General features: G+C 71.1%; 116 protein-coding genes and 1 pseudogene (1 of these 117 only partly in view). 82 read left to right on the top strand and 35 right to left on the bottom strand.

The features are described 5' to 3' along the window. On the top strand, window positions 1-462 hold a 462-nt coding region (locus AB0O53_RS14145), incomplete at its 5' end, for a WD40 repeat domain-containing protein (RefSeq protein WP_494517992.1). Window positions 463-719: 257 nt separating this feature from the next. Here AB0O53_RS14145 and AB0O53_RS14140 read toward each other — a convergent pair. The 7 genes from AB0O53_RS14140 to AB0O53_RS14110 form a co-directional block, all read right to left on the bottom strand. Beyond that, on the bottom strand, window positions 720-2,177 hold the full coding sequence (locus AB0O53_RS14140) for a serine/threonine-protein kinase (RefSeq protein WP_365195507.1): 1,458 nt from the start codon (window positions 2,175-2,177) through the stop codon (window positions 720-722). 197 nt (window positions 2,178-2,374) lie between these two features. After that, window positions 2,375-3,181: a hypothetical protein gene (locus tag AB0O53_RS14135; RefSeq protein ID WP_365195504.1), complete on the bottom strand. Its 807-nt coding sequence runs from the start codon at window positions 3,179-3,181 to the stop codon at window positions 2,375-2,377. Next, window positions 3,178-3,429, bottom strand: coding sequence for a hypothetical protein (locus AB0O53_RS14130; protein WP_365195502.1), 252 nt, complete (start codon window positions 3,427-3,429; stop codon window positions 3,178-3,180). Before AB0O53_RS14130 ends, AB0O53_RS14135 begins: the two co-directional genes overlap by 4 nt. Then, a complete protein-coding gene (locus tag AB0O53_RS14125; protein ID WP_365195499.1) occupies window positions 3,426-5,636 on the bottom strand; it encodes a Mucin-19 in 2,211 nt (736 codons plus the stop codon). Before AB0O53_RS14125 ends, AB0O53_RS14130 begins: the two co-directional genes overlap by 4 nt. 10 nt (window positions 5,637-5,646) lie before the next feature. Continuing rightward, entirely contained in the window at window positions 5,647-7,095 is a 1,449-nt protein-coding gene (dnaB, locus tag AB0O53_RS14120) for a replicative DNA helicase (RefSeq protein ID WP_365195497.1), read from the bottom strand. Window positions 7,096-7,178: 83 nt separating this feature from the next. Beyond that, entirely contained in the window at window positions 7,179-8,243 is a 1,065-nt protein-coding gene (locus tag AB0O53_RS14115; protein ID WP_365195494.1) for a hypothetical protein, read from the bottom strand. Between the two features lie 564 nt (window positions 8,244-8,807). Next, the gene (locus AB0O53_RS14110) at window positions 8,808-10,145 is read right to left on the bottom strand and encodes a GNAT family N-acetyltransferase (RefSeq protein ID WP_365195491.1); all 1,338 of its coding nucleotides are present in this window, start codon (window positions 10,143-10,145) and stop codon (window positions 8,808-8,810) included. A gap of 242 nt (window positions 10,146-10,387) precedes the next feature. On the opposite strand from AB0O53_RS14110, the gene AB0O53_RS14105 reads away from it, so the two are divergent. From AB0O53_RS14105 to AB0O53_RS14010, 20 genes are all read left to right on the top strand, one after another. Then, on the top strand, window positions 10,388-10,807 hold the full coding sequence (locus tag AB0O53_RS14105) for a hypothetical protein (protein WP_365195488.1): 420 nt from the start codon (window positions 10,388-10,390) through the stop codon (window positions 10,805-10,807). Continuing rightward, the gene (locus AB0O53_RS14100) at window positions 10,804-11,202 is read left to right on the top strand and encodes a hypothetical protein (protein WP_365195486.1); all 399 of its coding nucleotides are present in this window, start codon (window positions 10,804-10,806) and stop codon (window positions 11,200-11,202) included. The genes AB0O53_RS14105 and AB0O53_RS14100 overlap by 4 nt, the downstream gene beginning before the upstream one ends. Beyond that, window positions 11,199-12,785 (top strand): hypothetical protein, encoded by a 1,587-nt coding sequence (locus tag AB0O53_RS14095; RefSeq protein ID WP_365195484.1) that lies wholly within the window; start codon window positions 11,199-11,201, stop codon window positions 12,783-12,785. The genes AB0O53_RS14100 and AB0O53_RS14095 overlap by 4 nt, the downstream gene beginning before the upstream one ends. Next, window positions 12,785-13,162, top strand: a complete 378-nt coding sequence (locus AB0O53_RS14090; protein ID WP_365195481.1) for an RRQRL motif-containing zinc-binding protein — start codon at window positions 12,785-12,787, stop codon at window positions 13,160-13,162. The genes AB0O53_RS14095 and AB0O53_RS14090 overlap by 1 nt, the downstream gene beginning before the upstream one ends. Before the next feature lie 110 nt (window positions 13,163-13,272). After that, entirely contained in the window at window positions 13,273-15,915 is a 2,643-nt protein-coding gene (locus AB0O53_RS14085; protein WP_365195718.1) for a DNA translocase FtsK, read from the top strand. 191 nt (window positions 15,916-16,106) lie between these two features. Next, window positions 16,107-17,006, top strand: coding sequence for a hypothetical protein (locus tag AB0O53_RS14080; protein ID WP_365195478.1), 900 nt, complete (start codon window positions 16,107-16,109; stop codon window positions 17,004-17,006). 138 nt (window positions 17,007-17,144) lie between these two features. Continuing rightward, a complete protein-coding gene (locus AB0O53_RS14075; protein WP_365195476.1) occupies window positions 17,145-18,002 on the top strand; it encodes a DUF4097 family beta strand repeat-containing protein in 858 nt (285 codons plus the stop codon). 210 nt (window positions 18,003-18,212) lie between these two features. Beyond that, window positions 18,213-18,812, top strand: coding sequence for a hypothetical protein (locus AB0O53_RS14070; RefSeq protein WP_365195474.1), 600 nt, complete (start codon window positions 18,213-18,215; stop codon window positions 18,810-18,812). A gap of 122 nt (window positions 18,813-18,934) precedes the next feature. Then, complete coding sequence (locus AB0O53_RS14065; protein WP_365195471.1) at window positions 18,935-19,162, top strand: hypothetical protein; 228 nt, start codon at window positions 18,935-18,937, stop codon at window positions 19,160-19,162. Between the two features lie 100 nt (window positions 19,163-19,262). After that, the gene (locus tag AB0O53_RS14060; RefSeq protein ID WP_365195469.1) at window positions 19,263-19,919 is read left to right on the top strand and encodes a DUF6197 family protein; all 657 of its coding nucleotides are present in this window, start codon (window positions 19,263-19,265) and stop codon (window positions 19,917-19,919) included. Window positions 19,920-20,028: 109 nt separating this feature from the next. After that, complete coding sequence (locus AB0O53_RS14055; protein WP_365195466.1) at window positions 20,029-20,559, top strand: hypothetical protein; 531 nt, start codon at window positions 20,029-20,031, stop codon at window positions 20,557-20,559. Window positions 20,560-20,578: 19 nt separating this feature from the next. Then, on the top strand, window positions 20,579-21,193 hold the full coding sequence (locus AB0O53_RS14050) for a DUF6919 domain-containing protein (RefSeq protein WP_365195463.1): 615 nt from the start codon (window positions 20,579-20,581) through the stop codon (window positions 21,191-21,193). Window positions 21,194-21,279: 86 nt separating this feature from the next. Then, window positions 21,280-21,741, top strand: coding sequence for a hypothetical protein (locus AB0O53_RS14045; protein WP_365195460.1), 462 nt, complete (start codon window positions 21,280-21,282; stop codon window positions 21,739-21,741). A gap of 2 nt (window positions 21,742-21,743) precedes the next feature. Next, a complete protein-coding gene (locus AB0O53_RS14040; RefSeq protein ID WP_365195457.1) occupies window positions 21,744-22,010 on the top strand; it encodes a hypothetical protein in 267 nt (88 codons plus the stop codon). Window positions 22,011-22,097: 87 nt separating this feature from the next. Then, window positions 22,098-22,379, top strand: a complete 282-nt coding sequence (locus AB0O53_RS14035; RefSeq protein ID WP_365195454.1) for a hypothetical protein — start codon at window positions 22,098-22,100, stop codon at window positions 22,377-22,379. Further along, window positions 22,376-22,846 carry a hypothetical protein gene (locus AB0O53_RS14030; RefSeq protein WP_365195452.1) on the top strand — a complete coding sequence of 157 codons (471 nt, stop codon included), beginning with the start codon at window positions 22,376-22,378 and terminating at the stop codon, window positions 22,844-22,846. The genes AB0O53_RS14035 and AB0O53_RS14030 overlap by 4 nt, the downstream gene beginning before the upstream one ends. After that, entirely contained in the window at window positions 22,843-23,118 is a 276-nt protein-coding gene (locus AB0O53_RS14025) for a WhiB family transcriptional regulator (RefSeq protein ID WP_365195449.1), read from the top strand. Before AB0O53_RS14030 ends, AB0O53_RS14025 begins: the two co-directional genes overlap by 4 nt. A gap of 139 nt (window positions 23,119-23,257) precedes the next feature. Further along, window positions 23,258-24,382 (top strand): DNA polymerase III subunit beta, encoded by a 1,125-nt coding sequence (gene dnaN, locus AB0O53_RS14020; RefSeq protein ID WP_365195448.1) that lies wholly within the window; start codon window positions 23,258-23,260, stop codon window positions 24,380-24,382. 105 nt (window positions 24,383-24,487) lie between these two features. Further along, window positions 24,488-24,682: a hypothetical protein gene (locus AB0O53_RS14015; RefSeq protein ID WP_365195445.1), complete on the top strand. Its 195-nt coding sequence runs from the start codon at window positions 24,488-24,490 to the stop codon at window positions 24,680-24,682. Continuing rightward, the gene (locus AB0O53_RS14010; protein WP_365195442.1) at window positions 24,679-25,230 is read left to right on the top strand and encodes a hypothetical protein; all 552 of its coding nucleotides are present in this window, start codon (window positions 24,679-24,681) and stop codon (window positions 25,228-25,230) included. Before AB0O53_RS14015 ends, AB0O53_RS14010 begins: the two co-directional genes overlap by 4 nt. A 236-nt stretch (window positions 25,231-25,466) precedes the next feature. Here the strand turns inward: AB0O53_RS14010 and AB0O53_RS14005 are convergent, their stop codons facing one another. Next, the gene (locus AB0O53_RS14005) at window positions 25,467-27,044 is read right to left on the bottom strand and encodes an alpha/beta fold hydrolase (RefSeq protein ID WP_365195440.1); all 1,578 of its coding nucleotides are present in this window, start codon (window positions 27,042-27,044) and stop codon (window positions 25,467-25,469) included. A 487-nt stretch (window positions 27,045-27,531) separates the two neighbouring features. Here AB0O53_RS14005 and AB0O53_RS14000 point away from each other — a divergent pair. Then, window positions 27,532-27,765: pseudogene (locus tag AB0O53_RS14000) on the top strand (RapZ C-terminal domain-containing protein); the annotation flags it as partial. A gap of 434 nt (window positions 27,766-28,199) precedes the next feature. Further along, window positions 28,200-28,736 carry a hypothetical protein gene (locus tag AB0O53_RS13995; RefSeq protein ID WP_365195437.1) on the top strand — a complete coding sequence of 179 codons (537 nt, stop codon included), beginning with the start codon at window positions 28,200-28,202 and terminating at the stop codon, window positions 28,734-28,736. A gap of 578 nt (window positions 28,737-29,314) precedes the next feature. Here the strand turns inward: AB0O53_RS13995 and AB0O53_RS13990 are convergent. Then, window positions 29,315-30,160, bottom strand: coding sequence for a hypothetical protein (locus AB0O53_RS13990; RefSeq protein ID WP_365195434.1), 846 nt, complete (start codon window positions 30,158-30,160; stop codon window positions 29,315-29,317). A 467-nt stretch (window positions 30,161-30,627) separates the two neighbouring features. Here AB0O53_RS13990 and AB0O53_RS13985 point away from each other — a divergent pair, with 467 nt between their 5' ends. The 7 genes from AB0O53_RS13985 to istB all read left to right on the top strand — a co-directional run bounded on the left by AB0O53_RS13985 (window position 30,628) and on the right by istB (window position 34,398). Then, complete coding sequence (locus AB0O53_RS13985) at window positions 30,628-31,104, top strand: Pycsar system effector family protein (RefSeq protein ID WP_365195432.1); 477 nt, start codon at window positions 30,628-30,630, stop codon at window positions 31,102-31,104. A 15-nt stretch (window positions 31,105-31,119) separates the two neighbouring features. Next, window positions 31,120-31,305, top strand: coding sequence for a hypothetical protein (locus AB0O53_RS13980; RefSeq protein WP_365195430.1), 186 nt, complete (start codon window positions 31,120-31,122; stop codon window positions 31,303-31,305). A 123-nt stretch (window positions 31,306-31,428) separates the two neighbouring features. Then, window positions 31,429-31,659 (top strand): hypothetical protein, encoded by a 231-nt coding sequence (locus tag AB0O53_RS13975; protein ID WP_365195428.1) that lies wholly within the window; start codon window positions 31,429-31,431, stop codon window positions 31,657-31,659. A gap of 100 nt (window positions 31,660-31,759) precedes the next feature. Further along, window positions 31,760-32,263 (top strand): hypothetical protein, encoded by a 504-nt coding sequence (locus AB0O53_RS13970; RefSeq protein ID WP_365195425.1) that lies wholly within the window; start codon window positions 31,760-31,762, stop codon window positions 32,261-32,263. Beyond that, on the top strand, window positions 32,260-32,577 hold the full coding sequence (locus tag AB0O53_RS13965; protein WP_365195422.1) for a hypothetical protein: 318 nt from the start codon (window positions 32,260-32,262) through the stop codon (window positions 32,575-32,577). The genes AB0O53_RS13970 and AB0O53_RS13965 overlap by 4 nt, the downstream gene beginning before the upstream one ends. Next, entirely contained in the window at window positions 32,574-33,248 is a 675-nt protein-coding gene (locus AB0O53_RS13960; RefSeq protein WP_365195419.1) for a hypothetical protein, read from the top strand. Before AB0O53_RS13965 ends, AB0O53_RS13960 begins: the two co-directional genes overlap by 4 nt. A gap of 352 nt (window positions 33,249-33,600) precedes the next feature. Further along, a complete protein-coding gene (istB, locus tag AB0O53_RS13955; RefSeq protein WP_365195418.1) occupies window positions 33,601-34,398 on the top strand; it encodes an IS21-like element helper ATPase IstB in 798 nt (265 codons plus the stop codon). Window positions 34,399-34,417: 19 nt separating this feature from the next. Here the strand turns inward: istB and AB0O53_RS13950 are convergent, their stop codons facing one another. After that, a complete protein-coding gene (locus tag AB0O53_RS13950) occupies window positions 34,418-35,125 on the bottom strand; it encodes a 2-phosphosulfolactate phosphatase (RefSeq protein ID WP_365195415.1) in 708 nt (235 codons plus the stop codon). A 282-nt stretch (window positions 35,126-35,407) separates the two neighbouring features. On the opposite strand from AB0O53_RS13950, the gene AB0O53_RS13945 reads away from it, so the two are divergent. Genes AB0O53_RS13945 through AB0O53_RS13935 form a run of 3 tightly spaced genes read left to right on the top strand, consistent with a single transcriptional unit; the run spans window position 35,408 to window position 37,207 of the window. After that, on the top strand, window positions 35,408-35,785 hold the full coding sequence (locus AB0O53_RS13945; RefSeq protein ID WP_365195413.1) for an HIT family protein: 378 nt from the start codon (window positions 35,408-35,410) through the stop codon (window positions 35,783-35,785). Next, entirely contained in the window at window positions 35,782-36,270 is a 489-nt protein-coding gene (locus tag AB0O53_RS13940; protein ID WP_365195411.1) for a nucleoside 2-deoxyribosyltransferase domain-containing protein, read from the top strand. The genes AB0O53_RS13945 and AB0O53_RS13940 overlap by 4 nt, the downstream gene beginning before the upstream one ends. A gap of 31 nt (window positions 36,271-36,301) precedes the next feature. Beyond that, entirely contained in the window at window positions 36,302-37,207 is a 906-nt protein-coding gene (locus tag AB0O53_RS13935) for an NUDIX domain-containing protein (RefSeq protein ID WP_365195408.1), read from the top strand. A gap of 104 nt (window positions 37,208-37,311) precedes the next feature. Here AB0O53_RS13935 and AB0O53_RS13930 read toward each other — a convergent pair whose 3' ends face one another. After that, window positions 37,312-37,563 carry a hypothetical protein gene (locus AB0O53_RS13930; RefSeq protein ID WP_365195407.1) on the bottom strand — a complete coding sequence of 84 codons (252 nt, stop codon included), beginning with the start codon at window positions 37,561-37,563 and terminating at the stop codon, window positions 37,312-37,314. Then, a complete protein-coding gene (locus tag AB0O53_RS13925; protein WP_365195405.1) occupies window positions 37,563-37,784 on the bottom strand; it encodes a hypothetical protein in 222 nt (73 codons plus the stop codon). Before AB0O53_RS13925 ends, AB0O53_RS13930 begins: the two co-directional genes overlap by 1 nt. A gap of 340 nt (window positions 37,785-38,124) precedes the next feature. Here AB0O53_RS13925 and AB0O53_RS13920 point away from each other — a divergent pair, with 340 nt between their 5' ends. From AB0O53_RS13920 to AB0O53_RS13910, 3 genes are all read left to right on the top strand, one after another. Then, window positions 38,125-38,532, top strand: a complete 408-nt coding sequence (locus tag AB0O53_RS13920) for a hypothetical protein (protein WP_365195403.1) — start codon at window positions 38,125-38,127, stop codon at window positions 38,530-38,532. Window positions 38,533-38,588: 56 nt separating this feature from the next. Then, the gene (locus AB0O53_RS13915; protein ID WP_365195401.1) at window positions 38,589-39,665 is read left to right on the top strand and encodes a hypothetical protein; all 1,077 of its coding nucleotides are present in this window, start codon (window positions 38,589-38,591) and stop codon (window positions 39,663-39,665) included. 198 nt (window positions 39,666-39,863) lie between these two features. Beyond that, on the top strand, window positions 39,864-40,205 hold the full coding sequence (locus AB0O53_RS13910) for a hypothetical protein (RefSeq protein WP_365195400.1): 342 nt from the start codon (window positions 39,864-39,866) through the stop codon (window positions 40,203-40,205). Between the two features lie 95 nt (window positions 40,206-40,300). On the opposite strand, the gene AB0O53_RS13905 is transcribed toward AB0O53_RS13910, so the two are convergent. Continuing rightward, entirely contained in the window at window positions 40,301-41,320 is a 1,020-nt protein-coding gene (locus AB0O53_RS13905; protein WP_365195397.1) for a DNA polymerase Y family protein, read from the bottom strand. Between the two features lie 213 nt (window positions 41,321-41,533). Here AB0O53_RS13905 and AB0O53_RS13900 point away from each other — a divergent pair, with 213 nt between their 5' ends. Continuing rightward, complete coding sequence (locus AB0O53_RS13900) at window positions 41,534-41,899, top strand: DUF6233 domain-containing protein (RefSeq protein WP_136214722.1); 366 nt, start codon at window positions 41,534-41,536, stop codon at window positions 41,897-41,899. Between the two features lie 177 nt (window positions 41,900-42,076). Here AB0O53_RS13900 and AB0O53_RS13895 read toward each other — a convergent pair whose 3' ends face one another. Both AB0O53_RS13895 and AB0O53_RS13890 read right to left on the bottom strand, forming a co-directional pair. Further along, window positions 42,077-42,526, bottom strand: coding sequence for a hypothetical protein (locus AB0O53_RS13895; protein WP_365195393.1), 450 nt, complete (start codon window positions 42,524-42,526; stop codon window positions 42,077-42,079). An 855-nt stretch (window positions 42,527-43,381) separates the two neighbouring features. After that, a complete protein-coding gene (locus tag AB0O53_RS13890) occupies window positions 43,382-43,582 on the bottom strand; it encodes a hypothetical protein (RefSeq protein ID WP_073919197.1) in 201 nt (66 codons plus the stop codon). Between the two features lie 298 nt (window positions 43,583-43,880). On the opposite strand from AB0O53_RS13890, the gene AB0O53_RS13885 reads away from it, so the two are divergent. The 27 genes from AB0O53_RS13885 to AB0O53_RS13755 all read left to right on the top strand — a co-directional run bounded on the left by AB0O53_RS13885 (window position 43,881) and on the right by AB0O53_RS13755 (window position 64,421). Next, window positions 43,881-44,279, top strand: a complete 399-nt coding sequence (locus AB0O53_RS13885; protein WP_365195391.1) for a WYL domain-containing protein — start codon at window positions 43,881-43,883, stop codon at window positions 44,277-44,279. A gap of 98 nt (window positions 44,280-44,377) precedes the next feature. Beyond that, on the top strand, window positions 44,378-44,524 hold the full coding sequence (locus tag AB0O53_RS13880; RefSeq protein ID WP_365195389.1) for a hypothetical protein: 147 nt from the start codon (window positions 44,378-44,380) through the stop codon (window positions 44,522-44,524). A gap of 259 nt (window positions 44,525-44,783) precedes the next feature. After that, complete coding sequence (locus tag AB0O53_RS13875) at window positions 44,784-45,218, top strand: hypothetical protein (protein ID WP_365195386.1); 435 nt, start codon at window positions 44,784-44,786, stop codon at window positions 45,216-45,218. 206 nt (window positions 45,219-45,424) lie between these two features. After that, window positions 45,425-45,685, top strand: coding sequence for a hypothetical protein (locus tag AB0O53_RS13870; protein WP_365195383.1), 261 nt, complete (start codon window positions 45,425-45,427; stop codon window positions 45,683-45,685). Between the two features lie 618 nt (window positions 45,686-46,303). After that, window positions 46,304-46,879, top strand: coding sequence for a hypothetical protein (locus AB0O53_RS13865; RefSeq protein ID WP_365195381.1), 576 nt, complete (start codon window positions 46,304-46,306; stop codon window positions 46,877-46,879). Between the two features lie 280 nt (window positions 46,880-47,159). Next, window positions 47,160-48,689, top strand: a complete 1,530-nt coding sequence (locus tag AB0O53_RS13860) for a hypothetical protein (protein WP_365195379.1) — start codon at window positions 47,160-47,162, stop codon at window positions 48,687-48,689. Between the two features lie 105 nt (window positions 48,690-48,794). Beyond that, entirely contained in the window at window positions 48,795-49,511 is a 717-nt protein-coding gene (locus AB0O53_RS13855) for a hypothetical protein (RefSeq protein WP_365195377.1), read from the top strand. Between the two features lie 222 nt (window positions 49,512-49,733). Continuing rightward, on the top strand, window positions 49,734-50,120 hold the full coding sequence (locus AB0O53_RS13850) for a DUF6409 family protein (RefSeq protein ID WP_365195374.1): 387 nt from the start codon (window positions 49,734-49,736) through the stop codon (window positions 50,118-50,120). A gap of 102 nt (window positions 50,121-50,222) precedes the next feature. After that, window positions 50,223-51,620, top strand: a complete 1,398-nt coding sequence (locus AB0O53_RS13845) for a hypothetical protein (protein WP_365195373.1) — start codon at window positions 50,223-50,225, stop codon at window positions 51,618-51,620. Window positions 51,621-51,862: 242 nt separating this feature from the next. Further along, entirely contained in the window at window positions 51,863-52,423 is a 561-nt protein-coding gene (locus AB0O53_RS13840) for a hypothetical protein (RefSeq protein WP_365195372.1), read from the top strand. Between the two features lie 131 nt (window positions 52,424-52,554). Continuing rightward, window positions 52,555-52,956, top strand: a complete 402-nt coding sequence (locus AB0O53_RS13835) for a hypothetical protein (protein WP_365195370.1) — start codon at window positions 52,555-52,557, stop codon at window positions 52,954-52,956. A 77-nt stretch (window positions 52,957-53,033) separates the two neighbouring features. Continuing rightward, the gene (locus AB0O53_RS13830) at window positions 53,034-54,275 is read left to right on the top strand and encodes a phosphoadenosine phosphosulfate reductase family protein (protein WP_365195367.1); all 1,242 of its coding nucleotides are present in this window, start codon (window positions 53,034-53,036) and stop codon (window positions 54,273-54,275) included. 158 nt (window positions 54,276-54,433) lie between these two features. Next, a complete protein-coding gene (locus AB0O53_RS13825) occupies window positions 54,434-55,888 on the top strand; it encodes a DNA cytosine methyltransferase (protein ID WP_365195365.1) in 1,455 nt (484 codons plus the stop codon). 229 nt (window positions 55,889-56,117) lie between these two features. Next, entirely contained in the window at window positions 56,118-56,597 is a 480-nt protein-coding gene (locus tag AB0O53_RS13820; protein ID WP_365195362.1) for a hypothetical protein, read from the top strand. Between the two features lie 3 nt (window positions 56,598-56,600). Next, entirely contained in the window at window positions 56,601-56,975 is a 375-nt protein-coding gene (locus AB0O53_RS13815) for a hypothetical protein (RefSeq protein ID WP_365195360.1), read from the top strand. Window positions 56,976-57,080: 105 nt separating this feature from the next. Then, window positions 57,081-58,046, top strand: coding sequence for a DUF6884 domain-containing protein (locus AB0O53_RS13810; RefSeq protein WP_365195358.1), 966 nt, complete (start codon window positions 57,081-57,083; stop codon window positions 58,044-58,046). Window positions 58,047-58,242: 196 nt separating this feature from the next. Then, window positions 58,243-58,896, top strand: coding sequence for a hypothetical protein (locus tag AB0O53_RS13805; protein ID WP_365195355.1), 654 nt, complete (start codon window positions 58,243-58,245; stop codon window positions 58,894-58,896). A 93-nt stretch (window positions 58,897-58,989) separates the two neighbouring features. Further along, window positions 58,990-59,649, top strand: a complete 660-nt coding sequence (locus tag AB0O53_RS13800) for a hypothetical protein (protein ID WP_365195353.1) — start codon at window positions 58,990-58,992, stop codon at window positions 59,647-59,649. A 53-nt stretch (window positions 59,650-59,702) separates the two neighbouring features. Continuing rightward, window positions 59,703-59,912: a hypothetical protein gene (locus tag AB0O53_RS13795; protein ID WP_365195350.1), complete on the top strand. Its 210-nt coding sequence runs from the start codon at window positions 59,703-59,705 to the stop codon at window positions 59,910-59,912. Window positions 59,913-60,305: 393 nt separating this feature from the next. Beyond that, window positions 60,306-60,677 (top strand): DUF3846 domain-containing protein, encoded by a 372-nt coding sequence (locus AB0O53_RS13790; RefSeq protein WP_365195348.1) that lies wholly within the window; start codon window positions 60,306-60,308, stop codon window positions 60,675-60,677. 65 nt (window positions 60,678-60,742) lie between these two features. Next, window positions 60,743-61,009, top strand: coding sequence for a hypothetical protein (locus AB0O53_RS13785; protein ID WP_365195345.1), 267 nt, complete (start codon window positions 60,743-60,745; stop codon window positions 61,007-61,009). Continuing rightward, entirely contained in the window at window positions 61,006-61,554 is a 549-nt protein-coding gene (locus AB0O53_RS13780) for a hypothetical protein (protein WP_365195342.1), read from the top strand. The genes AB0O53_RS13785 and AB0O53_RS13780 overlap by 4 nt, the downstream gene beginning before the upstream one ends. A gap of 329 nt (window positions 61,555-61,883) precedes the next feature. Next, complete coding sequence (locus AB0O53_RS13775; protein WP_365195339.1) at window positions 61,884-62,138, top strand: hypothetical protein; 255 nt, start codon at window positions 61,884-61,886, stop codon at window positions 62,136-62,138. A 131-nt stretch (window positions 62,139-62,269) separates the two neighbouring features. Further along, window positions 62,270-62,770 carry a hypothetical protein gene (locus tag AB0O53_RS13770; RefSeq protein ID WP_365195337.1) on the top strand — a complete coding sequence of 167 codons (501 nt, stop codon included), beginning with the start codon at window positions 62,270-62,272 and terminating at the stop codon, window positions 62,768-62,770. A 92-nt stretch (window positions 62,771-62,862) separates the two neighbouring features. Continuing rightward, entirely contained in the window at window positions 62,863-63,360 is a 498-nt protein-coding gene (locus AB0O53_RS13765) for a DUF6573 family protein (protein WP_365195334.1), read from the top strand. Between the two features lie 186 nt (window positions 63,361-63,546). Then, window positions 63,547-63,978 carry a hypothetical protein gene (locus tag AB0O53_RS13760; RefSeq protein ID WP_365195332.1) on the top strand — a complete coding sequence of 144 codons (432 nt, stop codon included), beginning with the start codon at window positions 63,547-63,549 and terminating at the stop codon, window positions 63,976-63,978. Between the two features lie 137 nt (window positions 63,979-64,115). After that, window positions 64,116-64,421, top strand: a complete 306-nt coding sequence (locus tag AB0O53_RS13755) for a hypothetical protein (RefSeq protein ID WP_365195329.1) — start codon at window positions 64,116-64,118, stop codon at window positions 64,419-64,421. Between the two features lie 386 nt (window positions 64,422-64,807). On the opposite strand, the gene AB0O53_RS13750 is transcribed toward AB0O53_RS13755, so the two are convergent. Continuing rightward, complete coding sequence (locus AB0O53_RS13750; protein ID WP_365195326.1) at window positions 64,808-65,575, bottom strand: PIG-L deacetylase family protein; 768 nt, start codon at window positions 65,573-65,575, stop codon at window positions 64,808-64,810. A gap of 414 nt (window positions 65,576-65,989) precedes the next feature. On the opposite strand from AB0O53_RS13750, the gene AB0O53_RS13745 reads away from it, so the two are divergent. The 5 genes from AB0O53_RS13745 (at window position 65,990) to AB0O53_RS13725 (ending at window position 71,920) form a co-directional block, all read left to right on the top strand. Beyond that, window positions 65,990-66,715 carry an LbetaH domain-containing protein gene (locus AB0O53_RS13745; RefSeq protein ID WP_365195323.1) on the top strand — a complete coding sequence of 242 codons (726 nt, stop codon included), beginning with the start codon at window positions 65,990-65,992 and terminating at the stop codon, window positions 66,713-66,715. Window positions 66,716-66,777: 62 nt separating this feature from the next. After that, a complete protein-coding gene (locus tag AB0O53_RS13740) occupies window positions 66,778-67,299 on the top strand; it encodes an NUDIX domain-containing protein (protein WP_365195321.1) in 522 nt (173 codons plus the stop codon). Window positions 67,300-68,106: 807 nt separating this feature from the next. Further along, the gene (locus AB0O53_RS13735) at window positions 68,107-69,144 is read left to right on the top strand and encodes a thiamine ABC transporter substrate-binding protein (protein WP_365195319.1); all 1,038 of its coding nucleotides are present in this window, start codon (window positions 68,107-68,109) and stop codon (window positions 69,142-69,144) included. Window positions 69,145-69,257: 113 nt separating this feature from the next. Continuing rightward, window positions 69,258-70,874 carry an ABC transporter permease gene (locus AB0O53_RS13730; protein WP_365195715.1) on the top strand — a complete coding sequence of 539 codons (1,617 nt, stop codon included), beginning with the start codon at window positions 69,258-69,260 and terminating at the stop codon, window positions 70,872-70,874. After that, window positions 70,874-71,920 (top strand): ABC transporter ATP-binding protein, encoded by a 1,047-nt coding sequence (locus AB0O53_RS13725; RefSeq protein ID WP_350987707.1) that lies wholly within the window; start codon window positions 70,874-70,876, stop codon window positions 71,918-71,920. Before AB0O53_RS13730 ends, AB0O53_RS13725 begins: the two co-directional genes overlap by 1 nt. Before the next feature lie 7 nt (window positions 71,921-71,927). Here the strand turns inward: AB0O53_RS13725 and AB0O53_RS13720 are convergent, their stop codons facing one another. The 10 genes from AB0O53_RS13720 to AB0O53_RS13675 all read right to left on the bottom strand — a co-directional run bounded on the left by AB0O53_RS13720 (window position 71,928) and on the right by AB0O53_RS13675 (window position 81,737). Then, window positions 71,928-73,184 (bottom strand): cytochrome P450, encoded by a 1,257-nt coding sequence (locus tag AB0O53_RS13720; RefSeq protein ID WP_350987706.1) that lies wholly within the window; start codon window positions 73,182-73,184, stop codon window positions 71,928-71,930. Between the two features lie 39 nt (window positions 73,185-73,223). Continuing rightward, window positions 73,224-74,627, bottom strand: coding sequence for an NAD(P)/FAD-dependent oxidoreductase (locus tag AB0O53_RS13715; protein ID WP_350987705.1), 1,404 nt, complete (start codon window positions 74,625-74,627; stop codon window positions 73,224-73,226). Continuing rightward, the gene (locus tag AB0O53_RS13710) at window positions 74,624-74,884 is read right to left on the bottom strand and encodes a ferredoxin (protein ID WP_350987704.1); all 261 of its coding nucleotides are present in this window, start codon (window positions 74,882-74,884) and stop codon (window positions 74,624-74,626) included. Before AB0O53_RS13710 ends, AB0O53_RS13715 begins: the two co-directional genes overlap by 4 nt. Window positions 74,885-75,019: 135 nt before the next feature. After that, complete coding sequence (locus AB0O53_RS13705) at window positions 75,020-75,652, bottom strand: hypothetical protein (RefSeq protein WP_350987703.1); 633 nt, start codon at window positions 75,650-75,652, stop codon at window positions 75,020-75,022. Window positions 75,653-75,769: 117 nt separating this feature from the next. Next, window positions 75,770-76,675, bottom strand: coding sequence for a DMT family protein (locus tag AB0O53_RS13700; protein WP_350987702.1), 906 nt, complete (start codon window positions 76,673-76,675; stop codon window positions 75,770-75,772). Between the two features lie 80 nt (window positions 76,676-76,755). Further along, window positions 76,756-77,847, bottom strand: a complete 1,092-nt coding sequence (locus AB0O53_RS13695) for an LOG family protein (protein WP_350987701.1) — start codon at window positions 77,845-77,847, stop codon at window positions 76,756-76,758. A 26-nt stretch (window positions 77,848-77,873) separates the two neighbouring features. Then, window positions 77,874-78,947, bottom strand: a complete 1,074-nt coding sequence (locus AB0O53_RS13690) for a hypothetical protein (protein WP_365195312.1) — start codon at window positions 78,945-78,947, stop codon at window positions 77,874-77,876. Further along, complete coding sequence (locus tag AB0O53_RS13685) at window positions 78,929-79,684, bottom strand: ABC transporter ATP-binding protein (protein WP_350987699.1); 756 nt, start codon at window positions 79,682-79,684, stop codon at window positions 78,929-78,931. The genes AB0O53_RS13690 and AB0O53_RS13685 overlap by 19 nt, the downstream gene beginning before the upstream one ends. Window positions 79,685-79,869: 185 nt before the next feature. Then, the gene (locus AB0O53_RS13680; protein ID WP_350987698.1) at window positions 79,870-81,249 is read right to left on the bottom strand and encodes an aspartate aminotransferase family protein; all 1,380 of its coding nucleotides are present in this window, start codon (window positions 81,247-81,249) and stop codon (window positions 79,870-79,872) included. Then, window positions 81,234-81,737 (bottom strand): Lrp/AsnC family transcriptional regulator, encoded by a 504-nt coding sequence (locus AB0O53_RS13675; protein ID WP_365195310.1) that lies wholly within the window; start codon window positions 81,735-81,737, stop codon window positions 81,234-81,236. The genes AB0O53_RS13680 and AB0O53_RS13675 overlap by 16 nt, the downstream gene beginning before the upstream one ends. 169 nt (window positions 81,738-81,906) lie before the next feature. Here AB0O53_RS13675 and AB0O53_RS13670 point away from each other — a divergent pair, with 169 nt between their 5' ends. The 3 genes from AB0O53_RS13670 (at window position 81,907) to AB0O53_RS13660 (ending at window position 85,171) form a co-directional block, all read left to right on the top strand. Beyond that, a complete protein-coding gene (locus AB0O53_RS13670; protein WP_350987697.1) occupies window positions 81,907-83,346 on the top strand; it encodes a gamma-aminobutyraldehyde dehydrogenase in 1,440 nt (479 codons plus the stop codon). Between the two features lie 92 nt (window positions 83,347-83,438). Continuing rightward, window positions 83,439-84,617 (top strand): polyamine ABC transporter substrate-binding protein, encoded by a 1,179-nt coding sequence (locus tag AB0O53_RS13665; RefSeq protein WP_350987696.1) that lies wholly within the window; start codon window positions 83,439-83,441, stop codon window positions 84,615-84,617. 77 nt (window positions 84,618-84,694) lie between these two features. After that, complete coding sequence (locus tag AB0O53_RS13660) at window positions 84,695-85,171, top strand: hypothetical protein (protein WP_350987695.1); 477 nt, start codon at window positions 84,695-84,697, stop codon at window positions 85,169-85,171. Here AB0O53_RS13660 and AB0O53_RS13655 read toward each other — a convergent pair. From AB0O53_RS13655 to AB0O53_RS13635, 5 genes are all read right to left on the bottom strand, one after another. Next, window positions 85,161-86,354 carry a serine hydrolase domain-containing protein gene (locus tag AB0O53_RS13655; protein WP_365195305.1) on the bottom strand — a complete coding sequence of 398 codons (1,194 nt, stop codon included), beginning with the start codon at window positions 86,352-86,354 and terminating at the stop codon, window positions 85,161-85,163. The two genes, AB0O53_RS13660 and AB0O53_RS13655, sit on opposite strands and share 11 nt — an antisense overlap. A 148-nt stretch (window positions 86,355-86,502) precedes the next feature. Further along, a complete protein-coding gene (locus AB0O53_RS13650; RefSeq protein ID WP_350987693.1) occupies window positions 86,503-87,174 on the bottom strand; it encodes a response regulator in 672 nt (223 codons plus the stop codon). Then, complete coding sequence (locus AB0O53_RS13645) at window positions 87,171-88,406, bottom strand: sensor histidine kinase (RefSeq protein WP_435886651.1); 1,236 nt, start codon at window positions 88,404-88,406, stop codon at window positions 87,171-87,173. Before AB0O53_RS13645 ends, AB0O53_RS13650 begins: the two co-directional genes overlap by 4 nt. Continuing rightward, window positions 88,406-89,095, bottom strand: a complete 690-nt coding sequence (locus AB0O53_RS13640; protein ID WP_365195301.1) for a glycerophosphodiester phosphodiesterase — start codon at window positions 89,093-89,095, stop codon at window positions 88,406-88,408. Before AB0O53_RS13640 ends, AB0O53_RS13645 begins: the two co-directional genes overlap by 1 nt. A gap of 21 nt (window positions 89,096-89,116) precedes the next feature. Next, complete coding sequence (locus tag AB0O53_RS13635; RefSeq protein WP_350987691.1) at window positions 89,117-90,142, bottom strand: adenosine deaminase; 1,026 nt, start codon at window positions 90,140-90,142, stop codon at window positions 89,117-89,119. Between the two features lie 111 nt (window positions 90,143-90,253). Between AB0O53_RS13635 and AB0O53_RS13630 the strand changes: the two genes are divergently transcribed. Beyond that, window positions 90,254-90,946 carry a DUF4190 domain-containing protein gene (locus AB0O53_RS13630; protein WP_365195294.1) on the top strand — a complete coding sequence of 231 codons (693 nt, stop codon included), beginning with the start codon at window positions 90,254-90,256 and terminating at the stop codon, window positions 90,944-90,946. On the opposite strand, the gene AB0O53_RS13625 is transcribed toward AB0O53_RS13630, so the two are convergent. Then, a complete protein-coding gene (locus tag AB0O53_RS13625) occupies window positions 90,931-92,550 on the bottom strand; it encodes a TROVE domain-containing protein (RefSeq protein ID WP_365195291.1) in 1,620 nt (539 codons plus the stop codon). The genes AB0O53_RS13630 and AB0O53_RS13625 overlap by 16 nt on opposite strands. Window positions 92,551-93,066: 516 nt before the next feature. Next, entirely contained in the window at window positions 93,067-93,621 is a 555-nt protein-coding gene (ybiA, locus tag AB0O53_RS13620; RefSeq protein WP_350987688.1) for a riboflavin biosynthesis intermediates N-glycosidase, read from the bottom strand. A gap of 194 nt (window positions 93,622-93,815) precedes the next feature. On the opposite strand from ybiA, the gene AB0O53_RS13615 reads away from it, so the two are divergent. From AB0O53_RS13615 to AB0O53_RS13580, 8 genes are all read left to right on the top strand, one after another. Further along, on the top strand, window positions 93,816-95,330 hold the full coding sequence (locus AB0O53_RS13615; RefSeq protein ID WP_350988370.1) for a gamma-aminobutyraldehyde dehydrogenase: 1,515 nt from the start codon (window positions 93,816-93,818) through the stop codon (window positions 95,328-95,330). A gap of 47 nt (window positions 95,331-95,377) precedes the next feature. Next, window positions 95,378-96,628 (top strand): polyamine ABC transporter substrate-binding protein, encoded by a 1,251-nt coding sequence (locus AB0O53_RS13610; protein ID WP_350987687.1) that lies wholly within the window; start codon window positions 95,378-95,380, stop codon window positions 96,626-96,628. 110 nt (window positions 96,629-96,738) lie between these two features. After that, window positions 96,739-97,887, top strand: a complete 1,149-nt coding sequence (locus tag AB0O53_RS13605) for an ABC transporter ATP-binding protein (protein ID WP_350987686.1) — start codon at window positions 96,739-96,741, stop codon at window positions 97,885-97,887. After that, entirely contained in the window at window positions 97,884-98,813 is a 930-nt protein-coding gene (locus tag AB0O53_RS13600) for an ABC transporter permease (RefSeq protein WP_136231768.1), read from the top strand. The genes AB0O53_RS13605 and AB0O53_RS13600 overlap by 4 nt, the downstream gene beginning before the upstream one ends. Next, window positions 98,813-99,619: an ABC transporter permease gene (locus AB0O53_RS13595; protein WP_350987685.1), complete on the top strand. Its 807-nt coding sequence runs from the start codon at window positions 98,813-98,815 to the stop codon at window positions 99,617-99,619. The genes AB0O53_RS13600 and AB0O53_RS13595 overlap by 1 nt, the downstream gene beginning before the upstream one ends. 25 nt (window positions 99,620-99,644) lie before the next feature. Then, window positions 99,645-101,063, top strand: coding sequence for an NAD(P)/FAD-dependent oxidoreductase (locus AB0O53_RS13590; RefSeq protein WP_365195287.1), 1,419 nt, complete (start codon window positions 99,645-99,647; stop codon window positions 101,061-101,063). A 189-nt stretch (window positions 101,064-101,252) separates the two neighbouring features. Next, complete coding sequence (locus tag AB0O53_RS13585; protein ID WP_365195284.1) at window positions 101,253-101,717, top strand: bifunctional DNA primase/polymerase; 465 nt, start codon at window positions 101,253-101,255, stop codon at window positions 101,715-101,717. 85 nt (window positions 101,718-101,802) lie between these two features. Beyond that, window positions 101,803-103,614, top strand: coding sequence for a chitinase (locus AB0O53_RS13580; protein WP_365195281.1), 1,812 nt, complete (start codon window positions 101,803-101,805; stop codon window positions 103,612-103,614). On the opposite strand, the gene AB0O53_RS13575 is transcribed toward AB0O53_RS13580, so the two are convergent. Then, on the bottom strand, window positions 103,574-104,359 hold the full coding sequence (locus AB0O53_RS13575; protein ID WP_350987681.1) for a phosphatase PAP2 family protein: 786 nt from the start codon (window positions 104,357-104,359) through the stop codon (window positions 103,574-103,576). The genes AB0O53_RS13580 and AB0O53_RS13575 overlap by 41 nt on opposite strands. 168 nt (window positions 104,360-104,527) lie before the next feature. Further along, window positions 104,528-105,874: a 4-aminobutyrate--2-oxoglutarate transaminase gene (gene gabT, locus AB0O53_RS13570; protein ID WP_350987680.1), complete on the bottom strand. Its 1,347-nt coding sequence runs from the start codon at window positions 105,872-105,874 to the stop codon at window positions 104,528-104,530. 248 nt (window positions 105,875-106,122) lie between these two features. Here gabT and AB0O53_RS13565 point away from each other — a divergent pair, with 248 nt between their 5' ends. Beyond that, window positions 106,123-106,508: the start of an ATP/GTP-binding protein gene (locus AB0O53_RS13565; protein WP_365195278.1), read on the top strand. Its footprint extends 1,993 nt past the window's final position; only the first 386 of its 2,379 coding nucleotides appear in the window; it begins with the start codon at window positions 106,123-106,125; its stop codon lies off the right edge, out of view.

The raw sequence follows: 106,508 nt of genomic DNA, 5'->3' as shown, positions 1-106,508 counted from the left end.
CGTATCGGCCTGGGTGGCATCCCGTTGGCCGTCACCGGCAGTGAGGACGGCACCGTGGTCGTGTGGGACCTGGTCACCGGGGAGCGTCTGCACAGCCTCACCGGCCACATCGGGGAGATCCGGGCCGTCGGCACCGTCATCGGCCTGGGTGGCATCCCGTTGGCCGTCACCGGCAGTGAGGACGGCACCGTGATCGTGTGGGACCTGGCCACCGGGGAACACCTGCACACCCTCACCGGCCACACCAGGGAGATCCGGGCCGTCGGCACCGCCATCGGCCCGGGCGGTGTCCCGTTGGCCGTCACCGCCAGCGGGGACGGCACCGTGATCGTGTGGGACCTGGCCACCGGGAAAAGACTCGCCGACTACCGTCTGAAGTACCAACCGCAAACTGTGGCAACGACAAGCCAAGGCTTCATCGTCGGATACCGAGACGAGGTTGCGTACTTCGCTTTCTCATGACCGCCCAGCGAACAGGACTGACCGTCACCCCTCGCTAGGGGATACCTGGACTGGCCTGCCGTGGCCCCAGCCACAGCTCCAGGCTACCGACGCGTAGTCCTCTCCTCCCCGGATCCCGGGCCGCCGCAGTTGTCGGCGTAGGCTCGCTCCTCGGTTCCGTCGCGGCGCTGGACGACGTTGCGCCGGACACCGGGGGAGTCGGCGCGACGGCCGGACCGCTACTGCTCGCGGGGTGCTCGAAGGAACCCCCAGTCAGGTCACGCACGCCTGACGGTGGGCATGAGTACGGCGGTCAGCGCGGCAATCGCGAGCCAGGTTCCCCCGCCCAGGGCCACAGTCAAGAGAACCCGCTCCTGGGGAACGAGCAGGGCGGCGAGTGTCCCGTTCGTCAAACCCACTCCTGTGGCCATGTCCGCCTGCTGAGCAGTACTCGCCAGGCGCGCCAGCAGCCGGGCGACTCCGGATGCGCAGGCGAACAGCAAGGGACACCCCACCATCGCGGTCAGCAGGGCAACCCACCAGGGCGCCGGACTCCAGAACAGAAGGACTACCGACAGGACGGTGGTCACCCCCAATGACAGCAGAATGGTCCCGCCGGACTCTTGAGGCTGCCCCGGGCCTCTGCCCGGCAGGGAGGCTCCGTCGTCATAGAGCAGGTTGACCAACCCTGCGGCAAGCAACCCAAGTGGAGCTGCCCAGACCAGGTTCATACCGGCGAGGACGGCGAGGTCCAGGACGACCAGTGCGCCCAGTACGAGCGAGGCCCGGCCGCGGCCCCACTTCAGGGCTCCTTTGTCGACCTCGGGGCATGCTCGGACCGCGGTCTGAGTCCTGGCGAGTGGATCGACTGCCGCCTGGTCCTTCGCGGCAGGTGGGGGGATCCTGGTGGCCACCTTGCCGCGTTCGGCACCGAGCAGTGCGTCACCCACGGCGGCCGCACTGGCCGGACGCTTCCCCGGCTCCTTTGCGAGGAGTTGTCCAACCAGCCGGTCCAGCGCGAGCGGAACATCGGGGCGACGCGCGCGCACCGGAACCGGGGGCTGCTCCAGGTGCCTGGACAGGACCGACAGAGGCTCTCCGGTGAACGGCGGCAAACCGGTGAGCAGCTCGTACAGCAGGCAGCCCAGCGCATAAAGGTCGGTCGCAGGGCCCACCGTGTCGCCTCGGATCTGCTCCGGAGCCATGTAGCCAGGGGTGCCGATGGACATGCCCGTCGCGGTCAGCCCCTGCGTCGCGAGGGCACGGCGGGCAATTCCGAAGTCGCAGAGCTTCGTCCGGCCGGTGCCCGTGATGAGGACGTTGGAGGGTTTGACGTCACGATGGACCACGCCGGCACGGTGCGCTGCCTCCAGGGCCTGGCAGATCTGCTCCCCCCACCGCACCACATCGTCGATCGGAAGCGGCCCCTTCTGCAGGACCTCGCTCAGGGGACGTCCGTCGACCAGCTCCATGACTAAGAACACCGACGAGTGACCGCCGAATTGCCCCTCTCCGACGTCATGTACCGCCACCACGTGTGGGTCGGAGAAGGCCGCGGCAGCGCGGGCTTCGGCAAGCAGCCGCGTCGTCAGCACCCGATCCCCCGGACGCGTCAGCACTTTGACAGCCACCTGCCTGTGAAGAAGCTGGTCAGTGCCTCGCCATACCTGGCCCATACCCCCGGCGCCCAGCAGCACCTCCAGGCGGTACCGCCCAGCCAGGACGCTCCCCTCCATCGCTGTCTCCCTCCCCGGCCGCCCGGCGGCCTCCAGTACTGTGGATCAAGGTGTCCCCTGCGCACCACCCGCGACATCGCATCCTGGCCTCCGTAGGGAAGGGCCAGAGTCCTGTCCCGCGTGTTCGAGGGCGCCACGACGTGCGCGGTCTCTGCGACAGAAACACCGACATCCTGCCGCAGACACCGCCCGACCGTTCAGTTCTGAGGCTTCCAGGCTCGGATCTCCAGTCCGACGATCGGGGTGCCGGGTTCGATCTTGTCGGTGTCGATGAGCCACTTCTGCACGGCGGCCGCGACGTCGCCGCCAGCTGCGTCGACGAGGGCCTTGAACTCGGCGCCGTCGAACCCTTCCTCGCCGGAGCCCGGGCCGCCGCGGTTGTCGGCGTAGGCCCGCTCTTCGGTGCCGTCGCGGCGCTGGACGACGTTGCGGCGGACGCCGGGGGAGTCGGCCCGGCGGCCGGAGTCGTGTTTGAAGGAGCCCTTGCGGGCCCGAACGGTGAAGGCGATCTTCCCGCCGTTGGCGGCGGCGTCGTCGACCACGGGCCGCAGCCGACCGGCGCCGGAGGCGATGTGCTGCTTGCCGGCCTTGGCCAGGGACGAGGACCAGGCCCTGACCGGCTTCCCGTCGGCGCCGATGACCGTCTTGCCCTTGGCGTCCTTGACCGTCCGCTCCGCCCGCACCCGGGCCTTTCCACGTACGCGGGCCTTGTAGCCCTCGCGGTTCAGCCGCGGGTGGACGTGCCCGGCTGCCAGGGCCTTCAGGCTTGCGACGTCTCGCGGGCCGCCGGCCTGCACCTCCTGGACCACGGCTCGCAGCGCCTCCACCATCGACGCGCCCTTGTTCTTGGTGAAGAACTGGCTGACCAGGGATGGGTTGCGGCCGAGGATCTCGCCGACCTGCTTCCGGCTGAACCCGGCCCGCGCCAGCTCATCGGTGAGCCGGGCGGCTTCGTTGCGCTGCGCGCCCCGGCCGCCCGCCGGCCTCCTCCTGCGCGGCGTCACGCGGCCACCTCCTCGTCCTCGTCGTCACACTCGTGGTCGGAGTACACGAGGCTGTCGTCCTCGAACAGGGCGTCGCCCTCGTCGCCGCAGCCGTGACAGCGCCACTCCGCGCTCCACACGACAGCGCCCTCACGGCCGCAGTCGTGCCCGGCGTCGACGGTGTCCCCCTCCTCCCACATCGCCTCGCCCGAGGAGCCACAGGCCGGGTGCTCCCACTGCCCGCCCCAGACCACATCGGCGCTGCTCACATTCCCTCCGATTCGTATGCCTGGCGTCCCAGGCCTTGCAGGGTGTAGAACTCCTCGTCGGTGCGCGGGGTGGTCTGCTCCCAGGGCATGCGGCCCTTGAGCAGGTAGTCGCCCGGCTCGCCGCCGTACTCCCAGTCGACCGGTACCGAGGTGTAGATGGCGTCGGTCCGGAAGGCCAGGATGCTTCCCGCCGGGAGGTGCAGCGCACCGGCCTTCACCGGCTTCCCGGTCTGCGGGTCCTTCGCGCTGGTGCCCACCGACAACAGCGCCGCCCGGGCCGCCGACCACACCCCGGCCGCCCACTCCGGGTGGGCGTACTGGTCCCGGGCGAACCCGGCGTTGCGCTCCCAGGTGACGTGGGTGTCCGTGATGCCGGTCAGCCGGGCACCGTCCGGCAGGTCGGGCACCTCGCCGCTGGCGCCCAGCTCCAGGGAGCCGGTCGTGATCCGGGGCCGCTGCGCGAAGGTGCCGATGCCGTACAGCAGGATGCTGCGCACCGCGCGGGAGGCCAGGCGGCAGGCCTGCTTCTGCTGCTCGTCGCCGTGCAGCTCGGCTGTGGCGCGCAGGGACTGCCAGGCCTCGCGCAGCTTGGTGCTCCAGCCCTTGAGGGGGTCCCCTGATTCCCACAGCAGGCCGTCGAGGATCTCGATCCGCCACGGCGCGATCGGGTTGCGCAGGGCCAGGTTGACCTCGGCACCGCCCGCCCAGGTGGTGAAGGTCCGGCCGCCCTCGTACGGGTAGTGCCACGACCGCTCCCCGGGCGCCGGGGCCGGGAGCAGCCCGACGTGGTTCCAGTCCTTCGGGATGGTCACCCGCACCTGCCAGTGCGACGGCGCGAACAGCGCGTTGGTCTGCTCCTTCTCCGTCATCGCCGCGAAGGCCGCCGCCGTGATCCTCCTCGGAACGCCGACACCGGACGCCCAGGTGTGCTTGGCGTAGGCGAAGGTCCGGTCGACCTCGAACCAGCCGGGCACCCGCTCCGGAACCCGGGGCGGCGTGATCAGCTCGGTCCGGCCCTGGCCGGCGGTGGCGTGGAGCAGCCCGCGGATCTCCTCGGACATGACCGGGAAGCCGTCCGCCCACTTCGCTCCGGCCTTGGCCGGGATGGTCCGCGACCACAGGTCCCGGCCGGTCTGCGACGGGGCGCCCATGAGGACGACGTCCTCGAAGTTCGGCCGCAGCGCCTTCCACAGCTCGACGAACGCGGCGCGCACCGTCGCCGGGTCGGCGCCCTCGGGGTCGAACCACTCACCCACGCTACGGATCTCGGTGTGCTGGTCGCCGCGCTGCCACCGGCCGACCGGGTTGCGCGGGTGGACCAGGTGGCCGGCCTGCCGGTCCTTGCCGCGCGAGGACTCCACCGTCCAGCCCTCCGGCAGCGGAGCGTTCAGCCAGGCGGCGACGGCGTCCTTGAGGAACTCGTGCCGCTCGCTGCCCTGGTGCCAGGGGTCGCCCGCGGTGATGTAGATCCGCTCGATGGCGGCCGGGGCCACCGCGTAGACGGCGGTGAGGATCTCGGCCACGGAGGACTGGCCGAGGTCGAGGCGCGTCGTGCCGCCCTGCCACACCAGGACGCCGGTCGCGGTGTCGAGGAACGCCATCCCCCTGGTGGCCTGCTTGAAGTTCGGCCGCTTCGACGCCAGGCCGGGCTCGGCGCGGAACCAGGCGTCGCCCTCGGCACCGGCCGGAATCGACGGCAGGACACGTTCGGCCTCTTCGGGACCGGCAGCTGCCGGGGACGGGATGTTCTCGGCCTGCCGGGGCTCGCCGAGCGCCTCCAGGTCGAAGGCGCCGTCGGCGGTCGCCGCGCGCAGCCGCGCAAGGGCACCCGCCCGGTCGGTGGATCCGCTGTCCGGGTCCAATGCCGCGGACGTTTCCTTGATCGGCTCTGCGGGCACCTGAGCGGCCGACTGATCTTCCGTGGCGGTTTCCGTCGCGGGAGGCTCCGCAGGCGCCTCAGGGGCGCCCTGAGGGGCCAGAGAGGGCACCAGGGCGACGATGTCGATCACGCTGAGGCCGGCGGCCGTCGCGATCCGGTCCGAGGTGGCCTTCGCGTACCCGCCGAGCTGCCGGATCTGCTCAGCCCGGCGGTCGTGCAGTTTGTCGACCTTGGCCTGGAGCTGGGCCAGCTCGCGCTCCAGCGGCTTGAGTTCGTCGCGTACGGCCCGCAGCGCACTGAGGCCGACCGAATAATCCTTATTGTCCATTCTGTCCCCCTTAGATGTTTGCGGCCATGTCGACGAAACGCGACATGTAGAGCTGCTGCGCACATGTGATCGTCGCGGTCGGCCCGTTGCGGTGCTTGCCCACGATGATGTCGACCTCGCCCGCCCGCGGGCTGTCCTTCTCGTAGGCGTCGTCCCGGTACAGCAGGATCACCATGTCCGCGTCCTGCTCGATCGAGCCGGACTCCCGCAGGTCCGAGACCTGCGGCTTCTTGTCAGCCCGCATCTCCGGCCCGCGGTTGAGCTGCGACAGCAGGATGATCGGGAGGTGGAGTTCCTTCGCGAGCAGCTTGAGGCTCCGCGAGATGTGACTGACCTCCTGCTCTCGGTTGTCGTGCCGCTTGCCACCGCTCTCGATCAGCTGCGCATAGTCGATGATGATCTCGGCGAGATCTGGAATACGGGTCTTGAGCCGACGGCACTTCGCCTGGATCTCGGCCAGGGATCGCGCGCTCTCGTTGATGTGGAGCGGTGCCTCGCTGTACCTCTTGGCCGCGACCGCAAGTCGGCCCCATCCTGCCTCGTCGAGCGTCCCGGAGCGGATGTGGTGGAGGGCGACGTCGCCTTCAGCTGACAGGCACCGCATGTTGAGTTCGTCGATGCTCATCTCCAGCGTGATGAAGGCAGCCGGGCGGCCGGCTCCGGGGATGGGCTGGCGGTTCTTCCCCCGCGGCATGGTGCAGGCGCGCGCGAAGTCCATGGCGAGGGTGGACTTGCCCATGGCAGGCCGGGCGGCCACCACGATGACCTGGCCCCGCTGGAAGCCGTTCGTCAGGGAGTCGAGGTCGGTGAATCCGGTCGGCACACCGCTGAGTTCGCCGCCCTTCTCGGCGGCCTGGATCATGTCGAGCGTGCCTTCGAGCGTCTCACTCGGGGTGAGAAAGTCGTCCTTGCGGTCGCGGCCTTCGGTCACTGCGCCGATCTCTGCAGCGGCGGCCGCGGTGATTTCGTCGAGTTCGCCGACGCCCTCGTACCCCATCTGGACGATCTTGGTGCCCGCGGCTACCAGCCTGCGCAGGATGGCTCGCTCGCGGACGATCTCGGCGTAGTGCTCGGCGTTCGCGGCGGTGGGCACGGACTGCACCAGGGTGTGCAGGTAGGAAGCGCCACCGACCCGCGCGAGCTCGCCGGACTTCTGCAAAGCATCACCGAGGGTGAGTGGATCGACAGGATCGCCCTTGGCCGCCAGGTCAAGGATCGCCCGGTAGATCACCTGGTGCACGGGACGGTAAAAGTCGTCGGCGGCCAGCAGGTTGGAGACCTCGGTGATGGCGTTCTTCGACAGGATCATGCTGCCGAGAACCGACTGCTCCGCGTCGAGGTCCTGGGGAGGAACTCTCTCGAAGGCCTGCCGGTCGGGCTGCTTGCGGGCGGAGCGGAAGGTGGGCTCGATGTACGGCTCCTCCTCCACCGGCGACGCGGGGGGTGGGACACTGGTCATGGATCTCTTCCTGTCAGGTAGTGGTCTGGAGCGGCGGCCGGTTCTTAGCGGGAGCGGCCGCCGCCGTCATGTTTGGGCCTGGGTCAGACAGCCGGCCGACGCAGGCTGTCAAGCAGCGTGGCGACCTTGTCCGGCATCGGGACCGGTACGAAGTCGGGGTCCTCGACAACGGCGGGGCGCTGCCTCGGGACGTCCTTGCGGGCCAGCCGACGGGGGAGGTCCTCGATGCGGCTCTTAAGCACCCGCATCGGACGCTTGACGCCCTCGGGGTTCGAGGTGAGCTCCTTGACGAGGGCGTCGTCCAGCTCCCAGCCCTGATCCGCGACAATCGCAGCAAGCAGCGGAGCGAGGCTGCGCACCGTCACCCGTCCTGCGGTCCAGGGTCGGGGGAGCTCCTGGAGGAACTGGGACGCTGCCTCGATCTGCTCGGCGGACGGGGTGGGGTTCGTCGTGCTCTCCCCCTCCTCCTCCCGCGCCGCAGGCGCCACACCATCCGCACCTGTCCCGAGGGGGTAGGGGGAGGAGGTATTTACCTCCTCCGGGGGGTGTGGGGGGGAGCCCGTTCCACTTCCGGTGTTCGCGGACGTGGGCTGACCTGCGGAAACGAACGATCCTCCACGTCCGCGAACACCGCTTCCGCGAACACCGGAAACACCCTTACTTCCGCGAACACCGGAAGTGGGCTGACCTGCGGAAGTACCTGTTTCCGCGAACACCGGAAGTTTGGTCCCGGACTCCTCGGCGGGGCCCTCGGGGGAGTAGTCCGGGTTGTCCTCGAAGTGCTCGTACACCTCGTACGACGTCAGGCCCCGGTAGCCCTTGCCCTTCGGGTTGGGGATGGTCGTGCGGCGGATGAAGCGGGCCTCGATGAGCCGGGCGAAGGACTCGTAGACGGCGTCCCGGCCCACGAGCTCGGTGCCGCTCTTGGCCGACCGCACGCCGGCCTCGCGTACCGAGGCCACGATCCCGGGCACCGTGATCTGGGCGCCGCTGTTGATCGCGAAGAGCACGTGGAGGTAGACGGCGTAGTCGAGCTGGTGCGTCAGTCGGCCGCTGAAGGCGACGGCCCGCTGGACGGTGACCGCGCGCGCCGGGGCCTGGCCCCGGACGATGGTGGCCGCGAGGTCGAACTCGGGGCGCTCGCTCATGCCGTCACCGACTTGCGACGGCGGCTGACGGTGGGCTGCACGGTACGGAGGCCGACCTCCACCCACGTGGTGGCGGTCGGAGGGTAGATCGGGTTCACTGCACTCCTCCTGACGGAAGTTGTGCCGTGAACTCTCCACATGGGGGCTTGCCCGAAGGCTTGCCCGCGCCTCGAAAGGCCCAGGTGGGGGGCTTGCCCATTTCGGCGAGGCTTGGGCAAGCCCGGCCCGCGCGGCTGCGGGCCCGGGGGCGGTACGGCCGCGCTGGCGGCGTTGTGCTGGTTTGACACGCAAGGTTCCCTTGTTCAGGGAGCCATGGATCAGCTGATCAACTGTGACGCGGACCACCTGGGCAAGGGTGTGCTGGGCTTGCCCAGGGATCGTTGTCTATTCTGTTGGGTAGGTGACCAGCGGGCCCCTGGCGGTCCAGGCACCCAGCGCGGTCACCGCGCTGAACCACGACTCCGGATGCTTGCCGGCTGGGGAGTCGCTCGACGGCCGTCCTGTCTCACCAGGGCGGCCGTCCTCGTTTCTAGGCGGAGCCGATGTTCATGGCGGGCATTCTCCTCACTCTGCTTCGGTACTGACGGGTGCCGCGCTTGCCGCCGGGCTCTGGAGCTCGGGCCCGATGCCGCGGACCTGGCCGGCGGCACGCTGGAAGAGGGCACCGCTGCTGCGGCCGTCCGCCTCGACGGTGCGGACGTGCTCGAAGCCGCGGCCGAGGTAGTACTCCTGGAGCGCGTTGTTGTCGCGCCAGGCGTCCAGGCGCACCCACTCCAGGCCCGCGTCCTTGGCCTGCTCGCTGGCCCAGTCGAGCATCGCGCTTCCGATCTCGCCGCCGCTCACGTCGCGCCGGACGACCATCCGGTGCACGTACAGGGCGGGTTGGGCCGCCTCCTCCTCCGTCCAGAAGTCGGAGTCGGCGAACCGGTCCACGGTGATGGTGGCGACGGCGACGTCACCATCCTCGACGAGGTAGCACTCGCCCGCGGCGATGTTGGCCGCGATGCGTTCTTCACGCGGGGCGTACTGCCACTGGTCGATGCCCCGGCTGTTCAGCCATTCGGCGGCCTGACCCCACAGCTCGGTCACGGTTCCGATCTCGTCCTCGGTGGCGGGCCGGATGGTGAGCGGCCCGCCCAAACGGGGCTTGGACCGCTCCCAGGTGATGACGTGGCGGTCGCCAGGAAGGCAGTTGACCACCACCCGGACCGGCTTGTCGGCGGCGGTGAAGCCGGTGACCACGTGGATGGCTACCGGGGTGCCCGGGCCGAGGTGGAGCCGGTCGATCTCCTCCGGCGACGGCATCCGGACGTGAACCTCGTCCAGGGCCCGGACCTGCTCATGGCCGAGCTCGCCGAGCACGACGTTGGCGCCGCGCGCGATGTCCTTCGGGTCCATGATCTCGGTGCCCTGCACGAGGTCGAGCGGGAAGTAGGAGTCGTTGGTGTTGTAGGGCTCGCCGTCGACGAACCGGACCCGGCGGCGAACGGCCGTGAGCTGGCCCTCCTGAAGCTGGAGCCGCTCGCGGATCTCCTTGCTGGGCTGGACGATGGCGACTTCGATCTTCTGGCTGGCGCTGCGGCCCTCGTCGCTCAGCTGGGACATGAAGGCATCCATGGCCGGGCTGAGCGGCCGGCGCCGGAACTCGGCCTGCGGGCGGTAGGCCATCGGGCGACGGTCGCGGACGAAGTGCCCGCGAGGCCGGTCGGCGATGACCAGACCCTCGTTGATCAGCACGCTAAGCCCCTTGACCGCGGTGGTCCGGGTGGTGTCCCAGCGCTCCGCGATCTTGGTTTCAGTGGGCAGACGCGCACCTGGCGCGAGCGTGCCATCGCTGATCTCCCCCCGGATCTGATCTGCGATCCGTAGGTAGAGAGGGCGGGGCTTGCGGCTGATCGACATGGAAGATTAATACCTCGATTCGCATTGAGTAGTCAATGTAGTCGATTCAGCGATCCGTGCTTGACCGGACGCGCGGAGTGATGCAACATCGTTCACGTCGAGCCATTGAGTACTCAATGCAGTTCGAGTGATCCTTCCGTGTTCAGGCATGGAAAAGGCGGCTCCCCCGGGCCTCTGCCAAGAAACCCCGAGGGAGCCGCCGCACAGGCCGTCTTGAATCCATCCGAAGTGGAGACCGACCCGTGAACACCATCCTCGCAGCCTCCAGCCGCACGACCCACCCGCAGGGTCTGGAACAGGTCGAGCTCCTGCGTCACCTGCAGCTGATGACCGGCGTGAGGCCGGTCGACTGGCTGGCCCCGCTGGACGAGTCGGCCGAACAGCAGGCGGAGCGCCTGGAGTTCCAGGCCGACGTGATTCTCGGCATCGCCGAGCACGACCCGCAGACCGCCGCCCGCGTCGCCGAGCTGCTCCGTCGCCTGGCCGGCGAGCCCGCCGCGAAGCAGACCGACCGCGTCTTCGGTCAGGTCCCCGCGGAATCCGGCCCGGCCCGCTCCGAGTCCCTCCCCTTCCCGTTCACCGTCGCGCTCGTGGCGGGCTTCCGGAAGGGCAAGTCGGTGCCGGCGGCCGCCTTCACCGCGCGGGAGGTGCAGGTCGCATGAACACCAGCACCCCGCGCGGCCTGCCCCTGAAGGTCCAGGCCCTGGTGACGACCTGGTCGATCACCGCCTTCATCCTCTTCGGCGCCGGCTGGCTCCTGGGCCTGCAGGCGACCTGGTGGCAGCGCGTACTGCTCGCGCTCCCGGTCGTCGGCCTCGCCTACCTCGACAGCCGCGGCCACGCGCCCGTCGTCGAGATCCGCGCCCGGCTGACCCGGCTCCTCGCCGAACTCGGCGCGATCCAGGTCCCCCTGGCCGTGGCCGGCGGCGCCTGGCTCCTCGGTCTCACCCCCGGCGTCGCCGAGCGCATCGGCGTCTGCCTGGTCATCGCCCTCGTCGCCGCCCTGTACCGCTACGCCCCGCACGCGGCCGCCCCGAACGCCGGAGGTACCCCGTGAGCCTCACCGACTTTCGTACCGCCCGCCGCGAGGACAACGCGGCCGAGGCCGAGCAGAACCGCCTCAACGAGGAACTGCACGCCGACCTGAACCTCCGCGCGCAGCAGCAGGCCTTCGAGCAGGAGCGGGCGCGTGCCGCCGATGAGCAGGAGGCCAAGGACCGCGAGGCCAAGCGCATCCGCGAGGCCAAGGAGGCCGACGCCGCCGCGAAGCTCGCGAAGGAGAAGGCCGGCCAGGCGGCGAAGGCTGCGGCCGACAAGGAGAAGAGGCGGGAGAAGGCCCGGCGCCGCAAGGAGGCCCGCGAGCGGTTCGCCGTCCGGCTCAACGCCGCCCCGGCGTGGCTGGCCGAACACCTCGACCTGGCCGCCGCGCTGGCCGTCATGGCCTGCAGCATCGTGCCCGCCCTCATCTCGCAGGCCGCCTCGCTGACCGGCACGGGCATCCTGACCGAGATGGGCTGGGTGGGCTACCTCTTGGTCACCCTGCTCCCGGTGATGCTGGAGTGCTCAGCCTGGGCCGCCACGGCCGGCGAGGCCAAGGCCATGCAGCAGGGCCGCTCGCCGTGGCCGTACCGGATCGCGATCTACACCTTCGCGGGCCTGGCGGCATGGATCAACTGGCTGCACGGCCAGCAGGTCGGCGGCGACAAGTACGGGACCATCCTCGGCGCCGTCCTGGCAGCGTCCTCGATCATCCCGATCGCCGTCTGGCAGCTGGTCCAGCTCGGCCGGCACCAGGAAGCCCGGGCGCAGCTGAAGGCCGAGCGGGCCCGGCGCAAGGACGTGAAGGTCACCCGTAAGCAGCGCGAGGATTTGCTGCCGAAGGTGTGGGCGACGGCGAAGACGCTGCGCGCCATCGCGGGGCACGAACTCCTCACCGAGGACGAGGCCTGGCACGCCGCGTACGGCGTCCACGAGGGCACCGGCGAGGACCTGCCCGAGGAGCTGCTGCGGCACCTGTCGGCCGAGATGCTCGGGCTGCGGGTGGACGCGGAAGGCCGTCTCGCGGAGGTCCTGGAGGAGCTCGCGGACGCACGCCGCATGCGGCTCACGGCTTCTGCGAAGGTGTCCGCAGTGGCGGCCGACAGCGTCTCTGACGAGCCCGTGAAGCCGGTCGCGGAAGAGCCTGCAACCCTCCCTACGCGGGTGTTTGCCGGAACCCGTGAGGGGCTCGTAGAGGGCCCGGCGAACGCTTTCCGGTGGAATGGATCTTCGCAGGTCAACACGTCCGTCCCCCCGCCCGCGCGGACACCCGCGCGGAAGCGCGCGGCCGCTGCTGAAGGCACGAAGCGGCAGTCCGTGACGGCCCCCCTGCGGAAGCTCTCCGCGGCCGCCCGGCGGGCCGCCGCGGAAACCGCGCGGAACTACGACGCCAGCGAAAACGCCGCGATCGAGGAGTGGATCCGCAGCGAGATCCGCGCCGGCCGGATCCCCACCGCCAAGGGGGTCACCGCGGAGACCAAGCGGCGCCGTGCGGAAGTCCACGGGAGCAAGGTCATCGAGCCGGGCAAGTCCTGGGTCTACGACCGCCTCGCCAAGGCCAAGGCGGCCCGCAGCAACCCGGCCGGCCCCGGGAGCCGGTGATGCCGCGCTCCAGCCCCCGCTACGACGACCCGAAGGGCGAGGAGTTCGGCATACCGACCTGGCCCTGGAAGCTCGGCCCCGACCCCGAGGTCATGGCCACCTACCGACAGCTGCGGGCCCGCGGGCTGCGCCCGGGCGGCCAGCCCGTGGCCGGCCAGCTCGGGTGGACCCGCCAGGGCACCGAGATGTTCGCCGCCCTCTACCTGGTCGAGCTGGCAAAGCCGAAGCGGCCGATGACGGAGAAGCGATGGGCCGCAATCCGCAAGGCGGTGGCGGCCCGCCGGGTCTGCCCCGAGTGCCACACCGAGAAGGACTACGAGATCCCCAAGCGCTACGGGGTCTGCAACGACTGCCCCGGCGGCGCGAACGCCGCCTGACCCGAACACCTTCCCCCAGAGCGCAGGGCGGGGCCCGCCGGTCTCAACCGACCAAAGCGATGCCCGGCTTCCCCGCCCCGCGCTCACCCCCGACAGGAGGCGTGACCAGCATGACCGAGATCGACACCAACCCGAAAATCGACGACCCCGAGCTGTGGGCCAAGGTCGGCCGGGCCATGGACCGCAAGGTGCTGTGGGAGGCCGCCGAGCTGGTCGTCTCCACCCAGTTCGGCTCCCAGTCCATGCTCCAGCGCAAGCTGCGCATCGGCGGGGAGCTGACGGGCCGGATGATGGACGCGCTGGAGGCCCTCGGCGTCGTCGGCCCCGAACAGGGCGCCCAGGCCCGCGAGGTGAAGATCAAGCTCGTCGAGGACCTGGAGCCCGTCTTCGAGACCCTCTACGGCGACGGCGGCGCGGCCTTCACGGCACTGCTGGACACCGACCGCGAGCCGCAGGCCGGCATCCCGGCCCAGCCGACGGACCTCCCGGACGACGAAGACGAAGACGAAGACGAAGACGTTGACGACGTGCCGACGCCGGAGAACAGCCGCCCGATCGAGGGCACCGTCTACACCCCCCAGGAGTGGGAGCTGCGCGAGGACCCGGAGGGCGACCGCCCCTGGATCAACCCGCAGCTGCGCACCAAGGAGGGCCGCCAGGCCCGCTATGCCTACCTGCGCCGACAGGCCCGCCGCCGGGCCCGGAAGGCCGCCGCCCGCCAGCTGACCGTGCACGGCATCGTCCCCCGAGCCCTGCGCGGGGAGCGGAGGATGCGCGCCTGGGTCATCGGCATGGAGGGGTACAAGGCCGCGGCTGACGAGCGCCTGGCGCTCGCCGCCGTCGAGACGGCCAACCGCAGCGCCCGCCGCGCGCAGCTCGCGCTCCTCAAGCGCGGGGAGAAGCAGGCCGCGGCGGTCAAGCTCCAGATGGAGGCCGGCAAGCAGCTCGCCGTCGCGCAGACCGCCCGCAAGACCGCGAAGCGGGCTGTCGCATTCCGCGCCGGGTACACCTACGGCCCGGTGATCGCGGCCGACGCGGCCGCGCTCGGCTTCGCCGACGTCTGGGGCCTCCTCGGCGCCCTGGTGCTCAACCTCGCCGGCATCTCCCTGCTGGGCCGCGACGTCGAGGTGAGCGAGGAGGAGCTGGAGCGCCTGGAGCGGATCGAGGCCGGCGCCCCGCAGCAGGTCAGCGTGGGCATGACCCCGCGCATGTTCGAGCAGATGATGCGCCAGGCCCTCACCGAGGACCTCAAGCTCATGCTCTCGGCGCTGCGCGTCGACCCCCACGCGTGGGGGTTCGAGATTCACGTCTGGCTGGAGCGGATGACTCCCGAGAAGATCTCCAGCGGGCTGGACACGCTGGAGGCGTGCCTTCCCGGCGTGCGCACTGGCAGCGTGCTGCTCCAGCAGTCCGCGGAATCCCGGAACTACTGCGTCATCCGCGTCCCGGGCCCCAACCCCTGGCAGGCCGTTCCCGAACTGCCCGTCCGGGAACCGAAGTCCATTTCCACCGCCGACCTCCACAAGGCGCAGATCGGCGGCGACATGGCCGGGCGGGCCCTGGCCCTGCCGATGTGCCGCACCAACGTCAACATCGTCGGCAAGAGCCGGTCGGGGAAGTCCACGATTCTGCGCGCCATCCTCGACGTGCTCACCGCCACCGAGGACCAGATCATCATCGGCATCGACCTGGGCGGCGCCGGCAGCGGATTCGGCGGGCTCCGGCACGCCATGCACGTAGTGGCCACCACCCCGGCCGAGGCGAAGGCCGCGCTCCAGTGGGTGCTCGACATCGGCAAGGGCCGCCCCGGCCTCTTCGACCGCCTCGGCATGGGCGAGAACTGGGTCACCTCCCGCGCGCGGCCCGGCATCAAGCTCATCGTGGACGAGTTCCCCGCGCTGGTCCGCGAGAGCCGCAAGGGCTACTACGACGAGGACCTCAAGCGGCAGGTTTCCTGGGACCTCGACGGCATGCTCGCCGAAATCTCGATCACCTGCGCCAAGAGCGACGCCACCGAGCTCATCGCTGGACAGGGCGTCACGAAGGAGAAGATCAAGGACAACACCTGGGTCGTGGAACTGCCCGTCCAGGTGCTGGCCGCCTGCGACAAGGACGACGTCATCCAGATTCTCGGCGACGGCATGCTCGCCCAGGGCTGGCGCGCCGACCGGCTGGTGCCCGCCATGGGCGACCAGCTCAACGACGCCTCCGTGGTCTACGTGATGGCCGGCAACGCCTACTGCGAGCCCATCCCGTACCGCGGCTGCTACGCCGACCCCGAAGAGCTGCTGCGCCGCGGCCGGGCCCGGGCCCAGGCCGGCCTGGTCGACATCGACCCCGAGTCCGCGAAGCTCAGCCGCATCTCCCTCAAGAGCCTGATGGAGACCAGCGCCCGCAACTACGCCGCCGGGGACCAGGAGCAGGGCACCGTCCCGCAGCTGATCGCCTCCATCCGCGAGGTCTTCCGCGCGGCCGGGAACCCGAGCGGCCTCCAGCTGGAGGAGATCGCGGCAGGCCTCGCCCAGGACGACGCCGACCGCTGGGACCTGGACGCCTTCGATGGGGAGGACACCGCGGACCAGGAGGCCGCCCGCGCCGTCGCGCTGAAGGCGGCGATCAAGGCGGTGCTCGCGCCGGGCGGCAAGACCTGGACGACCGACAGCTACCGGCGCCCGGGGGAGAAGAGCACGGTCAAGGGCTACTGCCTGCGCCATCTGAAGAAGATCACCGGCGAGGACGCGAGCGCCTCCTGAGCGCAGGAACACCCCAGGAACACGCAGGTCAGCGAGCCGGAACAGGCCGAGAACAGGGACGGAACACCGCAAGAGACCGGTGGCACTGTTCCCCTCCCGGCCTCTGTTCCCGCCGCGTTCCGGCCCCTTGACCTGCACGTTCCTCCCCGTTCCCAGCTGTTCCCCGCCCGAAAGATCCCCAGGAGTCCGTAATGATCGACCCGACCTGTACCCACGACCCGGACGCCGGCTACTACCGCATCACCGCCGAGCGTCGCTTCAACTACCTCCAGCTCGACCCCGACCACACCGTCCGCGTCGTCTGGCAGGCCCTGCCCGTCACCTGCCCGATGTGCGGCGCCGACACCGGCTTGACCCTCGTCATGGAGCGCGCCGCGCAGCCCGTGGTCGAGGTGCTCTGCCCGGCCGGGCACGAGTGGTCGGAACACCTCATCGACCCCGGCCACTTCAAGGCCTGGGCCGACATGCGCTGGACCACCCCGAACTGGGACCTGTACTGGATCCTGGAGGCCGGCTTCGGCGAGGAGCCGCCCCCGCCCATCGACCTGGTCGAGGAGATCCCCAAAGCCGCGCGGATCGTCACCAAGACCCTCGTCCGGGAGGCGAAGAAGCGGGTGCGCCGCCAGGTCCGCCGGCGGGTCCGCGCGGCGAAGAAGAAGGCGCTCAACGTCGCCTACTCCCCGGTCGCGGCCCTGATCCGCACCGCCTGGGCGGTACAGGCCGGCATCCCGCAGGAGGCGCCCGACCCGGCCGAGGAGAAGGGCGAGGCGGTCCCGGCGCCGAAGATCCCGTCCTTCGCCAAGTACCGCGCCGCGTACGGCATGCCCGCCCCGGCCAAGGGGCCGGCGTGCCTGGTCTGCGAGGACAAGGGGCGGATCGTCGCCCCGGGCCTGGACATCACGTGCACCGAGTGCGAGGGCCCGGCCGCCGCTGCCCTGGAGGCCGCTCAGCGCAAGGCCGCCCGGGCCCGCGCCGGCGGCCGCTCCACCGCCGGCTCGAAGGCGGGGCGCCGCGGCGAGGAGACGGCCGCCGACGCCGGACGGCCGCCCGGCAAGTCCCGCTCCAGCGGCTTGACCAGCGCCGACGCATAGAGAGGGGAGAACCCGCAAATCCCTGAATGCATTCTATTGAAATGCATTCACTAGAGATGCATACTGGAGTCATGCAAGGCCCCCGGGGCGGCTAGCCCCGGACATCCACACCCGCACCCTCCGACCAGGGAGTTCGCCTTGACCACCTCGAAGACCTTCACCGCCACCGCCGCCGGTGCCCTGTGGGCCGACATCATCAGCCACCTGGGCACGGTCAACGTCACCATCGACCCGACGCTGACCAACGCGGTCGTCACGGTGAGCACGGGCGACGACGAGGGCCCGCTCGCCGACGCCGTGCAACGTACGACGATCGAGGAGAGCACCCACCAGGCCCTGAACTGCCTCGCCATCCGCGTCCCCCAGGCCAAGGGCAACACGATGACCATGGGCAACTCCACCTTCAACTTCAGCGGCAACAGCGTGGTCGTCGGCCAGAACGTCGGCGTCATCAGCGGCTCGGTGACCGGCATGACCATCAGCGGCGGCGACATCACCATCGGCGGCCGCAAGGTCGTATCCGGCGGACGCGTCGTCGCCCCGACGGGCACCGTCGTCTCCGGCGGCGGCATGGGCACCATCACCGTCGACCTGAAGCTGCCCAGCGAGATGTCCTCCGTCCGGATGGAGACCACCAGCGCCGACCTCACGGTCGACGGCGACCTCCAGGTCCTGGACTTCCACTCGCTCTCCGGCGACGTCGAGGCCCGGGGCGTGCACACGCTGCGCGGCAACACCACCAGCGGAGACTTCCAGGTGGACCGCGTGGACGCCCGCCTCGACGTCAACTCCATCTCCGGTGACATCGAGATCGGCGCCTACAACGGCTCGGAGTTCCGCTTCAACACCGTCTCCGGCGACGCCCACGTCACCGCGACCCCCGCTGCCACCGGCTCGATCGACGCGAAGACGGTCTCCGGTGACATCGCCACGCGCGGCACTGGCCACCTGCACGAGCGCGTCCGCACCGTCTCCGGCAAGCACCGCCGCCGGTGACTTCGCCCCGGGGCGGCCGCCTCCTGGCTACCAACCTTCACCGGCCGCCCCGGGCCTTCCACCCCGCTCCAGCAGGAGCAGAGGGACAGACACATAGTCCCTCACCCTCCGTCCCTCACCCTCCGTCCCGCGCAGCCGCCAGGTCGCCAACTCAGGCGGCCGCGGCGGGACCTCCACCCGCCCGGCACCACCCGCCGAAGGAGCCCCACCGTGACCCACGTCCTGGTCCACCCCGTCGAGACCGCCCGCCCGAAGTCCCTGGAGAACCGCCCGGTCCGGGCCGCACGCGCCCGTCGCGCCGGCGTCAAGGCCCTGTCCGCCGTCATCCGGTTCGACGGCATCGTGATCGTCGCGGGCACCGGCATCCTGGGCCTCAACGCGATCATCAACAACGAGGGCCCGCTCGCGAACTTCAGCGCCCCGGGAGCCGTTCTCGCCGCGCTCGCCCTCATCGGCGCCCTCTACGTCATCGACGCGGCCGCCAACGAGTTCATCGACTGGATCAACCCGGACCGCTGGGACGGCGACAGCGCCTACGCCCTGGCCGAGGAGCTCGGCCTGATCCGCGACGACATCGACTCCGGCGCCGACCCTGAGGAGATCCAGCACAGCCTGAACACCAGCGGACTGCTGGAGACGGCCGTCACCCTCACGCGCAGGCTCGCCGTGGCCTTCGCCGAGCAGGGCCAGGAGGACCAGGCCCAGCGCCTGTTCGCGTCCACCCTCCACCTGCGCAAGGCCGACCAGGTCCTCGGGCACGGCCAGGCCGCCGACGAGGCGCCCGGCGACGCCCGCGAGGATCTGCAGTAGAGGCGCCCCGGGGACGGTGGCCAGGTCGCCAAACTCAGCCCGCCGTCCCCGGGTCTCCCAACCAGCTCCAACCGGAGCAGGAGGGCCGGACCCATCGTCCCTCACGACCGCGAGGAGCCCAAATGACACCCCGCCCGGACACCGAGCCCACCACCGCCGAGGACATCCAGGCCGCCGTACGGATCGCCCAGACCGCCCGCGACAACGCCGTACTCGCCGCCGAGACGGAGTTCTGGCAGCGGATGGGCGAGCTCAGCAAGAGCTACCACGGCGCCCAGCAGGACGTCGCCGACGCCATGGGCCGCAAGCGCGACTACGTCTACAAGAACGTGCGCAAGTACACCACCTGATCCACCGCCTCCGGGGCCGGCCGCCAGGTCGCCAACACTCAGCCGGCCGCCCCCGGAGCTCCCAACCCCACCGTCCCGCAGCAGGCAGGAAGGCTTCGCCATGCCCGCATCCACCGCACCCGCTACCTTCGGCACCCAGGCTCCCGACGCGAGCACCCGCCTCCTGGCCGACGAGGTCGAAGCCTGGCTCAAGAGGATCACCCCGGCCGCGGCGGCCACGCCCGAGACCCCCGCGCCCAAGGCCGCGTTCGACATCCCGGCCCTGGTAGCCGCCGGCCTCGCCGAGGTCGAGCGCAGCGAACGGGCCACCGCCGCCGCCCAGGCCGCCGCCCGGCCCTCCCTGCTCGACCGGATCACCCGCCGCCACCAGCGGCCCGCCACCCGGGCCAGCGTCCACATCCGGCGCGCCGCGGCCGCGCTGGCCACCGCCGGCTGGTGCCGCGGAGAACTGCGCGACGCCACCGGCCGGCACTGCATCCTCGGCGCCCTCATGGCCGCCCCGGCCGACGCCGACACCGCCGGCCGCTCCCACATCTACATCCGCTCCGCGATGACCGAACCGGCCGTGTACGCCGAGCCGACGCCCGACTACCGCGCCCGCCTGGAGGCGCAGTGGCGCAGCGAAGGCCGCGACCCCCGGGCCCTGAGCCGCCAGTTCGACATCGCCGTGCACAACAACATCGCCGCCCCGACCGTCGGCGCCGTCCTCGACCTCCTCCAGCGGGCCGCCGACCTCGCCGCGCACGCCGGGGACTGACGGCAGGTGGGGGAACCCACTAGACGAAGTGATGGATAGTCGTTATAGTTTTCTTGTCGGGTCGGGTTGTTCTCCTCCCGCCCCCGGACTCTCCCCTGAAGGGACTGCCATGCTGCGCATCTCCACCCAGCACTTCCTCTTCGGAGGCGGCCGCCTCAGCAAGTACGCCAAGGCCATCGCCCCCGATGCCGAGAAGATCGTCCGCGACAAGTTCGGATCCCTGCCGGCCGTCCACCTGGTCCTCAACGGCGACACCAGCCGAATGGACCACCTGGTGAACACCGCGGAAGCCCAGCTCCTGACCGGCATCAACCCCACGCAGGTCAACGCCGTCAGCCGCCCCGACCGCCACTCCCGCCGGGCCTACGGCCAGACCTCCATCGACCGCGGCGGAGTGCTGATCGTCCTCCAGATCCCCAACATGCGGCACGAGAGCGACGTCGCCGAGACCCTCGTGCACGAGCTCGTCCACGCCCACCAGCTCGGCGACCGCTCCGCCCGCGAGCTCCACCTCAAGTACCTCAAGCACGTCTGGGGCCGGCAGCCCATGAAGCCCAACACCCTCACCGCCTACGAGCTGCTGATCGAGCAGCGCGAGATCGAGGCCTACGACGCCGAGGCCCTGGCCGCCCAGCTCTGAACCCGACAGGAGGACCGCCGTGAAGATCCGACTTCCCTGGCCGAGCCGCGCGGACCGCCGCCTCTGGCGCGCCGCCACCACCTTCTCCGACCTCGGCGAGCTGACCGCCCGCTGGCTCGAAGGCGACATCCGCTCCTGCGCCGGGAACATGCCGAACTACGGGCCCGACGTGGAGACCCTGCCCCTCATCGGCCGCCTCGCCGCCGCCAACCGTGCCGGATTCCTCACCGACGACTCCCAGCCCGGCCACGACGCCGCCGACTTCGCCGGCAACCTCTGGGAGCAGCGCGCCGCCGTCACCGGATTCGTCGCCGACCCCGAGATCCTCACCCGCCTCGTCGACTTCGCCGAGCAGGCCGGCCTCGACCTGCTCGTCCGGTTCCAGGGCGACGAGTTCCACCCCGGCATGGTCGTCTCCCGCGTCAACGGCCTGGACTACACCTGGTTCGGCCGGACCCTCACCCTCCCCGAGCTCCGGCACTCCTGGCACAGCGGCCTTGTCGGCGACACCGCCTTCGACACCCTGGCCCGCGCCGCCCAGCTCACCATCGCCGACACCGACTTCGAGCCCAGCGACTTCCTCTGGACCGTCCTGGACGAAGCCCTGCACCTGCCGAGCGCGGCCAGCCGCTGACGGCCCCCCGCGGCGCCCGGCCCCACCTTCCGAGGACCGGGCACCGCCGAGGACCGGACAGCCCGGCCCGCCACAAGGGAGAACCGATGACCTCCACCACCGTCCCCGACCCCGCCACCGTGCTCGCCGACATCCGGCGCCGCGTCGCCGTCGGCACGCTGCCGCTCACCGTCCAGATGCTCCAGATCCTCGGCGCCACCATGGTGCTCGAAGCGCGCCTGGCCGCCGCCGAGGCCCTTTTCCCCGGCATCACCCACATCACCGACGACAAGCCGGCCACCCTCGCCGTCTACACCGTCACCCGCCACGGTCTCCCCCTCGGCACCTACGCCACCCGGGAGGCGGCCCGGGCCAAGGGCGAGGCCGCCCTGAAGCGCTGCCCCCTCCCGGAGGGTGTCCGCACCACCTGGGCGCCGGACAACGGCGACGAGCACGCCCCCGAGGACCTGATGACCTTCGGCCCCGGCCCGGACGACGAGTCCGTCACCAGCATCCGCATCACCGTGCAGACCGTCCTCGTCGACTACGACCCGGAAGCCGAGGGCTGACGATGCACCAGGTCATGTGGGAGGTCGACGTTCCGATAGAGCGCGTCGGCACCGGCGAGCGGGGAGTCCACGTATTCACGGGCCTGGCCGAGAGCGGCCGCGACGCCCGGAAGGCCGCGCAGCGCGCCTGGGAGACGGCCCTCCTCCACACCCTGGCCGGCCGGGACGTCCCCGCCGCCGCCCACCGCACCGACTGGTCCGCCCGCGGACTGCGCCCCGGCTGGGACCTGCGCTGGGACCAGGCCACGCACAAGGGCATCGACCGCTAGCTCCGCCCCGGGACGGCCGTCAAGGCCTGAGAAACCGCCGGCCGCCCCGGGCCCCTCACCCGCCAAGACGAGAGAGAGACCACCATCATGCACGCCACCCGACGCAAGCAGCACCACACCTCCACCACCCGCCGGCTGAGCACCGCCGGCCGCATCCTGAAGTCCCTGGCCAAGGCCAACCCCCTGCTCGCCGACCGCGCGTTCGTCTGCGGCCGCTGCGCCGTCGCCTGGCAGGGCGACGAGGCCGACTGCTGGAGCTGCGGTCTCCCCGCCACCTTCGGCTCCCACCACCACGGCTCCGCCCTCCACCACCTCCTCGCCCCCACCAAGATCTCCCGCACCCTCGCCTCGACGGGAGCGGCGTCGTGACCGGCCTCGCCTCCCTGACCTGGCTGATCGGCACCCAGGCCCTCAGCGACCACATCGTGGCCCGCGTCAACGAACTGGTCGAGACCGGCACCGAGTACGGCCAGGCATGCACCGCGGTCACCGACGCGGCCGACGCCGGCGAGGCCTGGGCCATCGCTGCCACCCGCCAGACCTGGGAGCGCCGACCGGACACCGGCGAGGACGACGCCCCCATCCGGCGCCTGTACGTCCTGGAGCGCACCGGGAGCACCGTCGTGGTCGCCGACCTCGACCTCGACGCGGACCCCGATGCCCACAGCACCCTCGGCCTGCCGCCTCGGGGCCAGCATCTCGGAGACGAGGCCGAGGGCGCCGTGATCGACGTCGACCTGCTGAACCTGTACGACCTGACGGCCTGGGAGCCGTTCGAGCACCTGCTGCCCACCGCCGCCGTCCCGGCGGCCGGGACCACGGGGGTGGGGGAGTGAGCACCACCGAACTCGCCCCCTGGCCGCAGCTGACCGGCGACGAGCCGTGCCGGGCACCCGGAGCCGACCCCGAGGACTGGACCGGGCCCCCGAAGCAGCGTGTGAACGGCCAGCTGGCCTGCCTCAGCAAGTGCCCCGAGGCCGTACGCGCGCAGTGCCTGGCCTGGGCCCTGGACCACCCGACCTGGGCCGGATCCGCGATCTGGGCCGGCACCACCCTCAGCGACCGCCGCCGCCTGCGCGCCGAGCGCCGCGACGCCGCCGCGGCCTGACAGCCATCGCCCCGCACACCCGCCCGTCCGGCACGGCCTCACCCGTACCGGACGGGCGGCCCCCCAGACCTCACCCGCACTCCGGGCGACCCCCGGCCACCGGCCGGACAGTCGCCCGCACGCTCGGAAGGGAGCAACGATGAAGCTCCGTACGGACCTCGCCCCGCTCGCGGCCGCCGTCAACGACGCCGCCCGGGCCCTGCCCGCCCGGCCCCCCGTCCCCGTCCTCGCCGCGATCCGGCTGGAGGCCGCCACCGGCGCCCTGGCCGTCGCCGCCTTCGACTACGAGACCAGTGCCCAGGCCACCGTGGACGCCGAGGTCACCACCCCCGGCACCGTCCTGGTCTCCGGCCGGCTCCTCGCCGACATCACCCGCACGGTCAAGGGAACCCACCCGGTCGCCCTCGAACTCGACGGCGCCCGCCTGGTGCTCACCTCCGGCCGAACCCGCTACACCCTGCACACCCTCCCGCTGGAGGAGTACCCCACCCTGCCCCGGCCCGCGGCTGCCAGCGGCACCGTGGCCGGGCCCGCGCTCGCCGAGGCCATCCACCAGGTCGCCACCGCCGCCGGCCGCGACGACGCCCTCCCGATCCTGACCGGCATCCAGGCCGAGATCACCGACGACACGATCACCTTCGCCGCCACCGACCGCTACCGCTTCGCGCTCCGCCCCATCCCCTGGACCCCCGCCGCGGCCACCGGCACCACCACCCAGACCACCATCTCCGCCAAGTCCCTCGCCGAAGCAGCCAAGATCCTCGCCACCGACGACCAGGTCCACCTCACCCTCCCCGCCTCCCACGGCGTCCTCGGCCTGGCCGGCCGCACGCGCACCCTCACCCTGCGGGCCATGGACGGCCAGCTCCCCGCCCACAAGGGCCTGTGGCCCACCGACTTCACCGCCACCGCCGACCTCGACGCCACCGAACTCGCCGACGCCGTCAAGCGCATGGCCCTCGTCGCCGAACGCGGCCACCCCGTCAAGATCCACCTCACCGACGGCGCCCTGGTCCTGAGCGCCGGCACCGCCGACGACGCCTCGGCCCGCGACCAGGTCGCCGCCACCACCGACCTGCTCACCGGCGCCCCCGTCACCATCGCCTTCAACCCCGGCTACCTCCTCGACGGCGTCACCGCGCTCAAGACGGACCGGATCCGCCTGCAGATCGTCAACCCCGTCAAGCCGGCGCTCCTTGTCCCCGCCGACGCGGCTCCCACCGCGCTGCGCTACCTGATCATGCCGATCCGCCAGTCCGGCTGACCCGCCCCGGGGCGGCCGCGCCATCCCTGCCGGCCGCCCCCGCCCACGGTGGCCACCGCCACCCCGCGATCACCCCCAGCACACCAACCACGCAAGGAGAGACAGATGTTCAAGGCCGGCGCCGAGGTAGAGATCCTCTCCTGCGAGGACGACCCCAGGGCGAAGGGCAAGACCGGCAGGATCGTCGACGGGGTCCCGCCCGGCCCGCTCACCGAAGGCCGGTGGACGGTGAACAAGATCAGCATCTTCATCGGCCCCGTCCTCTGCCACGCGCGCGAGCTGCGGGCGACGGGACGATGACGCTGGTCGACGCCGCCCAGCACTGGCTTCACTCGGTGGGGCTATACCTGCGCTGGGGCGGAGGCCTCGTCGCCGGTTCCTGGCTGGCCTGCGCAGCGCCCCGCTTCTTCGTCGAGGTCCTCTACGTGCTCAGACCCGCGCCCAGCCGACCGGCTCCGGATCCCCACAGCGCATCCGCGCGATGGCAGGCGATCCAGCGAGACCACGACCGCATCAAGGACGAGTACCGCCGGCTCCGCATCGACCCGTTCCGCGCCGACGAGCTCGCCGTCCTCGCCGACCTGACGGTCCCCGAAGCCGTCGCCCTCGTTCAGGGGCTCGCCGCCGCCAGCGACGCCGCCGACACCGCCAACCCCCCGACGTACGAGAAGGCCGTGCTGCACCTGGCCCACTCCTGGCGCCAGGCCCAGGCCCGAGCCGCGGACAGCGAGCTCCAGGCGCCTTCTGACCGATCATCCGAGCCGCGGGTATGCACCCCCGAGCCCGCCGTCCAACCCGCCCAGCGCCGACCGTGCCCGCCCATCCCGAAGGAACAGAAATGCCGATGAACCCCGAGCACCAGCACCGCGACCTCCAGGCCGCCGGCCTCATCGCGGCCGCGGCCCCCGCCGCCTCTGACCAGCTGCTCAACCCCTCCGACACCTCCACCGACCGGCCCAAGGTCGTCACCCTCTGCGGCCCACCCGCTTCTGGCGCGAGCTCGCCTCTACCAACTTCCGGAAGACGGTTGTTAGTACAGGCGGATATTGCAACAGCGGGAAGCGCGCCAGAAGGGCGCGGGTTTCTATGGGTGGCGTTCCTGCAAGATCAGGCGTCGCAACGTGGTGTAGGTGCGGTGCTGGCGGTCGGTAGGGCGGGCGATCGACGAGTGATCACCAGGCAGCGCAGCCGCGTCTGGAAAGACATCCTGTGCGGCAGGGGCCGGCACGATGTTGTCACTCTCGCCCGCGTACACGGAGAACGGGATGGGGCACGTGCGGTCAGTAACCTTGAGGGCGTGAACCACGTCGCGCATGATGACGCGCCGTGTGTTCGTGACATCCTCGTTTAGAGGCCGCAGCTGACGCTCATGCGGGTTTCTCCCCCCCAATACACCGCGGCGTACGGAGAGCAGGATCTCGGTCCCGCTGTTTGGGCAAGCAAGGAGCACCACGCGGCGAATCCGGCTCAGCTCATGGCCCTTGCCCTCGGCGAGCATGCGCGTTAGGCAGCGCTGGACGACAAGGCCACCCATGCTGTGGGTGAGCAGTATCAGCCGCTCGTATCCTTCTGCCTCGGTGGCCAGGTACTCCTTCAGACTGTCGGCGACGACGTTGATTGTGGGGAAGACACGCGTCGGGTTCAGCCTGACCAAGCCCGTGCGGTACCCGAATGCAAGGGGATCAACGAAGCCCAGATCGGGGTCCTCAGCCAGCAGCTCGCGCAAAGGGTCCCAGACGGAAGGCTTCGAGAGGAACCCGTGAACCATCACTAGACCGAGCTGGCCGGCACGCCGTGTGGATGCGGTGGACTGCACTGTGTGGTCGGAGGTGCGGCCGAGGCGACTAAACGACCAGTCAGGCAGCCGGGGCGCTGGCGCCATGTCCTCTTCTTCGTCCAGTGGGGAAGGGAGTTCGGCTGCGACCCGTGCGATGAGTCCAGACAAGCCGATGGAGCGGGCCGGGTAATGCATGTCGCTTCCACTCTGCAAGGCGACTTCAAGGTCCTCTTCGGCCTGTGCGAGTTCATCCTGCATTTCGCGATGCTTTTCGATTACTTGCTCTAACAGCAGAAGGTGCAGATCGAAGTCGGGGTCGCGTTGCTTGTTCGGCTCCGGTGTGGAGCGCATATACGTCTCGAAGGCGCGAATCTGCTCAATGGAGGCTCCTTCCGGTAACGCCTTATTCAGCAAGAATAGGGCGCCTTCCACTCTGTGCGGCAGAAGGTCGGCTTCGGGTAGCCTGTATCGCAGGGGCTTCGTTTCATCAAAGAGCAGGTCCGTCGGTCGATAGTTGGAGATCTTGTATCTCAGCATATCGATTTCACGCGTGACCCTTCTGATAGTCACGGGATTGTGCCCCATGAGTTCTACCAGTCTCTTGAGGAAGTCATAAACTCCAAAGGACTCGTCAAAGGGGATCACGGTGCCGTGCCTCTCCCGCATGCTCAACAGGACGATGCAGGGAACGTTTGATTCTTGGATGCCGAAGAATTCCGACGCGTCGGTGACGGACTGGGTCCATCCGCGCATGTGTGTCTCAGGGGCGCGCGGCCGTTCCGTCGCCGCTGCCCACTCCAGGGAGCTGGCTCTGGGCCAGCGGTCCCTGAGATCATCCCAAAAGTGCTGGAACATCTCACGATCGTCCGGAAGGTGGAACTGCATGCCCGTGGCAACCCCCAGCGGGAGGCGGGGGTGCCTCACCGTACTGGGCCACTGGTCCGGCGGTACCGGGCACAGGACTGCCAGGCCCGGGCCGGTGACGTCGTGGAAGCTCGTCCAATGGTCGGTCAGCTCGCGTAGCTGTGCCTCCGCGTCGCGCTGACGAGCGAGAACCACTACAACGCCGAGGTACCTGCACGTGTCGGCGGCCGAAAGTAGAGACTCAAGAAACACAGCCATCGGTAGTGGGTGGGGCAGCATTGGTTTTCCTGCTTCCAGGTGGCAGCCGAATTATGGATGACTCCTGAGCGGCAGTGTGCAGCCCGGCCAGCAGCCTGCGCAGCCGAACGGTCGATCCGAGGTGCGCGGTAGGGGACCGTCACCGAGCAACCCGTTCGGTCGATGCTCGACGACAACGCTGCTTGGGACGCCCGGCTCGAAGAACGCGTGCGCAGTATCCGGCAAATATGTCGCCCCCTCCATGGGGGGCGCTGGCCACGCCGTCCTGGCCCCCGGCTGCGACATGAAGAAGGCCCATCCGCTGTGGGAGGAGCCCGCGGCCGCCGAGGAGCTCAAGACCGCGCTCGACGCGCTGCACCGCTGGAAGATCCGGGCCTGCGACGAGGTCCTGGTCGTCAACGTCGATGGCTACGTCGGCGACTCCACCCGCGCCGAAATCACCTACGCGCACCAGCTCGGCCGGCCCGTCCGCTACACCGACCCGGTCGGCCACGCCGTCATCCTCGACCGGCCCGGCCTGGACCCGGTACGGATCGGCCCCTACGAACACGAGAGCCGCGCCGAGGAGATCGCCGCGGGCCTGCGCAGGCAGCTGCACCACACCTCGCACGTGGAGGGCACCGTCATCATCACCGGCACGTTCCGCCCTGACCTCGATCACCTCGACCCGCAGGTCCCGACGGACCCGTACGCGCTGGCCGAGGCCATGGACAACGACCCCGACGGCGACGGCACCGGCCGCAACTTCCCCGACCTCTACTCTCGCCTGTGCGCCCAGGAGCCGGAGGCCTACGCGAGCGACCTGGCGACTCCTCCCAGACCAACCGCGTCTCGGCGTTCATCCGCTGGGCGGTCGCCCGCCGCTTGACGGGCAAGGTCACGATCCGCCGGCAGAGACACGGGCTGCCCTGCCGCTTCATGCCCAGTGAGGAGCTCAGCCAACAACTCCGCCGCTGCCTCAACGACGACACCCTCCCGCTGGAGGCCCGCATCATCGGCTCGCTGACCAGCCTCTACGCCATGCCCACCACACGCATCGTTGAGCTGACGACCGACCGCTTCAACCGGGATGGTAACGACGCCTACCTCACGATCGACCGCCATCCCGTCCTCTTGCCTCCCAAGCTCGCCGTCCTGATCGAGAGGCAGATCGCCAGTCCCAGCGGCCACACCTCAGTGCTCCAGCGGCCGCACGACGGCACACCCGGCTTCCTCTTCCCCGGCCGCCCACCGAGCCGCCCCCGACGAGCCGAATCCGTCCATCAGTGCATGAGGAAGAACGGCCTGCCAGGCATCCATGCCCGCAACACGGCGATGATGGAAGCGATCACCGATCTGCCGCCGATCGTCGTCAGTGACCTCTTCGGCCTCCATCCCAACACGGCCTATGTTTGGGCCCAGTACGCCCAGAACAGCTGGTCGGAATATCTCGAAGCCGTCCAAGCTACCGAGTAGAGAGTGCTCGGTGCGACCAGGCGCATCCTGGCTGCCTCAGATTTCGATACGACGGTGCCACCAGTGCAGATGCTCTGGGGCGAAAGGATCGTTCACCGTCCGGTTGAGGACGCGTGCGTCGACAGGGGCCAGCGCAGCCCGCAGCTCGCGCCGAGCCCGGGCCCGCAGGTTCCATGCCGCCACTTCGAGCAGTGTGCGGATATGCCCGGTGGGGACGTCTGAATATCCGTAGTGCCACTCTTCAGCACCACGCGGTCGGCCGGCCCGCAGAGTCCAGCGTCGGAACGCGAGCGCGACGTCACCTCTGGACAGGCCGCGCTCGCGTTCGAACTGGAAAATCTGTCGGTTCGCCGATGCAGACAGTCCCGGTATGACGGTCCGTCTGGCGTGGCTTTTGTCCCGAAGCGGCAGCTGAGACCTGATCTCGCCTGGAGTTCGGCGAGGCATGTGGACTTCCTGAAGGTGCGCTGGCAGGTTCTCGAACGCTAACCGGGCAGCCAGCGATCTTCAAGGTCTCGCTTGAGGCAGACGAGGCCCGGCGCTGTTTCAAGCTGAACAGCACAGGTGGACGGGGTCGGCTACCACTGGTCCGCAAGCCACTGCTCTCGCTGAGCCTGGAGGTCCGCGTGCGTGACCTTGATTTCCGAGAGCTCAAGACTGCCGAGAGGGAAAATCCAGTGCTCACGGGCGAGCCGCACGTCTGAGGCTGTGAGAGCGTCGCTGCAGAGACCGGCCGCGTTGAGCCTGTCGAAGATGGCCGTGTTGATTCCCTCGACCACCGACCAGTGGGTGCTGTCCTCCAGGGACTCGCCCTTCCACTCGTCAGCGATGATCGTCAGGCCCTCCTCGCTCGTGCACCCGAGGCGGTGCAACGCGAGAGTCAGGTCGATCACCATGCTCGGCCAGAGTTCGAGCCTCAGCTCGCTGCCGGAAGCCGGCGTCATCCAGAAGCTGACGCCCTCACTCGTGACGTAGTCGACGTAGAGGCTCTCCTCGCGCTCCGCCTCAACGACATTACGGAAGATCCAGTCCACATCGTTCGGACCATCGAGGTAGTGGCTCCGACGCAGGCTGTCGGCGTATCGGCGGACCTCACCGAAGCTGGCCGGTCGGCCTTCGATCACACGACCGTAGATTCCGCGGACCCTGTGGCTGATGATGCTCTTGATCTGCCGCGCCACAGCAGGGTTGTCATCCCAGCCCATGCGTGCGACATCCAGCAGGATGAGGATCTTGGCGGCTTCCTCGCTCGCCAAGCCGTCGATCACGGCAGCGCCGCGAGATCGCTGCGCCTCCTGAAGATGAGCCAGGTCATCGCGCAGCGTGCCAACGTGCTCCGCGAGCAGTTGCAGTCCCTCGGCCATGGCCCCAAACCGTTGCTGCTTCGGAAGGGTGAGGATCGCGGCTAGGTTTCTCGGCTTCACGACAACAGGCTAAGAGCGCTGAGACGGACCCGACTATCGGTTTTCCCCAACGGATCTGCCTGCCTCAACGACCCGTAGTTCTCGAATACGCAGCCATGTTCGAACCTGGGTGGTCAGGACGGTCCACGGCGTCTTAGCTTTCGGATCTTGCCTTGGACGGCCGAACCGTGCGCAGTGTGAAGCCTTCGAACGGCAAGGATCCTCTGCACCAGCTTGAGGGGCCGCCGCGCTCTCGGAGCGCCATGGCGAGACCGTCAAGGGCGTGGAATAGCGCCGGGTCGGAACACTGCCTCTTCACCAGTCCCCACCGACGCGTAGGCCCCTGGGCCGCCTGCCCTCCAGCGGGGCGGGCGGCACCCATGGTTGGCAACTTGGAGTTGGCCAAATGCGTGTTGACGTGCCAACTCAAACTTGGCACTCTAGAGGTGTGGGCAAGAGCCCGCACCGACGACCGGAGGCATCGACCCATGGCGCTGACCCAGCAGTTACCGCAGGCCGCCCCCACCGAGGCGCGCCTGGCCCAGGCACGCACCGAAGTGATCGCCGAGATGGGCAGGACCGACGCCAAGGCGTCGGCGCTCCTGACCGTCCTCAGCCTCCCCCTCGCCGTCCTGATCGCCACGGTCCCCGGCCACAACCTCCCGGTCGCCGCCACCGTCGCCGCCGGGACCGGTGCGGCCGCCCTGGCCGCCGCGATGCTCCTGATCCTGCTGATCATCCGCCCCCGCCTCGGCGGCGACGTCACCGGCTCCTACCTCCACTGGGCGACCTGCACGCCCCAGGAGGCCGCCGCCGACATCGCCTCCGACCGCAGCGCCGAGCGGATCGTGGTCCTCTCCAAGATCGCCGCGAGGAAGTTCCGCGCGCTCCGGCTCGCCATCGACATCACCGCCGGTGCCGTCGCCCTGCTGGTCCTCGCCGGAATCATCGCCCTTGCCGCCTGACGAAGGAGACCTGTCATGCTCGCCGAGCTGATCCGCCGGGCCCGCACCCGCCGAACCACCACCCGGACGCACTCCGCGAACTACCAGTGCGGCAGGTGCGGGCTCTCGATGAAGATCACCAATCAGAACCCCGACCGCATCGGACCCATCCTCGACATCGCCCTCGCGCACGCCTGCAAGCCCCAGCCCAAGGCGCTCTGACCCCCGGGACGGGCAGGCACACCGGCTACCAACCAGGCCGCCCGCCCCGGGCCAGCCCAACCCGCTCTCAACCGGAGCAGGGGGCAGCTACATCGTCCCTCAACCGTCACGGAGCTGATCACCATGCCCCCCACCCGACCCGACACCCCCGAGTCCACCGCCGCCAAGGCCCGCCTCGACAAGGCCGCCGAGGCCCGCGACAAGGCCATCGAGACCGCCCACCGCGCCTACTGGGCCGCGGTCAAGGCCGAGATGGACGCCAAGAACCTGACCCAGAAAGCCGTTGCCGACCACCTCGACTTCAGCCGCGAGCACGTCCGCAACCAGGTCAACCGCTACACCGCCGACCAGTAGGCCGGCGCCGCAGATCCCGGGGACGGCCGCAGCATCGGCCAAGAGGTACGGCCGCCCCCGGGGCTCCCCGTCCAGAGCAGAACCGAGGAGAACACCCATCATGAACCACCGCGCCTCGACCTTCGCCGCCGCCTACGCGTTGCTGCGCGCCGCGGCAGATCACGCCGATCACTGGGGCCAGTCCGATTTCGACTCCCTGGTCAAGGGCGCCACCGACACCGCCCCGGTGACGTACGAGCACGAGGACGGCAGGGTCACCGTCGTCGGTACGGACGGCGGCCGCCGAGCCTGCCTCCACCACGTCCTGCAGTACACCGCCACCCAGGGCCTGGTCCTCGTCGCCGGCACCCGCGCCCTCGGGATCCGCCTGCACCCGGCCGCCCTGGCCGCCGCCCTCGCGGTCTCGGGAGTCACACACTTCGCTGCCGATCGCCGGGTGCCCCAGGGCCTCCTCCAGCGACTCGCCGAGGCCACCGGCAAGACGAACTTCTTCAACCTCACCGACTTCGGACTCAACGGCCGGTACTGCCTCGACCAGAGCTGGCACCACTCGTGGGAGACGCTGGCCGCTCTGCTCGTCACGGTGAAGGCGTCCCGCCGGTGAGCGCCGACATCGCCACGGCCGTCGCCGCCATCCGTCTCGGCCTGCACGCGTTGCGCGAGAATGCGCTCGGCGACACCGCCGACCACGAGGACCAGGCTGCCGTCCTCCAGGCCCTCTACGACGACCGCGCCCAGTCCGGCAGCGTGCTCGGGATGCTCTCCGACCTGCTGACCGACATCGGCGTCCGGGTCGAGGAACAGGGCGAAGAGGGCATCACCGAGGTCATCGACGAAGCGGCCGCGTATGTCCAGGACTCCGCCGGCCAGCGCCTGGAGCGCGCCCGCGCGGCTCTCATCGCGCTGGGGGCACTGTGAGCATCACCGGCCACGAAGACAGCCCGCCCGCCGCGTGCCAGGGCTGGGCGGACCGGCCCCACCTGGCCGGCCTGCGCCACGGCCACTTTCACCAGGCACCCGAACTCGCAGCCCGCATCAAGGCCGCCCCGGCCGAGGACGACATCCGCTTCCGCGGCGAGCACCTGAGCGTCCACACCGCCGACGGCGTCGCGTACGCGGTGCTCTGGGAGGAGTGGTTCAGCCCGGCCGCCTCCACCTGGGTCCAGCACCCCTCCGCGGCCGCCGCACGCAGCTGGACCCACCAGCTCGCCGCGTCCTGGCTGCGCGACGAGGCGGGGTCCTCCCACGGCGGCGGCACCTTGCAGAGCTGGGACGGCGGCATCTGGGCCGCCGAACGCGACCTGACCGCCGGCCGCTGGCACCTGGCCATCGGCCTCCAGCCCGGCGTCACCTACACCAGCACCGAGACCGAAGACCGCTCCGCCGGCTGGGCGTTCCTCACCGAGACCCTGACCGCCGCCGGCTTCCCGCCGGACACCTGGCCCGCCGCGATGCGGCAGATCCGTCACCACGACCTGCCCGCCCCCGACCCGGCTCCCGCGCCCGCAACTCCGCCCGGGCCGGACACCTGGCGCACCCTGCTGCGCCGACTCCCGGCCCGGATCCCCGGCCTCGGCCGCGCCCGGTAATTCCAGCACCTGTGCGCCAGACGCCGCCGCGGGCGGCCGCCCCGGCCCGGGGGCAAGCCGCCTCCCGGCGGGGCGTCGCCGTCGGCCCGGCCGGGAGGCGCCCGCCCACCTCAACGGAAAGGCCAACATGACCGACAGCGAGACCGAACTCATCTACACCGCCGACGTGGTGGCCCTGACCCCCGGAGGGGATGTTCTGCTCGTAGAGCGCAGCAGGCCGCCCTTCGAAGGGGCCTGGGCGCTCCCGGGAGGTTCCGCCGGACACCAGGCCGCTGCCCTCGGTGTCTCACTACGACCAGTTGCTCCGACGCCGCCGCACCAGCGGCAGCGGCCACCGTGAGGGAGAAGCGCAGTGACCATGCCCCGACAGCGAGGCTTGACCGAGCAGGCCGCCGACGCCGCGATCGACTCCGCCTGCCGTTTGCTGCGGCTGCCGTCGATCCGCAACGAGTTCTCCGACATCGCCGACCGGGCGATCAAGGACCAGATGACCTACCGCGGCTTCCTCGCCGAGCTGCTGATGGCCGAGTGCGACGACCGGGCCCGCCGCAGGTCGGAGAGGCGAATCAAGGCAGCCGGCTTCCCTCGGGAGAAGTCCTTGCGGTCCTTCGACTTCGACGCCAACCCCAACATCGACCCGGCCACCATCCACACCCTCGCCAGCTGCGAATGGATCAAGAAGAGCCAACCCCTCTGCCTCATCGGCGACTCCGGCACCGGCAAATCCCACATGCTCATCGCCCTGGGCACCGAGGCCGCGATGAAGGGCTACCGCGTCCGCTACACCCTTGCCACGAAGCTGGTCAACGAGCTGGTCGAGGCCGCTGACGAGAAGCAGCTGAACAAGACCATCGCCCGCTACGGCCGCGTCGATCTCCTCTGCATCGACGAACTCGGCTACATGGAACTCGACCGCCACGGGGCCGAACTCCTCTTCCAGGTCCTTACCGAACGCGAGGAAAAGAACAGCGTCGCCATCGCCTCCAACGAGTCCTTCGGCGGCTGGACGAAGACCTTCACCGATCCCCGGCTCTGCGCGGCCATCGTCGACCGACTCACCTTCAACGGCACCATCATCGAGACCGGCACCGACTCCTACCGCCTCGCCAGCACCCGAGCCCGAGCCGAGGAACCCTCCAAAACGGGATGACTCCACCAGAGGTAGCAGGTCAGTTAGCGTCGGCTGATCCGTCAGGCACTGCCACGGGACGCAGCACGGTCAGAGAGTCCTCCTGGCGAGCGACCATCGCGAAGGAGAACGTGTCGGCCTCCAGGCAGAGCTCGACATCGTCGGGATGAACACCTTGATATCCGCGTCGCAGCCCGTCGGCGAGGTCGGCGGCTGCCCGGGAGGTCCTCGCACGGTGGAGATACGGGGCTACCTCGACATCGATCCCAGCGAGATGCTGACCGATGTATTCAGCGCAGGCCAGGTCCTCGTCGGCCTGGCCTTCATTGCCGGTGACGACGAACGTCACCGGCCCGGAACCATCGGTCTTCAGGAACCGCGCCGTCGCGCCGGCCACTACGAAACTCGCACACAACACCAGCGGCGAGCTCGCGACGGCCAGGGCACCGACGGTTCCGGCTGTCGTCTTCTGCACCACCGTGCGACCGGCCAGATCGAGCGACCTGATCAGACCAGGTGAGTTCACGGTGTCGAAGCCTGCGGCTGGAGCACCGTCCTTCAGAGCCAGCCAACCCGGACGACTGTCCTTCAAGGCCAGCGCCTCACCCTCTGACGAGGCCAGGACGATCCTTTCGGCGCCGCGCGAGAAGGCCCAGGCAGCCACGGTGAAGGCCCGCATCACGTCGACGACGACAGCAACACGCGGAACGTCAGTCAGCTCTGGAATACCGACAAAGCGATGGTTCATCTCGCCATTCTCGCCGAGGCCCGCAACTCCGACGCCATGAGCGACCCAACGACTTCACCGGGGTCTCGGGACACGGCAGTGCCGTCATTTGGCATCGACATCCACGCCTCGAATGATCACTAACTTCCTCCGAAACCAGTCGACAAACGCTGTTCCTAGAGATCAACGAAGCCACCCCGCCGACAACCTCAGCGGAGCGGCCAGCGAGATCCGCGGCATCTTCCGCTGGATCTGACCACCTCGCACGAGACCCGATCGACCACTCACCAGGAGAGGCCCGCCGTGCAGAACTGTGCCTTCTGCTCCATCGCCGCCGGCCAGGCCCCGGCCGTCATCGTCCGGGAATGGCCCGACGCTCTCGCCATCCGCCCCCGCACCGGCGGGGTGACCGAGGGCCACGTCATGGTCCTGCCGCGCGTCCACGTCGCCGACGCCGGCACCGACCCGGAGGTGACCGCCGCGGTGATGCGCCGCGCCGCCGAGCTGATGGCCGAGCTCCCCGCCGCCAACCTCATCACCTCCAAGGGCGCCGCGGCGACCCAGTCCGTCTTCCACCTCCACGTCCACGTCGTGCCGCGCCAGGACGGCGACCACCTGCCCCTGCCCTGGACCCCGCAGCACACCGCCCGCGCCGCCGCGCAGAACGGAGCGTCCTCGTGACCGGCATCAACCTCGTCATGGCCCGCGAGCCCATCCCCGCCGGCCCGTCCGTCTTCCTCGCCGGCCCCACTCCGGACAAGAGCGCACCCGTCCCGTCCTGGCGGCCGGCGGCCGCCGAAGCCCTGACCGCCCAGTGGACCGGCGCCCAGCCGCTGACCGTCCTGAGCCCCGAGTCCCGGCACGGCCAGCGCGCCGACCGCTACGAGACCCAAGTCGACTGGGAGACCGACGCCCGCGCCGCAGCCAGCGCGATCCTCTTCTGGATCCCCCGCGACCTCAGGACCATGCCCGCCATGACCACCAACGTGGAGTTCGGTCTGGACGTGTCGACGGGCAGGGCGGTGCTGGGCTGCCCGCCCGACTGCCCCAACCCCGAGAGGAACCGGTACCTGATCTACGTGGCCCGCCGCCACGGCGTGCCGGTGTGCACCACCCTGACCGCCACGGCCGCCGCCGCCCTCGCGCTCGTCTCCGGCAACCACTGACCCCCGCCCCACCGACCGGAAGGAATCCCTGATGGAACGCGTCTACCTCAACCAGCGCAGCGGTGAGCGCCGCATCCACGTCGAGATCGACGAGCCGGAGATCGCCGAACTGCTCGCCGAACTCGCTGAGTCGACGACCCCCGCCCTGCGCCAGCTGGCCGAGATCCTGGACGCCGCACACCGGCGCTTCGGCCACGGCGCACCCGAGCGCACCACCACCGACACCGTCCCCGCCGGGCTCCGCAGCTGGGACGTGCCCTGGCCGGAGTACACGCCCACGGACGTTACGCCACCCGAGCTGCTGCCCGAGGCCCTGGCCCAGCACGTACCTGGCTGGGCCGAAGGAGCCGCCACGCCGGCCGACGTGACCGACTGGGACGTCCGGCAGGCCGCCGCGCTGGTGCCCTTCGAGCGGGACGCGCGAGGCTGGCCCCTGCACCCGACGGGCCGCACCGGCCGTACCGGCCGTACCGGCCGGAACCTGGGCCGATGGGGCGAGAACGCGGCCGCGGACCCCATCGTCGTCGCGGGGAGCGGCACAGAGCGCCGGGTCCTCCTGATCACGCGGGACGACATCAAGGTGGAAGCCATTCCGGGAGGCATGGTTGATCCGGGCGAAACCGCACCGGCCGCCCTGGTCCGTGAGCTGCGCGAGGAGACCGGTGTCGACCTGGCCGGCCATCAGCCGGTCATCATCGGACGGAACCTGGTCGACGACTGGCGAGCCTCGGACTACGCCTGGGTCGCCTCCACCAGCGCGATCTACCTGCTGCCCGCCACGGTGACCGCCATCGCCTCCGATGACGCCCTCGACGCCAACTGGTGGCCCTTCGGCTCCCTCGACCAGCTCGACGCAGAGATCACGGCCGCCGGCCGCACCCTCTACGCCGCGCACCGGCCGCTTCTGCAGCGCGCCCTCGACCACCTCAACCGGTAGCCCGAGTCCGAGAGACCGTCGGACCGGTCCCCGCCCGACGCGCAGAGCCCCGGACGCGAAGTCCGGGGCTCTGCTGCGACCAGGTGCTCAGGCCGGCAGGGGAATCAGTCGGTCTCGACGTAGGCGACCAGGACCAGCGTGCCCAGGGCGGTCGGCACGTACAGGATCCGGACGCCGTCCTCGCGGTGCTCGCGGATCGCACCGTGCTTCGACAGCACGCCGATCTCCGGGTCCTTCGAGACGGCCACGAGCACCGGGTCGAGGCGGAGCCGCTCGGCCTCCGTCATCTTCTCGATCTGTTCCTGCGCCACGTCGTAGAAGACGATCCGCGCGCGCCTGGGCGCGTGTCGGCCCATCAGGCGACGTGCGAGGTGGGAGCGGAGTCGTCGAGAGGGGGCTGCCCGAGCTTGTCGCGCAGCTCCTCCCAGGAGGTGACGGCGTCCAGGTCGACACCCTCACCGGCCAGGCGCTCCAGGACGTAGGCGATCCGCGGGTCGCCGTCAGCCATCTCCCGCGCGTCGGCCCGCAGGGCCTCCTGCTCGGCCTGGTCGAAGACGATCCGCATCGCGGCCTCCAAGTCGTAGATGCTGCAACGAGGCTAGCGCAGGCGCGCCTCACCGGAACCCGGAAGGTGAAGAGGTGAGGAGACCGGCTGCCGCGCAGGGTGTTCTGCGGCCGGCGGAGACGAAAGCGGCCGGCGCCCACTTCCGCCGAGGCGGGTGGCAAGGGCGCCGGCCAACCGAAAACACACACTCCGGGAGACCCGAGAGGCGTATCTCGCTTCCGAGTGTATCCGTACGAGGCGGCGTTGCGGATACGGCCCACTTGCCATCGGTGATGTAAGCTGGGTAATGTTGTCTTGTTCGCGGGTGGTGGCAGCCCGCGGCACCGAACACACACCGCACCCAGGAGGCCCCATGCCCCTCGCCCTCACCCACCCCGCCGGCAGTGCGAAGCAGACCACGGCCGTCGCATCCGCGTGGCCGGCCACCGCCGCGGCCGCCGACGCCGAACTCGCCCACCTCGCCGAGCTCCTGGCCGACGCCGGCGTCACCACTGTCCCCGCCGCGGGCGCACTGACAGCGCCCGGCCTCGCCGCCGGCCCGGGCGACACCACCGGCATCCGGGTACGCACCACCAGCAACCCGCCCCACGCCCTGTACCTCATCGCCGCCGGCCGCCTCACCCCGCACACCACCGCCGACAGCGCCTTCGCCCACCTCCGCCCGCTCATCGAGGCGGCCGCCCGCCCCTGCGACGGATGCGGCGCCGAGGCGGGCGAGCCGTGCAACCCGGGCTGCCTGCCCTACCCCACCACCGACTGACACCCCCCGCCGGCGGGGCGCGACGAGCGCCCCGCCCCGTGATGAAGGAGAAGCACGTGATCCGCGCCGGCCGCCTGCCATACGTCCAGACCATGTCCGACCTCGCCGACGCCCTCGGCAAGAAGCTCACCACGCTCCGAAACCAGAAGCCCTACGCCGCGGACGGCCACCCGGCGCCGATCAGCTCGCCCGACGCCCGCAACCAGCTCTGGGACGCCGAGCAGACCAAGGCCTACTACGCCGGCGAGCCCATCCCCGAGCTGCCCCAGGTCGACCACGACGAGGACCTCCTCGACCGCCACGAGGCCGCCCAGGTGCTCGGCATCGAACCCGTCACCTGGAACACGTACAAGAAGGACCCGGCCCTGGCCGCCGGCGTGGTCCTCGTGCCCGCCGGCCCCAAGGGCACCGAGCACTGGCCCCGCCGCCTGGTCCTCGCGTACAAGAACAGCCGGCCCGGCCGCGGCGTCGGCGGAGGCCGCCGTGAGGGCAGCGGCGACATGATCCCCCGCGACCAGATCCTGCCGCGGATCGCCGAGCTCCTGGACGCCGACCCCGCCGTCACCGTCGAGACCGTCTCCGACACCCTCGGCATCACCAAGTTCCCCACCGCGCAGTCCGGCTTGGCCACCCTCCGCGGCCGGCGCATCGCCGACCTCGTCGAGCAGCAGCCCGGCCTCGACCTGAAGGACGCCGCTCTCCAGCTGGGCTACCCCGCCATCACCCACCGCGCCGCCATCACGTTCGCCGAGCGCGAGCTCCACGCCCGCGGCGCCCAGCCCTACCTGCAGCACACCGCCGACGTCCTGGCCGCCGCCGGCATCGCCCAGCAGGCCCAGGTCGAGATGCGCCAGCTCGACGGAGGCGCCGTGGCCGCCGCCGTGCTGCTCGACACCGACCAGCCGGCCGCCGCCGCAGTGTGGGACTCCCGCTACGGATGGCGCACCTCGACCAGCCGCCGACACCCCATCGGCAAGGACACCGACACCGCACCCGAAGGCGAAGGAATCCGCTACCTGGGCAGCGGACTGCGGCCCGAGCCCGAGGAACTCCTCGCCGCACTGCGCGACGGCCGCAAGGGCACCAAGCGCCCTAAGGCAGGCACGGGCGAGCCCAACAACAGCGAGGACTGAGGAAAGGCCCTCGCCAGCCGCACCTCTATGTCAAGAACCCGCTCCCGGGCAACGCCAGCACCGCTGAGTGGATGGGCCAGCTGCGCCGCGCCGTGCGAGAGATTGAGTCCGTGCAGTAGGGCAACCGCCTGGCGGCCGCGAAGGCGCCGAAGGTGGAGTATGTGCTGAACTGGACGCCGGTGACAAGGAGGGGACGAAGTGAGCGGGATGAGGCGCGACGAGTGGGTTGGGAGGACCAAGTCCGCCAGGAGGTACGAGCCGTTCTGGGAGAGCGTCCGGGAGGCCGAGGCGCAGGGTCATCCGGTGATGCACGTCGTCAAGGTCGGCAAGTTCATCACGAAGGCGTCCACGGACATCGAGCTCGCCAAGCTGTTTGCTGAACACCTGATCTCCGATCAGGACGAGGTCGGCGAGTTCGACTGGGCGCCGGACGAATTCGACGTACTGCATCTTCGGTTCAAGAACACGCGGACCGGGGAGTGGGAGTCCACCATCCAGTCCATCTCGACGGTGCCAGCGCTGCCCGAGGTGCCGAAGTGAGCGCCGCGACGCGCAAGGTCCTCGACGGCTTCATGTGCTGACGGACCGCTCGGGGCGGGGCCCGGCCGGACCGCCGGTCACTCGCCCCGACGGTGTCAGCTGGCCTGCCGGTAGCTGGCCGCCGGCCCCACCGTGCCAGAACCGAACCGGGCGTTGAGCAAGTCGATGGCCTTCTCCGCCCGCAGCCTGCGCTCGCGGCCCTGGTCGAAGGACAGCTGCTCAGCGGCAGCGGCCGCGTCGACCAGCTGCTCACAGCGCAGCGCGATGCCGCGCACCCGGGCCCGCTGGAAGCCCAGCGCCCGGTACATGTCGTATGCGGTGTCGCGGAGGTCCTCGGTGTGCGCGCTCGGGCCGTCGGCCAGCTGGCGGCTTCGGTGGACCTGGGACCGGTCGGCCAGGGTGACGGTCATCGTGACCGTCCTCGCCGCCAGGCGCCGGGTACGCAGCCGGTCGCCGAGCTCGACTGCCAGTGACAGCAGCGCGGCACGGACCGCCTCGGGGGAGAGTGTGTCGAGGGCGAACCGCCGCTGCGCGGCCGTGCTGTGCGGGAGCTCGGTCGGCACCACCACCCGGCGGTCGATGCCGCGGGCCACCTCGCGCAGCTGCCGGCCCGCCCGCCCACCGAGGACCCGCTGCACGGTCGCCTCCGGCAGCTGCGCCAGCAGCCCGATCGTGTGCACCCCGAACTGCACCAGGCGCTGCTCCTGGGTACGCCCGATGCCGTAGAGCTCCCCGACCGGCCGGTGGTGCAGGAACGCGGCCACCTGCTCCGGCGCGGCCCCGACGGCGACCCACCCGGTGCGCAGGGCGTCCCGGGAGGCCATCGCAGCCACCGACCAGGTGGGGCCGACGCCGATCACCACCGGCAGCCCGTACAGCGCCATGGCCCGGGTCCTGATCATCCGCCCGAGCTCAGCCGGGTCCCGGTCGAAGAAGCGGATGCTCCCCGACACATCCGCCACGAGCACCGATGGCGGGACCGCCTGGACCACGGGGGTCACGTCCGCCACCAGGCCGAGGAGCAGCCGGTAGATCACCGGGTCCACGTCCGCAGGGCAACGCAGATGCAGGATGGAGGAGCCGGCGCCCACCGGTTCCCTCTGCTCGTCGTCCACAGCGACACCTCCCACAACCACCTTATCGAAAACTTATTCGAACAAGCACCCCAGGAAGTGGAACGGGGGATTCGAACAGAGATACGATACTGAGGTGATCTACCGAACCCTGCCCTGCCTGTGCCCCGGCCGCACCCAGGGCCGCACGGAGCCGGCGGCCGGGGGGACCGGCATTTCCGGAGAGGGCCTCCGGCCCCACGGGGAGGCGTAGCGATGCCCGCCGGACGCGACCTGGACTGGCTCCTGCCGCCCGACGTCGAGCGACTGCGGACGCTGGAGCGCTGGTGCCTGGTGCTGCTGGAGCTGATCCGCGGCCGCATCGCCGAGATCGAACGCCGGGACCGCGTCACCGAGGCGGCCCGCAACGGGCCGGCCGTCACCCCGCTGAACGAATGGAAGCTGGAGCACCCCATCGGCAGGGGAGGGCGCATGCTCATCCACACCGCCGACTGCCGCCTCGCCTCCGGCCGGACGCGGCCCACCACCCGCGAGCAGGCACTCGACGCCCTCCGCCAGCCCCAGGTCGAAACCTGCTCGATCTGCCCCGCCGCCCAAGAGCTCGGCATCACCGACCCCTGAGCCCACTCGCGCCCACCGGCCCCCGCTCCCTCCCCGCAGGCCCCGCCCCCAGGGCCGACCGGCTTGCCCAGCCCACCGAACCCGGCTTGCCCACAGCACCCACAGGCTTGCCCAGGACGGTGTGCCCAAGGCTTGCCCACGAGGCAGCCAGGCTTGCCCAGTCTGCAAAACACCAGCTCAAGAGGCTTGCCCACGGCCAAGAGCGGGGATCCGGCGGACACACGAGCCGGACCCTGATCCAGCGGAACCCCGGGGCCGGGGAACGGACAGGCGCTGTGCGGATCCGTGCAGGATCGTCGCCCAGCCGGCCACGTCCTGCGGTACCCCGAACCCCATGTCGACGTTGCCGAGGAACCCGGTGGACACGCGCATGTCCCGCAGCGCCATCTTGTACCGGCCCGCGAGCACCTCGCCGACCCACACCGGCATGTCCGGCTCCGCCACGCCCTCCTGGACGGGCGCGAAGCTGGTGGCGATGTCGCCGGGCAGGGGCTCCAGGAGGAGCGCGACCTTCGCCTGGGCGTGGAAGTCGCCGACGGCCGCGGCTGCGCGGACCCAGGTGTCGGAGACCGGAACCGGGGTGCCGAGCATCTGGCCGTGGACGAAGAGCCCGAGGCTGTTGTCCACCACGTGCAGGGTGGTCGGGACCGGCAGGTTCGGGATGTCCTCAGCGGAGTCAGCCGCTCGCCGACGTTCCCAAACGGTTCTATCTCCTGGAGGACGCCCGCGCCGAGTACCAGCAGCACACCTGGACCGCGGACCTCCCGACCTACCCCAGCACCAGGACCTCCGCGCCGCTCCGGCAACTTGTCCCACGCCCGACGTCGCACTGCGGGACGACCGTCGCGATCGGGGGCTGGATGATCGCCTCGCTCGGCCTCTCCTGCCCGGACTGCTACGACGTGAGGTCCGGCGAGCCATGCCGTCACGACTTTCGGTACCACCGTCAGCGGTAGGCAGGAGCCGGCGTGTCCGGCGCTCTGCGGAGGGTGGGCAAGCCCATGCCGGCGCGCCTTTGAGGCAGTTGCACCGGAAGGGGGCTGGAGGGTTGCTTGCAGAGGTGCACTAGGAGTTGCACCGGAGGTGTGACCGGGAGTGGGACCCCCACTTTTTCGATCTTGGGCATCGTGCCTGGTCAGGCCCTGTGGGCAAGCCCCCTCGCCACGACGACACCTCTTTCTCCGCGATAGCCGGAGGAAGAGGCCTGCTTCTTCTCAGGGCCGGGCCGGCCTTCACCAGCCCAGTCCAGCCCAGCTCAGCCCAGCCCAGTTCGGACCGGCTCCCACGGTCCGGTCCGGTCCGTGCCTCGGCCGGCTCCCTGCTCCCCGCTCCGGACCCGGCGCCTTCCGCTGCGTGGCCCGGCCCGGCCCGGCCCGGGGCCGTCCGCTGCGCGGCCCGGCCTGGACAGCGCGGCGCCCCGCTGCGCCCGGACATGGCGAAGCGGCCCCGCCGGAAGGCGGGGCCGCTTGGTGTGGAGCTGATTCAGTGCATCTCCCAGTCGACGCAGCGGCGCTGGGGGAGCGGCGGCTCGACGCCGAGGCGCAGTGCCAGCCGGACCGCCGCGCGGTCCCGCTTGTGTGCCGCCTGCTGGTGAGGCTTCCGGCTCCCGTCCTTCAGGTGGGAGATCCAGGGCCGCTCCTGGAGCTGCAGGTGCGCGGGGCGGTCGTGGAAAGTACGGGCCATCTCGGGGCTCCTCGCTGTGGATTTGTAGCGGTGCGTGTTTCGCGGTCGCTGACCGGCTGCCACCGCCGACCAACTGAGACAACTATAATCCCTACTCATCACTTCCGTCAAGCGGGGATGTGCGGCGAGTTTCAGCGCGTCGCGGCGTGGGCGGCCGGATGGGTGAATGCGGGATCGGGTCGAGAAAAAGGCCGTTCCGGCTTCCCGAAAGTGATGTGTAGCGGTTATAGTTGTCTTGTTGGTCGGGAGTGGCACCCGGCCAACACCCCCCGAACTCACACGCTCCAGGGAGAAACCCGTGTCGAACTCCATGAAGATCACCGCCGGTCAGACCACCACCCGCACCCTGACCGACCTGATCCGCGCCATGGACGGCCAGCGCGCCACGACCATCACCTACGTCGACAGCAAGGGCGACGAGTCGGTGCGCACCATCGAGATCCACAACATCCTCACCACCAGCAAGGGCGGCATCATCGTCCGCGCGATGTGCCGCACCCGGGGCGAGATGCGCTCCTTCACCCTGGAGCAGATCAAGGCGTACACCGTCCACCGCATCCGCTTCGTCCTCGCGGTCCCGGAGGAGAACGCTGCGGACGTGACCCCCCTCGCCCACTTCGTCGCTACCGCGCAGGAGCTGGTTGACCTGGAGCTGGAGCGCGACTACCCGGCGCCCAAGCTGAAGCTCGCCGCATAGGCGAGCGGGGGCCCGCCCCGCCGGGCGGGCCCCCGCCACCGCGCCCACCGTCGGGGGCCCGCACGGCCCCCGCCCCCCGCTCACAGAAGGAACTGACGATGACCCAGCGCGACGCGCAGCCCGAGACGACCGATTGCCCCGGATGGGGCGAGCGGTGCGGCAACGAGACCACCGAAAGCGCCGATCTCTGCCCCGACTGCTTCACCGCGCGCCTGAACGCGCAATCCCCCCGGATTCCCCTCTAGCCCCTGGCCGCGCCGGGCGGACGGAACCGCCCCGCCCGCCCGGCCCCCGGCACCGGGCAGCTCTCCCGCTGCGCCCCTTGCCACACCCGGGCCGCCCCGCCCGGGGCGAGCCACCCTCCCCGAACCTGGAGGCCACGTGCCCGATGCCGACTCCTGCGACTGGCGAACCGCCCCTTGCCCCGAGTGTGCGGATCCCGCCGCCCTCCTCGTGCCCGGTGACAGCGACCGCGCCGACATCCTGCTCTGTACCCGCTGCCCCATGCGCAACCGCCTCCCGTGCCGAGACCCTGCCGACATCCGCGCGCACCTCCCGTTCGGGGCCGTGCTCGCCATGAGCGGGGGAGCGCTGCGCATCGGCCTCCCCGCCGCGCCGCGCGGCCTCACCGCGTACGCGCGCGCGGTCGTGGCGCTGGCCACGGAACACGGGCTCCTTCCCGTGTGGCGGCCCTCCACCCGGCGCCATCGCGTGACCCTGGCCGCGCCCAGCCCCGACGGCGCCTGGGGGTGGATGGAGGTAGGCGCCCGCTCCGGGAAGATCCTGCGCGCCACCATCCACCCGCACGGGCGCGGTGGGCCCGGGGTGCAGGCCGCCGGGCCGCGCGGCGCCCGCCAGTTGGTCGCCTGCCTCTCCGGCCCCGGCTCGTTCGCCGGTCGCGCAGCGACTGAAGGGGGAGCGGAGAAGGCGCCCCGCTGACCCTTCCGGCCAGCGGCGGCGCCGGCCAGGAGGTCCGGTGCCGGCGGCCGCAGTCCACTTCGACCCAGAGATCTGACGAATAGTCAGAGAGCGGGGAGTTGTGCAAGTGATGTGTGGCGATTATAGTTGTCTCATCGGGATGGGGAGTCCCGAGGCGGCAGTGGCAGCCGCACACCGAAACCGCACCACCCAAGAGGGAGCCCACCATGAGCCGCACCATCCGCATCCGCAACACCGAAGACGCCGTGGCCGTGATTGCCGCCCACACCACCCGCGTGATCGCCGCCGCCGGTCACCCGGGCCACGACCTGGAATCCGTCGGTCAGGTCATCACCTCAGACACGGTCCTGCAGACGATCCGTACTGCCTATAGCCGTCGCATCGCCCAGGACGCCACGCCCAAGGATGCCGTCATCGCCGTCGGCCAGTCCCTCATCGCCCACTACTGCAACAGCGCCGGTATCTGAGCGCCCCGGGCCGGGCGCCCCGCCCCCGCTCCCGGCCCCCTCGCCCTGGCGTGCTCAACGCGAGGCCGCATTCAAGATCCACCTGGACTGGGTGCGCCTCGCCGCCGTCGGTGTGGACATCGCAAGCCCCTGCAACCGGCAGATCGTCGCTCACCGGGACCCCGCTCGGCGTACAGCGCTCCCGCGTCTCGGTGCCCGGCCTGCCTCGGGTCCGGCGCCGAGGTGGGCCCCCGGCGCACGAGCCCGACGGGGGATCCTGTGCGCCACGGCCCACCCGCACGGGTGCGGTGGCCCGGCGTTCGTGCCCGTCGAGCCGCGCGGCGCCTGCCAGTTGGTCGCCTGTCTCTCTGGCCCCGGCGTGGTCGCCGGTCGCGCGGCGGCTGAGGGGGAAGAGGGTGAGGCGCCCCGCTGACCCTTCCGGCCAGCGCCGCCGCCGGGCCCAGCCGGGGCCCGTGCCGGCGGCCGCAGTTCGCCTCGACCCAAGATTCTGACGAATGGTCAGGGGTCGGAAAGTTGCGCAAGTGATGTTCAGGGGTTATTGTTTTCTCATCGGGGCGGGGGAGTCCCGAGGCGGCAGTGGCAGCCGCACACCGAAAACCGCACCATCCAAGGAGACCCGTGAACACCTCCCGCGCCGCGTGCGCCGTCCTCGACACCGCGCGCCGCCTGTACCCCGAGGCCACGACCGTGGACGTCTACAACTACGGCGGGACCACACGCCTGGACGTGTTCAAGGCCGACACCGAGCAGGACCGGAAGCTCCCGCGCTTCACCGTCCGCTCCGTCGGCGCGGCCCTGGACGCCGCCGCCGGAACGTACGCGGCCCTGGCCTTCGGCCCCCGCTCCGCCTGGCCCAAGCACTTCACCATCACCCACACCGGGCCCCTGGACGTCGCCGACGCCGACCGGACCGCCGGGGACCACGTCTTCAACGGCCGCGTCTGGACCGGCATCGGCGAACAGGCCATCCAGGCGGCTCACTACGTGCTCGCCTACCGCCGAGACATGAGCCGCTCCGAGACCCTGCGCATGGTCCTGCAGTTCCAGTACGACACGGCGGTCAGGAACCTGGAGCTGGCCACCCGCGCCCCGAAGGGCTACCCCTACTTCTTCGCTCTCGCCCGCTCCATCGTCAAGCACAACCCCGTGAGCCCCGTCGCCGCGTGGGTCGCGGCTGGCGCCGCCACCCGATAGGCGACCCCTCCGGCCCGGGCCCCGTGCGGGCCCGGGCCGCTCCCTGAGGTCACGCCCTCCCCTGGGGCTCCCCCGGCGGGCGTCGGCGCTCCCCTGGGGCGGCACGCCTCAACCCCCGCCCGTGTCCCGCCCCGGCGACGCGGGGCGGGACCAAATCGACTACGGCGAACCGCCGGGAGCGCGCCGACCCGCGCCGGCGCGGCCGACGAGGCACATCAGATACGCCCCCGCGGCAGTGGCAGCCGCGCACCCCGAACACGCACCCCGCACGAGGAGACCCATGCCCCTGCCTGCCCCTTCTCGGACAGCCGTCCACACCGCCCGGCTCGCACGCCCCGCCGTCCAACGCAAGCGCCCGACCGTCCTCACCTGGGGTCTGGGTGCGGATTCGACGGCCGAGATCCTCATGTTCCTCAACGACCCCGTCGCCCACGGCCTGGAGCCGGACCTGTCCGACCTCGTGATCGTGCACGCCGTCACGGGCGACGAGTTCAGCGACTCCCTGTCCTTCGCCGACCGCCTGGTCCTGCCGCTCCTGCGCGCATGGCGGGTGCGCCTGGTACAGGTCTGCCGCGGCGGCCCGCGCGACGCCGACGGCGTCCTGGTCCTCGACGACTCCCGCGCGCCCCGCCGCATCCACGCGGCCGGCCCCTGGCGCCTGTCCGACGAACTGCGCACCGCCGGCACCGTCCCGATGCTCGCCTCCGGCCAGCGGCGATGCAGCATTCGGTTCAAGGGCTGGGTGCTGGACACCTGGGCCGCCCACGAGTTCGGCACCGGGACCTTCCGTCGCGTGATCGGCTACCACGCCGACGAGACCGGCCGCGCGCTGAAGGACTCCGCCATCCAGGACCAGCTGAACACCGCCGCCGGCCGGGTCATCTGCGAGCCGGACTACCCCCTGATCCGGGCAGGCATGGCCAGGGCCGCCGTCGAGCAGTACGTCCTCGACAACCTCGGCGAAATGATCTTGAAGAGCCACTGCACGATGTGTCCCTTCACCGGGGTCTGTTCCTCCCGCGACCTCTACGAGGAGCGGCTGCGCGCCCACCCGGCCGAAGCCGCGCGGGTCCTGCGCATGGAGCACATCTCGCTCGCCCTCAACGAGCGGATGTCCCTCTACGGACCCGCCGGATCCCTCAACCGGCGCCTGGCCGAGGACGTCCGCAACCGGCCCGTCCTGGACGCCTTCCAGGATGACCTGGAGCAGACCCCGTACGCCGTGTACGAGGTCCGCCGTCTCACCGGCCTCGGTCGCACGAAGGACTGCCGGCGCTGGCACGGCAAGAGCTGCACGGACCCGAAGTGGTGGTGCACCCAGCAGCGCAAGCCCCGCTGCCGCCGCATCCACACGGTCGTCGACCAGGACGGCGCGCCGGTCGACGCCGCACCGCAGTGCCTCGGCGACGACAAGCGGTGCCGCGGCGCGCAGCAGAAAGGGCCGACCTGGCGATCGGTGCGCACCGTCTTCGAGGGACCCCGGGAGCGGGCCGAGGAACTCGTCCCCGGTTCGCCCAGCGATACCCCGAGCGCGCCCGCCTGGTCGCCGGGGAGACCTCCGGGATCCGGCGCGCCCACTACCTGCCCGAATCCGAAGGCCTGCCGCACACCGAAGCGTTCATCGTCGCGGCACCCGCGGGCGTCGCCGACAAGCAGCGCCCGGGGTTCGAGGAGCGCTGGACGGAGCACACCGGCGCCAGGCCGGTCTTCCGGCCGCTGCGCGAGCTGCCCCAACCGGCGCCGCGCCGGCGGTCGGCCGGCGGCCCCGCACCGCTGTACCGGGCGAAGGTCGCCGGGAGCGTGGCCCTGACCGCGTGATCGCAGCCCTTGCCAAGTGATGAATTGCATGTATAGTTGTTTCGTGGGTCGGCGGTGGCAGTCGACCCCCCGGAACCACGCAATTCGGAGGCACTTCATGAGCACGCAGACCCTCGACACCTCCCGACTCGACGCCGTCGTGGCCAACGGCACCGAACACGGCTTCGCCCGGATCCGCCTCGCCGACGGCCACGCGATCACCCTCAAGGTGCAGCCCGGCGCCCCCGCCGCGGAAGAGGTCTTCCTTTCCCCTGGCCTCACCGCTCCCGACACCGAGGCCTGGGAGAACGAGGACTCCTGGGAGGAGTGGCTGACCGGCGGCGCCCTCGGCAACGAAAGCGGCATGTTCCTGGACGTGCCCACCGAAGCGCTCCGCGACCTGATCGTCCAGCACGGCGGCGAGCACGAGGACCAGGACGGCCAGGACTCCGCGCCGCCCGCCGAGGCCGCCACCGCCGAGCAGGCCAAGCCGGACCCGCTGGCCGAGATCGCCGACCTGCATGGGGCGTTCGAGCACGGCTACGGCGCCACCGACATCCGCAACATCTTCGGCCGGATCTACGACGCGGGCGGACCGTACCTGGTCTGCGTGTGGGAGGTGGCGGACGAGTACGGGTTCGGCGGCAACGCCGAGTTCTATGCCGAAGACGAGAACTGCCGCCTCTTCGAACTCCAGCCGGACGTCTACCGCTGGCTCACCGGCCAGCAGGAGAACCCTGGCCCCGTTGACACCTGGATCGGCGCGCACCGCCCCGAGCTGGTCGAGTACGCGGCCACGGACGACCGCCACAACTACGCCCAGACCGAGCGCTGATCCTCCCTCCTGCCCGGTGGTGGCGGGGATTCTCGCCGCCGCCGGACGCGGGTCCGTCGGCCCCGCAGCCGGCGGCTCGGCTCCCGGGCGGCCTGGGCGCCTCCGTCGCCTGCGGCGTCACCGGGGGAGGCGCCCCCTTGCGAAAGTGATGAATGGTAGGTATTGTTGTCTTGTCGGCGGGGGATTCCGTCGACATCCCCACCACCCTCCAAAGGAGTTCACATGACCGTCGCCACCGCCTCCGCCACCCAGACCGTTCTGGAGCCGGGCACGGTCGTGCGCACCCCCCGCTACGACGAGGGCAAGAACACCGGCGTTCGCCGGGCCATCGTCCTCGGCCTCTGGAACGAAGACGCCCCGAAGGACGGATACAAGGTGTGGTTCTACACACTCGGCGCCCCCTCCTTCGCGCCCAGGACCCTCGGCATGGCCTTCACCGGTGAGCTCACCGCACTGGGCACGGTCGAGGAGATGTCGGAGCGCACCCTGCTCCGGCTCCACACCCAGCTCCGGGACTACAACCTCCGGAACCTCGCCGGGTACGGCGCCGTCGAGCACCGGATCCAGAAGGCGGGCCTGCGGCTCCGCGCGCTCCGCCTGGGCCAGTAGGTCCGATGTCGGGGGCGGCACCACCGCCCCCGGCCCCTCCCGCTGGTCGGCCGTGGCAGCCGACCGGCACCGACAACACACCTCACACGCAAGGAGTCCGTCATGGCCCGTACCACCTTCGTCGCCTCCACCGGCTGCACCCGCACCAGCGAAACCCGTCACTACACCCATGCGGTCGTCGTCGACCGGCGCGAGGGCGAGGGCCGCATCGTGCACACCTGGTCGATGTCCGCGGCCAACGTCGCCAAGGCGGCCCGGACCGCCGAGCGCGCGGGCTGGAAGAACATCGCGGTCGAGGAAGTCGCCGTCCAGGCCAAGCCGGTGCGCACCCACAAGGCGACCCCCGCCCAGACGTCCACCCAGACGGAGTCGGCCCTGGCTGAGGAGCGCGCGCCGCTCGCCCTGTACTCCGTACGTCCGGCCCCGGGCGGGGGCTTCGAAGTCGTCAACAACTCCGGCCTGGTCGTCTCGGGCGACTGGCAGACCGAGGCCGTCGCCCAGGAGCAGGCTGATCTCCTGAACGCACAGGAGAACCGCAAGCGTGCCGAGGACGCCCTGACCCAACCGCAGCGGCGGGTGTACGCCGTCGCCAAGCGCGACGGCGCGATCGGCGCCGGATACAGGCACAACCTCACCGCCGTCCGGAGCCTGCACGCTGCGGGCCTCGTCAAGCTCACCGAGTACGGCCCCGGCTCCTGGAATGCCGTCCTCGTTCCGCCGCCCGCCGCCGGCACGGCCCAGGACGCCCTGGCCGCCGGTGAGGGCGTACTGCCCGAGGACGCCGAACACCCGGCGGCCGCCGCCGCGGTGACCGCCTTGTCCGGACAGCCGCTCGCCGACGTCAGCGGCCCCGACGACCTCGGCGAGGTCGCCGGCTACTGGGTCCGGCCGGACGGCACCAGCGGCCGCCTGGCCGTCGGCTGGGTCGAGGACGGCAAGCTGACCACCGGCGCCGACGGGCGGCCGCCCCTGGCCGCGCTGCGCGTCGCGAAGGAGCTGTTCGAGCGCACCGAAGGCTGGCTCGTCGAGCCCGGAGACCACCCGTCCCTGCACGTCTGGCACGTGCCCACCCTGGAGGCCGCTGCCACGCAGGGCGCCGCCGCCGAGCAGGTCCGGGGCGCGATCACCGACACCTGGACCATCACCCACACCGGCCTGCCCGAGGGACGCTCCTTCCTGAGGGTCGAGGCTCCCGACTCCGGCGCGGCCTTCGAGGCCGCCCTTGCCACCCGCGGCGGCCGCCTGGTCCAGCAGGCGGGCCACCGGCTCGGCGCGCGGCGTCTGCGGGAAGCGGACCTGGTCCGCACCGTCGGCGAGCGGGTCCGGCACGTGGCCAGCGGCCAGACCGGCACCGTCGAGGCGGTGGACGTTCGGATGGCCGGCGCCCGGGCGTACCGGGACGGGGTGACCGTCGCCGTTGACGGCCGGTCCCGCAAGACCGCCCGCTCCCTGGAGTGGGAGCCCCTGCCGGTGGCCGAGGACCCCGAGGCTGCCTGCTGATGGCCCCGCCCGGCCCCGCGGGGCCGGGCGGCCCTCTTTCCCCTCCGCCGCCACGGCGCGAGCCGCGCCCAGGCGGCGCGCGGCCGGGTGCCACCCTCAGCAGCCCCGGATTTCTCTGCGGATTTCTGCCGGGAAGAGCCAGCGAACCCTTGCGGCATGATGAATGGCGAGTATAGTTGTCTTGTGGTCGACGGTGGCAGTCGACCACACCGAACACACATCCTCAGACCCTTCGGAGAGTCATGATCATCAGCGCGCCGCTCCCCAACGCCCTGCACGCAGCCGCCCGGGCCCGCACCATCGCCGGTATCGCCCGACGGAGGAGCGTGCTCAACCACCCGGCCTGGTATGCGCTGACCACGGTCGCCGAACTGCTCGACGACGTCGCGCTGGCCTTCGAGGCCGACCTTCCCCCGGTCCTGGACGGTGTCGTCATCACGAACACGATCCCCTTCGACGCCTCCCTGCTCCTGTCCATCGCCGAAGACGTCGTCGCCCAGAACGCGGCGACCGGGCTCCCCGCCTGCCTCGGCAAGTACGTCACCAGCGCCGTGTTTGGCACCCTCGAACTGCCCCGGCTCCTGCACCCCGTCAGCGCCCAGCTCGCCTCCCAGGAGACCAGCCTGCGCGGTGCTCTCCAGCTCCTGCACGAGCGCCACCTGACCGGAGCCGGTGAGCGGCCGGAGGCGGCGGCGCTCTACCTGGAAGCCGCATTCAAGCTCCACCTGAACTGGGCCCGCCTCGCCGCCGCCGTCGCCGTGGACAACGCCCGCCCCTGCAACCGGCCGACCGTCGCCCAGTAGGACCTCGCGCGGCGTACGGAACCGCACCTCGGCGCCCGGGCCACCTCGGGCCGGGCGCCGAGGGCCGGTCCCTGGCACGACACCGACCCGCACGGCACGAAGCCCCCGCCTGCTTGATGCGAAGGAACGAGATGACCAACCGGAATGAACCCACCGAAGGCGACCTGCTGCGCGCCGAACTGGCCGCCCTGGGCCGCCACGCCTTCCCCGGAGAGGAGGGTGGCATGACCTTCCTGATCATGGCCGCAGACCCGGGCGCCCCGGACGACGAGGACGCCGCTTACGGCGTCTTGCACGTCCTGATGTACGCCGGCGAGCGTGCCGACCGGCCTGCGGCCGACCATCGCGAACCCTGGTCCGCGCACCTGCACGCCGCCGACGGCACCTACCTCACCACCCTCGTCGACGGTTCCCCCACGCCGCTCGACGCGGCCGCCGACGCCGCCCGGTGCGCCCGCCAGGTGGTCTGGCAGCTCAGCCGACGCCGCCGCAGCAACATCCCGCCGGTCGCACGCCGGTTCTGCACCTTCTGATCCACCCCCGGCCGGGCGGCAGTGGCAGCCGCCCGGCGCCGAACTCACCACCCCGCACCGCGAGGAGACCCATGGACATGAGCACCCGCCGCCGGCTGCTGGAGGCGATCCGGCGCGCTCACCAGGCCGACGCCGCGTACACCGCCGCCGACCGCGCCCGCGCCCGGGCGGCCAAGGCCGCCGCTGCCGCGCGCACTCACATCACCAACGACCCGCAGCTGCAGGTCGACGCCGACGAGCAGGCGGCCGCGCAGGCCGCGTACGCCGGCCTCGTCCGCCGCGAGCAGGAGGCCCGGGCCAAGGTCCGCCGGACCTTCACCGCGGCCCGCGCGGCGAACCGCGCCCTCGCAGAGCTCTACACCCCGCACGCCCCCGGCCGCGGAACCGGCGGAGGGCGCCGGTCCGACGTTGCGGCCGCCCTCCTCGGCGAGCTCGCTCAGACACCCCGCGAGCTCATCCTGGCCGCGGACAAAATCGTCGTCTCGACCAGTGCCGGCAAGGACTCGCTCGTCTGCGGGCAGCGCGTGGTCACCCTGGCCGCCGAGGCCGGCTGCCTGGACAAGGTGGTCCTGGTCCACGCGGACCTGGGGGAGGAGTCCGAATGGCCCGGCGTCCGCGAGCTCGCCCAGCGCCAGGCCGAGCGCTGGGGCGTCGAGTTCATCGTGGTCCAGGCCGACCGCGGCCTGCTCGGCCTCGTCGAGAAGCGCGGCATGTGGCCCGACGCGGCCCGCCGGCTGTGCACCTCGACCCTGAAGCGAGACAAGATCGCCCCGCTGTTCAAGCAGATCACCGACGCCCTCGGCCTGGACGAGCAAGCCCTGATCCTCTCCGCCCTCGGCATCCGGGCCGCCGAATCCCCCGCCCGGGCCAAGAAGCTGCCGCTCGCCCTCGACATGCGCGCGAGCACCGGCCAGCGCATGGTCCTGACCTGGCACCCGATCCTGGAGCTCTCCGAGGCCGACGTCTGGCAGCAGATCGCCGACGCCGCCCTGGAGTACCACCCCGTCTACGACGCGGTCATCCCCCGCCTGAGCTGCGTGTTCTGCGTGCTCGCCGGCCGGGACGTCCTGGTGCGCGCCGTGCGGCTGTGCTGGGCGCTCGGCCTGGACCTGCCCGCCCGGTACGTCGCCCTGGAGGAGCACATCGGCCACAAGTTCCGGGAGAAGCTCAGCGTCGCCGAGATCGTCGCCGAGGCCGCCCGCGTCGAGGCGGAGGAAGGCCCTCTGGTGTGGGCGCGCGGGGACGCGCTGCGGCGCCACCTCGGCGAGGAGGCCGCGGCCGACTACCTCAGCCGGCTGGCCCTGACCCTGGCCGCCTGACCGCCGGGGACGGTTCCCGAGCAAAGAGTGCGTGCCCCTCCTGGCCATTCGTGATGTGTTGTGGGTATAGTTGTTTCGCCGGTCGGGAGTGGCACCCGACCGGCGACCGACAGCACACCGCACGGCCGATGGACCGGCCGACCCGAGGGGAGCAGCTCATGACGGAAGCTCAGACCGCCGAGCGCGTCGCCGAACCCATCCGCGTCACCGCCCTCGGTACCGCGGCCGAAGGCCTCGTGCACCTCCTGCCCGACCATGACGACACCACCGCCCGCTGTGGCTTCACCGACTGGCACAGTCACATCATCTGCATCGACTGGTTCGAGGAGCGCACCTGCCCGCTCTGCCTCGCCGACCTCGCGCTCGACCTCGGCGCCGAGATCCCCGCCGACGTCCTCGCCGAGCTCGACGCGATGGCCGCGCCCTGGCCGGGCCGCTGGCTCCTGCGCCCCCGCGAGGGCGACCGCGAGCGCGTCGTAGGGGTCTGCGCCGGCCCCGGCGGCTGGGACGAGGGGCTCGAAGCCCTCGGGGCCCGCTACGACGCCGTCGGCCTCGACCTCTCCGGCGACGCCTGCGCCACCGCCGAGCGCGCCGGGCACCGCCGCATCGTCATCGACATCACCCTGCTCGACCCCGAACACCCCGCCCTGCGCTGGACCGTCGGCGTCATCATCTCCCCGCCCTGCCCGGCCTGGTCCACCGCGGGCAAGCGCGTCGGACTCACCGCGCAGTCCCTCCAAGTCCTCGCCGCCATGCTGCGCGCCGCCGGGGAGGCGGCCGGACACGGCGGGTACCGCGCCCGCTCCGGGACGACGTGGGCCGAGGTGCGCGCCATGGCGGCCGCCATGCCGGACCCGGAAGCCGGGCTCGTCGCCGAGGTGCTCATCTGGGCACTCGGCCTCCAGCTCCACGGCGAGACCCTGCGCTGGGTCGCCATGGAGCAGTCCGCGAACCTCCCCGACGAGGTGCGGGAGGCGGTCAGCTTCGAGCTGGCCCTGGCCGGCTGGTCCCAGCAGCAGTGGGCCGAGCTGGACGCGGCCGACTACGGAGTTGCCACCCACCGGCGCCGGGTCTTCTTCATGGCGGTGCGCCACGGCCGCATCCCCGGCTCCGTACGGTCCGGCCTGCCCTTCGCCGAGCAGACCCTGGCCGCCGCCCTCGGCTGGGCGCCCGGGGAGCGGGTCAACACCCGCGGCACGCGGGGACTGGACGCCAACGGCCGCCCCAAGGGCGGGAACACCTTCTCCGCGGACAAGACCGGCTGGTGCCTCACCGGCAAGGCCAGGACCTGGTACCGCGAGTCGGACGGCTACCGACTGACCGAGGCCGAGGCCGGACAGCTGGTCGGGTTCCTGCCGTCCTACCCCTGGCGCGCCTCGGAGCCGACGGCCCGCAAGGACTCCCGTACGAGCGCCTTCCAGCGGATCGGGGACGTGGTGTGCCCGCCCGTCGGCGCGGTCGTCCTGGGCGCCCTGACCGGCCGTCCGTGGCGCCGACCGGTCGAGGACTACCTCGGCCGGGTCTACCGGGGGGCCGAGGCAATGGCGCCGGTCGATGTGCCGCAGCAGCGCAGCGGGCGCGCCCCGGCGGACCGGCTGGCGCTGGCCGCGTAGGTCAGCCCGCGCAGGGTGGCGCAGTCCCGTGACTGCGCCACCGACGGCGGGACCGCCCGGCCGGACCGTCCCCGGACGTGCGGGCGGCTGCGCCGGAGAGCCGCCGAGCTGCGGGATTTCGGCGATTCGGAGGCCGTACTCGCCATGACAGTGATGTATGCCTGGTATAGTTGTCTCATGGTCGGTGGTGGCAGCCGACCAACCCAACCGAACTCACACCAGGAGAGTCATGACCCGACCGTCCTCCCCGAAGACCGGCTCCGTCCCCACCCGCGTCACGATCGACGGAATCCCCGCCTACCCCGCCGTCGTCGACCCGGCCGACCGCTGGAACGGCTTCGTCTCCCCCTTCTTCACCCTCGACACCGTCCGCCTGCTCTCCGCCGAGACCATCAAGGACGCAGCCAAGTACGGCTACGACTGCTCCGACACCATCCACGTCATCGACGGCGGCACAGACGGCAACGGCGCCCCGCGCGCAGTCGTACTCCACATCCGCTGGATGTACCTCGAAGACGAGGGCCCGGCCCAGGTCACCTCCGTCATCAACCCCAGGCCGGAAGACGGCCTCTACGGCATCGGCGGCTGGGAGTGGACGTGGTCCATCTCCACCTGGGACTGCGCGTGCACCAGCTGGTACTACCACGAGACCGACCCCTGCCCGAACTGCGGCGGCGAACGCCCCAGCCGCTTCGAGCTGGCTGCCTGAGCCATGCCCATCAACACCGCACCCCACCCCTCCACCTGCCTGGTCCTCGACCCGGACGGCCGTGGCACCGTCCTCCAGGTCACCTCCGTGCACAACCTCGACGGCGAGACCCTGGCCGAACGCCTCTACGAGGCCTACGCCATGACCACCGAGAGCAACGCGGAACTGCCCGAGGAGATCTCCACCGCAACCCTCATGGCCGCGCTCGGCGAGCAGACCGCCAACTGCGCGGAGGGCTGGCACACCTGGGCCAATGAGCCGACGCAGCAGGCCTGGGACACCGTCCGACCCTGGGCCGAACGGCAGGTCCGCCGCCTGTTCCCGGGCCTGACCTGGCGCATCGAGCCGGACCGGCAGTTCCTGCCGCCCACCGGCTGAGCCACCCCACCGGCGGGGCGGCGGCCCGACACCGGCCGCCGCCCCGCCTCCCCCTGCCGCCCCGGCCCCGAAGCGCCACCGCGCGCCCAATCCCAGGAGTGCCGTATGCCCACCATCCCCGTCCCCTCCGACCAGCTGCCCCGCCCCTGCCGCCGAGTCGTCTACCGGGCCGGCGCCTACAGCACGGTCCACCGATTCCGCCACGCCGCCGCCCACCTGGAGGCCTTCCGCACCGGCCGGCAGTGGCACGTCGACCAGCTGATGCCACGCACCGCACCGGTGCCCCGCGAAGCCGTCGTGCGCTGCGCCGCCACCCTCGCCGACGCCGTGGCCCAGGCGGTCGCCCGGATCGACCTCCGGGCTGTCCAGGCGCCCGACCACACGGACGACAACCTGCGCGCGTACGCCGCCGCGGGCTGGGACGTCCTCGACCCCGCCACCGGCCGCGCGATGGCCTGGGCCCGCCGCCACGTCGGTGACCCCTACCCGTGGCAGCCGGCCGAACACGAAGGCCTCGTCCCCGTGAACAGCAGCCGCAGCGCCGGCGCCGCCCTCGACGTACGCGAGACCCCCCGGTCGACGGCCCCCGGCCCGCTCGGGCCCGTCATCGTCGTACCGTGCAGCGGCATCAAGACGCCCACCAGGACAGCCCTGCCGGCCCGCGACCTCTACCGGGGCAGCTATCACCTCCTGTGCCGACAGGCAGCCGAGCGCCTCGCCGGCGCCACCGGCGACGTCGTCGTCCTCTCCGCGCAGCACGGCTTCGTCACCCTCGACGAACCGCTCTTCCCGTACGACCTGCGCATGGGCCAGCCCGGCTCCGTCACCGCCGAGCTGCTCGCCGCCCAGGCCGCGCAGCTCGGCGTCCTGCCCGGCCCGCGGCCGGTCGTCGCCCTCGGCGGCCGCGCCTACGTCCAGGCCGTCACGCAGCTGCGCCCGGACACCCTGCAGCCGCTCGCCGGCTGCCGCGGCATCGGGGAGCAGCGCGCCCGCCTTGCCCGGCTGGCGCGAGCCGAGCGGCCGCTCGAAGTCCTCCGTCAGCTGACCGCCGCGGCCGCGCCCACGGCCTGAACCCCGCCAAGCCAACTGGCCTCGCCCGTAACGGGCGAGGCCAGTTCTGCGTATCGGGAGCGGCAACGGGGACGGCTCTGAGCAGCGAAAACAGGGCCGAAGACCTCCCGGAGATGATGTATGTGATGTATAGTTGTCTTGTGGTCGACGGTGGCAGTCGACCACGACCGGAAACCCACACACCCTGGAGAACCGCATGCCCCTGGACTTCAACCACCCGCACGAATTCAGCTGCTTCGGCACGCTCCACCCCGACCACCTCGTTGCGTGGTCCTTCGGAGACCCCCACGTCGAGTGGGAGCTCACCGGCCTCTTCTCCGGCCCCGGCGCGTACACCACCGTCCCGCTCGACGACGAGACGGACATGCACTACCACCCCGGCGACCAGGGCGCTCCCAACACCGTGGCGCAGCACCTCGCCGCCCGCTACGGCTTCGACAGCCTCGACGTCCGGGGCCCCGTCCACTTCACCGGCCCGAGCGGCGAGACCGACCGCGCCCTGGGCATCGCCCCGGACGCCTTCGACGTCCTCTACGGCCGGGTCAAGGACATCTGCGCCGACCTCGGCGTCCGCACCTGGTGCAAGCTCCACCCCGGCGACACCGTCAGCGTCCGGTACACCGACCTGGAACGCGGCGACGTCTACTGGTTCCTGAACACCCCCCACCGCTTCCAGGGCTTCAAGGACTTCCCCGCCGACAGCAAGACGCTGGAGTTCATCCCGAACGCCCGCATCCTGGTCTGCGACGACGAGTTCACGATGACCGCCTACGGCACCTACCAGTGCCGCGCGGACCGCGCCCCCGCCGGGTACTGGCAGCGCACCGGCAACCAGCTCCTCAGCGCCTGACCCGCCCCCTCCCCCGGCCCGCCGCCGGGGGAGGGGCTCCCCAGCCGACGGCCGGCCGCACCGCCGGCCCCCGCACACCCCTCAGGAGGCACGATGCACACCACCCTTCAGGACTGCCAGAACGCCCTCGAAGCCGCCCAGGACCAGGCCCAGGGCCTCACGCGAACCCTCGCCGCCACCCTCGCCGACATGGACCCGAACGCCGCCTACCTGGTGCTGCGCAGAGACCCCCGCTCCGGCGAACTCCACCTCGACAGCCTCCGCACCGCCGGCGGCGGCACGCAGTGCGACTTCGACGACGTGGACACCCTCCCCGAGCTCACCGACCCCGAACTGCGCACGGCCTGGGGCCGGACCGACCCGCGCGACCCTCAGGCCCTGCTCCAGGTCCTCCGCCACCTCGACCGCCTCGGCAACCCGTTCGGCCGACTCCCCGACGCCGCCCAGGCGCAGGCCGACCCGTACGAGGACACGGCGGCCCTGCTGTGCCTCGTGGTCAACGCCGACGCGCCCGAGCCCGAGGGCCACGACCTGGAAGTGACCGTGTGTCTCGCCCTCACCGTGACCGAGGAGGTCACGTACGAGTTCACCTCCGAGGTCCGTCTCCCCGCGTACATCGCCAACAACCCGAGCGCCCTCCACGGCTACCTCGCCGAGAACGAGGAGCTCTGGCTCGACGACCTCGACCCCGTCAGCGGCGTCACCATCAACGAGCGCAGCCTGGACGGCGTCGAACTCACCCTCGCCGCCTAGACCTCCCACGACCGCATACGGGCGCTGAGGGCGCCCAGGAAGGCGCGAAGCGCATGCCGGAGTACAGCATCAGCTGGACCATCGAGATCGACGCGGAGACGCCCGTACAGGCCGCCTTCGCGGCGCTGGCTCTCCAGCGCGACCCCGCGTCCTGGGCCACGGTCTTCACCGTCCACACGGCCGACGGTGACGTGGTCGTCGATCTCAACCCCCACCAGCCGGGCCCGCCACGGCTGAGCGGCCCCTGGACGCTCACCGCGTAGCCCCGCACCTCCTCGCGCCCCGGCACGGCCCACCAGCCGCGCCGGGGCGCAGTCGTGCCCGGCGGCAGGACATCTCGCCGGCCGCGGAGGCAGCCGGGCGTTCCCTCCAGGCCCGCGGACACCGCCGGCGCGCGCCGGCGGCCCGGCCGGGGAGCCTCCACCGCGGCCGCCGCCTGCCCGCGGTCGGCCGCTTCGGCGCCGGCGCCCTGGAACCCAGGACGGGCCGGCGGCGGGCGCGCGAACGCCGCCGGCGTCCCTCGGGCATGCCGCTGAACAGGGGAAATAGAGGCCTGCGACGTTCCGAAAGTGATGTGTAGTTGGTATAGTTAAGTCATGGGTCGGCGGTGGCAGCCGACCCGCACCGAAAACCAACTCCCAGGAAAGGGGACCCCCATGCCCACCCTCCTGCAGGACGGCTATGCCCTGCTGGTCCAGCCCACCGGCGGATTCAGCCTGCTCGACTGGGACGCCGACACCTGCCCGCAGGACGCGCTCGGCGCCGACCAGGTCCGTTCCACCGACCTGACCACCCAGCTGATCATGTGGACCGACGAGCTGGCCGTCCCGCTCGGCCTCCCCGTCAACGCCCCCGCGCGCCAGCTCCTGCACAGCTACCAGGACAAGCCCACCCCGGTCCGTGGCGTGGCCGTCTTCACCGGATCCACGCGCGGCGGAGCGCTGCTCGGCCTCACCGAGGACCAGGCGCTCATGCTCGTCGACCGCTACTTCAGCCGTCACCGCGACGTCCCCCGGCCGCGACGCTAAACGCAGGTCACCCCGGGCCCCGGAACCGAATTCCGGGGCCCTCGAATTCGACGAAAGGAAAACCCGTGAAATACACCATCATCGGAGACTGGTACGAAGTCTGGGATCTCGCCCATTCGTTTGCGGTCGTCGCCGAGGGAGCTGATTTCGAGGAGGCCAAGGCGAACGCGGCCGCCGCGGTGCTGGAGGCCTTCCCGTGGCGCGCCGAAGAGGACGGCGAGATCCCCGAGACCCTCTGGGGAGGCGACAACGGCGCCTACGTCGTCGCCGCCTTCCTCGGAGACCTGGGCGCCCAGGCGGTCGACGCCGCGAGCTTCCGGCTGATCGCATGACCGCCACCGAGACGCAGACGTACACCGTCATCGGCCTGACCCTCGACGTCGAACGCACGGAGCTGCTCATCGCGGCCGTGGTCGCGGGCACCCTCGCCGACCAGGTCGCGCTGCTGGCCACCAGCGAGGAGGACTTCACCCGGTGGGCCGAGGAGTTCAAGGCCCCCGACCCGGACACCGCCGCGGACCTGGCCTACGCCTTCTGCCGCGACTTCGGCTACGCCGAGGAAGACACCGCCGGGGAGTACCTCCAGCGGATGCTGGCCGAAGCGGGCATCGAAGCCACCGGGGGCGCCCACCCGGGCTCCGGCTGCTCCTGGATCGCCGTCCCCACCCCCGACGGCTGCGAGGTCCTGCTCACCGGCCAGGACGGGCACGAGTCCGAGGTGGACTACCCGCTGACCGATCACGCCGGTTGGCTCGCCTGCGTCTACGACGCGGACGGCGTCGAGTTCACCGTCCTCTACGACTCGCACTCCACCGACCTGGCCGCCGACACCGCCGCCGCCGTCGCGGCCGTACGCGCCACCGTCACGCCCGGCTAGGCGCCCTCCCACCCTGCGCCCCCACCGTGCCCCTGCCGCACGATGGGGGCGCACTCGTGTTCCGGTCGGCAGCGGTACCGGGCGGCACGTGCCGGACTTCCTCCCGCACCCTTCGTGCCGGCCGCGGCATGGTCCAGCCCGCGCCGACGACGGGAGAAGCGCCGCCGGCTCCCTCGCCGCCGGCGAAAGGCGGGCGGCCGCCAATTCACCCAGGTGGGCGGGCTGATGAGGGCACCGAATAGTGATGCATGTGTGTTATGGTTGTCTTGTTGGTCGGCGGTGGCAGTCGATCACAAACCGAATCCACGCACAGCCCCGAGGAGACAGCCATGTCTGACACCCTGCTCCGCACCCTCGACCTCGTCGAGCCCGGCGACCTGGTCCTCTACCACGGCAGCAAGCCTGAGCACCACGGCCTCTACCTGGCCCAGCCGTGCGACTGCCTCGACTGCGGTGTGTCCGACTACCTCGGCATCGACGACGTCCGCTACCGCCTCGTCGACCCCTTCGCCGACGACCCGTACGCGTGCAAGGTGCACCACGTGCGCCGCGAGTCCATCACCCGGTCGGCCGCCAACGCCTGACCCCTCCCTGGGACGGGGGCGCAGCCACCCGGCCGCGCCCTCGCCCCGGGAGCCACCGCCCCGAAGGCCGGTGGAGACGTCCCAGCTGGCCGCACACCCCTCCCATTTGCACGAACTCACCTGGAGCCCTCGTGTCCCACACCGACTACCCCCTGACCGTGGACGGACTCTTTCTGGCCGAAGCCGCGCTCCGCGCCGTGCTGGACGCCTCCTGCGGCGCCAGGACGATGAGCCCCGAAGTCCTGCGCGAGCTCGCCGACCGGGCCGAGGCCGAAATCCTGCCGCGCGCCCTGAGACGCATGCTCCCCGACTACCTGCTGCGCTCCAAGGATGCCGAGCGCGTAGACGAGATCCGGGACCGGATCTACGACTTGATCCTGCCCGCGCTGAACAACGGACACCTGATCGATGCAGTCGAGCAGCCGCCCTACGCGTACATGCCGATGCCTGAGTACGCCGAGCCCGGCACGCTGCGCTGTGTTGCCTGTGGCGCCCATGACAAAGGCCTCGTGCGCCTCGTGCACACGCGTGGCGCCGACTGGGCATCGGCAATCGTGTGCCCCTCCCACCACGGGCACGAACTCACCCGCGCATGGCTGGCGCAGTTGGCCCCGCGCGAAGCCAACGCCTGACCCCTGCTCCGGGTGCCGCCACCCGGCTGCACCCCGAGCAGGGCGGCGGGGAGTGGCACTCCGCCGCCGAGGACACCGCTCACGGGCAGCCCATGACTGACAAGACCCTCATCAATGGCGCAGCGAACCGGGACAGCTTGGGCCCCGACGCGATGCGCTGGACCCCCGAGCCGGAGCAGCCGGCCGTTTCCGTGACGGACCTCTTCGGGGAGGCCATCCATGCGTACAGCCGCGCCAGCGCCCTCGCCGACGGGGTCCTGGTCGCCGTCGGCGACGACATCGCCCGCGAGGCCGGGTTCACGGTCCCCGTGGCCCTCACCGCGGCGGCGTGGGCCGACTGTGTCGCCTGGACGGAAGAGGACAACCGGCAGACCTACCAGGACGAGTCGGGACGCCTCTGGGACGTGCTTCGGATGACCCACTACGCCATCAGTCGTTCGAGCGACGGGAGCTCCAGCACCGTCGAGGTCTACCGCGTCCCCCGCGACGGAGAGAGCCACGAAAGCGAGCAGGCCCGGCTGCTCGTCACGTGCGGGCCCGGCGACGAAATGGAGCCCGTGCTCACGATCTCCCTGCCCGGCGAGGACTGACCGGCGAAAGCGGCGCCCACCCTGCAAGAGGTGGGCGCCGCGCATTCGCAGCGCTACCCACGTGCGGAAATTCCCTCGGAAAAGATCCACAAAGCCTCCCGGAAATGATGAATAAAGAGTATAGTTGTCTCATTGGTCGGTGGTGGCAGCCGACCAGGAACCGGAAGCAGACCGAGAGGAATCGGCATGACAATCACGTCGCAGGACCGGACCCCGTACGAGATCGAGCGCTCCGCCGCGCTGGTGATGGGCTTCGTCAACGCGGTGGGGGACGGCTGTCACCACCTCGCCGTCGCGGCATCCGCGAACGGCGCCACCCTCTCGGCCTCCGTGCCGTTCCACAACCACGGAGAGACGAGCGACCTGGACCCGGACGACGCCCTTATGGCCATGGAGATCCTCACCCTGGCCGCCGTAGTGGGCGGTGGCGCGGTCATCCGCACGCACCTCCCCAACCAGACCTCCGAAGTCAGGGGCTGGAAGCTGGTGGAGTTCTACGCCAAGCCGCTCAGCGCCTCGGAGACCTTCAGCGCCTACTGCACGGACCCGGAGACGGGCGAACTGATCCCGCCGGAGTGGGGCGTGGAGTACATGGCCGCACCCCGGCTGACGGTCTGAATCGGAGGCTCCGGGGCGCGGGCACTTGCCCGGCCCCCGAGCCGCTCCGGCCTGACCCTGTCTGCCCCTGTCCTGCCCGGTCTGCGTACGGGCGAGCCGCCTGCCGATGCCGTATCCGCGAGGGATGGAGCCCCCGAATGTCTGTCACCTTCTTTGCTGACTCTGCTTCCGAGGAAGTCAACATGGCCAACGCCAACGCGGCCCGTGTGCTGGGTGTGCTTGGGTACGACGAGTTGGCCGGTGATGCGGAGGCTGGCGACTTCCTTGGAAGGGTGTTGGTGGCGCTGGCGTTGGTGCCGGTGGATGCCGGACGCCCGGCGACGGCCGAAGGCCGTTTCGTCGTCTGTGGGCGCAGGGCGGGGTACATCCAGGAGCGGCTGGAGGAGCTGCACGAGCTGGCCGAGGGTGCGTGTGGGCGGAGCCTGCCGGTCTACTGGGGGTAGGGGGTAGGTCAGCGGTCCGATGCTGGCTTCTGCCCTTTCCTGTTCCGCTTGAGCCGTTGGGCGGCGAGGAGCAGTTGCCTGTATTGCCCGAGTGCGCGTCGTTGCTGGCGGGTTTTGCCGGGGGGTAGCAGGTCTGCGTAGCGCCAGGCTTCGCGTCGCATTGTCCAAGCTCGGGGATAGTCGCCCTCTTTGAAGGCGATGCGAAGGCCGACAAGGGCCTCGTTCAGGGCCATGAGGGCGTCTGTTTCCGGCACTGGCCCCTGAGGTGTGCGCTGGGCCGGCGTTTTGCTGCGCAGATCCCATGTAGGCCCGCCGCCGGTCAACCGGGCCCTCGGGCGGTTGTTGGTCAATGACGTCTCCCGTCGAGTCAGCTGGTTGTCACCGGTCTATTTGGTGAGTGTTGTTTGGGGCGCATTGTTGGTGGTGGGGGTGGGGTTGTGGCGGGTGTAGTACTCGGTGGTGAGGACCTGTTCGCGGGCGCTTGACGGTAGGCCAGCGATGAGTCCAGGGATGGCGCCTCGTTGGACTTCGGTGTGGTGGGCGAGGATGGCGGCGGTTTTCTGTTCGAGCCATGGGGATACGTCGATGGTGGCGGTGATCTGGTTGTCGGGGACGCCGTAGATGGTTCTGCCCGGGGTGGTCAGGTGCCTGCTCAGCTGTTGTGCGGCTGAGTAGGGGTGGGTGGCCAGGTAGAGGGCGCTGGGAGACCAGGGAGCGCCGGTACCTGGGTAGAGGAGTCCGAGGCCGGCTGCGTGGACTGCGAGCGCGGTGATCCGGTGGGTGTGGAGGTGGTCGGGGTGGCCGGTCAGTCCTCCGTACGCGTCGTGAGTGACGACGATCTCCGGGCGGAAGTCCCGTAAGTGCGCGACCAGGTCCCGCACTGCCTGGTCAAGGGGAGCGTCGCAGAGCCGCAACCGGCCGGGGGCTGACTCTGGTGCCCGCGCGTCAGCGTAGCCGAGCATCCGGGGTTTGCCGGCACCGAGGATTTCGAGTGCGTTGGCCAGTTCCGCGGCGCGTGGGGTGTCGGCGCCCCAGGTGGCGGTGATGACAGCGGTTCGGGCGCCGGCGGCGGCGTGTTGGGCGAGGACGCCGCCCGACCACAGCGATTCGTCGTCGGGGTGGGCGTAGACCGCAAGCAGGCTCGGTAGGGGCATCGTCGGGGCGCCTTCCGTCTGGGAGCTCGGATCATAGCCAGCTGGCCCTTCCGGGCGCGCTGCTCGCAGGCCCCTGCCTGCTGCCCCGGGTGTGGCTTGCTGTTCCATCATCTTGTCCGGGGTTGGGGTGATCGGGGCGCGGTGCTGCAGGGTCTGGGTGCTCCAGCGGCTCCTCGTATGTCTTGTCGCTTGCTCTGGCCGCATGCTCGGCCCGGGCCGAGTGCTGCGCACGCTGCGGCGAGCGGGAGGCGGGGTCAAGGCGCTGAGCCTCGTGGTCCGTTCACCTCGGGAAATCACTTCTGGAAAAGGGTCTCCGACACCCTCGCGAGTGATGAATGCATGCTATAGTTATCTTGTTGGTCGGCGGTGGCAGTCGGCCAGCGAAACCGAGAACACCCACTCTCAGAGGAGTTCATGATGACCACTCAGCCGAAGCCGGGCGAGGGTTCGGATCAGGTCTCTACCGGGACTGCCCCCGGGTATTTCATCGACGTGGCGGGGGTCGAGGACCCGTTCGTCCGGGGCCTGCTGGCCAGCTGCGCGACCGTGTTCGAGATCAAGCCCGCGATGGCGGCGCTGCTGACCAACGGCACACCCAGTATCGAGGGAGGGACCATCGAGCCCGGCGCGATGGTGCGCGGTGACGTGATCGTGGGCGAGGGTGCTGTCATCGAGGCAGGCGCGATGGTTGACGGTCCCGTGTACGTAGGGCCCGGCTCGGTGATCGCCATGGGCGCGCGCGTCCGTGATCACTCGGTCATCGGGCCGAACTGCCACATCGGGTGGGGGGCGGAGATCGCTCGTTCGCTGCTGGTGTCCGATGTGCGGATGAAGCACGTTTCGTTTGTCGGGGACTCGGTGCTGGGCCGTCACGTGAACGTGGGCGCGTTGGTCTCGACCACAGCTCTGCGCGTGAACGGCGGCCGGGTTACCGAGCCCGCGACAAAGGAGATCACCGTGCTCCTCGGCGACCGGCGCATCGGCACCGGACAGACGAAGTTCGGCTCGGTCGTGGCCGACGACACCGCCATCCCGGCGGGCGCGATCCTCCAGCCCGGGACCCTGATCGGTCCCCGCACCATCCTCTACCCGCGCGGACAGGTGGGCGGGTTCTTCCCCGCTGGCAGCCAGGTTCGCTGACCCCCTCTGGGCGGAGAGGCAGCTATGCCTCTCCGCCCCCTTCAACGGAAAGGAACCATCTCGTGTCCCGTCCCACCACGTGGCTTCCCCGCCACGAGTACATCCAGCAGGCTCCCAAGGCGATCGTCTACGCCTCGGTGTTCTTCACCGACACCGAGGACCGGGCCCTGTGCCTGCGCTCTCCCCACCGGGGTGAGGTGTGGCAGATCCCCGGCGGCGTCATGGACGAAGGTGAGACGCCCTGGGAGACCGCCGCGCGCGAAGTCCGGGAAGAAACCGGCATCGTCATCGCGGGCCCCCGCCCGCTTCTTCTCACCCACTTCGCCACCATCGACGCTGCGTGGAGCGTTCCGAGGATCGGGTTCATCTTCGATGGCGGCACCCTTCACACCGACGAGCTCGACACCATCACGTTGGACGCCGATGAGCACGACGGATGGGCCGTGCGGACCCTGGCCGACTGGGAAGCGGAGATGATCCCTGCGAACTATGCCAGGCTCAAAGCCGCCCACGCCGCGCGCCCCCACGCGGGATACAGCTACATCGAAACCCACGACACGGCAGCAACCACCCCGAGCAGCTGACCCATGGCCCTCAGTCGTCCTGCGGGCGGCTGAGGGCCTACGCCGGAGGGCCGGTGGAGACTCCGAGCCGTCCGAGAAGGGCAGGCACAACGTGCCCGAATCCAGTTGGTGTCGGGGTGTTCTGACGGCGTGATAGCCGTGATTAAGGAGGCCCGGAATGGCCTCCTTTTTCTTTTTCTGGGTGGCTTTCTTTTCGTTCCCGGGCGGGATGAATTCCCTTCACTATTCTCTGACGTGTCATCAGGTTCAGAGGTTGTAACGGTCCGTCCGTGACACACTGTCGGAGATATCGGAGTGACGCATCCCGGGCGTTCTGAGGGAATTCAAGGCGCCGGTAATTAGGCCGTAAGGCCGCCCCGGAATTCATCCGCGCACCCGCTCCCGTAAACCCGGCCGCCCGTGAAGACACCAGCCCCCGGCATGGCGCCCGGAAGGGCGCTGAAACCCCCTCAGGAAAACCCGCCCGCACCCCCACCCGAACCCTCCCGCCCCACACCCCCGCCCCCCCCGGACACCCCCACACACTCTCTCCCACCCCCACAGGCCCCGACAGGGGCCCACACCCCCACCCAGAACCCCCAGCAACCCCCCAACCAGCCACCACACATGACACCAAACCCCAGACCCTAGCCACACCCCCACAACAAAACACCCCCACACCCCCAAAGCTCCGAAGGAGCCCACACCACCCACCACCCCACCCGCCGACAGGCGGGCCCCCACCCCACAACCAACACCCCATCAAATCCCACAACGTGGGATCACCCAAAAAGCCTGAAAAGGCTTCCAAAACCCGCCAACCGGGAATTGCCGAAAGGCAATACAACCCGCCCAACAAAGACCGCGGGCACCAGCGACGCCCCGAAGTCCAAGACCGTCACGCTCGTCTCCCACGACTCCTTCAACGTGACCGAAGCGGTGCTCAAGGAGTTCGAGCAGCAGAGCGGCTACACCGTCAAGGTGCTGAAGTCCGGCGACGCCGGCGCCGCCCTGAACCAGGAGATCCTCACCAAGGGCTCCCCGCGCGGCGACGTCTTCTTCGGCGTCGACAACACCCTGCTCTCGCGCGCCCTCGACAACGGCATCTTCACCCCGTACGAGGCCAAGGGCCTGGCCGACGTCAAGCCCGAGTACGTGCTCGACAAGGAGCACCGGGTCACCCCGATCGACTCCGGCGACATCTGCGTCAACTACGACAAGGCGTACTTCGCCGACAAGAAGATCGCCCCGCCGCAGACGCTGGACGACCTCACCAAGCCGGAGTACAAGAACCTGCTGGTGGTCGAGAACGCCGCGACCTCCTCTCCCGGCCTCGGCTTCATGCTCGCCTCCGTCGGCAAGTACGGCGAGGAGGGCTGGAAGGACTACTGGACCAAGCTGAAGGCCAACGGCGTCGAGGTCGTCGACGGCTGGGAGCAGGCCTACAACGAGCGCTTCTCCGGCTCCGCCGGCGGCAAGAAGGCCAAGGGCGACCGCCCGCTGGTCGTCTCCTACGCCTCCAGCCCGCCGGTCGAGGTGCTCTACGGCGAGCCGCAGCCGGCCGAGGCGCCCACGGGCGTCGCCACCGGCACCTGCTTCCGCCAGATCGAGTTCGCCGGTCTGCTCAAGGGCGCGAAGAACGAGGAGGGCGGCAAGGCCCTCGTCGACTTCCTGATCGGCAAGAAGTTCCAGGAGGACATGCCCCTCCAGATGTTCGTGAACCCCGTGACCAAGGACGCCGCGCTGCCGGAGCTGTTCACCAAGCACGGTGTGGTGGTCGAGAAGCCGGAGAACGTCACTCCGGAGGCCATCGCCAAGAACCGTGAGCAGTGGGTCAAGGCATGGACCACGCTCGTCGTGAAGTAAGCGGTACGAAGGAGCCGGGTGCGGCGTCGCACGACGCCGCCCCGGTCCCCGGACCGGGGCGGGTACCCGGACAGGGCGAGAGCGGGCGGGCCACCGCCGTCCGCCTCGCCCTGATGGCCGTCCCCCTCGTCTTCTTCGGGCTGTTCTTCGCCTACCCCGTCGCGGCGATCGTCGGCCGCGGCCTCAAGACCGACACCGGATGGCAGTTCGGCCGGATCGGCGAGGTGCTGACCCGGCCCGACATCGCCGACGTGCTGTGGTTCACCACCTGGCAGGCGCTCGCCTCCACCGTGCTCACCCTGCTGTTCGCACTCCCCGGCGCCTACGTCTTCGCGCGCTTCGAGTTCCCGGGCAAGCAGCTGCTGCGGGCGGTGGTGACCGTCCCCTTCGTGCTCCCGACCGTGGTCGTGGGCACCGCCTTCCTCGCGCTGCTCGGGCGCGGCGGGCTCCTGGACGAGACGGCGGGCGTCCGCCTCGACACCACCGTCTGGGCGATCCTGCTCGCCCACGTCTTCTTCAACTACGCCGTCATCGTCCGCACGGTCGGCGGCCTGTGGGCCCAGCTCGACCCGCGCCAGGAGGAGGCCGCCCGGGTGCTGGGCGCCGGCCGGTTCGCCGCCTGGCGGCGGGTGACGCTGCCCGCGCTGGCCCCGGCCGTGGCCGCCGCCTCCCTGATGGTGTTCCTCTTCACCTTCAGCTCCTTCGGCGTCGTGCTGATCCTGGGCGGACCCGCCTACTCCACCCTGGAGGTGGAGGTCTACCGGCAGACCGCGCAGCTGCTGGACCTGTCGACGGCCGCCGTGCTGACGATGGTGCAGTTCGCCGCGATCGGCGCGATCCTCGCCCTGCACGCCTGGACCGTGCGCCGGCGCGAGACCGCCCTGCGCCTCGTCGACCCCGGCCGCACCACGCACCGGCCGCGCGGCTGGGCACAGCGCACCCTGCTGGGCGGTGTCCTGCTCACCATCGGGCTGCTGATCGTGGCCCCGCTGGCCGTGCTGGTCGAGCGGTCCTTCGACACCCCCGGCGGCTACGGCCTCGGCTTCTACCGGGCCCTGCAGGACGCCGGCGCCGGTGGCGGGTCCTTCCTGGTGCCGCCGCTGGAGGCGATCTGGAACTCCCTGCAGTACGCGCTCGCCGCCACCGCGATCGCCCTGCTCGTCGGGGGACTGGCGGCCGCGGCGCTGACCCGGCGCGGGGGCCGCTTCGTACGCGGCTTCGACGCGATGCTGATGCTCCCGCTGGGGGTGTCCGCCGTGACCGTCGGCTTCGGCTTCCTGATCACGCTCGACGAGCCGCCCCTGGACCTGCGGACCTCGTGGATCCTGGTGCCGCTGGCGCAGGCCCTGGTGGGCGTGCCCTTCGTCGTACGGACCATGCTGCCGGTCCTGCGCGCGGTGGACGGGCGGCTGCGGGAGGCCGCCGCCGTGCTCGGCGCGTCACCGCTGCGCGCCTGGCGGGAGGTGGACCTCCCGCTGGTGCGGCGGGCGCTGCTGATCGCGGCCGGGTTCGCCTTCGCCGTGTCGCTGGGGGAGTTCGGCGCGACCGTCTTCATCGCCCGACCGGACCGGCCGACGCTCCCGGTCGCCGTGGCGCGGCTGCTGGGACGGGCCGGCGAGCTGAACTACGGGCAGGCGATGGCCCTGAGCACGATCCTGATGCTGGTGTGCGCGGTGTCCCTGCTGCTGCTGGAGCGACTGCGACCCGACAAGACCTCCGGAGAGTTCTGATGACGCTGCTTCAGCTGGAAGGGGTGTCGGTCCGCTTCGGCGAGCGCGCGGTCGTCGACTCCGTGGACCTGGCGGTGGCCGAGCACGAGACCGTGTGCGTCCTGGGCCCGAGCGGCAGCGGGAAGTCCACGCTGCTGCGGGTGGTCGCCGGGCTCCAGCCGGTCTCCGGGGGACGGGTGCTGCTGGACGGCGCCGACCAGGCCGCCGTACCCGTGCACCGGCGGGGCGTGGGCCTGATGTTCCAGGACCACCAGCTCTTCCCGCACCGCGACGTCGGCGCGAACGTCTCCTTCGGCCTGCGGATGCGCGGCGGCGGGCACGGCGCGGGGCGCGCAGCGCATGCCGGCCGGGTCGCGGAGCTGCTCGAACTCGTCGGCCTCCCCGGGGCCCAGGGCCGGGCCGTGGCCTCCCTGTCCGGCGGCGAGCAGCAGCGGGTGGCGCTGGCCCGGGCCCTGGCGCCGTCGCCGCGGCTGCTCATGCTCGACGAGCCGCTCGGGCAACTGGACCGGGGGCTGCGGGAGCGGCTCGTGGTCGAGCTGCGGGGGCTGTTCTCGCAGTTGGGGACGACGGTCCTGGCCGTCACCCACGACCAGGGGGAGGCCTTCGCCCTGGCCGACCGGGTCGTGGTGATGAAGGACGGCCGGATCGCGCAGGCCGGGACCCCGCTGGAGGTGTGGCAGCGGCCCGCCTCGGAGTTCGTGGCGCGCTTCCTCGGCTTCGAGAACGTGGTCCCGGCGACGGTGACGGGCCAGGTCGCCGCGACCGCGTGGGGCGAGGTACCGGTCCCCGCCGGCTCCGCCGAGGGGCGGCAGCGGCTGCTGGTCCGCCCGGCGGGCGTGGTGCTCCGCGAGGCCGGCCTGCGCTGCGAGGTGGTGTCCCGGACCTTCCGCGGCACGCACGTCGCCCTGCTGCTGCGGCCCGAGAGCGGCCCCGCCCTGGAGGCGGAGTGCGGCCTGGCGGGGGCTCCGGCCGTGGGCGACCGGGTCGCCGTGGCCTTCACCCCCGCCGAGGTCGTCGTCCTCCCGCCGGAGCCGGGGGAGGGCTGAGTACTCCTCAGGCGGCCTTCGGCAGCACGCCGTCGCAGGCGATCTGCAGGTGCCGGGGGCCGCGCAGCACCGCGTTCTGACGGTACGGAGGCGGGTCCTCCAGCAGGCGCGGGTTCTCCAGCCGGCGGGCCAGTTCGCTCAGCGCCAGCTGCGCCTCCTGCCGGGCCAGCGGCGCTCCGAAGCAGCTGTGGATGCCGCTGCCCAGCCCCAGGTGCTGGATGTCCTTGCGGTCCGGGTCGAAGCGGTCGGCGTTCTCGAACCGCTTGGGGTCGCGGTTGCCGGAGGCCAGGACCAGCCACAGGGACGCGCCCTTGGGGATGTTGACCCCCGCGACCTCGATGTCGGAGAGCGTGGTGCGCTGCGGAAGCAGCTGCACCGGCGGCTCGTACCGCAGCAGCTCCTCCACGATCGGGACGGACAGCGCCGGGTCCTCGCGCAGCCGCTGGAGGACGTCCGGGTGGCGCAGCAGGGTCAGCATCCCGTTGGTGATCAGGTTGACCGTGGTCTCGTGGCCCGCGATCAGCAGCAGCGCGGAGGTGCTGAGTGCCTCCATCGTGGTCATCGCGCCGTCCGGGCCGTCCGCGGTCGCCAGCTGGGACAGCATGTCGTCGCCGGGGTTCTTGCGCCGCTCCTCGATGAGGCCGGCCAGGTACATGCCCAGCTCCATGCGCGCGTCCGTGGTGTCCTTGCCGCGCTGGGTGGGGTCCCCGTCAGGGTCGGGGTCCAGGCTGGCGGCGAGGGTCTCCGCCCAGACGTGGAAGCGCGGTTCGTCCTCGTGGGGCACCCCGAGCAGCCGGCAGATCACCGTCACCGGGAAGGGGTACGCGAACTGGTCCACCAGGTCGACCCGGTCCAGGTTCCCCGTGGCGGCGATGTTGTCGATGAGCCCGCCGACGAGGCCGTGGAGCTCGTCGCGCATGTCGTGCACCCGGTGCGGGGCGTGCGGCGGCCCGAACGGCCGGTTCGTCATCCGGCGCAGGCGGTCGTGGTCCGGCGGGTCGAGCTTGAGGAACGAGGGCGGCAGGGCCGATCCTCCGTCGTCGGCCGACTCCCCGAGCGGATCGTCACCCGTCGACTTCAGGTTGCGCGCGTCGGAGCTGATCCGGGGGTCGTGCAGCAGGCTCTGGATCTCGTAGTACGTGCTGATGACGTACGGGCCGTTCCCATCGTGGGACACCGGGGTCTTGCGGAGTTCCTCGTACAGCGGATACGGGTTGGCCCGGTTCGCGTAGTCGATGATCTCCCGCAGGAGGGCTTGGGTCATGACGGGTCCTCGTGATCCTCGGGGGCGGTCGCGGCGCGGTCAGCGCCCGGGGGTGAAGGTCATCTTCCGGTCGGCCGGCGAGTAGCCGCTGAGGGTGATGGTCGGGCCGTGGGTCGGGACCGAGGGGTCGGGGAAGTCCGCCGGCACCGGCTTGTTCCCCTCCGGCCTGCGGTCCACCGTGGAGAACGGCGGCGGGAACGGCGCGGTGGTCTCGATCTGGTGCTCGTAGAACGGCAGCCACCTGCAGTTGTCGAAGGTGACGGCGGCGATCACGCGCCCCTGGTAGCCGTAGACGGCGGCGAACCGGCGCTCGGCCAGCGAGCCCTGGGTGACGAGGATCTCGGTGCCCATCGGCGGCACCCCGACGGACTTGATGTTCACGCCGAACTGCGAGGACCAGAACGCCGGTACCCACAGGTGGGGGCGGCGGTCCGCGCTCTCGCTGAGCATGTTGTGCGCGGCGGTGTCGGCCTGCGCGACGGCGTTGCCCCAGTGCTCCAGGGACAGGAACTGGTAGCCGAACAGCGCGTGCGGGGAACGCGCCACGTCACCCGCCACGTAGATGTCGTCGGTGACGATGCCCCGGATGTCGAAGGCCCGGCAGCCCGCGTCGCAGGCGATGCCCCGGGGCCCGGCGCCCAGTCCGGACCCGGCGAGCCACTCGGTATTGCGCTGTGCGCCGAGCGAGACGACCACGACGTCGGCCTCGATGGTGGAGCCGTCGGACAGGTGGGCCGCGCGGACCCGGCCGGCGGGGTCGCCCTCCAGAGCGGTGACCATGACGCCGGTGCGCAGGTCGACCCCGTGCTCCCGGTGCATCTCGGCGGCCACCGCGCCGATCACCCCGCCGAGGGCGCCGACCAGCGGCGCGTCGCCCCGTTCGGCGACGGTCACGTTCAGGCCGCGTTCCCGGCAGGCGGAGGCGATCTCGGATCCGGTGAACCCGGCTCCGATGACGAGCACCCGGCGGGGGTTGTCGGCGAGGGCGCGTTGCAGCCCCTCGCCGTCCTCGCGGGTGCGCAGGACGAAGACCCCTTGCAGGGAGCCCTCCTCCTCGTTGGGCCAGGGCCGGGCGCGGACACCGGTGGCGATCAGCAGCCGGTCGTACTCGACCTCGTCGCCGTTGCCGAGGCGGACCCGTCGGGCGGCCATGTCCAGGCCCGTCGCGGGGACTCCGAGGCGCCAGTCGGCGTCGATCGCCCGGCGGCGGGGGAGCGCGGTGTGGTCCGCGACCGCGTTGCCCAGCAGGACCTGCTTGGACAGCGGGGGCCGGTCGTACGGCTCGTAGGGCTCGTCGCCGATCATCGTGAGCGAACCGGCGAACCCCTTCTCCCGCATGGTCTCGGCGGCCCGCAGCCCCGCGAGCGAAGCGCCGACGACGACGATGCGGCCCTCGCGCTTGAGCTGCTCCAGTGCCCCGTCGCGGGCGCGTTCACCGGTCACCGGGGGCCTCCGGAACCGGCGCCGGCCCCAGCGGCCTCCTGGGACACCACGCCCGCCATGTCCTCGTCCGTGATCTCGAGCAGGATCGCCCCGACGGGGCATGCGGCCACGGCGCGGGCGACGTTCTCCTGCTGCTCGGCGGCCGCCTCCGGGTTGTAGAGGAGCGACTCGTCGCCGTGCATGGCGAAGACGTCGGGAGCGAGGAAAGCGCACTGGGCGTATCCCTGGCAGCGGTTGAGGTCGACGACAAGCCTCATGACGGATCTGCCTTTCCCTCGGCTGTTGATCCCCGTCGCCCCCCGGGTACCCCCCGGTTCCTCCCCTGTCCACCAGCATGCACGCGGTACCCGAAGGCCGCCTGCCGGAGCACGGACCGCCAGGTCAGGAGGGGTTCAGGGCGGACCGGAGCCGTCCGCGTGCACGGTCGTGCGCCGGACCCGCAGGATGTAGAGGCTGATCACCAGGGCCCAGGCCGGGAACAGCATCTCGGACCAGGGCACGCCGGAGCCCACCACGATCAGGACCAGGCCGACGAGGGTGCCCAGCAGGGCCAGGGGCCGGGGGAAGACGCCGAGCGTCCGCCCGATCATCGAGGTGGCCAGGACGAAGACCGCGGCCATGCGCATCGCGTACGTGGCGAGCAGGGTGTAGGCGTAGTGGCGGCCGAAGTCGGAGGGCGTCTCCTCGTTCAGCACGGTGCCGGCCGCCGCGGCGGCGGCGAACAGGGTGGCCACGAAGACGAAGCCGCTGCCGAGGAACACGGTGGCGATGAACCGGTCCTCGGCCGCGCCGGTGTGCGCGCGCAGGGCGCCCATGAACCAGAGGAAGAAGATGCCGGCGAAGGGCACGATCTGCAGGGCCAGCTGGACGGCCCAGCGGCGGTCCTGGTCGATGGTCGCGTCGGCGGCGTCGCCGGGAATGGAGATCCGCATCAGGACGATCGCCGCACCGAGGAGCAGGGCGAAGGCGACTCCGGCCATACCGGCCGCGCGCGGTGTCTTCAGCCGATCGGTCGTGGGCTCCATGAACCCCTCGCTCTCTCCCCCCGGTCCCAGCAAGCGACAGCCGTCGCCGCGCCACCACCGGGGGACGGCCGACCGGGTGAGGGAGCGTGGCGCCGCTCCGCCCGGCCGGCCGGGCGGTCAGCCGACCGGCTCCGGCACCGGGGCCGGGGCTTCCTCCTCGGCGCCCTCGTGCTTGCCGTACCAGGCCACCGCCACCGCGCCGGTCACGGCCATGACGAAGCCGACGACCGCCAGCCAGGCCAGGCCGGGGCGCGAGGCGTCGCCGAGCCAGAGCACGCCGATCGCGCCGGGGAGCACCGTCTCGCCGACGACGAGGGCCGCGGTCGCCCCGTTCACCGAGCCGATCTGCAGGGCGACGGTGTGCAGGTACATGCCGCCGATGCCGGCCAGCAGGATGGCGTAGAGGGCCGGGTCGGTGAGGAGCGCGCCGAGGTCGAACGGGTCGACGCCGTTCAGGATCCGCACGCCGACGCCCAGTGCGCCGAAGCCCAGACCGGACAGCAGACCCGCCAGGATCGCGGCCCCGCCGCCGAGGAGGCGGACGGCCACCGTGCCGCCCACCATCAGCAGCGCGGTGATCCCCAGCAGCCACCAGTGCGTGGACATCGGCGCGTGGTGGCCGCCTTCGTGTCCCGCCGCGGTCGCCAGCAGCACCAGCGCGGTGCAGACGACGCCGATCGAGGCCCACTCCTTGCGGGTGAGCCGGATGCCGAGCATCTTCACGCTCAGCACGGCGGTGATGACCAGGTTGGCGCTGATCACCGTCTGGGAGAGGAAGAGCGGAAGGAGGCGGGCGGCCAGGGCCCCCAGTCCGAAGCCGACGAAGTCCAGGATCGTGCCGACGATGAACTCCCACGTCATCGCCGCCTTCGCGGTGGACGAGAGGTTGGGGCCGCCGTGGGCGGTCACCCCGGCCGCCGCCGGGGACATCCGGGCGGCGCGGCGCGATCCGACGGCTTGCAGCACGGATCCCGTGCCGTAGCAGATGGATGCCGCGACAGCGGTCAGCAGGCCTATGAGCACCGATGGCTCCGTTCACGTCTGGCAGGTTTTGCGGTACCTCTGCCAGACGTGGGAAACGGCCCGGAAGTTGCCTGCGGAACTCAGCTCATCGAAGCGAGTGCGCCGGGCACCTCGTCGACCGAGTCGACGAGCGCGATCCGCGGCTCCATCGCCCGGCCCCGGGCCAGTGCGCGCAGCAGGGGCCAGGCCGGGAGGTGCTCGGTCCAGTGGGTGCGGCCGACCAGCACCATCGGCGCCGGCTCGCCCCGGGACCCGTAGTAGTTGGGCGTCGCGGCGTCGAATATCTCCTGGACGGTGCCGGCCGCGCCGGGCAGGAACACCACGCCCGCGGTGGAGCGGGCCAGCAGCCCGTCCTCCCGGGTGGCGTTCGCGAAGTACTTGGCGATGTGCGCCGCGAAGGCGTTCGGCGGCTCGTGTCCGTAGAACCAGGTGGGGATGCCCACCGAGTCGCCGCCGCCGGGCCAGCGCTCCCGTACGGCGAAGGCCGCGCGCGCCCAGTCGGACACCGACGGCTCGAAGGAGGGGGCCTTGGCGAGCAGTTCGAGGGCCTCCGCGAGGGCCTCGTCCGGGGCGGGTGCCAGGTAGGCGCCGAGGTTGGCGGCCTCCATCGCGCCGGGGCCGCCGCCCGTGGCCACGGTCAGCCCGGACCGGGTCAGCGCCCGGCCGAGCTCCGCGGCACCGCGGTAGTCCTCGCTGTCCCGGGACAGGGCGTGGCCGCCCATCACGCCCACCACGCCCATGGCGCCGAGGTGCTCGTCGAGGGCGTCGGAGACCGCGTCGTCATGGACGGAGCGCAGCATCGAGGAGAAGACGTCACCGTCGGTCCCGGTCTCCTGGAACCAGGCGTACGTCTCGGCGTCCGGGGTGGCCTCGTAGCCGTCGGGGAGCCCCTCGAAGAGCTCCTCCGGCGTGTAGAGCAGGCCCCGGTAGGGGTTGAAGGGCAGGTCGGGAACGGGCGGGAAGACCAGCGCCCCGTCCGCACGGACCTTCGCCGAGGCATCGGGCTCCATCGCACAGCCCAGGAAGACGGCCGCCGAGGTGTCGGCGGCCAGCAGCGCGAAGGTCCGCTCCAGCAGGTTGACCGACTGGATCCGGTAGCCGCTGAGCGAGCCGCGTGCCACGACCTGGTCGAATTCGGCGAGCGTCTCGATCTCGATGTCTGGGTTGACCATTCGGCCCACCCTAAGGGCTGTATGCCTCAGCGGGTCAGCGCCAGCGACGTCAGCTGTGCCACACCCCAGCTGAGGGGTACGCACACGGCCACGAGCGCGGTGGCCCGCAGACCCGCCGCGGTGCGCAGGACCCTTGCGGGAGCGGCCAGATCGAGCAGGGCCTTGCGTCCGGCGGTCTCGGTCCGGCGGGTCTGCGTCGCGGATGTGAGAAGGGTCGCTGCGGCGCACAGGGCCACCAGGGCGGCCGCCGGCCAGGCCAGCGGACCGAGCGGTACGTGCAGCCCGCCCCGGTCCCGCAGGGCCAGGGCCGTCAGGGCCCCCGCGACGACGGAGCACAGCACGCCCAGCGGCGGCCCGATCCGGGAGGCCTGCTCCTGCAGGGACCGCCCGGCCAGCAGCCGCAGCGCACCCGGGCGCACGGCCTGGACCAGGCTGCCGCAGGCGTAGGCCAGACCCGGTCCGGCGAGGGCGAGCCCGACGGCGGTCAGCGCCCATCCGGCGAGGACCCCGCCGCCGTCCCGGCCGGCGTAGGCCTCGGTGGCGAGCCCGCACGCGGTGAGCGCGATGCCCCAGGGCAGGGCGGTCTGCGGAGCCAGCGGCCGGTGCGGACGCAGCGCGAGGACGGTGGCCGCCGAGGCGGTCAGCGGTACGAGGGCCAGCAGGGTCAGGGCGGCCGCCACGGGCAGCGGCTGCTCGGCGTGCAGGAGCCGGGCGCCGGAGCCGTCGAACGGCAGGCCGGAGAGGTCCCCGCGCAGGTGCAGGAAGAGGGCCAGGGCCAGGGCGCTGCCCAGGGCGCAGGCCACGGCCGTGGAGATCGCGGCGGCGATGGCCAGGCGTACGGGTCCCAGCCCGGCGGCGTCCAGCCCCTCGCGGGGCCGGGTGGCGGGGTCGGCCCGGGCGACGGCGACGGCGAAGTGGACCGTCGCGGCCAGCGGGACCAGGGCCCACAGCAGGCGAGGGAACGATCCGGCGGGCCGGGCCACGGCTCCGGCGAGTACATAGAGCAGCAGGAAGCCGGTCCCGGCGGAGGCGGCGGCGACGAGCAGCCGCCGCAGCTGGACGAGGGGCCGGGAGCCGCGGGCTAGGCGGAGAGCGAGCACGCGGCCTGACCCTCCGGGGTGTCGGGAAGCGCGGGCGCGGCGCCGTTCACCGAGAGCCGGCCGTCGACCAGGTCCAGCCGGCGGTCCGCGACGGCCGCGGTGGCCTCGTCGTCGGTGGCCAGCAGCACGGTGATCTCGTGGGAGCGGGCCGCGGTGGTCAGCGTCCGCAGCAGCAGGGCCCGGTCGGCCCGGTGCAGCGGGGCGGTGGGCTCGTCCGCGTAGATCACCGAGGGCACGGTGACCAGGGCCCGGGCCAGGGCGACCCGCTGGCACTCGGCGCGGGTCAGGGCGGCGGGGCGCTTGCGGGCGAAGGCGCCGATGTCGAGGCGGTCGAGCCATTCGCAGGCGGCGTGCTTGGCGCTGCGGTGGGAGGCGCCCGAGAGCAGCAGCGGCAGGGCGGCGTTCTCCCAGACCTTCAGCTCGGGCAGCAGTTGTGGCTCGCTGCCGAGCCAGCCGAAGCGGTCGCGGCGCAGCCGCTCGCGGACCAGGTCGCCCAGGGTGTGCACGGGGACGCTGTTGAACCAGACCTCGCCCTCGGAGGGGCGCAGCTGTCCGGACAGGCAGCGCAGGAGAGTGGTCTTGCCGCTGCCGCGGGGGCCGGTCAGGGCCACGATCTCGCCCTGGCGGACTCCGAGGGAGACGCCGACGAGGGCGGGGGCACCGTCGTGCGCGTAGTGCAAGGAGCGCGCCCAGAGCACGTCGTTGTCCGGCGGGGCATTCTCCGGTGGGGCCACCATGGCGTACACCTCCGTCCGAGGGAACGAAACGGAGCCCTTCCGGTCACTGGCGCCGCAATGAGATGTAAAGAGATGAACCGCTTGGATGCCGACAGCACACGGCCCGGACCCCCGCGTTCTCACTCGAACGGAGGATCCGGGCCGTGTGTTCGGACTATTGCAGCCTCGGACCGTTTACAGCCCGGTCACAGCTTGGTCCAGGCCTCGGTGAGCACCGAGCGCAGGATCCCCTCGATCTCGTCGAAGGTGCCCTGGTCCGCCGTCAGCGGCGGCGCCAGCTGGATGACCGGGTCGCCACGGTCGTCGGCCCGGCAGTACAGGCCGTTCTCGAAGAGGGCCTTGGAGAGGAAGCCGTAGAGCACGCGCTCGGTCTCCTCGTCCGTGAAGGACTCCTTCGTGACCTTGTCCTTGACGAGCTCGATGCCGTAGAAGTAGCCGTTGCCGCGGACGTCGCCGACGATCGGCAGGTCGTGCAGCTTCTGCAGCGTCTGGAGGAAGGCGCCCTCGTTGTCCAGCACGTGCTGGTTGAGGCCTTCCTTGTCGAAGATGTCGAGGTTGGCCAGCGCCACCGCGGAGGACACCGGGTGCCCGCCGAAGGTGTAGCCGTGCAGGAAGGTGTTGTCGCCCTTGTAGAACGGCTCGGCGATGCGGTCCGAGACGATGCAGGCGCCGATCGGGGAGTAGCCCGAGGTCATGCCCTTGGCGCAGGTGATCATGTCCGGCACGTAGCCGAACTTGTCACAGGCGAACATCGTGCCGAGGCGGCCGAAGGCGCAGATGGTCTCGTCGGAGACGAGGAGCACGTCGTACTCGTCGCAGATCTCGCGGACCCGCTGGAAGTAGCCGGGCGGCGGCGGGAAGCAGCCGCCGGCGTTCTGCACCGGCTCCAGGAAGACGGCGGCGACGGTGTCGGCACCCTCGAAGAGGATCTGCTGCTCGATCTGGTCGGCGCACCAGCGGCCGAAGGCCTCGGGGTCGTCGCCGTAGATCGGGGCGCGGTAGATGTTGGTGTTCGGCACCTTGTGCGCGCCGGGCACCAGCGGCTCGAACGGAGCCTTGAGGGCCGGCAGGCCCGTGATCGACAGGGCGCCCTGCGGGGTGCCGTGGTAGGCGACCGCACGCGAGATGACCTTGTACTTGGTGGGCTTGCCCTGCAGCTTGTAGTACTGCTTGGCGAGCTTCCAGGCGGTCTCGACGGCCTCGCCGCCGCCGGTGGTGAAGAAGACCTTGTTCAGGTCGCCCGGGGCGTAGTTCGCCAGGCGCTCGGCGAGCTCGACGGCCATCGGGTGGGCGTAGGACCACACGGGGAAGAAGGCCAGCTGCTGCGCCTGCTTGTAGGCGACCTCGGCCAGCTCCTTGCGGCCGTGACCGGCGTTGACCACGAACAGTCCGGCGAGACCGTCCAGGTAGCGCTTGCCCTTGTCGTCGAAGATGTAGGTGCCCTCACCACGGACGATGGTGGGGACGGGGGAGTTCTCGTAGGACGACATGCGGGTGAAGTGCATCCACAAGTGGTCGTACGCGGTCTTGGACAGGTCCTGGGTCACGGTTATCGGGTTCCCCACATGTAGGTCTGCTTCTTCAGCTTCAGGTAAACGAAGCTTTCGGTAGATCGCACGCCGGGGAGCGTGCGGATCTTCTTGTTGATCGTTTCCAGCAGGTGGTCGTCGTCCTCGCAGACGATCTCCACCATCAGGTCGAACGAGCCGGCGGTCATCACCACGTACTCGCACTCGGCCATCGCGGTCAGCGTGTCGGCCACCGGGTCGAGGTCGCCCTCGACGTTGATGCCGACCATCGCCTGGCGCCGCAGGCCCACGGTGAGCGGGTCGGTGACGGCGACGATCTGCATGACGCCCTGGTCGAGCAGCTTCTGCACGCGTTGGCGTACGGCCGCCTCGGACAGGCCCACGGCCTTGCCGATCGATGCATAGGGACGGCGACCGTCCTCCTGCAGTTGCTCGATGATCGCCAGGGACACAGCATCGACCGAAGGGGACGGTTGTCTGTTCCTGGAATCTGCGCTTCGACTGACCACGACCTCACTGTGCACGAGGGTCGTCTGTTCCGCAAGACGGAATCGATGAAATTCGTTGTTTGAAGACTCGGATCTCACTGATTTCGTAGGTGGTGGCGTCCGGGTCTGTCGAAAGCCTCCGCCTAGGGGCTAGGCTTTGGTAAACGTCTCAATCGTTGGACATGTGATCAGGAGTGTGGCTGTAGTGACCACCGAACTGCGTCGTCTGCGCAACTACATCGGCGGGGAGTTCAAGGACGCCGCCGACGGGCGGACCACCGAGGTGGTCAACCCGGCCACCGGCGAGGTGTACGCGACCGCCCCGCTCTCGGGCCAGGCCGATGTCGACGCCGCCATGGCCGCTGCCGCGGCCGCGTTCCCGGGCTGGCGCGACACCACCCCCGCCGAGCGCCAGAAGGCGCTGCTGAAGATCGCGGACGCCTTCGAGGCGCGCGCGGACGAGCTCGTCGCCGCCGAGTCGGAGAACACCGGCAAGCCGCTGGGCCTCACGGCCAGCGAGGAGCTGCCGCCGATGGTGGACCAGATCCGCTTCTTCGCGGGTGCGGCCCGTCTGCTCGAGGGCCGCTCGGCCGGCGAGTACATGGACGGGATGACCTCGATCATCCGCCGCGAGCCGGTCGGCGTCTGCGCCCAGGTCGCGCCGTGGAACTACCCGATGATGATGGCCGTGTGGAAGTTCGCGCCGGCCATCGCCGCGGGCAACACGGTCGTGCTCAAGCCCTCCGACACCACCCCGGCCTCCACCGTCCTGATGGCGGAGATCATCGACTCGGTCCTGCCCAAGGGCGTCTTCAACGTCATCTGCGGTGACCGCGAGACCGGCAGGGCCATGGTCGAGCACTCCACCCCGGCGATGGCCTCCATCACCGGCTCGGTGCGCGCCGGCATGCAGGTCGCCGAGAGCGCCTCCAAGGACGTCAAGCGCGTCCACCTGGAGCTCGGCGGCAAGGCCCCGGTCGTGGTCTTCGAGGACGCCGACCTCGCCAAGGCCGTCGAGGACATCGCGGTCGCCGGCTACTTCAACGCCGGCCAGGACTGCACCGCCGCCACCCGCGTGCTCGTGCACGAGTCGATCCACGACGAGTTCGTGGCCGCGCTCGCCAAGGCCGCCGCGGACACCAAGACGGGCGCGCCGGACGACGAGGACGTGCTCTACGGCCCGCTGAACAACCCCAACCAGCTGAAGCAGGTCGCGGGCTTCATCGAGCGCCTCCCCGCCCACGCCAAGGTCGAGGCGGGCGGCCACCGGGTCGGCGAGAAGGGCTACTTCTACGCCCCGACCGTGGTCTCCGGCCTCAAGCAGGACGACGAGATCATCCAGAACGAGGTCTTCGGCCCGGTCATCACCGTCCAGTCCTTCACGGACGAGTCCCAGGCCCTGGAGTACGCGAACGGCGTCGAGTTCGCCCTCGCCTCCTCCGTGTGGACCAAGGACCACGGCCGCGCGATGCGGATGTCCAAGAACCTCGACTTCGGCTGCGTGTGGATCAACACCCACATCCCGCTCGTCGCCGAGATGCCGCACGGCGGCTTCAAGAAGTCCGGCTACGGCAAGGACCTCTCCGCCTACGGCTTCGAGGACTACACCCGCATCAAGCACGTGATGACCTCGCTCGACGGCTGATCGGCCGCATCGATCACAGCAGGGCGTTGATGGGGCGGGCAGTAGACAACATGTCTATTGCCCGCCCTTCGGCGTTCGCGGAGGCTGTGCCCATGCCTCAACTCGCCTTCTCCCGCCGTGCCGCGCTGGCCGGACTCGGTGCCGCGGGCCTGTCGGCCGCCCTCGCCGGATGCGGTGTTCCCCCCGCCTACGTGCCCGAGGAGGGGCGGGTGGGCCCCGACCGCTCGGAGCGCGACCGCAGTGTCGCCTTCTCCAACTGGCCGCTCTACATCGACACCGACGAGGAGGACGAGGAGCGCCGCCCGACCCTGGAGGCCTTCTCCGACCGGACCGGCATCGAGGTCTCCTACACCGAGGAGATCAACGACAACGACGAGTTCTTCGGCAAGGTCAGCCCGGCCCTGATGAACCGCCAGGAGACCGGCCACGACCTGGTCGTGGTCAGCGACTGGATGGCCGCCCGCTTCGTCCATCTGGGCTGGGCCCAGAAGATGGACCGGTCGGCGCAGCCCAACGTCACCCGCCACCTCGACCCGCAGCTGCGTTCCCCGGCCTTCGACGAGGGCCGGCTGCACACCGTGCCCTGGCAGTCCGGCATCACCGGCATCGCCTACAACCGCAGGGCCCTGGGCCGGGAGATCAAGTCCGTCCGGGACCTGTGGCACCCCGACCTGGCCGGCAGGGTCACGCTCTTCTCCGGGCTGGACGAATCCTTCTGTCTGCTCATGCAGGGCAACGGGGTCGACGTCACGCGCTGGACCGAATCCGACTTCCACCGCGTGTGCGACCACGTCGAGAGCCTGGTGAAGAAGAAGCACATCCGCCGCTTCACCGGCAACGACTACACCTCCGATCTCAGCAAGGGCGATGTCCTGGCCTGCCAGGCCTACTCCGGCGACGCCATCCAGCTCCAGGCCGACAACCCGGACATCGAGTTCGTGGTCCCCGAGGAAGGGGGCGAACTCTGGGCCGAGAGCCTGCTCGTCCCCAACCTGGCCCGGCACAAGGCCAATGCCGAGGCCCTCGTCGACCACTACTACGACCCGGAGGTGGCGGCGGAACTCGCCGCCTCCGTCAACTACGTCTGCCCCGTCCCGGCGGCCCGGGAGGTGCTGGCCGCCTCCGACGACAGGGAGACCGCCGAACTCGCCGAGAACCCGCTGGTCTTCCCCGACGACGGGATGCGCAGGCGGCTCGCCGTGGCCCGGGACATCTCCTCGGCCGAGCGTCGCTCCCTCGCCCGGCGGTGGAACGCGATCGTCGGACTTTGATCACGGTCCGGACACGGAACTGAACGTGTTCAGTCACATGGCTGAACGCGTTCAGAAACGCGCGTAGGCTTCCTTCCATGAGCGAGAGAAGCGCCCTTGAGCGGCGGATCCGTGCCTGGTTGATCCTCTTCGTCGTCTGCCTCGTGCTCAGCGGCATCACGGCCTTTCCGCTGGTCAGCGAATTGCGCTGGTCCAACGCCCTGATCGACAACATATGGCTGCGGCGCGTGGGCGAGGGACTGGAGCGGGCCGATGCCGACTACCCCTTCCTCCTGTACGGGACCGACTGGCTCGCCTTCGCCCACCTCGTGATCGCCGTCTTCTTCTACGGCGTGTACCGCGACCCCGTCCGCAACATCTGGATCGTCGAGGCCGGCATGATCGCCTGCGCCGGAGTGGTCCCCCTGGCCCTGATCTGCGGCCCGATCCGCGGCATCCCCTTCTGGTGGAGCGTCATCGACATCTCGTTCGGTGTCTTCGGGGTGATCCCGCTCCTGATCCTGCGCCGCATGATCAAGCAGTTGGAGACCGAGCGGGCCGCCGCTACCGCGTGAAGGCCGCCATGACGATGCCGAGGGCCACCGGGTTCATCTCCCGGCCCTTGGCGTCGGTGGCGTTCACCGAGTAGACCAGGGTGCGGGAGAGGTCCCGGGTCGCGCCGATCGCGGTGTTGTAGCCGTACCGCCCGCCCGTCTTGCCCCAGGCCACCGTGCCGTCCGGCAGGACGGTCCTGGACAGGCCGGCCGTCATCACCGCCGGCTCGCCGCTCGCGAAGTCCTTCACGTCCGGGACCGTGAACATCTCCTCCAGCCGGTCCTTGGGCACCACCCGACCGCCGAACAGGGCCACGGTGAAGCGCTCCAGGTCCGCCGTCGTCGAGATGATGTCGCCCGCCGCCCACCGGTCCGAGGAGTTCCACTCGGTCACGTCACGCAGCTCGCGCGAGCCGTCCGCCCTCGGTATCGCCTGGTAGCCCCGGTTGTGCGGGCCGTGGATCCTCGTCCCCGTCCGCCCCGGGAACGACGTCCCGCGCAGGCCCAGCGGCTCCAGGATCCGGGCGCCGACGGCGTCCTCGTACCGCATGCCCGTCACCTTCTCGATCAGCACGCCGAGCACCGTGTAGTTGATGTTCAGGTAGTGCTGGGCCGAGCCCGGCGCGAACTCCCGCTCCTTCGCGACCGCGTTGGCCACCTGCGCCGGCGGATCGGTCACGTCGAACCGGTGCTCCCACTGCGCCTCGAAGGAGTCCCCAGGCCCGTCGGCCGCCGGGATGCCACTGGTGTGGTTGAGCAACTGCCGCACGGTGACGGCCCCGTAGCGGGCGGGCACGGTCCCGGGAAGGACGCGGCGGACCGGCCCGTCGAGATCCACCCGCCCCTCCGACGCCAGCTGGAGGACGACCGCCGCCGTGAAGGCCTTGGTCACGGACCCCGCCCGGAAGCGGCCCTGCTCGACCGCGGCGCGCCCCGTACGGATGTCGGCCACCCCCGAAGCGCCCTGCCAGCGGCCGGCCGTGCCGCCCACCCGGACCAGCGCGGCCGTCGCGTCCTCGTGCCGCGGGCCGAGCCCTGCGATCGCCGCTTCCAGCGCGGCCGCGTCCGGCGGTGTCGAAACCGTCGGAGCGATCCGTTGCGATGAGGCGGGCACCGGCACCGGCGCGGCGTGGGCGACGGCCGGACCCGAGGCGATCCCGACGACCAGTGCGGCTGCGATCAGCGTGCGCGTCTTCACGTTCATGACGGTGTGCTCCCCCTGAGACCACTCGGGGCCCTGCGCCCCGATGACCTCAATGCTCCAGCTCACAACGGGTTCGCGGATCACCAGCGAGAGGGGTCTTCACCGGTACGACAACTCACCGGCGCGAGGGAGGCGACACGCCGTCCCCTCACTCCCCGGAGGGAGCACCCGCCGCGATCAGGCCCGTCTCGTACGCGCAGATCACCGCCTGGATCCGGTCCCGCAGCCCCAGCTTCGCCAGCACGTTGCCCACATGCGACTTCACCGTGTGCTCGCTCACCACCAGCGCCGCCGCGATCTCCGCGTTCGACATCCCGCGCCCCAGGTGCAGCAGCGTCTCCCGCTCCCGCGCCGTCAGCACCTCCAGCCGCTCCGCCGGCAGCGCGGGCGCCCGCAGCGTCGCCGCCGTGTACTCCTCGATCAGCCGGCGTGCCACCGAGGGCGCCAGCAGGGACTCGCCCGCCGCCACCACCCGTACCGCGTGGACCAGGTCGTCGCGCCGCACGTCCTTCAGCAGGAACCCGCTCGCCCCGGCGTGCAGGGCCTCGTACACGTACTCGTCCGAGTCGAAGGTCGTCAGCATCACCGTCCGGCACGCGCTGCGCGCCGAGATCGACCGGCACGCCTCGATCCCGTCCAGCGCCGGCATCCGCACGTCCAGCAGCGCCACGTCCGGTGCCAGCCGCTCCACGGCCGCCACCGCCGCCGCGCCGTCGCCGACCTCCGCCACCACCTCGATGTCCTCCTGGGCGTCGAGGATCATCGCGAACCCGCTGCGCACCAGCTCCTGGTCGTCGGCCACCACCACACGGATCGTCAACTCCCCACCTCCAGCGGCGAGGTTACAAGGACCGCCCGCACCCGGAAGCCGGGGCCGTCGCGCCGCGGCCCGCACTGCGCCGTCCCGCCGTGGGCCGCCGCCCGCTCCCTGATCCCGATCAGCCCGTGCCCGCCGCGACCGGCACCGGCGGCGGCGCCGGCGGCGCCGCTTCCGTCACCGCGGCTTCCGCTTCCGCCCGTCGGCCCCCGCCCGTCGTCCGTCACCGTGACCACCAGTTCCCCGGCCCCGTGGTGCAGCCGTACGCTCACCCGTCGGGCCCGCGCGTGCTTCACCACGTTCGTCAGCGCCTCCTGCACGATCCGGTACACGGCCGTGTCCACCGCCGACGGCAGGGCCCCGACCCCGCCCGTCTCCTCGTAGACGATCTCCGGCCCGCCCCCGCCCCCGCGCACCCGGTCCAGAAGCGCCGGGAGCGCCGCCACCCCCGGCTGCGGCTCGCGCGGCGCGGGGCCGTCCGCCTCGCGGAGCACCCCCAGCATCGTCCGCAGCTGGGCCATCGCCTCCCGGCCCGTCTCCGAGATCGCCTCGAAGGCCGCCTCGGCCCGCTCCGGCGCCCGTCGCACCGCCACCGGCCCGGCCTCCGCCTGCACGATCATGATGCTGACGGCGTGCGAGAGGATGTCGTGCATCTCCCGTGCGATCCGGGCCCGCTCCCGGGCCACGGCCTGCTCCGCCTCGATCCGGTGGGTGCGCTCCAACTGCGCCGCCCGGTCCTCCACGGCCGCGGTGTAGGCCTGCCGGGTGTACTGGAGACGGCCCAGCGCGTAGGCGGCGCCCGCGCAGAACAGGGTGAACGACAGCTCCCTCGCCGTGCCCGTCCCCAGCCCCACGGACGCGGCGACGGCCACCACCGACCCCGCCCCGACCCCCGCCCGCACCCGGCCGGGACACTGCACGGCGACCGTGTAGAAGGCCATCAGTCCGGCGTAGGGGAGCGGCTGGCCGGGTCCGTCGAGGGCCACCTTGTAGACGCCGCCGATCAGCAGGATCGCCACGAGTACCAGGACGGGCCGGCGCCGCCGCCACACCAGCGGCACGACCCCCAGCGTGGTGAGCGCGTACGAGGCCCAGGTCACCGGCGGCAGCCCGGGCTCCCGCGGCAGCACGAACGGCATCGTGACGGCCAGCTGCACCAGCACGGTCAGGCCCAGGTCCACCACCCACGGGCGGGCCCCGCGCAGCCGCCGGACCAGCCGCCCCGGCGCGGGTATCACCGGGCGAACTCGGCCCGCACGGCCGTCAGCGCGTCCACCCGGTTCGTGGTGATCGCGTCGACCCCCGCCGCGATGAGCCGCTTCATCGTCCGCTTGGTGTCGGCGGTCCAGGCCGACACCAGCAGGCCGTCGCGGTGCAGGGCGTCGGCCAGCTCCCGGCTCACCAGCCCGAAGCGGTAGTTGAGCCAGCGCGGCGCCACCGCGTCGATCAGGACCCGCCGGGGCGGCGACAGCGTGGTCCAGGTCAGTGCGATCTCCGCGCCGGGGTCGGCGGCGCGGAGCGCCAGCATCGAGTCGGGGCCCGCGCAGTAGAACGTGCGCTCGCGAGCGCCGCACTCCCCGACCAGGCCCACGACGGTGCGGACCGCCTCCGGCGTGGCGCCCGGGAGGTCGAGCATCAGCCGGCCCGCCCCGGCCGACATCAGCGCGTCGCCCAGGGTCGGAACGGCACCCTCCGTGAGCTCCTTCAGCTGCGCCGCGGAGATCTCGTCGAGCCGCACGTCGTGGTTCCACAACCGCTGGAGCGACTCGTCGTGGAGGAGGACCGGCACCCCGTCACGGGTCAGCCGTACGTCGACCTCGACCGCGTCCGCCCCGCGGGCGAAGGCGGAGCGGATCGAGGGCAGGGTGTTCTCACGGACACGGTAGGGATCGCCGCGGTGGCCGATGGCAGTCAGGGTGCGCATGGCCCCATTCTTGTGGGGACTTCAGCGCGCGAGCCACCCCGTCGTGTACGTGTCGATCTCCGCGTTGAGCTTCGCCTTGCCGTCCGGGTCCAGGAAGGAGGCCTCGACGGCGTTCTTGGCGAGCTGCGCGAGCCCCCGCTCGTCGAGGTCGAGGAGGCGGGCGGCCACCGCGTACTCGTTGTTGAGGTCGGAGCCGAACATCGGCGGGTCGTCGCTGTTGATGGTGACGAGCACGCCCGCCGCGACCATCTCCTTGACCGGGTGCAGGTCGAGGTCGGTCACCGCGCGGGTGGCGATGTTCGAGGTCGGGCAGACCTCCAGGGCGATGCGGTGCTCGGCGAGGTACGCGAGCAGCTCCGGGTCCTTCACGGAGCTCGTGCCGTGGCCGATCCGCTCGGCGCCCAGGTCGCGGATGGCGTCCCAGACGGTCTCCGGGCCGGTGGTCTCGCCCGCGTGCGGCACGCTGTGCAGGCCGGCGGCCCGGGCCGCGTCGAAGTACGGCTTGAACTGCGGGCGCGGGACGCCGATCTCGGGGCCGCCCAGGCCGAAGGAGACCAGGCCCTCGGGGCGCAGGTCGACGGCGAGCCGCGCGGTCTCGGCGGCGGCCTCCAGGCCGGCCTCGCCGGGGATGTCGAAGCACCAGCGCAGGATGACGCCGAGTTCCTTCTCGGCGGCCTTGCGGGCGTCCTCGATGGCCTCCATGAAGGCCTTCTCGTCGATGCCGCGGCGGGTGGAGGAGTACGGGGTGATGGTCAGTTCGGCGTAGCGGATGTTCTGCCGGGCCATGTCACGGGCGACCTCGAAGGTCAGCAGCCGCACGTCCTCGGGGGTGCGCACGAGGTCGACCACCGACAGGTAGACCTCGATGAAGTGGGCGAAGTCCGTGAAGGTGAAGTAGTCGGCGAGGGCCTCGGGGTCCGTGGGCACCTTGGAGTCGGGGTGACGGGAGGCGAGCTCGGCCACGATGCGGGGGGAGGCGGAGCCGACGTGGTGGACGTGGAGTTCGGCTTTGGGCAGCCCCGCGATGAAGGGGTGCAGGTCGGTCATGGGGGGTGCCTCCGGATGGACGGGGTGCGGGTGGGTCGCCCTCATCGTAGGCACGGCCGTGACCGTCGGTCGCAGCGCTTAGCATGGCCGTACGAGAGAGGGGGGCTCCGTATGAACGACAGCAGTCCCGAGCCGCGGGATCCGTGGGCGCCGCCGGAGCGGCCGCCCGTGGACCTGGGCAAGGCGCGGGGGGACCGCGGCACGCCGGGCGTGTCGGGCCCGCCGTCCGTGCACGACCAGCCGACGCTCGCCGGGATGCCGGGCGAGCAGACGGCCCCCGGCATGCCCGGCCCCGGGGCGACGGGCCCCGCCGCGCCCGGCCCCGGCGTGATGCCGCCGGCGGCCGGTCCGGCCTCGGCGGCGTACGGGTATCCGGTGGCCCAGCCGGGCTACGGGTACCCCGGCGACGCGGGGTACCCCGGGTATCCCGGACACCCGGCCCAGCAGGGCTACCCGTTCCCCGGCGCGTACCAGCCGTACGGGCGCCCGCCCAGCAACGGCTTCGGCATCACCGCGCTCGTCCTCGGCATCCTCGCGGTCGTCGGCTGCGTCACCAGCTTCATAGCCGTCGCGCTCGGGATCGCAGCCGTCGTCTTCGGCGCCCTGGGCAAGGGCAAGGCCAACCGCGGCGAGGCCGACAACGGCGGGATGGCCCTGGCCGGCATCATCCTGGGCGCGATCGGCATCGTCCTGGGCCTGCTGATGCTGCTCGCCATGTTCGCCCCGTTCCTCGACGGCGAATGGGACGACAGGCCGCGCCGCGAGAGCCCGTATTCGGACTCACGGCTTCACGAACGGGTCTGAAGCCACGGCCAGTCGGCGTCCCGGCCGCCCTCGATCAGCGGCACCATCCGGAAGGCCGCGTCCGTGAGCCCGCCGAAGGTGTGCCGGTGCGCGGAACCGGAGGGCGCGTGCCCCACCCGGTAGCCGGCCAGGTTCCAGGTGTAGACGGGCACGTCGGACGGCACCTGCTCGGCCGGGTCCCCGCTGTAGCCGTAGGAAGCGGCCTGCTCGTCCGTCACGATCAGCACCCGGTCGTGGTCCCGGTAGTGCTTCTTGACGGCCTCGGCCGTGTAGGTGCCGCCGAGGCTGCCGAACCGTTCGAGCACCTTCAGCACCGACTCGCCCCGGGTGTGGGGGACCACCTCGCTGGTCGTGCCGAACTGCACGAGGTCGGCGTGCTCGGCCCGCAGCGCCAGCGCCGCCCCGAAGACGGCCGCGGCGTCGGCCCGGTTGAGCCGGGAGCGGTCCGAGAGCGGGGACCACATCGACCCGGAACGGTCGACGAGGACCAGCGTGCGGCCGGGCAGCGCCGGTACGTTGGCCAGCGAGTGGCCGAGCGCCTGCTCCAGCGGGTACGCCCAGCGCAGCGAGGGCGCGTGCCGGTAGGCGGCCAGGTAGCGGAAGGGGAACTGCCGGGACCGGGCGACGACCTCGGGGTCGGAGATCTTCGCGGCGACCTGTGCGGCCACCGCGTCCGAGACCCCGGCCTGGTCGAAGTTGCGCAGGTTGCGCAGCAGCGCCATCGCGCCCATGGAGGGGATGACCGCTTCCCAGGCGGCCGCGTCCAGCGGCCCCTGCAGCCAGCCGGCCAGCGCCTCCCAGGTCATGCCCGCCGCCGCGAGCCGCTCCGCCCCGTCCGGGGCGAGGACGACACCGCGCCGCTCGGCGACCGGCAGCTCCATCAGCGCCCGGTGCGCGACGAGGGTGCGGTTGCCCGCCGGCACCTGCGCGCTCTGCGGGTTGTGCCTGCGGTCCAGGGCGTGGCGGAACAGCTCGCCCTGCCACGGCTTGTCCGGGTCGGGGGAGGCGTGCACCAGGTTGAGGACGTCACCGAAGCGGTAGGCCTTGGAGTCGGTGTCGTACTTCAGCAGCGACGTGCCGGAGTAGAGCCGGCGCACGGCGTCGGCGATTCCGCGCTTGACGGGCTTGGGCACGGCCCGCCCGTACGTGGACGTCCAGTAGGCGAGCAGTTCGCCGGGCTCGTCGGCGCGCCGCAGTACGCAGTCCACGACCCGGCGGTTGGAAGGTCCGTCGTCGACGCCCGCGTCGAGCCGTGCCCTGACGTACTCGGCTGCGCCGACGAGCGAGGCAGTGCGCATGTTGGCGTCCCCGCGCAGCCAGCCCAGCAGGCCGGCCGTCCAGTCGGGATCCTCGACCGCGAGGGTGCGCACGAGCGCGGCGAAGCGGTCGTCGCGCGCCTCGCCGCGCTCGTAAGCGGTGCGCTGCGTCACGAAGTTGGCGACGGCCAGGAGGAACAGTTCGGAGCGCGGATCGCGCAGACGGCCCGGGCCGCCCTCGGCGGTGCGGGCCCTGCCGGTGGAGCGGACGGGCGAAGCGGGCGCGGTGGGCGAAGCGGGCTCGGCGGGCGCCGGCTTGACGAGCGCGCGCAGGTTGAAGCGGGCCATGAGAATCCCCCCGAATTCGATGGAAGCGGGGGAGGTGTTGCGCGGGGGATGCCCGAGATCGGGAGTCGGCGGCGGACTCGTGTCAGCTGCTCTGGTCTTCTGAGCTACCGGCCGGAGCCGGGCAGGACTTGAACCCGCGACCTGCTGATGGGAAGAAGTAACCGTCGCCTTCGCACCGGGCATCCCCCACGCGCCTCCCGAGATCAAGGTGGCGGCGGCCTGGGTTTTCTTTGCAAAAGAAGGAGCCGCAGCCTGCGCACCGGGAGGTGCGTGACGTAGGTGTCCAGAGGACAAGGCCGGCGAAACCACAAGGTGCTCTGCCAACTGAGCTACACCGGCCCGAAAGCCGGTGACGGGACTCGAACCCGCGGCCGCCCCATTATGAGTGGAAGTAGGTCTCGCCTTCGCACCTGGACGAGGAACACGTTAGGCGGCGCTGTTCCGGGTCCGCCAGCCAATTAGGCCCGGGCCGGACCCGGTCCCCTCACCGCCGCCCGGCCGGGCGGCGGCGCTCCGTCACGCGGCGGCTTCGCGCAGCTGTGCGCGGGCCTCCATCAGGGCGAAGCCCAGCAGGTTCAGCCCGCGCCAGCGGGCGGGGTCCAGGGCGCGCTCGTCGTCGGCGGCCAGTCCGATGCCCCAGATCCGGTCCATCGGGCTCGCCTCCACCAGCACCCGCTCCCCGGTGCCCAGCAGGTAGGCGCGCAGCGCCGGGTCGGAGGCGAACTTGTGCACGCTGCCCTCCACGACCAGGGCGAACCGCTCCCGCTCCCACCTCGCGTTGTCGAAGCCGCGTACGAGCCGGCCGATCTTCTTCGCCTCGGCCGGGCTCTTCGCGCCCACCGCGGCGCGCTCGGCCTCGGGGTCCCCGAACAGCCGGGCCTTGCCCGCCATCATCCAGTGCTCGGCCGTCGCATAACGGACGTCACCGACAGTGAAGGCGGAGGGCCACCACTGGCTCAGGCAGCTCGGACCGAGCCTGCCGTCCGGCTGCGGCCGGTGCCCCCAGAACGGCAGGTACTTCACCCTTTCACCGCGGCTGACCTGCTTGATCAGGTCGTCGATCATCTCCATGCACGCGAGTCTGACACCCGCCACTGACACTTCGTACGGGATTTTCGGCGTGCCTCGACACATGGTCGACCGATTCCGTCGCGTAATCAAAAGGCAACAACGGAATCACTTGGCCGAGGGCACCACCTCTGCCAGGATCGGCACTCAATTCGAGCTGTAGCTCGAACTGTAGCTACGGAGAGCGTGAGAGCGTGATGGGCAACCGCTTCCAGGTCAAGGACCGCTTCGCAGACGGCGCGCAGTACATCGACGGACAGCTCCGGGCCGGGACCTCCGGACGGTCACACACCGTGGTCGACCCGGCCACCGGCGAGGAGGTCCTGACCTACGGGCTGGCGAGCACCGCGGACGTCGACGAGGCCGTCGCCGCCGCCAAGCGCGCCTTCCCGGCCTGGTCCGGCGCCACCCCCGGCGAGCGTTCGGACGCCCTGCACCGGCTGGCCGCCGTACTGGCCGAGCAGGCCGAGGACTTCGCGTACGCCGAGTCCCTCCAGTGCGGCAAGCCGATCAAGCTGTCGACCGAGTTCGACGTCCCCGGCACCATCGACAACACCGCGTTCTTCGCGGGCGCCGCCCGGCACCTGCAGGGGCAGGCGGCCGGCGAGTACTCGGGCGACCACACCTCGTACGTACGCCGCGAGGCGATCGGCGTCGTCGGCTCCATCGCCCCCTGGAACTATCCGCTCCAGATGGCCGCCTGGAAGATCCTCCCGGCGATCGCGGCGGGCAACACCATCGTGCTCAAGCCCGCCGAGCTCACCCCGCTGACCTCCCTGATGTTCGCCCAGGCGGCCAAGGACGCGGGCCTGCCCGACGGCGTGATCAACATCGTGACCGGCGCCGGCCGCGACGCGGGCGAGCACCTGGTGGGCCACCCCGACGTGGTGATGACCTCCTTCACCGGCTCCACGGCCGTCGGCAAGCGGGTCGCGGAGATCGCCACCGCCACCGTCAAGCGCCTGCACCTGGAACTCGGCGGCAAGGCCCCCTTCCTCGTCTTCGACGACGCCGACCTGGAGGCCGCCGCGCACGGCGCCGTCGCCGCCTCCCTGATCAACACCGGCCAGGACTGCACCGCCGCCACCCGCGCCTACGTGCAGCGCCCCCTGCACGACGCCTTCGTCGCCCGGGTCGCCGAGCTGATGGAGACCGTCCGCCTCGGCGACCCCTTCGCGCCCGGCACCGACCTGGGCCCGCTGGTCTCGCACGCCCAGCGCGACCGCGTCGCCGGCTTCGTCGAGCGCGCCCGCGGCTACGCCACCGTCGTCACCGGCGGCGAGATCCCGGGCGGCGAGCTCGCCGACGGCGCCTACTACCGGCCCACCCTCATCAGCGGGGCCGCCCAGGACAGCGAGGTGGTCCAGTCGGAGATCTTCGGCCCCGTCCTCGTGGTCCTGCCCTTCGACAGCGACGACGAGGGGATCGCGCTGGCCAACGACACCCCGTACGGACTCGCCGCCTCCGCCTGGAGCCGCGACGTCTACCGGGCGGGCCGTGCCACCCGCGAGATCAAGGCGGGCTGCGTGTGGGTCAACGACCACATCCCGATCATCAGCGAGATGCCCCACGGGGGCTACAAGGCCAGCGGCTTCGGAAAGGACATGTCCGCCTACTCCTTCGAGGAGTACACGCAGGTCAAGCACGTGATGTACGACAACACCGCGGTGGCCGCGAAGGACTGGCACCGCACGATCTTCGGGGACCGATAGCCGACCACCGCCCGACCAGCGGTACACATCCCGAAAGGCCACAGCGCATGGAGCAGTTCGAGCCCGACCGCCTCTCCGCGGCGCAACTCGCCGCGATGCGGCGCAGCCTCACCAGCGGGCGCGGCGCCCTCACCCGCCGCTCGCTGCTGCGCGCCTCCGGAGTCGGAGCGCTCACCCTCGGAGGCCTGTCCACCCTCGCCGGATGCGGCATCCCGCCCGCCAAGCGCGAGGGCGGCGCGGCCGCGGCCTCCGACGACCACTCGGACCGGGAGAAGGAGATCAACTTCTCCAACTGGACCGAGTACATGGACACCAGCGAGGACGAGAAGTCCCGCCCCACGCTGGAGGAGTTCGCCAAGCGGACCGGGATCAAGGTCAAGTACACCGAGGACATCAACGACAACGTCGAGTTCTTCGGCAAGATCAAACCGCAGCTCGCGGCCGGCCAGGACACCGGCCGCGACCTGATCGTCGTCACCGACTGGCTCGCCGCGCGCATCATCCGCCTCGGCTGGGCCCAGAAGCTCGACCCCTCGCACCTGCCGCACGCCTACGCCAACCTGTCCCCGCAGTTCCGCAGCCCCGACTGGGACCCGGGCCGCGCGTACAGCTACCCCTGGACCGGCATATCCACCGTCATCGCCTACAACGAGAAGGCGACGGACGGCAAGAAGGTCGACTCCGTCACCCAGATGCTCGACGACCCCGCCCTCAAGGGCCGCGTCGGCTTCCTGACGGAGATGCGCGACAGCGTCGGCATGACCATGCTCGACCAGGGCAAGAACCCCTCCTCCTTCACGGACGCGGACTTCGACGAGGCGATTGGCCGGCTCCAGAAGGGCGTGGACAAGAACCAGATCCGGCGCTTCACGGGCAACGACTACACCTCCGACCTCGACAAGGGCGACCTCGCGGCCTGCCTCGCCTGGGCGGGCGACGTCATCCAGCTCCAGGCCGGCAACCCCGACATCAAGTTCGCCATCCCCGCCGCCGGCTACATCACCTCCAGCGACAACCTCCTGGTCCCCGTCAAGGCCCGGCACAAGGCCAACGCGGAGCGGCTCATCGACTACTACTACGAGCTCCCGGTCGCCGCTCAGCTCGCCGCGTACATCAGCTACGTGTGCCCCGTCGAAGGAGTGGGCGAGGAGCTCGCCAAGATCGATCCCGAGCTCGCGGAGAACACCCTGATCGTCCCGGACAAGGCGATGACCGCCAAGTCCCGCGCCTTCCGCTCCCTCACCTCCGAGGAAGAGACGGCGTACGAGGAGAAGTTCGCCAAGCTCATCGGCGCCTAGGCCGTGTCCGCCCGCCGCCCCGCCCGCCGGGCCACCCGTCGCACCGGCGGCCGCCCCGCGGCGGTCTTCTCCCCCTGACCTCTTCGCCCACCCAACCCCGGGACCCCTCCATGACTGACAAGACCGAAGGCGGCGACGTCCGCCTCTCCGGGATCAGCAAGCACTACGGCACCTTCACCGCCGTGCACCCGCTGGACCTCACCGTGCCCCAGGGCTCCTTCTTCGCCCTGCTCGGCGCCTCCGGCTGCGGCAAGACCACCACCCTGCGCATGATCGCGGGACTGGAGGAGCCCTCCACCGGCACGGTCCACCTCGGCGACCGCGAGGTCACCGACCTGCCGCCCTACAAGCGCCCGGTCAACACGGTCTTCCAGAGCTACGCGCTCTTCCCGCACCTGAGCATCTTCGAGAACATCGCCTTCGGCCTGCGCCGCCGCGGCATCAAGTCGGTCAAGAAGCAGGTCGACGAGATGCTGGAGCTGGTCCAGCTCGGCCAGTTCGCCCAGCGCAAGCCGCACCAGCTCTCCGGCGGCCAGCAGCAGCGCGTCGCCGTCGCCCGCGCCCTGATCAACCACCCGCAGGTGCTGCTCCTCGACGAGCCCCTCGGCGCCCTCGACCTCAAGCTGCGCCGCCAGATGCAGCTGGAGCTCAAGCGGATCCAGACCGAGGTCGGCATCACCTTCGTGCACGTCACGCACGACCAGGAGGAGGCCATGACCATGGCCGACACGGTCGCGGTGATGAACGGCGGCCGCGTCGAGCAGCTGGGCGCGCCCGCCGACCTCTACGAGAACCCGCGGACCACCTTCGTCGCCAACTTCCTCGGCACCTCCAACCTCATCGAGGCCTCCGTGGAGTCCGCCGGCTCCGACGTGGTCGTCTCGGCCTCCGGCACCACGCTGCGGCTGCCCGCGGCCCGATGTTCGACCACGCCCCGCACCGGCGGGAAGCTGCTGGTCGGTGTGCGTCCGGAGAAGGTGTCCCTGGTCCCGGCCGACGAGGAGAACGCCATCGCGACGGGCCGGAACAAGATCACCGGCCGGATAGCCGCCTCCTCCTTCATCGGAGTCTCCACGCAGTTCGTCGTCGACAGCCCGGTCTGCCCCGAGCTGGAGGTCTACGTCCAGAACATCGAGCGCGACGCCCGCCTGGTGCCGGGCGCCGAGGTGGTCCTGCACTGGAACCCGGAGCACACCTTCGGCTTGGACGCGGACCAGGACATCGACGCGGGCATCGAGACGGTCGAGGAGAGCGCGTGACCGCCACCGCCGCGCCGCCCCAGGCGCCCGCCCCCGCCGGACCCCCGGTCCACAAGCCCTCCGTGCGCAAGCGCCTGGTCCCGTACTGGCTGCTGCTGCCCGGCATCCTGTGGCTGCTGGTCTTCTTCGTGCTGCCGATGGTCTACCAGGCCTCCACCTCGGTGCAGACCGGCTCCCTCGAAGAGGGCTTCGAGGTCACCTGGCACTTCCAGACCTACTGGGACGCCTTCACCGAGTACCTGCCGCAGTTCCTGCGCTCCCTGCTCTACGCCGGCACCGCCACCGCGCTGTGCCTGCTCCTCGGGTACCCGCTGGCCTACCTGATCGCCTTCAAGGCGGGCCGCTGGCGCAACCTGCTCCTGGTCCTGGTCATCGCCCCGTTCTTCACCAGCTTCCTGATCCGCACGCTGGCCTGGAAGACGATCCTGGCCGACGGCGGACCGGTGGTCGCGGGCCTGAACGCGATCGGCTTCCTCGACGTCACCAGCTGGCTCGGCATGACCGAGGGGGACCGGGTGCTGGCCACGCCGCTCGCGGTCGTCTGCGGCCTGACGTACAACTTCCTCCCCTTCATGATCCTGCCGCTGTACTCCTCGCTGGAGCGCATCGACACCCGCCTGCACGAGGCGGCCGGGGACCTGTACGCCCGCCCCGCCACGGTCTTCCGGAAGGTCACCTTCCCGCTCTCCATGCCGGGCGTGGTCTCCGGGACCCTGCTGACCTTCATCCCGGCGAGCGGCGACTACGTGAACGCCGAGCTGCTCGGCTCCACGGACACCCGGATGATCGGCAACGTCATCCAGTCGCAGTACCTGCGGATCCTCGACTACCCGACGGCGGCCGCGCTGTCCTTCATTCTCATGGCGATCGTGCTGATCATGGTCACCATCTACATCCGCCGAGCGGGGACGGAGGACCTGGTCTGATGCGCACCCCCCTCACCTGGCTGCGGCGCAACCTGGTCGTGATCGCGGGCCTCGCCACGCTCGCGTACATGATCCTGCCCAACGTCGTCGTCACCGTCTTCTCCTTCAACAACCCCTCCGGGCGCTTCAACTACGCCTGGCAGGAGTTCTCGCTCGACGCGTGGAAGGACCCCTGCGGCGTCGCCGACATGTGCGGCTCCCTCGGCCTCTCGCTCCAGATCGCCCTGTGGTCGACGCTCGCGGCGACCGCCCTGGGCACGGCGATAGCCTTCGCGCTGGTGCGTTATCGGTTCCGGGCGCGCGGCGCGGTCAACTCGCTGATCTTCCTGCCCATGGCCATGCCCGAGATCGTGATGGCGGCCTCGCTGCTCGCGCTCTTCCTCAACATGGGCATCCAGCTGGGCTTCTGGACGATCCTGATCGCCCACATCATGTTCTGCCTGAGCTTCGTCGTCGCCGCGGTCAAGGCCCGCGTCCTGTCGATGGACCCGCGGCTGGAGGAGGCCGCCCGCGACCTCTACGCCGGCCCGGTCCAGACCTTCGTACGGGTCACGCTGCCGATCGCGGCACCCGGTATCGCGGCGGGCGCGCTGCTGTCCTTCGCGCTCTCCTTCGACGACTTCATCATCACCAACTTCAACTCGGGCAACACCGTCACCTTCCCCATGTTCGTGTGGGGATCGGCGCAGCGCGGCACGCCCGTGCAGATCAACGTCATCGGCACGGCGATGTTCGTCATCGCGGTGCTGGTGGTCCTCGCCGGCCAGATGGTCGGCAACCGCCGCAAGAAGGCACAACCGAAGTAATCAGTTCCGTAGGGAGTTGGAAGCCATGGCCCCAGTCGCCATGCGTAGTGTTGCGAAATCCCTTTCCGAAGCGAAGCCGGTCTCGTACTGGCTGGACGACCCCGGCAAGCCCGCCCCGCAGCCGGCGCTCACCTCCGACGAGCGCTGCGACCTGCTGGTCATCGGCGGCGGCTACAGCGGCCTGTGGACCGCGCTCCTCGCCAAGGAGCGCGACCCCGAGCGGGACGTCGTCCTGATCGAGAGCAAGGAGGCGGGCTGGGCCGCCTCCGGCCGCAACGGCGGCTTCTGCGCCGCCTCCCTCACACACGGCCTCGGCAACGGCATCGCCCGCTGGCCCGGCGAGCTGGCGAAGCTGGAGGAGCTGGGCGCCCGCAACCTCGACGCCATCGAGGAGGCCGTCGCCCGCTACGGCATCGACTGCGACTTCGAGCGCACCGGCGAGATCGACGTCGCCACCGAGCCCCACCAGGTCGAGGAACTGCGCGAACTCCACGAGGAGGCGCTCCGCCTGGGCCTGGCCGGCACCTCCGAATGGCTCGACCGCGACGCCGTGCGCGCCGAGGTCGACTCCCCGACCTTCCTCGCCGGCCTCTGGGACCGCGACGGCGTCGCCATGCTCAACCCGGCGAAGCTGGCCTGGGGCCTCAAGCAGGCGTGCCTGGACCTCGGGGTGCGGATCTACGAGAACACCCGCGGCCTGAAGCTCGCCCCGGCGGGGCGCGGGATGACCGTGCAGACCCCCTACGGCACGATCCTGGCCCGCCGGGTCGCCCTGGGCACCAACATCTTCCCGTCGCTGGTCCGGCGGATCCGCCCCTTCACCGTCCCGGTCTACGACTACGCCCTGATGAGCGAGCCGCTGGACGAGGCGCAGCTGGCTTCGATCGGCTGGAAGAACCGGCAGGGCCTGGGCGACAGCGCCAACCAGTTCCACTACTTCCGGATCACCAAGGACCACCGGATCCTGTGGGGCGGCTACGACGCGATCTACCCCTACCGCGGCAGGCTGGACTCCGAGTACGACCACCGCCCCGAGACCTACCTCCGGCTCGCCGAGCACTTCTTCACCGCCTTCCCCCAGCTGGAGGGGCTGAAGTTCAGCCACGCGTGGGGCGGTGCGATCGACACCTGCTCGCGCTTCTCCGCCTTCTTCGGAACGGCGCACTCCGGCAAGGTCGCGTACGCGGCCGGCTACACCGGCCTCGGGGTGGGCGCCACCCGCTTCGGCGCGGACGTGATGCTCGACCTGCTCGACGGGCTCTCCACCGAGCGCACGCGGCTGGAGATGGTGAAGTCCAAGCCGATGCCGTTCCCGCCCGAGCCGTTCGCGTGGACCGGGATCGCGCTCACGAAGTGGTCGCTGGCCCGCGCGGACGCCCGGGGCGGGCACCGCAACCTGTGGCTGAAGGCGATGGACAAGCTCGGCCTCGGTTTCGACAGCTGAGCCCGCCCGGCCCGCGGCCGGCCCGCCCGGCCCGCGCCGCCCCACCCGGGCCGCCCCCGCCGCGTACCGCGCCCTTCGCCGTGTGACCTGATTCACCCACACGGGGAGGGAGAACCCGCGTCATGACCCGGCCCGGCCCCGCTCTCTGCGGGTGAGGACACCTCACCTACAGCGAACGGAGGCCGGGCGATGACGACCCCGGGGGAGAAGACCGCGGTGGACTGGCTGGTGTCGGCGGCGCCGGACCCCGACGCCTGCCGGCGGGCATGGGAGCACAGTCCCCTCGGGGTCGTCCTGCTGCCCGCGGGACGGCTCTGGGACGTGCTGGTCCTGCCGGGGGAGCTGGGACGGGCCACCCTCGACGTGCTCACCCTGCTGACCGGCCGGCCCGGCCCGGTGCTCGCCGACTTCGGCGCATCGCGGCTGGGCTTCTTCGTGCCCGCGGGCACCGCCTCCCACTGGCTCGGCACGGGCGTACGGGGGGCCGGGCGCGGGGCGTGGATCGTGGTCCCGTACCCGGGCCGGGCCACCGGGGGAGTGCGCTGGCTGGTGCTCCCGGACGGGGAGGGCACCCTCACGGACCCGGTCCTGCTGGAGCTCGCCATGCACGAGGCTGCCGCGCGGGTGGTGGCGGGGGACGCCGGAAAGCCTTGACAAGAGGATTGGTCTGGACCATGTTGGGCGCCGCTGTTCCCGTTCCGACAGCCTGGCTCCATCCCCCCATGTTCCGGAGGCAGTTGTGCGCAGAGCCTGGTCCCTCCTCACGGCCGCCGCCCTGGCGGCCGCCGGCTTCCTCGCCGCGGGCCCGCCGGCCGCGGCGGCGGACGCCGACCTCGTCCGCAACGGCGGCTTCGAAGCCGGACTCGACGGCTGGAGCTGCTCGGCCGGCAGCGGCGCGGCCGTCACCACCCCCGTCCACGGCGGCACCACCGCCCTCCGGGCCACCCCGGCGGGCCAGGACAACGCCCGCTGCTCCCAGACCGTCACCGTCAAGCCCGACTCCACGTACACGCTCGGCGCCTGGGTGCAGGGTGCGTACGTCTACCTCGGCGCGAGCGGCACCGGCACCACCGACGTGTCGGTCTGGACGCAGAGCCCGGGTGCCTGGAAGCAGCTGACGACCACCTTCCGCACCGGCCCGTCCACCACCTCGGTGACCGTCCACACCCACGGCTGGTACGGCCAGCCCGCCCACGTCACCGACGACGTCACCCTGGTCGGCCCCGACCCCGGCGGCCCCGGCCAGCCCCAGCCCCCGGCCGCCCCCACCGGCCTGACCGCCTCGGCGACCTCCTCCGGCTCGGTCCTGCTGACCTGGACGGCGGTGGCGGGCGCCACCTCGTACACCGTCCACCGCGACGGCGCCGCACCGCTCACGGTCACCTCCCCCTCGGCCGCGGTGAGCGGCCTGGCCGCCTCCACCACCTACACCTTCCGGGTCGCCGCGGTGAACGCCGCGGGCGGGTCCCCGCAGAGCGCCCCCGTCTCCGTGACCACGGGCAGCGGCGGGGGCGGAGGCGGCGGCGGGCTCCCCGCGCACGCGCTCGTCGGCTACCTCCACACGAGCTTCGCCAACGGCTCCGGCTACGTCCGCATGGCCGACGTGCCCGCCTCGTGGGACGTCATCAACCTCGCCTTCGGCGAACCGACCTCGGTGACCTCCGGCGACATCCGCTTCCGTCTCTGCCCGGTCGCAGAATGCCCCAACGTCGAATCGCCGGCCGAGTTCAAGGCGGCCGTCAAGGCCAAGCAGGCCGCCGGCAAGAAGGTGCTGATCTCCATCGGCGGACAGAACGGCCAGGTCCAGCTCCCGACCACCGCCGCCCGCGACACCTTCGTCTCCTCCGTGTCCGCGATCATCGACGAGTACGGGCTCGACGGCCTGGACATCGACTTCGAGGGCCACTCCCTCTCCCTGGCCACCGGCGACACGGACTTCCGCACCCCCACCACCCCGGGGATCGTCAACCTGATCTCCGCCGTGAAGGCCCTGAAGGCCCGCTACGGCCCCGGCTTCGTCCTGACCATGGCCCCGGAGACCTTCTTCGTCCAACTGGGCCACCAGTTCTACGGCTCCGGACCCTGGGGCGGCCAGGACCCGCGGGCCGGCGCCTACCTCCCGGTCATCCACGCCCTGCGCGACGACCTCACCCTGCTCCACGTCCAGGACTACAACTCCGGCCCGATCATGGGCCTCGACAACCAGTACCACTCCATGGGCGGCGCCGACTTCCACATCGCCATGACCGACATGCTGCTCACCGGCTTCCCGGTCGCCGGCAACACCGCCCGCGTCTTCCCGGCCCTGCGCCCCGACCAGGTCGCGATCGGACTGCCGGCCACCACCAACGCGGGCAACGGCCACACCTCGCCGGCCGAGGTGACCAAGGCCCTGAACTGCCTGACGAAGAAGACCGACTGCGGGACCTACCAGACCCACGGCACCTGGCCCGGCCTGCGCGGCCTGATGGCCTGGTCCATCAACTGGGACCGCTTCGGAGGCCGGGAGTTCAGCCGGAACTTCGACGCGTACTACGGCAGGACCGCCTGACCGCCAGCAGCAGCGGCGTACACATCAGCAGGCTGGCCACCACGTCCAGCGGCCAGTGGAAACCCCGCAGCACCAGCCCGACGGCCGTCGCCCCCGTGAGCACGAGGGCGGCGGCCGCCGGCCACACCCGGCCCGCGTACGGCCGCAGCAGCAGGGCGGCGCCCGCGTACGCCACGAAGGCCGTCGCGGTGTGACCCGAGGGGAAGTAGCCGGCGGCCCACGGCTCCAGCGGGCCGGGGCGGGCGGTCCACTCCTTCAGCGGGACGACGAGGGCGGGCACCAGGGCCATCGCCAGCACCGCGGCCGCGGCGCCGCGCCGGTTGCCGCGCCGGACGGCGTACCCGGCGGCGAGGAGCAGTACGGGCAGTGCGACCGGGACGTTGCCCAGGTCGGAGAGGGCTTCGGTGACCGCGTCGGGGACGGTGCGCACGAGCGCGCCGCTGAGCCGGGCGTCCCAGGACAGCAGTGGGCCCCGCACCAGGACCTGCCAGGTGATCAGGGCGAAGAGGAGCGCGCAGAGCGCGGAGGCGGCGAACTCGCCGAGAAGGGTGGCCGGCCGTCCCGGAACAGGGGGGATGGTTCCGGGACGGCCGCCCGGACCGGGTTGCCGCACGCCCCGGGGGGTTTGGGGCGGCCGGCTGTCCGATCGGTGAGGAGTGTGCGCGAACGCATGCCCGGCACGGCGCTGGGGAAGCCCGGTACCGGTATCGCCCCCGGTTTCCCGGGAGCGGGCTGTTTCACTCATCTGCAGAAACCGTACGGCAGGGGAAGGGGGACCGACAGCAGGAACGCGCTCCCGCCATCGGCCCCCCACAGCTTCTTCACAGCGTCCGCCCGTTACCGCCGGTACACGGGGCGGGCGCTGCGCTCGGACGTTCTAGACGTTCGAGCAGGCGGTCGTATCGACCGGGGCTCAGATCTCCGTGCCGATGGCCGCGAAGGCGGCCTCGATGAGGTCCAGGCCCTCGTTCAGCAGGTGCTCGCCGATGACGATCGGCGGGAGGAAGCGGAGCACGTTGCCGTAGGTGCCGCAGGTGAGGACGAGCAGGCCCTCGGCGTGGCAGGCCTTGGCGAGCGCGCCGGCCGCCTCCGGGAACGGGGTCTTGGAGACCGGGTCCTTGACCAGCTCGATCGCGATCATGGCGCCGCGGCCGCGGATGTCGCCGATGATCTCGTACTTCTCCTGCATGGCCGTCAGGCGGGCCTTCATGACGGCCTCGATCTTCTTCGCCTTGGCGTTGAGGTCGAGCTCCTTCATGGTCTCGATGGAGCCGAGCGCACCGGCGCACGCCACCGGGTTGCCGCCGTAGGTGCCGCCCAGGCCGCCCGCGTGGGCGGAGTCCATGATCTCGGCGCGGCCGGTCACGGCCGCGAGGGGCAGACCGCCCGCGATGCCCTTGGCGGTGGTGATCAGGTCGGGGACGATGCCCTCGTCCTCGCACGCGAACCACTGGCCGGTGCGGCAGAAGCCGGACTGGATCTCGTCGGCGACGAAGACGATGCCGTTCTCGTTGGCGAACTTCACGATCGCCGGGAGGAAGCCCTTGGCCGGCTCGATGAAGCCGCCCTCGCCGAGGACCGGCTCGATGATGATCGCGGCGACGTTCTCGGCGCCGATCTGCTTGGTGATCTGGTCGATCGCCTGGGCGGCGGCCTCGGGGCCGCAGTTCTCGGCACCGGTGGGCCAGCGGTAGCCGTAGGCGACCGGGACGCGGTAGACCTCGGGGGCGAACGGACCGAAGCCGTGCTTGTACGGCATGTTCTTCGCGGTCAGCGCCATGGTGAGGTTCGTGCGGCCGTGGTAGCCGTGGTCGAAGACGACGACGGCCTGGCGCTTGGTGTACGAACGGGCGATCTTGACGGCGTTCTCGACGGCCTCGGCGCCGGAGTTGAAGAGGGCCGACTTCTTGGCGTGGTCGCCCGGGGTCAGCTCGGCGAGGGCCTCGCAGACCTCGACGTAGCCCTCGTAGGGGGTGACCATGAAGCAGGTGTGGGTGAAGTCGGCGAGCTGCGCGGAGGCGCGGCGCACGACGGCCTCGGCGGAGGCGCCGACCGAGGTCACGGCGATGCCGGAGCCGAAGTCGATGAGCTGGTTGCCGTCGACGTCCTCGATGATGCCGCCACCCGCGCGGGCCGTGAAGACGGGCAGCACGGAGCCCACGCCACCGGCCACGGTCTGCAGGCGGCGGGCCTGCAGCTCCTGCGACTTGGGGCCGGGGATCGCGGTGACGATCTTGCGCTCCTGCGGGACAGCAGTCATAGAGGGCTCCTGGGGGGTGTTTTCGGACGCACTTGTGTCTTTGTTCGCAGGCTAGGCCCGGGAGCGGGGGTCCTGCATGCTCCGTTCGGTAGTGATCTCAGCGTGTCCTTGTCCGCGACGGCCATAGGAAGGACACGAGCCGTGTCTCGTGGATCGCGACCGGGTAGGGGCGCAGTGCGCCCCCGAGCCCCGGGCCGGGCACTACATTGAGCGCCGCAGGGCAAGGGATGGGCAGGGGGCAGGGGTTCATGGACACCGAGGGCACGTACGACGGACAGGCGACCCGGGCGGGTCACGTACCAAGGCCTGCCACATCCCCGGAACACCCTCCGAAACCCCGCCACGCGCCGGGGGGCGCCCCCGGACAGACGCCGGTCCTCACCGACTGGATCAGCACCCCGCGCCCGGACGCCGAGCCCGGTGTGTGGCGCTACGGCCACACACCGCGGGCGGCGGTGGAACCCGAGCGGACCCCCGACCGGGCCCTGGCGAGCGGCGCGCTCATCTCCTTCCTGGGCTGCGTCCTCGTCTGGTCGCTCATGCGCAACACCTACATCCCGTTCTGGGACACGCCGCTGAAGCTGTTCACGCCCGACAGCTGGTGGGCCGCCAATGGGGAGCCCGTCGCGAAGAC

Origin of the sequence: Streptomyces erythrochromogenes (genome assembly GCF_040684695.1) — a bacterium.
Classification (GTDB): domain Bacteria; phylum Actinomycetota; class Actinomycetes; order Streptomycetales; family Streptomycetaceae; genus Streptomyces; species Streptomyces erythrochromogenes_C.
The sequence above is the reverse complement of the archived record's forward strand: the minus strand, read 5'-3'. Positions and strand labels throughout refer to the sequence as shown.

Bases quoted from the DNA above. Each gene is read 5' to 3' on its own strand.
- AB0O53_RS13610 (WP_350987687.1), top strand. From the start codon at position 95,378: ATGGAGCAGTTCGAGCCCGACCGCCTCTCCGCGGCGCAACTCGCCGCG.
- AB0O53_RS14055 (WP_365195466.1), top strand. From the start codon at position 20,029: ATGCTGCGCATCTCCACCCAGCACTTCCTCTTCGGAGGCGGCCGCCTC.
- AB0O53_RS13835 (WP_365195370.1), top strand. From the start codon at position 52,555: ATGACCAACCGGAATGAACCCACCGAAGGCGACCTGCTGCGCGCCGAA.
- AB0O53_RS13720 (WP_350987706.1), bottom strand. From the start codon at position 73,184: ATGACCCAAGCCCTCCTGCGGGAGATCATCGACTACGCGAACCGGGCC.
- AB0O53_RS14085 (WP_365195718.1), top strand. From the start codon at position 13,273: ATGACCGAGATCGACACCAACCCGAAAATCGACGACCCCGAGCTGTGG.
- AB0O53_RS13850 (WP_365195374.1), top strand. From the start codon at position 49,734: ATGACCGTCGCCACCGCCTCCGCCACCCAGACCGTTCTGGAGCCGGGC.
- AB0O53_RS13615 (WP_350988370.1), top strand. From the start codon at position 93,816: ATGGGCAACCGCTTCCAGGTCAAGGACCGCTTCGCAGACGGCGCGCAG.
- AB0O53_RS14080 (WP_365195478.1), top strand. From the start codon at position 16,107: ATGATCGACCCGACCTGTACCCACGACCCGGACGCCGGCTACTACCGC.
- AB0O53_RS13900 (WP_136214722.1), top strand. From the start codon at position 41,534: ATGCCCGCCGGACGCGACCTGGACTGGCTCCTGCCGCCCGACGTCGAG.
- AB0O53_RS13750 (WP_365195326.1), bottom strand. From the start codon at position 65,575: ATGCCCCTACCGAGCCTGCTTGCGGTCTACGCCCACCCCGACGACGAA.
- AB0O53_RS13705 (WP_350987703.1), bottom strand. From the start codon at position 75,652: ATGGAGCCCACGACCGATCGGCTGAAGACACCGCGCGCGGCCGGTATG.
- AB0O53_RS14110 (WP_365195491.1), bottom strand. From the start codon at position 10,145: ATGTCGATCAGCCGCAAGCCCCGCCCTCTCTACCTACGGATCGCAGAT.
- AB0O53_RS13575 (WP_350987681.1), bottom strand. From the start codon at position 104,359: ATGAGTGAAACAGCCCGCTCCCGGGAAACCGGGGGCGATACCGGTACC.
- AB0O53_RS13840 (WP_365195372.1), top strand. From the start codon at position 51,863: ATGATCATCAGCGCGCCGCTCCCCAACGCCCTGCACGCAGCCGCCCGG.
- AB0O53_RS13685 (WP_350987699.1), bottom strand. From the start codon at position 79,684: ATGGTGGCCCCACCGGAGAATGCCCCGCCGGACAACGACGTGCTCTGG.
- AB0O53_RS13970 (WP_365195425.1), top strand. From the start codon at position 31,760: ATGAACCACCGCGCCTCGACCTTCGCCGCCGCCTACGCGTTGCTGCGC.
- AB0O53_RS14140 (WP_365195507.1), bottom strand. From the start codon at position 2,177: ATGGAGGGGAGCGTCCTGGCTGGGCGGTACCGCCTGGAGGTGCTGCTG.
- AB0O53_RS13745 (WP_365195323.1), top strand. From the start codon at position 65,990: ATGATGACCACTCAGCCGAAGCCGGGCGAGGGTTCGGATCAGGTCTCT.
- AB0O53_RS13640 (WP_365195301.1), bottom strand. From the start codon at position 89,095: ATGCGCACCCTGACTGCCATCGGCCACCGCGGCGATCCCTACCGTGTC.
- AB0O53_RS13825 (WP_365195365.1), top strand. From the start codon at position 54,434: ATGACGGAAGCTCAGACCGCCGAGCGCGTCGCCGAACCCATCCGCGTC.
- AB0O53_RS14060 (WP_365195469.1), top strand. From the start codon at position 19,263: ATGCCCGCATCCACCGCACCCGCTACCTTCGGCACCCAGGCTCCCGAC.
- AB0O53_RS13765 (WP_365195334.1), top strand. From the start codon at position 62,863: ATGACTGACAAGACCCTCATCAATGGCGCAGCGAACCGGGACAGCTTG.
- AB0O53_RS13790 (WP_365195348.1), top strand. From the start codon at position 60,306: ATGCCCACCCTCCTGCAGGACGGCTATGCCCTGCTGGTCCAGCCCACC.
- AB0O53_RS13870 (WP_365195383.1), top strand. From the start codon at position 45,425: ATGAGCCGCACCATCCGCATCCGCAACACCGAAGACGCCGTGGCCGTG.
- AB0O53_RS13995 (WP_365195437.1), top strand. From the start codon at position 28,200: ATGCCCAGTGAGGAGCTCAGCCAACAACTCCGCCGCTGCCTCAACGAC.
- AB0O53_RS13930 (WP_365195407.1), bottom strand. From the start codon at position 37,563: ATGGGCCGACACGCGCCCAGGCGCGCGCGGATCGTCTTCTACGACGTG.
- AB0O53_RS13980 (WP_365195430.1), top strand. From the start codon at position 31,120: ATGCTCGCCGAGCTGATCCGCCGGGCCCGCACCCGCCGAACCACCACC.
- AB0O53_RS13875 (WP_365195386.1), top strand. From the start codon at position 44,784: ATGCGCAACCGCCTCCCGTGCCGAGACCCTGCCGACATCCGCGCGCAC.
- AB0O53_RS13860 (WP_365195379.1), top strand. From the start codon at position 47,160: ATGCCCCTGCCTGCCCCTTCTCGGACAGCCGTCCACACCGCCCGGCTC.
- AB0O53_RS14005 (WP_365195440.1), bottom strand. From the start codon at position 27,044: ATGCAGTTCCACCTTCCGGACGATCGTGAGATGTTCCAGCACTTTTGG.
- AB0O53_RS13605 (WP_350987686.1), top strand. From the start codon at position 96,739: ATGACTGACAAGACCGAAGGCGGCGACGTCCGCCTCTCCGGGATCAGC.
- dnaN (WP_365195448.1), top strand. From the start codon at position 23,258: ATGAAGCTCCGTACGGACCTCGCCCCGCTCGCGGCCGCCGTCAACGAC.
- AB0O53_RS13985 (WP_365195432.1), top strand. From the start codon at position 30,628: ATGGCGCTGACCCAGCAGTTACCGCAGGCCGCCCCCACCGAGGCGCGC.
- AB0O53_RS14125 (WP_365195499.1), bottom strand. From the start codon at position 5,636: ATGGACAATAAGGATTATTCGGTCGGCCTCAGTGCGCTGCGGGCCGTA.
- AB0O53_RS13935 (WP_365195408.1), top strand. From the start codon at position 36,302: ATGGAACGCGTCTACCTCAACCAGCGCAGCGGTGAGCGCCGCATCCAC.
- AB0O53_RS13725 (WP_350987707.1), top strand. From the start codon at position 70,874: ATGACGCTGCTTCAGCTGGAAGGGGTGTCGGTCCGCTTCGGCGAGCGC.
- AB0O53_RS13815 (WP_365195360.1), top strand. From the start codon at position 56,601: ATGCCCATCAACACCGCACCCCACCCCTCCACCTGCCTGGTCCTCGAC.
- AB0O53_RS13775 (WP_365195339.1), top strand. From the start codon at position 61,884: ATGTCTGACACCCTGCTCCGCACCCTCGACCTCGTCGAGCCCGGCGAC.
- AB0O53_RS13665 (WP_350987696.1), top strand. From the start codon at position 83,439: ATGCCTCAACTCGCCTTCTCCCGCCGTGCCGCGCTGGCCGGACTCGGT.
- AB0O53_RS14040 (WP_365195457.1), top strand. From the start codon at position 21,744: ATGCACCAGGTCATGTGGGAGGTCGACGTTCCGATAGAGCGCGTCGGC.
- AB0O53_RS13710 (WP_350987704.1), bottom strand. From the start codon at position 74,884: ATGAGGCTTGTCGTCGACCTCAACCGCTGCCAGGGATACGCCCAGTGC.
- AB0O53_RS13795 (WP_365195350.1), top strand. From the start codon at position 59,703: ATGCCGGAGTACAGCATCAGCTGGACCATCGAGATCGACGCGGAGACG.
- AB0O53_RS13730 (WP_365195715.1), top strand. From the start codon at position 69,258: ATGGCCGTCCCCCTCGTCTTCTTCGGGCTGTTCTTCGCCTACCCCGTC.
- AB0O53_RS14010 (WP_365195442.1), top strand. From the start codon at position 24,679: ATGACGCTGGTCGACGCCGCCCAGCACTGGCTTCACTCGGTGGGGCTA.
- AB0O53_RS14090 (WP_365195481.1), top strand. From the start codon at position 12,785: ATGCCGCGCTCCAGCCCCCGCTACGACGACCCGAAGGGCGAGGAGTTC.
- AB0O53_RS13625 (WP_365195291.1), bottom strand. From the start codon at position 92,550: ATGGCCCGCTTCAACCTGCGCGCGCTCGTCAAGCCGGCGCCCGCCGAG.
- AB0O53_RS13845 (WP_365195373.1), top strand. From the start codon at position 50,223: ATGGCCCGTACCACCTTCGTCGCCTCCACCGGCTGCACCCGCACCAGC.
- AB0O53_RS14100 (WP_365195486.1), top strand. From the start codon at position 10,804: ATGAACACCAGCACCCCGCGCGGCCTGCCCCTGAAGGTCCAGGCCCTG.
- AB0O53_RS13975 (WP_365195428.1), top strand. From the start codon at position 31,429: ATGCCCCCCACCCGACCCGACACCCCCGAGTCCACCGCCGCCAAGGCC.
- AB0O53_RS13800 (WP_365195353.1), top strand. From the start codon at position 58,990: ATGCACACCACCCTTCAGGACTGCCAGAACGCCCTCGAAGCCGCCCAG.
- AB0O53_RS14035 (WP_365195454.1), top strand. From the start codon at position 22,098: ATGCACGCCACCCGACGCAAGCAGCACCACACCTCCACCACCCGCCGG.
- AB0O53_RS13880 (WP_365195389.1), top strand. From the start codon at position 44,378: ATGACCCAGCGCGACGCGCAGCCCGAGACGACCGATTGCCCCGGATGG.
- AB0O53_RS13695 (WP_350987701.1), bottom strand. From the start codon at position 77,847: ATGGTCAACCCAGACATCGAGATCGAGACGCTCGCCGAATTCGACCAG.
- AB0O53_RS14045 (WP_365195460.1), top strand. From the start codon at position 21,280: ATGACCTCCACCACCGTCCCCGACCCCGCCACCGTGCTCGCCGACATC.
- AB0O53_RS13805 (WP_365195355.1), top strand. From the start codon at position 58,243: ATGCCCCTGGACTTCAACCACCCGCACGAATTCAGCTGCTTCGGCACG.
- dnaB (WP_365195497.1), bottom strand. From the start codon at position 7,095: ATGACCAGTGTCCCACCCCCCGCGTCGCCGGTGGAGGAGGAGCCGTAC.
- AB0O53_RS13655 (WP_365195305.1), bottom strand. From the start codon at position 86,354: ATGAACGTGAAGACGCGCACGCTGATCGCAGCCGCACTGGTCGTCGGG.
- AB0O53_RS13810 (WP_365195358.1), top strand. From the start codon at position 57,081: ATGCCCACCATCCCCGTCCCCTCCGACCAGCTGCCCCGCCCCTGCCGC.
- AB0O53_RS13830 (WP_365195367.1), top strand. From the start codon at position 53,034: ATGAGCACCCGCCGCCGGCTGCTGGAGGCGATCCGGCGCGCTCACCAG.
- AB0O53_RS14115 (WP_365195494.1), bottom strand. From the start codon at position 8,243: ATGAGCGAGCGCCCCGAGTTCGACCTCGCGGCCACCATCGTCCGGGGC.
- AB0O53_RS13630 (WP_365195294.1), top strand. From the start codon at position 90,254: ATGAACGACAGCAGTCCCGAGCCGCGGGATCCGTGGGCGCCGCCGGAG.
- AB0O53_RS13855 (WP_365195377.1), top strand. From the start codon at position 48,795: ATGAGCACGCAGACCCTCGACACCTCCCGACTCGACGCCGTCGTGGCC.
- AB0O53_RS13755 (WP_365195329.1), top strand. From the start codon at position 64,116: ATGTCTGTCACCTTCTTTGCTGACTCTGCTTCCGAGGAAGTCAACATG.
- AB0O53_RS13890 (WP_073919197.1), bottom strand. From the start codon at position 43,582: ATGGCCCGTACTTTCCACGACCGCCCCGCGCACCTGCAGCTCCAGGAG.
- AB0O53_RS13820 (WP_365195362.1), top strand. From the start codon at position 56,118: ATGACCCGACCGTCCTCCCCGAAGACCGGCTCCGTCCCCACCCGCGTC.
- AB0O53_RS13760 (WP_365195332.1), top strand. From the start codon at position 63,547: ATGACAATCACGTCGCAGGACCGGACCCCGTACGAGATCGAGCGCTCC.
- AB0O53_RS13780 (WP_365195342.1), top strand. From the start codon at position 61,006: ATGACCGCCACCGAGACGCAGACGTACACCGTCATCGGCCTGACCCTC.
- gabT (WP_350987680.1), bottom strand. From the start codon at position 105,874: ATGACTGCTGTCCCGCAGGAGCGCAAGATCGTCACCGCGATCCCCGGC.
- AB0O53_RS13595 (WP_350987685.1), top strand. From the start codon at position 98,813: ATGCGCACCCCCCTCACCTGGCTGCGGCGCAACCTGGTCGTGATCGCG.
- AB0O53_RS14015 (WP_365195445.1), top strand. From the start codon at position 24,488: ATGTTCAAGGCCGGCGCCGAGGTAGAGATCCTCTCCTGCGAGGACGAC.
- AB0O53_RS13590 (WP_365195287.1), top strand. From the start codon at position 99,645: ATGGCCCCAGTCGCCATGCGTAGTGTTGCGAAATCCCTTTCCGAAGCG.
- AB0O53_RS13585 (WP_365195284.1), top strand. From the start codon at position 101,253: ATGACGACCCCGGGGGAGAAGACCGCGGTGGACTGGCTGGTGTCGGCG.
- AB0O53_RS13950 (WP_365195415.1), bottom strand. From the start codon at position 35,125: ATGAACCATCGCTTTGTCGGTATTCCAGAGCTGACTGACGTTCCGCGT.
- AB0O53_RS14065 (WP_365195471.1), top strand. From the start codon at position 18,935: ATGACACCCCGCCCGGACACCGAGCCCACCACCGCCGAGGACATCCAG.
- AB0O53_RS13635 (WP_350987691.1), bottom strand. From the start codon at position 90,142: ATGACCGACCTGCACCCCTTCATCGCGGGGCTGCCCAAAGCCGAACTC.
- AB0O53_RS13660 (WP_350987695.1), top strand. From the start codon at position 84,695: ATGAGCGAGAGAAGCGCCCTTGAGCGGCGGATCCGTGCCTGGTTGATC.
- AB0O53_RS13920 (WP_365195403.1), top strand. From the start codon at position 38,125: ATGCCCCTCGCCCTCACCCACCCCGCCGGCAGTGCGAAGCAGACCACG.
- ybiA (WP_350987688.1), bottom strand. From the start codon at position 93,621: ATGGAGATGATCGACGACCTGATCAAGCAGGTCAGCCGCGGTGAAAGG.